The sequence below is a fragment of the Streptomyces sp. 796.1 genome (genome assembly GCF_047525675.1).
In the GTDB taxonomy this organism is placed as follows: Bacteria; Actinomycetota; Actinomycetes; order Streptomycetales; family Streptomycetaceae; genus Streptomyces.
This window is the reverse complement of record NZ_JBLIWA010000003.1, coordinates 115,343-211,021: the sequence shown is the minus strand read 5'-3', so window position 1 is coordinate 211,021 and position 95,679 is coordinate 115,343. Positions and strand designations below refer to the sequence as shown.

Here is a 95,679-nt window from a genome sequence, read left to right as displayed (position 1 = left end):
CGGCCGCGGGGGCGGTACGCGCTACTCGCGGCCGGCCGCGCTGAACGACATGTCCGGGTAGCGGTCGCCCGCGACCTGGTCGGCGATGGGCTCCAGGGTGGCGAGCTCGTCGGCGGTCAGGACCAGCCGGCTGGCGTCCAGGTTCTCGTCCAGGCGGGTGCGCTTGCGGGTGCCGGGGATCGGGACCACGGTCAGCCCGTGCACCTCGGCCCGCTGGTGCACCCAGGCCAGGGCGACCTGCGCCAGCGTCACCCCGCGCGCCTCGGAGATGGCCCGCAGCGGGGCCAGCAGCGCGGCGTTGGCCGCCGCGTTGTCACCGGTGAACCGGGGCTGGGTGCGGCGCCAGTCGTCGGCCGCCAGCTCCTGGTCGGCGTGGACGAACGAGCCGGTGAGGAAGCCGCGGCCGAGCGGCGAGTACGGCACGAAGGTGATGCCGAGCTCGGCGGCGACCAGCGCCGGGCCGCGCTCGCAGTCCCGGCTGAACAGCGACCACTCCGACTGCAACGCGGCGATCGGGTGCACGGCGTGCGCGGCGCGCAGCTCACTTGAGGTGACCTCGCTCAGCCCCAGGTGCCTGACCTTGCCCTCGGTGACCAGCTCGGCCATGGCACCCACCGACTCCTCGATGGGCACCTCCACGTTGCGCCGGTGCATGTAGTAGAGGTCGATGTGGTCCACGCCGAGCCGGCGCAGGCTGCCCTCGACGGACTGGCGCAGGTACGGGCGGTCGTTGCGGATCTGCTGGAACTCGGGCTCGTCCTCGCGGCGCTCGATCGCGAACTTGGTGGCCAGCGTGATCTCGTCGCGGTGCGCGGCGACGAACGGGGCGATGAACTCCTCGTTGCGGCCGTGCCCGTAGACGTCGGCCGTGTCGAACAGGGTGACGCCCCGCTCCAGCGCGTGCTCCAAGGTGGCTCGCGCCTCGGTCTCGTCGGTCGGCCCGTAGGCGTACGACATGCCCATGCAGCCCAGGCCCTGCACGCCGACCAGCGGGCCGTCCGTACCGAGCGCGACGGCTGCGATCTTCTCGTTGCTCATGGAGGTCAGACCCTCTCCGACGCCCGGCGGGCGTCAGCATAGTTGTCGATCTTGTGGTCGAGGACCGCGAGGGTGCCCTGGAGCTCGGCGATGCGGCGGCGTACGTCCTCCCGGTGCGCGGTGAGCAGGTCCTCGCGCTCGGGGAAGGTGTGCTCGCCGGCGCGGACCAGTTCCGCGTAGCGGACCATGTCCGCCACCGGCATCCCGGTCAGCCGCAACTTGCCGACCAGATCGAGCCAGTTCAGATCCCGGTTGGAGTAGCGGCGCTGGCCGGTGTGCGACCGGTCCACGTGCGGCATCAGGCCGATCCGCTCGTACCAGCGCAGGGTGTGCGCGCTCAGCCCGGTCAGGGCGACGACCTCGCTGATGGTGTAGCGGTCCTGGCCGGTGGGCTTGGGTTGCGCCACGGGCGCCGCGCACGCCGCCCCCACCGTCGCCTCGGTTCGCGTGGCCACGGTGGCGTACGCGCTATCCGTCACGGTCATGCCGTCCACCCTTCGCAGGTTCGGTTTCCCTCGCGACGACTGCAACGCTAGAGAGTTTGAGTGCACTCCAAGCAAGCGAGAAAAACCCGGCCGCATTCCCGGACCCGCTGGTACGGGGCGCCGCGGCGATGACCGCGCACGCCCGGAGCACGGCCCGCAGCACCGCCCGCACGGGGCCCGCGGGTGCCGGTCCGTACCGGATCGTACGGGTGCCCTTGTCGCACGGGCGCCACGCCGTACGGTGCCATGCCGTGCGGCATCGGGTCGGCTGCCGCATCCCGCCGGCGGTCGGGAGGCGGTCCGGGGCGGGTGCGGGCGGCGGACCTGGGCGCGGTGCGGCGGCGGCCAGGCCGTAGGCTCGCCGGCATGGAAAGCCTGCGGATGATCGAGAACTGGCCGGTCCCCTCGGCGGCTGCGGCCGTCGTACGCTCCGACGGCACGCTGGCCGGGTCGCACGGCCCGACCCGCGACCGGTTCCCGCTCGCGTCGGTCACCAAGCCGCTGGTGGCGCTGGCCGCGCTGGTCGCCGTCGAAGAAGGCGCGATCGACCTCGACGAACCGGCCGGGCCCGCCGGCGCGACCGTGCGGCACCTGCTCGCGCACGCCTCGGGCCTCGCCTTCGACGAGCACCGCACGATGGCCGGGCCCGGCGAGCGGCGCATCTACTCCAACGCCGGCTTCGAGGTGCTCGGCGAGCACATCGCGGCGGCCACCGACATCCCCTTCCCCGAGTACGTGCGGCAGGCCGTGTTCGAGCCGCTGGGCATGGCCGACAGCGAGCTGGCCGGTTCGCCGGCCAAGGACGCCATCTCCACCGTCGCCGACCTGGCCGCCTTCGCCGCCGAGTTGCAGCGCCCGCGCCTGGTGGCCGCGCAGACCCTGGCCGAAGCCAGCTCCGTCGTCTTCCCCGGCCTCGCCGGCGTGCTGCCCGGCTACGGCAACCAGCGGCCCAACGACTGGGGCCTCGGCTTCGAGATCCGCGACGGCAAGTCCCCGCACTGGACCGGCGCCACCTCCTCGCCCGGCACCTTCGGCCACTTCGGCCAGTCCGGCACGTTCCTGTGGGTGGACCCGGCGGCCGGCGCGGCCTGCGTGGCGCTGACCGACCGCGCGTTCGGACCGTGGGCGATCGAGGTGTGGCCGGCCCTGACGGACGCGGTCCTCGCAGAGCTGGCGAGCGCGTAACGGCCGCCCCGGCCGGGCCCGTACGCGTACCGGACCGGGCCCGGCGCCTGGTCCGCCGCGCCCCGTACGCGCGACCGGGCCAGGGGCCGAGCCTCCGCCGCCCGGCCCCTGGCTCAGTACCCGAAGTCGGGCTCGCCGTGCATCTCCCACACCAGGAACTCCGCGTCGCCCACCGCGGTGGCGTGCAGCCCGGGCCGCTCCTGGAGCCTGGCGGCGTCCCCGGGGCCGAGCCGCTCGCCGGCCAACTCGACCTGGCCGCGCACCACGTGGAGGTAGACCGAGGGCGCGTCGGGCAGCGCCGTGCGTGCCCCGTCGGCCAGCCGGCGCGGGTGCAGCACGGCCCCGGCCCGCTCCAGTGCGTACGGGGTCGCGTCGGCGAGGCCGCGGACCACCTCGTACTCGGGCTCGCCGCCCCAGGCCGCCGGGGTCAGCCACATCTGGACGAAGCGCAGCGGATCGGCGCCCGCGTTGCGCTCGCTGTGCCGTACGCCGCTGCCGGCGCTCAGCCGCTGGACGTCGCCGGGGCGGACAACCGTCCGGTGCCCGGTGGAGTCCTCGTGGGTGAGCTCGCCCTCGATCACCCAGGTGACGATCTCCAGATCGCGGTGCGGATGCTCGTCGAACCCGGCGCCGGGCGCGAGGTTCTCCTCGTTGCACGCCGCCAACAGCCCGAACCGCACGTTGTCCGGGTCGTAGAAACCCGAGAAGGAAAACGCATGCCAGGTTTCGATCCCCGGCTCCGCCCCGCCCCGGTACCGCTCACCAGCCCGTTGAACCCACGTCATCGGCCCACGGTAGCCCCTGCCGGGACCCCGTGCCCGCGCGCACCCCATCCGATAAGGCAGGCTTGTCTTCGTGCCTGAACCCGCATCCGCCCTTCCGCACCCGCATCCCGCAACGCTCCGCAGGCTGGAGAAGTCGTCCGGCAAGCTCGCGGCGGTCGCCATCGCCCGCATGGACGAGCAGCTCCCGTGGTACCGGGCGATGCCGCCCGAGAACCGCTCCTGGATCGGCCTGGTCGCCCAGGCCGGCATCGCGGCGTTCACCGAGTGGTTCCGGCATCCCGACGCGCCGCAGGCGATCAGCACCGACGTGTTCGGCACCGCGCCCAGGGAGCTGACCCGGGCGATCACGCTGCGCCAGACCGTGGAGATGGTGCGCACCACCATCGAGGTCATGGAGTCGGCGATCGACGAGGTCGCGGCGCCCGGTGACGAATCGGTGCTGCGCGAGGCGGTGCTGGTCTACGCGCGCGAGATCGCGTTCGCGACCGCCCAGGTGTACGCGCAGGCCGCCGAGGCCCGCGGCGCCTGGGACGCCCGGCTGGAGTCGCTGGTGGTCAACGCGGTGCTCTCGGGCGAGGCCGACGAGGGCGCGCTGTCCCGGGCCGCTGCGCTCGGCTGGACCTCGCCCGAGTCGGTGTGCGTGGTGCTGGGCACCGCGCCGAGCGGCAACAGCGAGCTGACGGTGGAGGCCATCCGGCGCGCCGCCCGGCACGCCAAGGTGCAGGTGCTGACCGGGGTGCTCGGCGAGCGCCTGGTGGTCATCGCGGGCGGTTCGGACAATCCGCTCCAGACGGCGAAGGCGCTCATCGGGCCGTTCGCCGCCGGCCCCGTGGTGGCCGGCCCCATCGTCGGCGACCTGGTGTCGGCGACGCGCTCGGCGCGGGCCGCGGCGGCCGGCCTGCGGGCCAGCGCGGCCTGGCCCGACGCGCCGCGGCCGGTGCTCGCCGACGACCTGCTGCCCGAACGAGCGATGGCCGGCGACCCTGCCGCTCGTGAACAGCTAGTGGAGGAGATCTACAGACCACTAAGCGAGGCGGGATCGGCCCTCTTGGAGACGCTGAGCGTCTATCTGGAACAGGCAAGCAGTCTGGAGGGCGCCGCCCGCATGTTGTTCGTGCACCCCAACACCGTGCGCTACCGGCTGCGACGTGTGACCGATGTCACCGGGTGGTCACCCTCTGACGTACGGTCCGCGTTCACGCTCCGCATCGCCCTGATCCTGGGGCGGCTCGCCGACGCAGGAGCGTGACTCCAGGGTTTTGTCCGACGTCCACAATTCCCCAGACGGTTCTTCGTCCCTGTCCCCACGGGCGGCCGACACCCGTCGCGAGAGAGAGTGTGAGAGTGCTCGTACTCGTCGCTCCCGGCCAAGGCGCCCAGTCGCCCGGCTTCCTCGCCCCCTGGCTCGAACTTCCCGGTGTCGAGGACCAGCTCCGTGCCTGGTCCACCATTCTCGATCTGGACCTCGTCTACTACGGCACCAAGGCCGATGAGGACGAGATCCGGGACACTGCCGTAGCGCAGCCGCTCCTGGTGGCCTCCGCGCTGGTCTCGGCGCAGCAGCTCTTCCCGACGACGGACGACCTCGCCGCCCGGGTGGGCGTCGCGGCCGGCCACAGCGTCGGCGAGCTGGCCGCCGCCGCACTGACCGGCGTGCTGTCCAACGTGGACGCGCTGCGCCTGGTGCGCAAGCGGGGCCTGGCCATGGCCGAGGCCGCCGCGGTGACCGAGACGGGCATGGCCGCCCTGCTGGGCGGCGAGCCGGACGTGGTCCTGCCGCACCTGGAGAAGCTCGGCCTCACGCCGGCGAACGTCAACGGTGCGGGCCAGATCGTGGCCGCCGGCACCGCGGAGCAGCTCGCGGCGCTCGTGGCCGACAAGCCCGAAGGCACCCGCAAGGTGGTGCCGCTGAAGGTCGCCGGCGCCTTCCACACCCAGCACATGGCCCCCGCGGTCGAGGCGCTGGCCACCGCGTCGAAGCAGCTCGTGCCGGCCGACCCGCGCACCCGCTACGTGTCCAACAAGGACGGTCAGCTCGTCGCCTCCGGCGCCGAGGTGATCGACCGCCTGGTCGGCCAGGTCGCCAGCCCCGTGCGCTGGGACCTGTGCATGGAGACCTTCAGCAGTCTGGGCGCCACCGCCCTCATCGAGGTGGCACCCGGCGGAGCCCTGACCGGGCTGGCCAAGCGCGCGCTGCCCGGCGTGCAGCACCTGGCGCTGAAGAAGCCGGACCACCTGGAAGCGGCCCGGACGCTGATCGCCGAGCACGCTGCCCCGGCCGAATAGGAGTCCCAGAGCATGACGTCGAAGATCAAGCCCGCCCAGGGCTCTCCGTACGCGCGCATCCTCGGCGTCGGCGGCTACCGCCCGACCCGCGTGGTGCCCAACGAGGAGATCCTCAAGCACATCGACTCGTCGGACGAGTGGATCCGCTCGCGCTCCGGCATCGCCACCCGGCACTGGGCCGGCCCGGATGAGACCGTGGCCGCCATGTCGGTCGAGGCCGGCGGCAAGGCCATCGCCGACGCCGGGATCACCCCGGACCAGATCGGCGCCGTGATCGTCTCGACCGTCTCGCACTTCAAGCAGACCCCGGCCATCGCCACCGAGATCGCCCACCTGCTCGGCACCGCCAAGCCCGCCGCCTTCGACATCTCCGCCGGCTGCGCCGGGTTCGGCTACGGCCTGACCCTGGCCAAGGGCATGGTGGTGGAGGGCAGCGCGGAACATGTGCTGGTCATCGGCGTGGAGCGGCTGTCCGACCTGACCGACCGGACGGACCGCGCGACGGCCTTCCTGTTCGGCGACGGCGCCGGCGCGGTGGTGGTGGGCCCGGCCAAGGAGCCCGGCATCGGCCCCACTGTGTGGGGCTCGGAGGGCGACAAGGCGAACACCATCATGCAGACCGAGTCCTGGGAGATCTACCGGGACGCCAAGGACCTCAGCGAGGTGCGCTACCCGGCCATCACGCAGGAGGGCCAGGCGGTCTTCCGCTGGGCGGTGTACGAGATGGCCAAGGTCGCCCAGCAGGCGCTGGACGTGGCCGGCGTCGCGGCCGAGGACCTGGACGTCTTCATCCCGCACCAGGCCAACATGCGGATCATCGACTCGATGATCAAGACACTCAAGCTGCCGGAGCACGTCACGGTCGCCCGTGACGTGGAATCCACCGGCAACACCTCGGCGGCCTCCATCCCGCTCGCCATGGAGCGACTGCTGGCCACCGGGAAGGCGAAGAGCGGCGACACCGCTCTCGTCATCGGCTTCGGGGCGGGTCTCGTCTACGCAGCGACGGTCGTTACCCTCCCCTAGTCCGTACGATCAACCCGCGGACTCACCCCCGCCACAGCGCAGCCCGGAACCGTCGGCGCTGCACATTTCACGCACACATCGAAGGAGAGCGCCAACATGGCCGCCACTCAGGAAGAGATCGTCGCCGGTCTCGCAGAGATCGTGAACGAGATCGCCGGTATCCCGACCGAGGACGTCCAGGTGGACAAGTCCTTCACCGATGACCTGGACGTCGACTCGCTGTCCATGGTCGAGGTCGTCGTCGCCGCCGAAGAGCGCTTCGACGTCAAGATCCCGGACGACGACGTCAAGAACCTCAAGACGGTCGGCGACGCGACCGACTACATCCTCAAGCACCAGGCCTAAGGGCCTCGCCTGTCGCCACCCCGGCGGTGGCGGATTCCGCACCTCTACCCGTGGAGAAAGAATTCCTGTGAACGCGACCAATCGCACGGTGGTCGTCACCGGTATCGGCGCAACCACACCGCTGGGTGGCGACAGCGCGTCATTCTGGGAGGGCCTGCTCGCAGGGCGCTCCGGCGTCGGCCCCCTCACGCACGACTGGGCGGAGCAGTTGCCCGTCAAGATCGCGGCGGAGATCGCCGTGGATCCCGGTGAGTCCATCCCCCGGCCGCAGGCCAGGAAGCTCGACCGGTCGGCGCAGTTCGCGCTGATCGCCGCCCGCGAGGCGTGGGCCGACGCCGGTTACACCGGCAAGGCCGGGGCCGAGGCGGGCATCAACCCGGACCGGCTCGGCGCCGTCATCGCGTCCGGCATCGGCGGGGTGACCACGCTGCTCGGGCAGTACGACATCCTGCGCGAGCAGGGCGTGCGGAAGGTCTCCCCGCACACGGTCCCGATGCTCATGCCGAACAGCCCGGCGGCCAACGTGGGCCTTGAAGTCAACGCGAAGGCCGGCGTGCACACCCCGGTCAGCGCCTGCGCCTCCGGCGCCGAGGCCATCGGGTACGCCATCGAGATGATCCGTTCCGGCCGGGCCGACGTCGTCGTCGCCGGCGGTACGGAGGCGGCGATCCACCCGCTGCCCATCGCCGCGTTCGGCAACATGATGGCGATGACCAAGAACAACGAGGACCCCGAAGGTGCCTCGCGCCCCTACGACACGGGCCGGGACGGCTTCGTGCTCGGTGAGGGCGCCGGCGTCGTGATCCTCGAATCGGCCGAGCACGCCGCCCAGCGCGGCGCCACGGTCTACTGCGAGGCCATCGGCCAGGGCCTGTCGGCCGACAGCCACCACATCGCGCAGCCCGAGCCCACCGGCAGCGGCATCGCCCACGCGCTCCAGAACCTGCTCGACTCGACCGACCTGAAGCCCGCCGAGGTCGTGCACGTCAACGCGCACGCCACCTCGACGCCGCTGGGTGACGTGGCCGAGCTGAAGGCGCTGCGCAAGGTGTTCGGCGACGACGTGGACCACATGGCCGTCTCGGCGACCAAGTCGATGACCGGCCACCTGCTGGGCGGCGCCGGCGGCATCGAGACGGTGGCGACCGTGCTGGCGCTCAAGCACCGGCTGGCCCCGCCGACCATCAACATCTCCGAGCTCGACCCGGAGGTCGACGGCGACATCGTGCGCGACGAGCCGCGGGCGCTGCCCGACGGTCCGATCGCGGCGCTGAACAACTCCTTCGGCTTCGGCGGCCACAACGTGGCGCTCGCCTTCCGTACGGTCTAGCGCCCCGGTCGGCCTCGGCGCCCACCGCGCGCCGCAGCCGGCCTACGACGAACGTCGGAGCGCCCGCCCGGTCCTTGGGACCGAGCGGGCGCTCGTTCGTTCCGCACCGCCGGCCGCTGCGCCCCCGCGCTCCCCCGGCCACCCGGGCTCCGGGACCGGCGCAGGGCGGACTTCCGGGCCACCTGCGGCCCAACACCGGCCCCGGGCAGGCGAGTTGGGGCAGGGAGGACGGCCCGGGCGGCGGGGCCGGGTGGTCAGGGCTCGGGCCGGGTGGCCGGGGCACGCCAAGCAGTCGGGGCCGGACGACAGGGCCGGGTCGGTCGGGCCGGGCCGCGGGGCGCCGGCCGACGGCCTAGACGACCTGGTGGAGCCAGCGCACCGGCGCGCCCTCGCCCGCGTACCTGAACGGTTCGAGTTCGTCGTCCCAGGGCTTGCCGAGCAGCTTGGTCAGTTCCGTGGCGAGCTCGCTCTCGCCGCGGGAGGCGCGCCCGAGGGCGGCCCGCAGTCGGTCCTCGGGGATCAGGATGTCGCCATGTATCCCGGTGACCGCGTGGAAGATGCCCAGGTCGGGGGTTGAGCTGTAGCGCTCGCCCTCGGCGGTGGCGCACGGTTCGGCGGTCACCTCGAAGCGGAGCAGGTGCCAGCCGCGCAGGGCGGAGGCGAGTTTGGACGCGGTGCCCGCCTGCCCCTGCCAGGAGAACTCGGCACGCCAGGTGCCGGGCGCTGCGGGCTGTCTGATCCAGTCCAGGGTGACGCGCACTCCGAGCACACCCGCGATGGCCCATTCGACGTGCGGGCACAGCGCACGCGGGGCGGAGTGAACGTACAGGACTCCACGTGTCGTCACCGGGACCTCCAGTGCGGTTCGAGGTACGCCTTCCCCAGCGGCCTCGCGTTCCTTACCGGCTTGAGCCCAGGACAGCAACCATTCTGCCCCAATGATCACACCCGTACCAGCCCCCGAGACTACCTGTAGTAAACACTACTGGGGGTAATTCTCTCTAAATGGGACAGGAAATGACGCGACGTAACGTGCCGGCATGCGCGACGCGCACCTCCGCGGTCGGGGGTCCACCTCACACGGGCAAAGCTACCGCGCGGCAGCGCCGGGCGGATGACGTACCGTCGGTCTCGGATACATATCATTGCCCGGCCCGAGGGGGGAACAGCGATGCGGGACCACGCCCGGTCAACTCGACTCCGGCGCTCCACCGCAGCCACTGCGCTGCTGGCATGCCTGGCCCTGCTCGCGGGGTGCAACGACGACGCCGACGGCAGCGGGGCCAAGAACGCCACGGATGCGGCCAAACGGCCGGCGGCGAAACCCACCCCCACGTGGGACACCCGTCCGGGCTCCGTCGCCTCGGTCGGTGACTCGATCACCCGGGGGTTCGACGCCTGCTCGCTGCTGTCCGACTGCCCCGAGGTCTCCTGGTCGACCGGTTCGGACGTGGACAGCGTCGCCGCGCGACTGCTGCCCGACGCCACGCAGCGCACCTGGAACTTCGCCAAGACCGGCGCGGTGATGGCCGAGTTGCCCGCCCAGGTGCGGGCGGCGACGGCCAAGCGGCCCGAGTTGGTCACCGTGATGATCGGCGCCAACGACGCCTGCCAGGACACGGTCGCCGAGATGACGCCGGTCGCCGACTTCCGGGCCGACTTCAGCGCCGCCCTGACCGGTCTGCGCCGGGCGCTGCCCAAGACGCAGGTGTACGTGGCGAGCGTGCCCGACCTCAAGCGGCTGTGGTCGGAGGGGCGCAAGGACCCGATCCGCCGCCAGGTGTGGAAGCTGGGCATCTGCCCGTCGATGCTGCGCGACGCCCAGGCCGACCACGACCGCGCCAACGACCGGCGCGACCAGGTGCAGCGCCGGGTGCAGGAGTACAACAGCGCCCTGCGCGACGTCTGCACCCGGGACGTGCTGTGCCGGTACGACGGCGCGGTGTACGACTACCGCTTCACGGGTGACGAGTTGAGCGAGTGGGACTGGTTCCACCCGAACAAGGAGGGTCAGCGGAAGCTGGCCGACCTGGCGTACCAGGTGATCAACCGGCGGGACGCCGCGTAACGGGTCGCCTTGGCCGGCACCGGGCCGGACATCCCGTAACCGACCCTCCCGTCAGCCGGCGGTGGCGGGGTCGGCGGACGGGCCGGGGCCGGTGGCGGCGCCGGTGGTCGGGCCGGTGGCTGCCGCGGACTCGCCCGGCGGGTCCTGCGACGTCGGCTCGCCCAGCAGGTCGCGGGCGAGCAGGGTGGCGCCGGCGACCGCGCCCGGCATCACCACGACGGCGACCAGCGGCACCAGGAAGAGCAGGGTCAGCGGCACCCCGAAGCCCAGCACGAGGAGCTTGCGGGAGCGCAGCAGCCGCAGCCGTTCGGCGAGCGGGACCCGACGGCGGGCCAGCGCGACCGCGGCCAACTCCTCGGTGAGGAAGAAGCCGGAGACGCAGAAGCCGATGGCCGGGATCGCGGTCTGGCCGACGACCGGCAGGAAGCCGGCCGCGAACAGCAGCGTGCCCCACAGCGCCACCCGCAGCAGCACCGCGGTGCTCTCCCGTACGGCGATGAGCAGTTCGCGCCAGAGCGGCAGCCCGGACTCGGGCGCGTGGCCGTCCACGGAGCGGTCCACGTCCTCCGAGATCGACTCGTAGAACGGCTGGCCGACCAGGAGCGTGACGGCGGTGAAGGTGATCAGGGCGAGCAGCAGCGCGCCGCCGAAGAACAGCACGGCCAGCGTGGTGCGGAAGAGGTCGAGCCAGGGGCTGCCCCAGTCGTCGGCGAACGGGGTCAGCCACCTGACGATGTCGCCGGTCCACCAGGCCAGGGCGAACAGTGCGACGACGTACCCCACCAAGGTGATCAGGGCCGGCAACATGCCGAGCCCCCAGGCGCGCGGATGGCGCACCATCCACCGCTGACCCTTGATCAGGTACCCCATGCCGACTGCCAGATCTCGCATGGCCCGCAGCTTAGGCGGTGCGCCCGCGGCGGATCACCCGGGGGCGGCGGGGGCTGTGACGGCGGGCCGTCGGGGCGGCGGAGGAGGCCGTGGGGCGCGGGCCTTGGGGGGCCGGACCCGCTCCGTACGCGCCCGGGGCGGCGGGAGCCGTGCAGCGGTGCGGGGCCGTGGCGGCCGAAGGCGGTCCGTACGGGCCCGCCCGCGCCCGCAGCCGCACGCCGGGTGGGTCGGTGGGCTGCCGGGCGCGGGCGGGGCCGCTCAGTCGTCCAGGCGGACGACCATCTTGCCGACGTTCTCGCCGCGCAACATGCCCAGGAAGGCGTCTACGGCGTTCTCCAGGCCGGGCACCACGGTCTCGCTGTGGCGCAGGCTGCCGTCCCGCAGCCAGCCGCCGACCTCGCTCAGGAACTGGGGTCGCAGGTCCACGTGGTCGGTGACGAGCAGGCCCTCCATCCGCAGCCGCTTGCCGATGATGAGCGGCAGGTTGTGCGGGGCCGGGGTGGGCTCGGTGGCGTTGTAGACGGAGATCATCCCGCAGACGGCGATCCGGCCGTGGACGTGCAGGGCGTCGATGGCCGCGGCGAGGTGGTCGCCGCCGACGTTGTCGAAGTAGACGTCGATGCCGTCGGGCGCGGCCTCGGCCAGTTGCTCGGCGACCGGGCCCCGCTTGTAGTTGAAGGCCGCGTGGAAGCCGTACTCGTCGAGCAGCAGCCGAACCTTCTCGTCCGAACCCGCGCTGCCGATGACCCGCTTCGCGCCCTTGAGTCGGGCGAGCTGGCCGACCTGGCTGCCGACCGCGCCGGCGGCGCCGGAGACGAAGACCGTCTCGCCCGGCTGGAACGCGGCGACCTTCATCAGCCCGGCGTACGCGGTCAGTCCGGGCATGCCGAGGGCGCCCAGGTAGGCGGGGAGCGGGGCGGCCCCGGGGTCGACGGGGCTCGCGTCGGCGGCGTCCACCAGCGCGTAGTCGCGCCAGCCGAGGCGGTGCGCCACGTGGTCGCCGACGGTCACGCCGGAGGTCTGCGGCCCCACCGCGACGACCTCGCCGACCGCGGCGCCGTCCATGGGCGCGTCGAGCGCGAAGGGCGGCATGTAGGACTTGACGTCGTTCATCCGGCCGCGCATGTAGGGGTCGACCGAGACATACTTGTTCCGCACCAGGAGCTGCCCCGGGCCCGGCTCCGCGAGGGCGATCTCGCGGAGTGCGAAGTCCGCGGGGGTGGGCCAGCCGTCGGGGCGGGCGAGCAGGTGCCAGGCGTGGCCGACGGTGGGCAGATCGGTCGTACGGGAAGCGGGCATGCGGCGGACCCTCCAGATGTTTCAGCAGGTGAAACAACCATGCACGTAGATATTTCATGGTGTCAAGCAACGAGGTACCCTGGCGACCATGGCTCCAACCCCTGACCCCCTCACCTTCGAGGTCGTCCAGCTCATCGGCACCGTGGTGGCGCGCTACCACGAGCAGTACGAGCAGGCGGCGGCGCAGCACGCCCTGACGGGTGCGCAGGCCAGGGTGCTGGGGCTGCTCGCCCACGAGCCGATGCCGATGCGCCGCATCGCGCAGCAACTCAAGTGCGAGCCGTCGAACATCACCGGCATCGTGGACCGCCTCGAATGCCGCGGCCTGGTCGAACGCCGGCCCGATCCGGCCGACCGCCGGGTCAAGCTCGCCGCCCCCACCGACGTCGGCCAGGAGACGGCCGAGCGGCTGCGCGGTTCGCTCGACTTCGCACAGGAGCCCCTGGGCGGGCTCTCGCACCAGGAGCGCCTGGTGCTACGTGATCTTCTCCAACGGATGCTGGGGATCGCTCCGGAAGCGCCCCCCGAGTAGTTAGGTTCAGACCATGAGCGATGACACCACCCGCCACTCTGTTGACTTCTACTTCGACCCCGCCTGCCCCTTCGCGTGGATCACCTCGCGCTGGATCCTGGAGGTCGAGCAGCACCGCGACATCGACCTGCGGTTCCGGGTGATGAGCCTGTCCGTGCTCAACGACGGGCGCGAGGACATCCCGCAGCGCTACAAGGACTTCCTTGAGCGCGGCTGGGGCCCGGTCCGGGTCTGCATAGCCGCCGCCCAGCAGCACGGCGAGGAGGTGCTGCGCCCGCTGTACACGGCGCTCGGCACCCGCATCCACAACGAGAAGCGGGATGTTGACCGGACGCTGATCGAGGAGGCACTGGCCGAGGCGGGCCTGCCGACGGAGTTGGCCGACGCGGCGGACAGCACGGCGTACGACGAGGCGCTGCGCAAGAGCCACCACGAGGGCATGGACCCGGTCGGCGAGGACGTCGGCACGCCCACCATCCACATCGACGGCGTGGCCTTCTTCGGCCCGGTGCTGACGGCCATTCCGCGCGGCGAGGAGGCGGTCCGGCTCTTCGACGGCGCCCGACTGCTGGCCGGCTACCCGAAGTTCTTCGAGCTGAAGCGCACCCGGACCGGGGAGCTCGACTTCTCGTAGCGCGAGCGGGCCCGGCCGGGCGCCTGAGGAAGAGGGGGCACGGCCGGGCACGACGGGAGCACGACCGAGGGGCCGGTGGTACGGGCGCTTGCGCCGCGTACCACCGGCCCCTCGCGCACCGGGGGCGCTCATCTGCCCGACGTGGGCGGCGCGTGCGGGGGTCCCGGCGGACCAGCGGGCGGCCGGTCCAACGGGGCTTTGGACGGCCGCGCCGCACCGGTCAGCGCGCCGACCCGGGACCGGCGGGTGGCGGGCCGGCCAGGGCGTGGAAGCCGCCGCGGGCGAAGACCAGCGGGGCCGCCTCGGGTCGGTGCACGCTGGCGTCGATGACCGTGCCGATCACCAGGGTGTGGTCGGTGACGTCGATGCGCTCGGCCACCCGGCAGTGCAGCACGCCCACGCTGCGGGTCAGCGTCGGGTCGCCGGTCAGCGCGGACGGCTGCCAGGCCGCCCGGTCGAACGGGTCCTGATCCGGGCTTGAGCGCGCGAACTCCGCGGCGAGGTCCTCCTGGTCGGCGGCGAGCACGTTGACGGTGAAGGTCGGCGCGGTGCGCAGGATCGTGTACGTGCACGTCCGGTGGTGGACCGCGGCCAGCACGGTGGGCGGGTCGAGGGAGAGCGAGATGACCGCGTTCGCCGTCATGCCGTGCGGCCCCGCGGGGCCCGAGGTGGCGAGCACGGTGACGCCGGTCGGGAAGTGCCGCATGGCGGCCCGGAACGCGTCCGCGTCCATGGCGCACGCCGCGCCCGGGCCGAGCCGGGTGGCGGACCCGGTCACCACTCCAGCCCCTTCGGCTCCGGCCCGGCCAGCGCGGGGAAGTGCGGGGCGACTTCCTCGATGAGCTGGGCGACGGCCTCGGCGGGCGGCCGGCGGCCGTGCTGGACGCCGAGCGCGGCGTGGTTGATGCCGGCGTCCTGCCAGCGCCCGAGCAGTTCGAGCAGGCCCTCGGTGCCGGTGCGCATCACGAAGCCGCCGCGCAGCGGGGTCGGCTTCTGGTGCCGGTCCTCGACCAGCTCGATCCACTCGTTGGTGGCCACCGGCTTGAACGCGCCGCCGGGGATGAGCTCGCGCCAGGCCGCGGCCTTGGCGCCGAGCGCCTTCGGCCCCTCGCCGTACACCGAACCCGGGTAGACCAGCCAGCCGTCGGCGTTGCCCGCGATCCACTCCGCCTTCTGCTGCGAGGAGCCGGTGACCACCAGCGGTACGCGGCCGAACGCCGGCTTGGGCAGCAGGTCGACGCCGCCGCCGAGGCGGCCGAGGCCGGAGCTGATGGCGGGCCTGGTGACCTCGGTGAGCTCGCGGAACCACTCGACGGCGTCGCGGTAGCGCTCGCCGCGGGTGAGGTGGTCGATGCCGTAGGCCGGGAACTCCGACGCACGGTCGCCGGACGCGGCGCCGAGCACCAGCCGGCCGCCGCTGAGCTGGTCGATCGTGGTGGCCTGCTTGGCCAGGTCGATCGGGTGGCGCAGGGTGAAGATGGCGCTGCCGGCGGCCAGCGCCAGGTGTTGGGTGTGCGCGGCAAGCCAGGCCAGGTAGGTCCACAGGTCGAAGACCTGGCCCGCGTCGCCGAACCCCGGGTCGAACAGCGGCACGTCACGCGCCCAGACGGCCGCGAACGGCGACGCGTCCGCCTGCTTGACGACCTCCAACGCGCCCTTCAACACCTCCATGTCGCCCGCGTACTGCCGCAGCGGTAGGAACAGCCCGACCGTGAGCCGCCCCTCGCCGAACATCCGCCCGAACCCCGGATGCCCCTCGCCCGCGGACGCCCCGTTGGACACATCGCTCATGACGCCAACCCCTCCTGAATGGATCGATCGCTCTAGTGGCACGATAGCAAGACTGGATCGATCGATCCATTCGGTAATCTGAGGGCATGGACGCCACGGAAGAGACGACGGCCCCGCGGGAAGCGCGCAGCGACACCCGCACCCGGCTCGTGGTGGCGACGGCGACGTTGCTCCAGCGCCAGGGGTACGAGGGCACGAGCATCAAGCAGATCCTGCGCGAGGCGAAGGCCACCTACGGCTCGCTCTACCACTTCTTCCCGCAGGGCAAGGAGGCGCTGGCGGCGGAGGCGCTGCGGTTCGGCGCCGCCGACTTCACCGACGTCCTGCGGCGCGGTCTGACCAGCTCCGACGAGCCGGGCGAGGCCGTCGCCAACTGCGCCCTGCTGCTGGCCGACACGCTGCGCGAGTCCGACTGGACCGACGGCTGCCCGGTGGCCGCGACGGCGCTGGAGATCATCGGCCGCTCACCGCTCATCCAGCGCACCTCCGACGAGGCGCTGCGGCAGTGGCGCGAACTGATCGCGACCAAGCTCCAGGAGCACGACATCCCGCAGGCCAAGGCCGAGGCGCTGGCCTGCACCATCCTCTCCACGCTCGAAGGGGCCGAGCTCATCTGCCGGGTCTCCAGCGACGACGAGCCGCTGCGCTTCGCCGCCGAGCACCTGGCGGCGCTGGTGCGGGCGAGCCGGTGAGCGGCGCCTGATGGCCGGGGGGCGAGGGGCGGGGGCCGGCAGCGGCCTTGGAACGGGGGCCGGTGACGCGGGGTCCGGAGCCGGGGCGGGCGCGGCGTTCGGGCCCTTGCAGTTCCAGCTCGTGCTGCTGCGCCGGATGGCCGACCACCAGGGGGACCTGGTGGCGGCGGCGCTGCGGGAGTTGGGCGTGGGCCGGAGCGAGCTGCGGGAGGCGAACCGGCGCTGGCAGGCGATGGTCCGCTCACCCCGTCAGCAGGGCGCGCTGCGGCGCTACCGCTCGGTGCTCGGCCCGCCGGCGGACACGGCACCGCGCCGGATCGGTGACCTGCGCTGCGAGGCGCTGAGCTGGCCGGTGCCGCTCTGGCCCACGCTGCGGTTCGAGGTGCTGGCCGGGCCCGGCGGCGCCGTGTGGAACGAGTGGCTGGTACGGGCCCCCGGCGCGGCGGGGCCCGAGCTGCGCAGCGCGGCGGACCTGGCGCCCTGGTCGTGCACGGTCGACGAGGTGGCCCGCGCCTTCGCGCCGGCCCGCCCGCGCGAGGGGTCGGCGCCCACCCGTTGGCAACTGGCCTTCACGGCGCCGGGGCCGGGCCTGGGGCTGGGCCCGGGGTCGGCGCCAGGCACGGCAGGCGCCACGGACACCCCAAGTACGCCAGGCGCCACAGGTGCCGTAAGCACAGCGAGCAGCGCCGGTACCGCAGGCACCGCGGGCGGTGCCGCAGGCGAGCCCGCCGCGTACGTCGCGGAGTTCACCTGGGGTCTGCTCCAGCGGGTGTGGCCGGTGGAGCAGACGGGTCAGGGCTGCTGAGGCGCTGGGCCCGCGGCGGGGACGTTCCAGGCGAGGACGGTGGGGCGGTCGTGGGCCAGGCCGATGCGGCTCAGGGTGGCCGTGTCCAGCCGGAACAGTGCACCGGCCGCCACCGGGAGGCCGAGCCGGCGGGCCGCGACCGCGCGCAGGATGTGCGCGTGGGCCACGAGCAGCACGGCGCCGGCGGGCTCCCCACCGCCCGCGGCGACAGCCGAACCCGCGGCCGGATCGGGGGCCCCGCCGCCCGCGGCCGGGCCCGCGTCCAGCAGCGGAGCGAGCCGGGCCAACAGCCGGTCGGCCCGGGCGGCGACCGCCTCCGGGGACTCCCCCGGATGGTCCGGGTCATCGCCCGCGGGGACGCCGTCGGTCCACAGCGACCAGGTGGGCCGGGTCCGCTGGATCTCGGGCGTGGTGCGGCCCTCGTACCCGCCGTAGTCCCATTCCCGCAGGTCGGGCTCGGTCTCGGCGCGGTCGGCCAGGCCGGCGATGCGGGCCGTCTGGCGGGCCCGCTCCCGCGGGCTGACCAGCACCCGGGCGAGCGGCTGCGCGGCGAGCAGCGGGCGCAGGGCGCGCGCCTGGGCGGCGCCCCGCTCGGTGAGCGGCAGGTCGGTCCGGCTGGTGTGCCGGCCCGACCTGCTCCACTCCGTCTCGCCGTGCCGGACCAGCAGGAGGTCAGCCACCGTTGCCCTGTTGGCCGGACGCCTCGGCCACCGACGAGCGCACCTGGTCCATGTCCAGGGCCCTGGCCTGGCCGATGACGTCCTCCAGGGCCGTCGCCGGCAGCGCGCCGGGCTGGGCGAAGACCGCGATGTTCTCCCGCACGATCATCAGCGTCGGAATGGACTGGATCTCGAAGGCCGCCGCCAGCTCCGGCTGGGCCTCGGTGTCCACCTTCGCGAAGACCAGGTCCTCGTGCCGGTCCGACGCGCCTTCGAACACCGGGGCGAACGTACGGCACGGGCCGCACCAGGAAGCCCAGAAGTCGATCAGGACGAAATCATTGCCGGAAACGACCTCGTCGAAGTTGTCCTTGGTGAGTTCCACCGTGCTCATGTGCGGCACCCTGCTTTCCGTATCGGCGGTGGTTCCGGCAACCGTAACGGCCCTCGTGCGCGCGCTATTCCTGGAGCCCGCGCGTACGGTGGAAACCGCCGGCAACCGGAGCCGGTGATCGGCTCGGGGCTCTGCTGCCCAGCTCGGCGCCGCCATAACACCTGGCCGTTATGGGCCTTTGACATTGGTCGTGTGGTGGTGCGGCGCGGGATAGTGGGGGCACGGCCGGGCCGGCCGTGCGCCGGTGCACCCGGGGCGCGGTGGTTCGTCCCGTGTCGGCGTTCGGGGCTCCGTCGCCGGCACAGCCACCCCCCACGCAAGACTCCAGCGGCCGTCAGCCGTGGCTTCACGGGTGACGGCCGCTGGCCACACCACGCACCGGCGGCCGGAGATCAGCGCGGGGCGGACGGTCCGCGCGGGGGTGCGCGGCGCGCATCGGCCCCGGGCGGTGGTCCGGGCGGGCGCCGGGTCGGCACGGTCGCGCGCGCCCGCGGCGTCGGGCGCCGTGCGCCACGGGGCCTCACTCCAGGTCGGTCGCGCGCCGGCGCCCGGCGAAGCCTTCCTCGGCCGCCGTGACCAGCGCCTCCTGCCAGCCGACGAGCCGCCCGGGGGCGCGCCAGGCCAGCACGTGCCGCACCTGGATCGGGTCGCCGGCCAGCCGCTTGGCGGCCATGCCGTCCCGCAGCCGTACGCCGCCTTGCGCGAGGGCGATCGCCGCACCCTGGATGACCAGGTCGAACGCGGTGCCGGCGTCGACGATGTCGTGGTCGATGCGGGGCGTGAAGCCGGCCGCGAGGCAGATCGCGGTGAAGGCGGCCCGGTCGCCGCCCTCGCGCTCCAGCGGCGACATGGTCCAACTCTCGTCGGCCAGCGCGGTCAGCTCCACCCGGTCGCGGCCGGCCAGCGGGTGGCCGACCGGCAGCAGCACGAGCGCCGGCTCGGTGCCGATCACCGCGTGGGCGATGCCAGCCCGCGGCCTGGTCTCGTAACCGGTCACGTCCGTGATGGCCGCGACGTCGAGCTGATCGTTGGCGAGACGGTCCAACGCCCATGCTGCGGAGGGGAATTGCTGGGATACGACGGGCACGTCGAGCAGCCCGGCGAGCTGGGTGGCCAGATGCGAGAAGACCGGTCCCGGCGAGCCGCCGAGGCGTACCACGGAGGTCTCGGTGGCCGCGCTGCGCTGGCTCTCCCGGATGCGGTCGGCGCTGGCCACGGCGCTCCGGGCGTGGGCTATCACCTCGTCGCCGAAGCGCGTCGGCCGCACCCCGCTCGCCTCGCGCACGAACACGGGGCGGCCCAGCGCCGTCTCGATCCGTTTGAGTTGGGTGGAGACGGCGGGTTGGGAGAGCAGGAGCGTGGCCGCGGCCCTGGTCAGACTGCCCGCGTCGGCGATGGCCACCAGGATGCGCAGGTGCCGCAACTCCAATTCCATAGGTCCCGCAACCTATCGTTGTTCGGCGCCACCGAGAAGGAGTCGGCGACGGCTCCCCGCGACGGACCGCACCACATCTGGACAGGCCCAGACCAAGTCCCCGCGCCCGCACCCCCACCACCGGGCCCGCCGGTCACGCCCGCCGCCCCCTTCCCGACCGCTGCCCGGCACGTCCACCTGCTGGCGCGCGCCGCGGTCCGCTGGCGTACGGGGCGGCTGACGACCCCGTGCGAGCGGCGTGGCGCACGGTATCTGGGCGATGTGCGGAAGGTGGTGGATTCATCTCCGGGAAAGCGGCGGGGAGCCTTCCTGGATTCCTCGACCAACACCCCCTTCCAGCGCCCGGGAAAGGCATGCGCATTGCTGCTCTGCGCGTTCCGCTACGAGCTTCCAGCCGTCACTCCGGCTGCCTTACGCGCGCTTCCCTGACGGCCTCTCGGCCCTGGTGAATTCACCAGACCAGGCGTCAACCATTCGTCGTGCGCGGAGAATTCCGCGGGTCCGAAGAATTCAAGGTGGAAGCGAATCCCGTGCATCGGTCGAGCCCGCTGCGGAGTTACCGGGCCCGGGCCGTTCCCGGTGTGTTCGCGGCGGGCCAATGGGCTCCGCGCGCGCGTGGTTGGGAGTGCGGGCTAGCCGGCCCGGCGGGCCTGCGGGCGGCCGAGGAGTTCGGCCAGGCCGCGGCGGGTGGCGACGAGCACGACGCGGTCGGCGGGGCGCAGCACGTAATCCGGGTCCAGGTCCCACACCAGGCGCTGCCGGGGTTCGCCGGGGCCGGTGCGCAGGGCGGCGCCGAGGTCGGCCGGCCGCTGGTCGGGGGCCGAGGCGTCCAGCGCGAGGACCCGCCAGGAGCCGGGGCGGGAGGCGTCGGCGACGGTGCGGCCGACGAGTTGCGGATGGCCCGCCACCTCGACGGCGGCGAGCAGCAGCACCTTGCGCTCGACCGAGAACGCGCCGAGCACCTGGCGGCCCATCATGGCGCCGGCGAAGGCGGGCGCGGCCAGCGAGGAGACGCTGCGGCTGCGGGTGAGGGCCTGTGGGTGGGCTGCGCGCAGGGTGCGGTAGACGGCGGTGGCGAAGGCGTCGTCGTACAGGCGCAGCGCCACCCGCAGTTCGGGGTGGATCGAGCGCGCGTACAGGGCCGCCTCCAGGTTGGTGATGTCCACGCTGGTCAGCGCGAGCAGGGCATGGGCGCGGTGGATCTTGGCCGCCTCCAGCACGCCCTCCTGGGTGACGTCGCCGAGCACGGTGGGCACCCGCATCCGGCGGGCCACGGCGATGCCGCGGGCCTGCGGGTCGTTCTCCACGCAGACCACCGGAATGTCCATCTCCCGCAGCCTGACCAGGACCCGGGTGCCGACCTTGCCGAGGCCGAGGAGTACGACGTGGCCGGAGAGGCCGCGCGGCGGGCGGCGCAGCGCGGACGCGGTACGGAAGGTGCCGAACGCCTCCAGGGCCGCGGCCACCATCACGGGCAGCAGCATCAGCCCGATCAGCCCGGACAGCAACTGCATCGCCTGCCGGCTGGTGCTCTCGCCGACGGCCGGGTCGCCCATGGCGAACAGGTCCAGCAGGGTGAGGTAGCCGGCGTGCAGCGGATGGTCCCCGGTGGCCAGCCAGGAAGCCACGGCGAGGGCGAGCACCGCCGCGCACACGCCGGCGATCGACCAGCGCAGTCGGGCCGGCAGCAGCGAGGTCAGCGGTGCCCAGCGGCGGCCGAGCCGGCGGGTGGCCGGGGTCTGCGTGTCGTGCGAGACGGTTTCCAGGACCAGGGCGCGGCGGCCGGTGGCCGCCCGTACCGACGCCTGGTCGGGCAGGAGTTGCGGGCCCTCGGCGCCGCTGCTGTCGGAGCCGTCGGCGCCGGCCGGGTCGCCCTCGGTCGAGGAGAGCAGCGCGAGGACACCCAGGCCCTGGTCGCCGACCTCGCCGCCGGCCGCCGGGGCCCGCTCCACCAGGCGCAGCATCAGCCCGTCGGCCTGCACCACCTTGCTGGTGCCCGCGATGGCGGTGGCGGCCAGCGCCGGGGCGGCGGTGTCGGCGTCCGAGAGCACCGTGGTGACCGCCTCGGGGGCGGTTCCCGCGCCGGTCTGCCCCGCGTCGGTGACGACCGCCGCCTGGTCCAGGAGCTCTTCCAGGCGCTGGCCGAGCTTGCGGTTGTAGAGCCGGATGACCAGGCGGAGCTGCGGGCTGAGCCGGCGGGCGGCGAGCGCGGCCCGGATGTTGGCCTCGTCGTCGTCATGGACCAGGGCGAGCGCGGCGGCGCGCTCCACCCCGGCCTCCACCAGCACCGCATCGTCCAGGACGGCGGCCTCCACGACGGTGGTCCCGGTGTCGGCGGGCCCGCCGGCCGGGTCGCCGCCGGCGGACGCGGCGCGGGCCATGGCGGCGCTGACCCGCCCGAACAGTGCGGTGGCCCGGCCCACGGCGCGCCCCCGTACGGGCGCCCCGGCGGCCTCCCGCGCGGGCGGCACGACGAGCGTGATGCGCTCGCCGTAGACGCTGCGCAGTTCGGCGGCGAGCCGGTGGGCCAGGGCGTCGTCGCCGCACACGATCATGTGGCCGGTCGGGGTTGCGGGTGGGCCGGGCTGAACACTGAGCAAGGACACGTAGTTAAGGAGTCCCGCGCCCCGGGGGACAGTTCCCGCCCGGGTACTGCGCCGGCCCGTTGCCGCTGGATCGTTACCCCGGCTCGCGCACGGCTCGCGGGAGGGCGGCTGTGCCACCGGGCGCTACCGGGCGCGGGATTGGCCGCGGCCGGCCCGCCGGGGGCACGTGGTTGCGGGGGGGCCGGTACGAGGCCGGTACGAGGCCGGGCCGGGGGTCGGTGGGGGTGCGGGTCCCGGCCCGTGGGGGCCCGGTGGGGTCCGCGGCAAACGCAGTGGATTCGTACGGCAATTGTCGGGCCACCCTCCGGAATCGGCGGTCGGGAATTCCGTTCCGTGGCGGGTTCTGGTGGTCTTCGTCGCGCATCGGATGGCGGCTCTCGGCGCCCCGGCGGCGGGTTTTCGTGGCAGAATGCCGAGGGCCGTCGTCGACGCCGCCTATCGGCCCGGGAATTGGCCCGCGGGGGGCGGTGATTGGCCGGCGGCCCAGCGGAACGGAGGGTTCGTTCCGCTCGTCACGCGACGCGCCCGTGGGTACTGTCGATCGCGCCCCAGTGGGCCGACACCACGCCGTCGACCATTCCGTGACCGGCCGTCCACCACAGCTTCAGTTGGGCCGCACTCATATCTCCACGTCCATGCGCTAGGAGCACCGTATGCCTCTCGACACCTCTTACATCGGTCGGGTTTATCCGCCCACTGAGCCTTATGAGGTGGGCCGCGAGAAGATCCGCGAATTCGCGGCGGCCGTGGGCGACACCCACCCCGTCTTCGTCGACCCGCAGGCGGCACGGGCGCTCGGGCACCTGGACGTGATCGCCCCGCCCACCTTCATCTTCACCCTCGCGCAGCGCGCCACCGACCAGGTGGTGCACGATCCCGAACTCGGCCTGGACTACAGCCGCGTGGTCCACGGCGACCAGCGGTTCGTCTACAGCCGCCCGATCTACGCCGGTGACCGGCTGACGGTGGTGGTGCACGTGGACAACATCAAGACGCTGGCCGGCAACGACGTCGTCGACCTGCGCGGCGAGGTGGACACCGACACCGGCGAACACGTGGTCACGGTCTATCTGACGCTGGTCTCCCGGGCCGCCGGCTGACCCGACCACCCCCGTGCAGCCGCAGCCGTACTCGCTGCCGCAGCATCCAGCGGGACGGGGCGGCCCACCACCGTGGTGCGCCCCCCCCGTCCGCGTCGGATCAGGTCTTGCTGGGGACCTTCGCGGCCCGCGCGCCGTCCTCGCCGTGCCGGCCGTCCGCGTCATCGGCCGCTTCGCCCGCGCCGGCGGTCGCCGTGCCGGCGCCCCGGTCCGCCGCACGGGCCGCGCCGCCCGCAGCCTGCCGCGGCCGGGCGCCGCTCAGCAGCCGCATACCGGGCTTCTCCACCAGTTCGTACAGCACGGCCGAGATCGCCAGGCTGACCAGCAGGAAGCCGAGGATCACGAAGACCGCCTGGGTGGTGTCCCAGTTCTTGCCGCGGCCGAGCCAGTCGTGCCCGTACAGCAGGACCAGCAGGTGCACCAGGTAGAAGGCGAACGAGCGCTCGCCGAGCCAGACCATCGGCTTGCTCGCGAACCAGCTCCCGCCGCCGCGCAGGTCGGCGTCGGCGGCGGCCGGGATCAGCAGCGCGATGGGGATGATGGTGGCGGCCACCAGGCTGTACAGGTACGGGACTTCCTGCGCGGCCAGGTAGTAGCCGACGGCGAACAGCGCGATCGGCACGATCAGCGGCAGCCGGAACCACTTGCCCTCGGCCACCACCCGGGCGAGCAACATGCCGAGGACGAACTCCAGGGCGCGCACCGGCGGGAAGATGTAGACGAACCAGTACTGCTTCAGGCTCGCGACGCCGTCCGGCAGCATCATCACCGGGTCCTCGGTGACCAGCTTCGCCAGCAGCGGCACGCAGATGATGGCGGCCGTGACGACGGCGGTCGCGGTCCACAGGTGGGCGGTGGGGATGCGCTTGATGCCGCGCCACAGCAGCGGGAACGCCAGGTAGAAGAAGAGCTCACAGGCGAGCGACCAGCTCACGGCGTTGCCGCTGAGGAAGATGTCGTACTCGGGCCACCAGGAGTGGATGAGCAGCAGGTTGGTGATCGCCTCGTCGGTGTCGACGGTGCCGGCGGCGGCCAGCATCCCGTCGGTGCGGGAGATCAGCCAGAACGCCACCAGCGCGGTGACCAGGTGTCCCGGATAGACCTTGGCGATCCGGCGGCGCCAGAAGCTGGGCGCGGAGTCGCCCTCCCGACGCGACCAGGCCAGTACGAAGCCGCTCAGCACGAAGAAGAACGAGACGCCGATCCAGCCGGCCTTGTTGACGACGTCCGCGTAGTCGCCCTGCACCTGCGGGTCGCGGAAGAACCGCTCCCAGGCCACGTGGAAGGCGAACACCATCAGCGCGGCGATGAAGCGCATGCCGGTCAGCGATGGCAGACGGGACGAGCGGTGATCTGTGGGGGTCATGCTGTGGTGCTCCCTTGCGGTCCGGCGCTGGGCCGGCTCGGTGTGTCAGTTGGTGCCCCGGCCAGGCCCGCGCAGGGCCCGGTCGGTGAGCGCTCGCGCCGCCCCGGTGTAGCGGGCGGGGTCGAGCAGCCCGTGGATCTCCTCCTCGGTCAGGTGGTCGGTGACGTCGGGCAGCCCGGCCAGCACCTCGCCGAGGCCGCAGCCGCGGGCGGCGGCGGTCTGGGCGGCGGCGCCGAGCAGCGCCTTGGCGCGGGCCTTGCCGAGGGCGGGGGTGAGGCGGGCCGCCACCCGTTCGGAGACGATCTGCCCGCCGGTCAGCGCCAGGTTGGCGCGCATCCGCTCCGGGTGCGGGGTCAGCCCTTCCAGGAGTTCGGCCGCGGTGTGCGCAGCGCCGCCGGCCAGCCGCAGGCATTCGCGCAGCGGCTGCCACTCGGCGTGCCAGGCGCCGCCGGAGCGTTCGTCCTCGGCGAGCATGCAGCCGTACAACCCGGCGGCGAGCCCGGGGAGTTGGAGTGCGGCCGAGCGGATCAGGGTGGCCAGGACCGGGTTGCGCTTGTGCGGCATGGCCGATGAGGCGCCGCGGCCGGCCGGCCCCGGCTCGCTGACCTCGCCGACCTCGGTGCGGGCCAGCGACTGCACGTCCACGGCGATCTTGCCGAGCGCGCCGGCCAGGAACGAGGTGGCCGCCGCGATGTCGGCGAGCGGGGTGCGCAGCACGTGCCAGGGCAACAGCGGTACGGCCAGGCCCAGTTCGTCGGCGTACGCGGCGATCAGCGCCTCGGCGTAGCGGTCGGCCTCCGCTGTGGGCCCTGCCGTCGTGGGTCCTGCCGTGCCCTCGCCGTGGCCCGCGTACTCCAGGTAGCCGGCGAGGGTGCCGGCCGCGCCGCCGAGTTCGACGGGAAGCGTGTCGGACACCGTCTGGAGGCGCTCGGTCGCCTGCCGGACCAGGTCGAGCCAGCCCGCCGCCTTGAGGCCGAAGGTGGTGGGCACGGCGTGCAGGGTGAGGGTGCGGCCGGCCATCGGGGTGTCGCGGTGTTCGCCGGCCAGCCGGGCGAGGGCGGACGCGGCGCGCGCCAGGTCGGTCAGGATGACGGCGATGGCCCGCCGGGTGACCAGCATGGCCGCGGTGTCCAGCACGTCCTGGCTGGTGGAGCCGCGGTGCACGTAGTCGGCCGCGACCGCGTCCCGGTCGGCGACGGCCGCGGTCAGCGCCTGCACGAAGCCGACGACCGGGTTGGCCGTCTCGCGTGCCGCGTGGGCGAGGGCCACCGGGTCGAACTCGGTGTCGGCGCCGACCGCGGCGATCACCGATGCCGCCTCCGCCGGGACCGTGCCGAGCCTGGCCTGCGCGCGGGCCAGCGCGACTTCGGCCTCGACCATGGCCCGCAGCCACGCCCGGTCGTCGACCTCGGCTTCGACGGGCGTGGCGGCCCGGACCGGGGAGAGCAACCCGGCGTCCAGCGGCCCGGCGGGTTCGGGTTCCCTGCGGTGGGCTGTCATCGGTGGTCTGCGTCCTCTCCGGTCGCGGGTGGGGAGCTCGGCGCCGCGGCGGGCGCTGTCCGGTGGTGCGGGAAGTGGTGGGGGCAGTGGCCCGAGCAGTGGTACGGGCATCAATGCGGGCAGGCGTACGGAGGGCGCGCGGCGCCGCTGGGGCGCCGCGCGGTGGGGGGCCTCCGGGGGGGTGCTCAGGCCGGGCTGGGGTTGAGGTCGGCCTGGGCGGTGGGTTCGGGGCCCGGGCCGGTGCCGGGCAGGCGGCCCGCGGCATGGCCTGGGCCGCGCTCGGGTGCCGGCTCCGGGTCGGTGGCCGGCTCGACGCCGCAGGCCAGCGCGGCCAGCGCGATGGCGTCGGAGTCGGTGAGGGTCACCGAGTTGACGCCGGGTCTGATGCCGGCGGCGGTCACCCAGTGCACGGCCTCGGTGGGCACCCCGAAGGCGAACCGGCGCGGGTGCGCCCGGTCGGCGGCGTCCAGCAGGTGGAACGGGCGGGCGGTGACGGCCAGCCCGTCCGTGACGTACCAGCCGCCGTCCCTGGTGCCGATCCGGTGCGCCCGGCACTGGCCGCTCTCCTGGAGCCCGCGCAGCAGCGCGTCACCGGTACGGGCCAGGGTGATGTCGGGCAGCCTGGCCTCGATCAGCCAGCGGGCGGTCACCTCGGACCCCGGCACCTGGGGCGATGCGGCCAGGTAGCCGTCCGCGCCGGCCGTGATCCGCATCCCGGGGCCGAGCACGGTGAGCACCCCGGCCTCGATCAGCGCCACCATCTCCTCGGTGCGCCGGGCGGGCGGGCCGATGGAGAGGAAGGCGTTGAGCGGCGTGTACCAGCGGTCCAGGTCGTCGCGGTGGCTGTCGCCGTGCAGCCGGGCGTGGTCCACCACCAGCCGGATCTCGTTGCGCAGGTCGCGCAGTACGTCCAGGGCCGCCTTCAGCGGGCCGCTCACATTGCCGCGGCGGGCCTCGGCCACGTCCTGCCGCAACTGGTCGAGCAGCCACTTCGTGAACTGCTCGGGCCCGCTGAACTCCTGGTCGCGGTAGGGGTGGGCGATGGCGTCCCAGTCCAGCCGGTCGGCGCCGGCGATCCCGTACCCGTCCAGGACCTGCGACTCCTGCGCGCTGTTCCACGGCTGCGCCAGGTACTCCACGCGGAAGGCCGCGGCGTCGTCGGCCCGGCCGCGGGCGGTGAGCAGCGCGCCGTAGTAGACGGCCTCGGCCTCCTTGGCGACCAGCGGCCACACCTCGGTGCGGAAGTCGAGCCCCGCCCCGTCCGCGGCGCGGCGCTGGAGGTCCGCGATCCGCTCGGGGGTGAGCAGCAGCGGCTCGTGCCGGCCGTGCGGGCCCTTCTCGTTCTCGCCGCGGGCCTGGTACGGGATGCCCCGGCGGGAGCCGGCGACCAGGCGCGGTTCGCGGCCCGACGGCCGGTAGACCAGCTTCCCCTCGACCCGCTCGAAGGTGCCGCCGCGGCCCGCGGTCAGCAGCGTCTGGTAGTCGAAGAAGTTCAGCCCGAGGCCGCGCAGCAGCACCGTTTCTCCGGCCGCCAGCGCGCTCAGGTCGACGTCGGCGGGGTTGGCCGGCGGGAGGTAGCCGAGGCCGTGGGTGGCGGCGGCGTCGGCCAGTGCGCGTTCGGCCGGGGTCGGCTCGGCGGGCAGGTGGCCGAGGGCGAGCACCACCGCGTCCAGGTCGGCGAGTTCGGTGCCGTCGGCGAGGGTGAGGCGCTGCCGCGGGGTGCCGGTGCTGGCGCCGGTGCCGGCGTCCTGGCCTGCGCCAGTGCTAGTGCCGGTGGTGCCCGGGTCCGCGCTCGCGCCCTCGTCGGCGAGGGCGACCGCCCGGCTGGCGTGCGCGGTGATGGTCACCGCGTCCGGGGCGCCGGCCACGATCCGCTGGTAGACCCAGGTCAGGTACTGCCCGTAGAAGGCACGGGTGGGGTACGAGTCGGGACCCAGCCCGCGCGCCTCGGCGAGGGTGACCTCTCGGTACGCGTCGGCGCCGCACTCCGCCTCGCCGCCGGGGGCCAGTAGCCGCTGCGCCCACTCGTACAGGCTCGGGCCCGGCTCCAGCGGCCCGCGCAGTTCGACGGTGTCGTCGGTGAACAGCGATATCTGGCTGGCGACGGTGTTCATCAACAGGTGGCGCGACTGGTCGACGCGCCAGACGCTGCCGGGACCCGGTGGGTGCGGGTCGACGAGGTGGATGTGGAGCCGGGTGCCGCGGAGCGTGGTGCGCGCGGCGGCGCAGAGGCGCTCTAGCACGGAGAGGCCACGAGGCCCCGCGCCTACTACGCACACGACTTGGTGACTGGCGGTCATGCGTGTCCGTCCTGCCGGTTGGAGTGGAGGTGCCCAGGTGCGGTGGTGCCGGGGGGTGGCTGGTGGCGGCCTGGCGGGGCGAGCGCGGCGCGGTGTGGGGGCCGTACGGGGCGTCGTACGGGGATTCGTGGGCGGCGCATCGCGTGCGGGCCGTGGGGGTGGGTCATCGGCCGGCCCGTTGCGGGGTGCGGCGCATCAGGTGGGTGACCGCGTTGGCGATGACGGCGCGGCCGGTGTGGCCGGCGACGGACAGGATCGACTCCGGGTGGAACTGCACGGCGGCGAAGCCCCGTTCGGGCGCCTCCACCGCCATCGCCACCCGGCCCTCCTCGGTGGTCGCGGTGACCTTCAACTGCTCGGGCAGCCACTCGGGCACGGCGTACAGCGAGTGGTAGCGGCCGGCTTCGAAGGCCGGCGGCAGGCCGTCCAGGAGGAGCGAGTCGGTGGTGGTGCGCAGGATGCGCGAGCGCTTGCCGTGCACCGGTGTGGGCAGCGTGGCCAGTTGGCCGCCGAAGTACTCGACCAGGCCCTGGAGCCCCAGGCAGACGCCGAAGGCGGGGATGCCGAGCCGCTCGGCCTCGGCGAGCGTGGCGGCGGTGGCGAAGTCGGCCGGGGCGCCGGGGCCCGGCGAGAGCACCACCAGGTCGGGCCGCCGCTCGGCGAGCAGCGGCAGGTGCCCCCCGCTGCGGTAGGTCTCCACCTGGGCACCGGTCTCCCGGAAGTAGCCGGCCAGGCAGTGCACGAACGAGTCGCGGTGGTCGACGATGAGGACGCGGTGCCCCTCCCCCGGCGCCTGGCGCACGTGCGGCCTGGCCGCCGGCCGGTCGACGCTGTCGGCGAGCACGTCGAGCAGCACCTTCGCCTTGAGCTCGGTCTCCTGCTCCTCGTCCTCGGGCCGCGAGTCGTGCAGCAGCGTGGCGCCCACCCGTACGGTGGCCACCCCGTCCCGCACCTCGATGGTGCGCAGCGTCAGCACCGTGTCCAGGCCGCCGTCGAAGCCGACCCGGCCGACGGCGCCGCCGTACCAGCGGCGCGGCGAGCGCTCGTGCCGCTCGATGAACTCGACCGCGGCCAGCTTGGGCGCCCCGGTGACGGTGACCGCCCACAGGTGGGTGGCCAGCGCGTCCAACGCGTCCAGACCAGGCCGCAGTTCGCCCTCCACGTGGTCGACGGTGTGGATGAGGCTGGAGTACATCTCGATGCGGCGCCTGGCGGTGACCCGTACGGTGCCGGGGACGCACACCCGGTACTTGTCGCCCCGGTCCACGTCGGTGCACATGGTGAGCTCGTTCTCGTCCTTGGCCGAGTTGAGCAGCGTCCTGATGTGCTCGGCGTCCTCCAGGGCGTTGCCGCCGCGCCGGATGGTGCCGCTGATCGGCGCCGACTCCACGAGCGTGCGGGTGCCTTCGGTGCCGATGGTGTGGCGGACCCGCACGAAGGTCTCCGGCGACGCGCCGACCAGGAACTCCCCGTCGGCCAGGTTCATCAGCAGGCTGCGGGGCGCCGGGTGGCGGTGCCGCAGCCGGCGGAAGAGCTGGGCCGGGGTGGCGCTGACCGAGCGGTGGAAGACCTGCCCGGGCACGGCCTCGAAGAGCGCGCCGGAGCGGAACAGCGGCATGGCCGCGTCCACCACCCTGGCGTACTCGCCCACCTCCAGGTCCCGCTCCCTGGCCGGCGGCCGGCCGGGCGCGAACGGGCAGGCGGGGGTGGTGCGCTCCAGCCCTTCGGTGCTGCCGGCCGGGGTGCGGAACTCGTAGTGGTGGCGGACCGCCTCGTCGCTGTGCAGGTCGAGTTCGTACAGCGCGTCCGGCAGGTGCAGCACCAGGTCACGGTCGCCCGGGGTACGCCGCTGGTGCTGTTCCATCGGGTCGACCTGGAAGATCAGGTCGTAGCCGAACGCGCCGTACAGGCCGAGCAGCGGATCGGGGCCGGCCAGCGCGTCGACCAGGGCCCGCACCGCGGCGAACACGCCGACCTGCCGGGTGCGGTCCTCCTCGGCGAACAGGCCGCCGGGCGGCGCGCCCACCACCCGCACCCGGTCCCGGTCCTGGCTGAGGTCGGTGAGTGAGGGCACGCAGCCGAGCCGGGCGCCGAGCACCGGCAGCAGCAGCCGGCCGCGCGGTCCCAGCGCCCGGAAGGTGACCTCGGCGCCGGACGCGGTGACCTCGACGGGCGGGTCGAGGTAGCCGACCGCCCGGTCGCCGTCCCGGAACTGGAGCAGCCCGCGGCGGTGGCACAGCGCGTCTTCGAGCACCGTGCGGGTGGCCGCCGCACTGCCGACGTACTCGGTGGTGCGGACGACCTCCACGCCGGCGGGCGTGGTCCACCGGACGGTCTCCGCGCCCTGGGCGGCGGATGACCCGGCGGTCTCCAGCAGGGTCATCTCCCCGCTCCTTTCAAGGCCGGGATGCCGCTGCGGCATCCCGATTCGGTCACCGGTTCACGCGGTCGCGGTCCACACGAAGTCCGCGCGGGCCGCCTGCACGTGGGTCCAGCCCTGGCTGAGTTCGGCCGGCGGGCACACGTACGCGGTGGGGGTGCCGGTGACGGCGCGGACCCGCTCGCTCAGTGCCATCTGGGCGGCGCGGTTGTCGGCCGCGTCGCCGCCGCCGGGGGCGACCGCGACCACGTCGACGTCCACGTCACGCACCAGGGCGGCCACCGCGGCGACGGCCGCTGCCACCGGCTCCTCGGCGGGCGCGGTGGCCCGCACCAGCATCCCGACCCGTACGCCGGGCACCGCGGCGCGCCAGGCCGCGACCTGCTGCGCCAGCGCGTCGGGGGCCGGCAGGGCGTGGTCGGCGCCGTCCGGTTCGAGCACCACGGTGGTGACCTGGTGCGGCGCAGCCGCCGGCGCGTCGGTCGCGGCGACCAGCAGGACGTCTTCGGGCCCTGCCGGGTCGCCCGCGGCGACCAGTGCCGGCACCGGCCCGGCCGGCTTGGCGGTCCAGTCGTGGCCGCAGCGCTCGGCGAGCCCCTTGTCGAGCCGGAGCAGCAGGTCGGCCGGCGACTGGCCGCTGCGGCTGAGCAGCCGCAGCATCAGCGTGCCCACGTCGAGGCCCGCGTGGTCCTCCTGCCGCTCCCACATCCGCCGGCTGGCCCAGGCGGCCCGCTGGATGCCCTCGACGATGGGCCTGCGGGCCTTCTCGTACGCGGCGAGCGCCGGCTCGACGGGGCTGCCGGCCTCGGCCGCCGCGTGCAGGCAGCGGGCGAGTTCGGCGGCGTCCTCCAGGGCCATGGTGGTGCCGGAGCCGACGGAGAAGTGGGCGGTGTGCACGGCGTCGCCGATGCCCACGAGCCGCCCGTGTGACCAGCGGTCGGCGTCGATGTGCGAGAACGTCAGCCAGCGCGAGCCGTTGCCGATCAGCCTGGCGCCCGCCAGGTCGTCGGCGAAGACCTTGGCGCAGTACTCCATGGCCTGCTCGTCGTTCCAGCCCGGTGGCTGGGTGTGCCCGTCGGTGAAGCCGCCGGCGGCGAAGGTCTCGGCGCTGATCTCCACCAGGAAGGTCGACTTGTCGGCGGTGTAGGGGTAGACGTGCGCGCCGACCGGGCCGTGCCCGCCGTCGGCGAACAGGAAGGTCATGGCGTCGAAGGCGCGTTCCACGCCGAACCAGGCGTACCGGCTGGCGCCGGTGACCTGCCGGGCGCCCCACTGGTCGCGGTGGGCGGCGCGGGTGCGGCTGCCGGCGCCGTCGGCCGCCACCACCACGTCGTAGCGGTCCAGCAGGTCGGTGGCGTCGACCTCGGTGTTGTGGTGCAGCCGGGCGCCGGAGGAGCGGGCCAACTCCTGGAGGCTGAGCAGCAGGGCGCGCCGCTCGACGGCGGCGAAGCCGTGCCCCGAGGAGCGGACGCCGCGGCCGTCGCGCCGCACCTCCACGTCGTCCCAGCGGGCGCCCTGGTCGAGCAGGGCGGCGACCACGTCGGGCGCGGCCTGCCGCAGCCGGGCCAGGCTGAGCCGGGAGAAGACCACGCCGAAGCCGAACGTGGCGTCGGCGGGGCTGCGTTCGTAGACGTCGACCTCGTGGTTGCCGTAGCGGCGCAGCAGGAGGGCGAGCATCAGCCCGCCGGGTCCGGCGCCCACGCATGCAACGCGCATCGTCCTCATACCCCCTTGGCCGGGGCGGCGGGCGGCACGTCCGCGCCGCCGGCCCCGTTCGTGTGTGGTGCGGCGCCGCCCGTCGGGGCGCCGTCGGTGCTGGGCGCGGCCGGTTGGCCGGCCGCCGGCTGGTCCGTGGCCGGCCGGCCCGGCTGCGGCTGGTCCGCCGGTGGCTCGTCCGCCCGCGGGTGGTCCGACTGCGGGTGATCCGACTGCGGATGGTCCGGGCCCGACCGGTCTGTGTTCGGCTGATCTGTGGTCGGTCGGGAAGGGGCCGCGGGCGGCTGGTCGGCCGGTGCCTGGTCCGTACGCGCCGCTTGATCCGTACGCGACTGGCTCGTACGCGGCTGGCCCGGGCCCGGCTGGTCCGTACCCGGCGGATCGGTGGCCGGTCGGTCAGCGGGCGGGACGGAACCGGCCGGCGGCGCGGGGTCGGCCAGCGGCGCGGGGTCGGCCGGGAAGTCAGTCGGTGGGGCGGTCGGCCGGTCGGCCGGCAGGCCGGTCCGGGGGGCGGTCTGCCCGCCCGCCAGTTGTGCGCGCAGGACCCGCCGCAGCACCTTGCCGGCCGTGCTGCGCGGGATCTCGGGCACGAAGACGATGCGCACCGGCCGCTTGTAGCTGGCGAGTTCGGCCACGCACGCGGTGAGCAGCGGGGCGGCCTGCGGATCGGGTTCCGTGGCCGCGACGAAGGCCACCGGCACCTCGCCCCACTCCGCGGACGGCGCGCCGACCACGGCCACGTCGCGCACCCCGGGCTGGGCCGCGAGCACCCGCTCGACCTCGGCCGGGTAGACGTTCTGGCCGCCCCTGATGAGCACGTCGCCGAGCCGGTCGACGAGGTAGAGGAAGCCGTCCGGGTCCGCGTACGCGACGTCGCCGGTGTGCAGCCAGCCGTCCCGGACGACCTCGGCGGTCGCGGCCTCGTTGCGCCAGTAGCCGACCATCCGCCCGTCGCCGCGCACGCACAGCTCGCCGATCTCGCCGGGCGGCACCCGGTGGCCGGCGCGATCGTGGATCTCGATGTGGCAGCCGGGCAGCATCCGGCCGGCCGAGCGCAGCCGCAGCTCGTCCGCCCCGTCCGCGCCGCCGTTCAGATGGGCGGGTTCGAAGAGCATGGTGGCGATCGGGCCGCCGCCCTCGGTGATGCCGTAGATGCTGCGCAGCGGGCACGGGAAGCGCTCAAGCGCCTCGTGCAGCACCTCGTCCGGCATCGGCGCCCCGCCGAACATCACATCGGTCAGGCTGGACAGGTCGGTGGTCTCGAACGCCCTGGTGCGCAGCGCGAAGCGGACCATCGCCGGCACCAGGAAGGCGCGGGTGGCGCGGTGCGCGGCCACGTCGGCCAGGAACCGCTGCGGCGCGAACTCCCGCTCCAGTACGAGGGTGCCGCCGGCGGCGAGCACGGCGAGGCCGATGACCATGCTGCCGTGGAACAGCGGGCACGGGTTGACCATCACGTCGTGCGGCCCGAGGCCGAGTTCGGCGGCCATGCCGGTGTAGCAGGCGGAGATCGAACGGTGGGTGACGGTGACGCCCTTGGCCAGCCCCGTGGTGGCCGAGGTGTGCAGGATCGCGTACACGTCGTCCTGCCGGGGCAGCGCCAGCAGTCGGGCCGGGCCGCTGGCCATCGCCTCGTACGCGGGCGAGCCGAGCGCGACCCGCCAGCCGGTGCCGAACGCGTCCCCGAGCCGGTCGAGCACGGCCTGTTCGGCGAAGACGCCGATCGGCTCGACGTTGCCGATCACGTGCGCGACCTCGGGCGCGGGGAAGGTGTGGTTGACCGGGCAGACGATGACGCCCGCCTTGCCCGCGGCGAGGTAGAGCTCAAGCACCTCGGCGCGGTTGGGCGAGCTGACCACGATCCGCTCGCCGCGCCGCACGCCTCGGTCGAGCAGCGCGCTGGCCAACGCGTCGGTCCGCGCGTCCAGTTCGCGCCAGCTCAGCGCGCGCTCGCCGGCGACCACGGCCAGTGCGTCGGGGCGTTGCTGCCGGTGCCGCCGGACGAGGTGGGCCGTCCACATCAGCCGGTCTCCCCGCCGGGGGCCAGCGGGGCACCGGCGACGGCCCGGGCGGTGAGCACCCGGTCGATGCCGTCCAGCGTGTGCAGCTCGGCCAACTCCTCGTCCGCCAGCGGTTCGCCGGTGCGGTCCTCGATGGCCAGGGCCAGCCGGATCAGGTCGCCGGAGTTCAGGCCGGCCGCCGTCAGGTCCGCGTCGCGGCCGACGGAGTCGAGCAGTTCCGGCAGGTCGATGAATTCGAGCAGCAGTCGATGACCCGGCGTGAGCTGGTCGGTCACGGCTTTCCCCTCGTGGTGTGCGGTGGTGCGGGCGGTGCGGGTGATGGGTGGTGGGTGGGTGCGCGGCGGCGGTGGGGCGGTGGGCGCCGGCGTACGCCGATGCGGGCAGCGGGGCCCGTGGGTCATGGCTGGACCTCGCCGCCGCTCGGGCACGCGCTGGCGCTGCGGTTTAGCTGCCGACGTCCGACGTGGGGGACGCCGCGGCCCGGGCCGGGGCGGCCTCGCCGCCCTCCTTGAGCCCGAAGCGCTGGTGCAGGCTGGCCAGCGGGCCTGGGGCCCACCAGTTCCACTTGCCGGCCAGGCGCATGAAGGCCGGCACGAGCACACCCCGCACCAGGGTCGCGTCCATGATCACGGCCAGCGCCATGCCGAGACCGAGGATCTTCATGTACGTGATGCCGGAGATGACGAAGGACAGGAAGACCGTCGCCACGAGCACGGCGGCAGCGGTGACGATGCCGCCGGTGCGCTCCAGGCCGAGCGCCACGGAGCGGGTGTTGTCGCCGGTGGCGTCGTACTCCTCCTTGATCCGCGAGAGCAGGAAGACCTCGTAGTCCATGGAGAGGCCGAACGCCACGCAGAACATCATGATCGGCGTGGTGGCCACGATGCCGCCGGTGACCGTGAAGTCACCCACCAGCCACTGCAAATGCCCTTCCTGGAAGATCCAGACCATGGCGCCGAAGGTGGCGGTCAGGCTGAGCAGGTTGAGCACCAGCGCCTTGATGGGCACCAGGACGCTGCCGGTCAGCAGGAACAGCAGGACGAAGGTGGAGACGGCGATCAGCGCGATGCTGTAGGGCAGCCGGTCCCCGAGCGAGTCCATGGTGTCGCGGAACGCGGGGCCGGCGCCGCCCACCTTGACGTCGAAGGGGGCACTGGCCGCGCGCACGTCGCGCACCACGTCCTGTCCCTCGTCGCTGTAGGAGCCGACGCTGGGCACCACCGACAGCCAAGTGCCGTCCTCGCCCGCGTACCGGGCCGATTCCTTGGTGGCCTGACTGACCTGGCGGCCCTCGACGTACGAGCCGGTCAGTGCGTCTACCCGGGCGACGTTGTCGAGTTGGGAGAGCACCGTGGCGTAGTCGCCGATCTCGGTCGTCTTGGCGCTCGGGTCGCCCAAGCCCTCGGCGACGACCATCACCGGCTCCATCTCGCGGGCCGTGTAGTCCTGCGAGAGCGCGGTGTTGACCCGGTGCGCCTCGGCGTCCTTCGGCAGGGCGCGCTCGTCGGCGAGGTTGAAGGCGATGCCGAGGAACGGGCCGCCGAGCACGAGAAGGACGACCACGACGCCGGAGGCGAACGGAATCGGGCGGCGCATCACCTTGGTGGCGACCTTGTGCCAGAAGCCGTCCTCGACGGACTTGGTCCGCTGCTTGGTCCACGACCACTTGTTGATGCGCGACCCGATCACCGCGAGCAACGCCGGCAGCATCACCAGGGTGGAGAGCGCGGCGAAGGCGACGACGGCGATTCCGGCATAGGCGAAGGACCGCAGGAAGTACATGGGGAACAGCAGCAGGGCGGAGAGCGACAGAATGACGGTGATGGCCGAGTACAACACCGTACGACCGGCCGTCTTGATGCTCGTGGCGACGGCCTCCTCGACCGTTGCGCCCTTTCCGAGTTCTTCTCGGTACCGGCTGACCACAAAGAGGCTGTAGTCGATGCCGAGGCCGAGACCGAGCCCCGTCGTCATATTCATCGCGAACACCGAAACGTCGGTGAACGAGACGAGGACCTGCAACACCAACATCGCACCGATGATGGACACAATTCCCAGGGCGAGCGGCAACAGCGCTGCGATGACGCCGCGGAATATGAGAATCAGCAGGATCAGGGTAATGGGCAGTGCGATGGTTTCGGCGAGGATCAGGTCGTCCTGCGTTTGGACGTTCAACTCCCGGTACGCCTCAGCCCGGCCGCCGAAGAGGACGTCAAGCCCTGCGGCGCCGTCCTCGTAGTGCGGGAGCAGCTTCTCCAGGTGGTCCTCCACCTCGTCCTCGTCGCCCTCCAGGTGGGCCAGGACGAGTGCGGAGTCGGATTTCTCGCTGCGCAGCGAGGGGTCCTTGCCCAGCGTCCAGTAGGAGCCGGCCGATTGGACACCGGGCTCGTCGCTGAGCTTCTTGGTGAGCTCGGCGCCCTTGCGCGCGGTCTCCGCTTGGTCGGCGCCCTTGGGGGTCTTCACCAGCAGCACCAGGTTGGGCTCGCCGGTGCCGAAGCGGTCGGTCAGCGCCTTGCTCGCCTTGGTCGATTCCGCGTCCGGCACCTCGTAGCCGCCCGAGGAGAGCTTGCTGGAAACGCTGCCGCCTAACCCTCCGGCGACCACGCAGAAAAGCAGGCACAGAATCAGCACCAGCTTTCTGCGTCCGGTCGCCAGCGCCGCCAGCTTGTTGAACATCGGATCCTCCAGTGTGGAGCTTTCGGAACCGGCCGATTCGGTTCCGGCGAGGGTGTGTCGGCAATGATCAGATCAGTCGGCCAGTGGCAGCGGGCGGCAATCGACCAGAATTCGCTCACCATTGGCAGAGACGTGATCGGCCAGTGACTCCTCGGCCGTCCGGTCCCAGGCGAGCACCCGGTTGTGGATGGAGCCGCGGCAGAAGTCGGCGAACTCCGGAGCGGTGTTGCGCTGGCGCCCGCCGAGGTAGGCCAGGACCGGGTCGAGCACCAGCCAGCGGCCCTCCTCATACACCTCGATCCAGGCGTGCTCGACGCCGATCAGGCCGAGCAGGAAGCCCTTGCGGGTACGGGCGCGGAGCCCGGCTTCCTGGGCGCGCTGGTGCATCAGCCAGGCCGAGACGACGCAGTCGGCCATCCGGTGCCCGAGCGCCGCGCGCGGCTGGGCCCGCAGCGAGGCGGGAATCCAGCCGTACTGGTAGACGCCGGTGGCCAGCTCGTCCAGGAGCTGGTCGTGGATCTCGCGCACGGCGTCGGTGCGCGGGCTGTCCACGGTGCCGCGGGTGGTCAGACGGGCCTCGGCGGTGCCGGGCCCGTCGATGTCGGGCTGCCAGTCGAGGAGTTCGCCGCCGAGCACCTTGGGGGCCGGCGGCAGGGGGGCGACCACCGTGCCGGGGGCGCCTTCGACGGAGGCGGTCAGCCGCACCCGCCAGTTGCGCGCCGCCGTCCAACTCTCCGGCTTGCCGGCGGCCAGCCGCATGCAGGAGCGCTCGCCGAGTTCGGCCACCGACCGCCCGGTGCCGGACTGGAGGCCCAGGTTCATCACGTCGTGGTAGTCGAACCGCAGGCCCTGCGCCGTCTCCTCGGCCGGCAGCCCGGCCGCAACCAGCAGCTCCACCAGGTGCTCGTCACAGCCGAGTTGGTGGGCCGCCTCGGACACGCCGAGCGCGGAGACCCGGTGCTCGGCGGGGACCGGGATCATCTTCTCCACGCCGCGCTTCATGGCGGTCAGCCGCGAGGCCAGCGGGTCGCCCGCCGCGTTCCGGTGGTCGGTGGTCATCTTTCCTGGCTCCTTTGGTGCACGTGTGGTGCGCTTTACCGTTCCGCGAGCCCGGCCAGCTCACCGGCGGCGAGCCGGCGCGCGACCTCAAGCCGCTTGACCTTCCAGGTGGCGGTGTGCGGGATGGCGTCCCAGGTGCAGTGCACCGGGTCCGCCAGCGGCGGCAGTTCCTTGGTGGCGTTCGCCCAGGCGACGGGGTCCAGCGGCAGGTCGCCCCGGGTGCACACCAGCGGCACCGGCAGCCCGTCATCGACCGGGATCAGCACGGCCTCGGTGAGCTGCGGGACGTTCTCCAGGATGTGGTCCTCGGCGGCCAGCAGGCTGTCCACGCCCGAGCCTCGGTCCACCAGCCGGTCGTACAGGTGCAGACAGCCCTTCTTGCTGATCAGGCCGTAGTCGCCCATCGCCCACCAGCCGTTCTGCCGCTGGTCGGGGTAGCCGATGTAGCTGGGCGTGATGCCGCCGGAGCGGGCGTAGATCGCGCCGGGGGTCTCCTTGCCGAGCCGGGTGGTGCCGTCCTCGTCGAAGATGCGGATCTTGGTGTGTCCGATGACCGGCTTGCCCACGCAGCGGCCGTCCTCGCAGCCGCCGCCGAGCTTGTGCAGCTTGACGGTGACCGGTCCGGTCTCCGACTGGCCGTACGCCTGGAGGTAGCGGGCCTTGGGCTTGGCGACGCGCAGCAGGGTGTTGATGGTCCGCGGGTGCGCGGCGTCGAAGGAGCTGAGGAACATCCGTACGCCGGCGAAGAGTTCCGGCTTCTCCTCGGCCACCTCCTCCCAGCGGATGAAGACGTTGGGCACGGTTTCCAGGAGGCCGGGGCGGACCCGGGCCATCATGGCAGCGGCGTTGGCCGGCGCGGGGTCGACCATGAAGCCGAGCGGGACGCCGAGGGCGAGGATGGCGAGCATCCCGGACATGCTGCGGGCGTGCACCGGCGACAGGCACATCAGCAGCGGGTCCTTCACCCGCAGCACCCGACCGATCATGACCTGCGGCTTGGCGTGCCCGGCGAAGCTGGCCACCGAGTGCACCACCAGCTTGGGCACGCCGGTGGTGCCGGAGCTGTGCGTGACGAGTTCGGGCGAGTCCTGCGGCGGGACGGTCGGCGCGGGCAGCGCGGTCGGCGACAGCTCGCCGAGCGAGCGGCCGTGCGCGCCCGCGGCCCCCACGTACCAGCGCGGCGCGAGGTCGGCCGGCACCTCGTCCAGGGTGCCCGCGGCCTCGGTCGTGGCGTCGGTGAGGATCGCGACGGGCTCGGCGGTACGGGCCAGGGAACCCAGCGACGCGGTGCCGACCGCGTCGTGCACCAGGACCGGTACGGCGCCGATCCGGGCGCACGCGAAGGCGAGCAGCGGCACGTCGAAGTTGGGCTGCTTGACGATGACGACCCGGCCGCCGGCGGCGACGCCGGCCGCGGCGAGCAGTCCGGCGGCCTCGTCCACCCGGTCCCGGAAGTCCACGAAGCTGAGCTCGGTGCCGGCCGCCGGGAACAGGTCGAGCGGGCGGTCCAGGTAGAGGGCGGCGCCGGGGTGGCGGCGGGCGGCCTCGGCGGGCGCGGTGGCCAGCGCCATGGTGCGGCGGCTCATTGGTCGGCCCCTTCGCGGACGGCCGCCCGGGTGTCGGGCTCGGCCGCGATGTGTGCGACGAGGTTGTCGAACGAGGAGACGGCGTCGACCGAGTCGAGCAGGTCCCACTCGACGCCGAAGTGCTCGTCGATCGCGTCGAGCAGGCGCATGAAACCGGTGGACGTCAGGCCGAGGTTCCACAGCGGCACCGTGCGGGCGCCCGGCTCGTCCAGCGGTACGGCGCCACCGACGATGTCCTCCAGCAGGGTGCGCAGCTTCTCCGCCACGGCTTCCGGGCTGTGCATTGGGTCCTCCAATTCGCTGCCCGCATGTGCTGGCAGGCTCGGGTGATACGGGGTGTGGGGGGGGGGGGTGCGGGGTCGCGACCGCCGCGGCTCAGGCCACGCGCAGGCGCTCGGCCAACGGCGGGACGACGCGGCCGAGCGCAGCGCTCTCGTCGAAGCCGCGCTGCTGGCGCAGGAAGTAGAGGACGTACTCGGCCAGGTCCTCGATGCCCATCGGGGCACGGGAGGCGTCCGCGCCGCACACCGCGTCGGTGTGGGTCAGGTCGAACGCCTTGCTGTTCTTCATGTGCGGCCGGTAGAAGTCCATGCCCTTGTCGAAGATCTCGTCGACGGGCGAGAAGCCGGTGGTGTCCGAGGCCCAGACGGGGCTGGGCAGGCCGACCAGGTCCATGACCGTGGTGATGATGTCGCTGGTCGTCGGCTGCTCGGAGTTGGCCAGGTGGAAGAAGGTCTCCGGGGAGTCGGAGAGCGCGATGGAGACCGCGTTGCGGGCGACCATGTCCACGGGGACGAAGTTCAGCCGGGACTGCGGGTCGGCCAGCAGCCGCACCTGCGTGTCGGGCAGCATCTCGACGCCGAGCCGGCGGCCCGCGATCCGCTTGAAGAGCAGCACCTGCCGGGCGAAGCCGTACATGCCGGACCAGTTGATGCCGTGCCGGGTGACGCTGTGTCCGATGACGATGCTGGGGCGCAGCACCCGGATGCGCATCCGGTCGGCGGCTTCCAGGACCAGCGCCTCGGCCTGGATCTTGGAGCGCTCGTAGCTGTTGTTGGCCACCTCGGTGTCGGTGGCGCGCTCCTCGTAGATCAGGCCGCGCCGGGCGCCGGCCACGTACGAGGTGCTGACGTAGTTGAAGGTGCTGGCGCCGAGGTCCTGGGCGAGTTGCAGGATGTTGCGGGTGCCGCCGATGTTCTGCGCCTCGATCTCCTCGCGGTACTCCTCCTCGTACCGCAGCGAGGCCGCGCAGTGCCACAGCTCGTCGACCTTGGGCGCGGTGGTGAGGTCCACGCCGCCGCCGGGCACGGTCATGTCGCCGCAGATGGCCCGGGTGCGCTCCTCGATGGCGGGCACCAGGTCGGGGCGGCCGTAGCCTTCGGCCAGGCCGGTCAGCGCCTCGTGCAGACGCTTGAGTGCTACCTCGTCGTCACTGCCGCGGACCATGGCGTAGATGACGCCCTCGGTGCGCTCCAGCAGTTCCAGGACCACGGTACCGCCGACGAAGCCGGTGGCACCGGTCAGCAGACGGATCGTCATGAGTACTACTCCCAGGGGGTTTTGACAGCTCAGGCAGCCCGCTCGTGACGGCGGTGACTGTCGGTTCGGTCGCGGTGGTGCGGCGGGGGGAGCGGGCCGCGCCCGGGGCACGCGGGTCAGGGGTGGTGCCCCGGTGCGCGCCGGGCGGCCGGGCGGGCGGTGGGTGCCGGCCCGCTCCCCGCCGGTTGCGAATCAGCCCTGCTGGTCGGCCGCCACCAGTTCGCGCAGGAAGGCGCCGGTGGCCTTCTGGAAGCCGTCCGGGTCGTCGAAGAAGGGCACGTGACCGGCGCGGGCCAGGGTCACGGCGCGCGAGTTGGGGATGCGGGCCAGTGCGTCCTCGACGACCGACTCGCTCCAGGAGAAGTCGCCGTCGCCGAGGATCAGCAGGGTCGGCGCGGTGAGCTGGCCCAGCAGCTCCGGGTTGTCGTCCAGTTCGAGGGAGGCGAGGAAGTTCTCCTTGATGCCCTCGACGGTGAACAGCGAGGCGAAGCTGTCGCGCAGCGCCAGGAAGGCGGGCAGCCCGCCGCCGTTGATGGTCTGGTCGCAGAAGGACATGGCGTACAGGTGGTTGAAGAACTGCGGGATGCCGCCGGAGTCCAGGCTCGCCACCCAGGAGCGGGTGACGAGTTGGCGGCGCAGCCCGCCGTTGGGCGAGAACGCGGGGCCGACGAGCACCAGGCCGGCGACGCGCTCGGGGTACTTCAGCGCGAAGTCGCGCACGATCAGGGTGGAGATGGAGGTGCCGATCAGGTACGTCTTGTCGACGCCGAGGTGGTCGAGGAGGGCCTTGAGGTCCTCGACGTGGTCGACGAAGCGGACCTTGTCCGGCCCCGGCTTGGAGTTGCCCTGGTTGCGCAGGTCGTAGCTGATCAGCTTGAAGTCGTCTTCGAGCTGGGTGGTGAACCCGTGCCAGAACGGGCTGACCATGGCGAAGTTGTTGAGCATGGTGACCGCGGGGCCTTCACCGCGCACCTCGTACGTCAGTTCCACGCCGCCGTCGAGCGCCAGGGTCTCGTGGTCGGCGTACCGGACGTCGAGTTGCCCGAACTCCAGATCTGCCATGTTGGTCCGTCCTCTGTTGTCAGTGCACGAGTGCGCGGGTGCGTGGGGTGCGCCCGGTGGGGCCGGGCCGGGCCGCCGCAGGGCGGGGCCCGCCACGTCGGCTGCCGTACCGGCCGCCGGGTGTGGTGGGTCAGGTCGCGCCGTGCGTCCCGGGCCGTGCCGCGGCTGTGCCGGGCGGGGCCCAGGTCGCCTCGGGTCGCTCGGCCCTGGCGGGACCGCTAGCGGTGGGACTCCCGCCCACCGTGGGACGCGTCGAAACGGCCCCCGGCGGGCGCGGGGTCCACGGCGTCGTCGGTCACGCAGTGCACCTCGAAGCGACATCCACTGATGTCCCCGTGGCCCGCTGCGACGACCTCCACGTCAAGCCCTGCGGGCACGAGCGGCCATCCGCTGTGTCCCATGGGGCACCCCCTTTTCTGCCCCGCCCACTCCGGTGCGCGTGCCGCGTCGTTGCGGTTCTGCGCACGGCCGGCGGGCCGGGCACGTCGGAGCTGGTGTTCGAACGCTCCGGGAAAGATCCTGGTGGCCGGCGGCCAAGGCGCGTTCAAGGCGTGGAAAAGGGCCGTCGAACGGTTAGGGGTTGACTTACGCGGAGGTACCTGCGGCGGCCACCACGGCCCGGTCCCGCGCCCCGGGAAGCACGTGCAGCGCGGCCGTCGCCGGCTCGTGCACGGGCACCGATAGGCGGGTCAGAACGGGGATGCGGAACAGCGGGACGGCCTGTGCGCCGTCCGGGCACAGCTCCGCGACGCAGTGGTCGAGAAGCTGTCCGACCAGCATTTCCGCGGTCCAGGTGTCCACCCCGAGCACGGTGGCGGCCCGGGCGATGGTGAAGGGTTCGCCGCCGGCGGCCGAGAGCAGTGCGAGCGCCTGGTACGCGGTCTGGTCAAGGCGCGCGCAAGCCCCGGCAAGGCGGGCCACGACGTCGAACGATCCGCTGCGCAACTGGGCGATGCGGTGGTCTTCTTCGGCCAATCTGGTGGCGAGGTCGGTGACCGACCACATGGGCCGTGCGGCCAGCTTCTCGCCGGCTGCGCGCACCGCGAGCGGCAGGTTGCCGGTCAGCCGCACCACCTGGCGGGCGACGGCGGAGTCAGCGCCGACCCGGTCCCGGCCGGCCAGCGCGGCGAAGAGTTCGGCCGCCTCGTCGGTCTCCATCGGGCCGACTTCGACGGTGGCGGCGCCCGGCAGCCCCGGCAGCCGCACCCGGGAGGTGATCAGCACGGTGCATTCGGGCCCGCCGGGCAGCAGCGGGGTGATCTGGTCCGCGGAGGTGGCGTCGTCGAGGAGCACCAGCAGGCGCCGGCCCGCGCTCCAGTTGCGGAAGATGCGCGCGAGTTCGGCGGTTTCCCCTGGCAGGTCGGAGACCGGGTGCCCGAGGTCGCGCAGCAGGGCGCGCAGCACGCCGGCGGGCCGTACCGGCGCGTCGGCGTCGTCGTGCAGGCGCGCGTAGAGCTGCCCGTCGGGGAAGTGCTCGCGCAGGGCGTGCGCGGCGCGTACGGCGACCGCGGTCTTGCCGGTGCCGGCGCCGCCGAGCAGGGTCACCAGCCGGGGCGCGGTGCGGGCCGTACCGTCGGGTCTGGCCAGTGCGTCGAGGCGGGCGATGGCCGCCCGCCGGCCGGTGAAGTCGGCGGTGTCGGGCGGCAGTTGCGCGGGCGCCCGGTGGCTGGCGGCCGGGGTCTGCGGGAGCGGGGCGGCGTGGGGCGGGACGGTGTGGGGCGCCAGGGCCTGCTGCGGTACGAGGGGCGCGCCCGGCGTCGCGGGCGCGCCGGGTACGGCGGGCAGGCCGGGCATGGTGGGCGGGGCGGGTACGGCGGGCAGGCCCGGCGCGGCGGGGGTGCCCGTCCCGGCCAGCGGCGCCAGGGCGGGCTGCGCCGCCACGGGTGGCTGCTGCGCGGCGAGCGCGGCGGACTCGGGCCGCAGCGGCGGCTGGTCGCTCTCCAACGTCTCGTTGAGCACGTCCCACTGGAGTTTCTGGAGCCGCTCGGAGGGGTCGATGCCGAGGTCTTCGACGAGGTTGCGGCGCAGTCGGGTGAAGGCGTCGAGCGCCATGCTGCGCTGGTCGGCGCGGTAGGCGGCGCGCATCAACTGGGCGGTGAACTCCTCGTGCACCGGGTGCGCGGCGGTGAGCTGCCGCAGTTCGCCCAGCAGGCTGCGGTGCCGGCCGAGCTGCAACTCGGCCTCGATGCGCAGTTCGAGCGCGCTGATCCGGGCCTCGGAGATCTGGGTGATGCGGGCGGCGAGCACCGGCCCCGCCTCCAGGCCGGCGAACGGATCGCCGCGCCACAGCGCGAGCGCCGACCGCAAGGTGGCCACCACGCTCAGCGCGTCGCCCTTGCCGAGGGCCCGCCTGGCCTGGGTGACGCGCCGCTCGAACTCCCACAGGTCGAGCTCGTCCACCAGCAGGTTGATCCGGTAGCCGTTGGGGCAGGTCTCCAGCCGGTCGGTGGGCCCCGACGCGCTCTGGAGCGCGCGGCGCAGTTGGTAGACGTAGGTCTGTACGGTCTTGCGGGCCAGCCGGGGCGGTTCGTCCTCCCACAACTCTTCGATCAGCGCCGAGGTGGTCACCAGCCGGTTGGCGTGGATGAGCAGCACGGCCAGCGCGCGCCGGGCCATGGGCGCCGACGGCGTGCGGTTCTCGCCCCGCTCTCTGACCTCCATCGGGCCGAGCACCCCGATGCGCAGTGCCGATGCCTCGGTATCGAGCGGACTCGTACTGGGCAGCGCGCCGTCCTTCATGTTCTCCCCCGTGGTTGCGTTGTCATCGCGCATGGCTTTCCGACTGCGGCGAGCGGGGCGACCTGTCCCCGCGGCTCAGCGCGGCGGCGCCCGCCCGGCCCCGGTGGCGCGACGGGCGGCAAGGGAGGGTGCGGCGCTGAGCCCCGTGGCGCCGGACGTCTTCGCGCGCTCCGCCGCCGCCTCGCCACCCGGAGCACGCGGGGGGCGGATCATGCCCGCGCGCCCCGTCGGGGTGCGTTCCGCTAACCGCGGGCGGGCTGGCCGGGAGCTCATGGGGCCGACCGTACGGGGCGGGGGTGACGGCCGCAGGAGGGCAATCGAAATCGGGCCACTAGCAGGAATTTGCCGTTGCCCCGGACGGCCTTGCCATAAGAGTCGCAAGGCGCCTGGCAGAAATGCCGCCGGCGCTTCGCGGAGACGACCGCCGGGCCCTTGCACGGCGCGCGTCGGCCACCGTTCGGCGCGTGGGCCTTTTGGGGCATACGGGCCTGCTGCACGGCGGCACTTGGCGGCGCCGGGCGAGGGAGAAAGGGAGAATGGAGAACGGCGCACGCTCGGTGCGGCGACACGCATCTGCGGACCCTCCATGTCTCCTGCTGACGAGTCGATCTCCAGCGATCCCGGCACTTTCCTGACCAGTTGGATCGCGCCCGGTGCGTCGCGCCGGTGAATCATGGCATACGAGGCTGCCGGATTCCATGGCGTTTTCCGCCGCATGATCTTCCTTCGCGCCGGTCAACGCCGTGTTCATTGGCGGGACATACGGTTGCCACCCGAGTTCACCGACGGGTGTGAGGATCGGCACAGCGAACTGCGGCATATCCGACGCGCGAGCACGTCGAGCGGCGCGCAATTCACCACCTCCGACCGCCCGTACGCGGGCCCGGCCCCCACGTCTGACCAGGGCCCAGCCCGCCCGACGCGCGGCTACCGGCCGCCCCCGCGGCCGGCCGGTCAGCCCGCCCGACGAACCGTCCCCACCTGGCCGCACGTTGCCCCGGACCGCCCGGGGACAGTACGTCACCGGTCCCCGGCCGGTACCGCAGCGCACCACCAAAGGCCCGCGCCCGCCCCCCCGTACCGGCGTTGTCGACCCACACAACACGGAAAGCGAAAAACCGCCCCGAATGGGCCAGTACACCCCAGCCTGCTTATCACGGGTCGTCAATTATCGAAGATGCGGCCAGATCGGATCAGGGCAGGAGGGCGGGGGAAGCGCAACAGCGGCACATCGACCCGCCGAGCCGGCGTTTGGGTCCAGAGTTCTGCCATCGATTGCGTCAACCCCCTAAGCCCCCCTAAAGCAGCGGTGAAAGGTTCTCGATATTGCGCCCCACGGGCCGCAACACCCCGCACGGAAACAGTATTCCCCCATCTCGGCATTCATGGCACCGGTAGCGCGGTGCATCCCCCGCCATCGGTCACCCGCCCGGCGCCGGGCGGCGAACTCCAGGACACATCAACAGAGTTCACAGCGCATCCGAATACTGACTGGGTGTCACGTCAGGCCGTCCCGCATACCTCCGCGACTTTCCCGCTATACGCCAACGAGCATCCACGCGCCCGGCGCCGTCCGACGGTGTGCCACCACGCTACCGGCCCGCACTGACATCGGCCGTCGGGAATGACGGCCGCTGCCGGAAGAATGCCGTGGGAAATCCTGACGGAATGGCGACGGTCGCCGCACGGCAGCGGGGGGACTGGCACCGGCCCGCGCCACCCATCCCGCTCCGGTCACCCACGCCCCGCCCCCGACGCCGGCCATCGAACGCGCCGGCGCACGCCCCACCGAACGGCCGGCGGCCGACCCCCGCCCCACTCCGTTCCCGCCCCGCGCGCCGCCGCTCCGCCCTACGCGCCGCCGTGCGGCCCGTCCGAGCCGCACGCCGCGACGCGGGGCGGCTGCTTCAATGATCGGCAGGGGGTGAGGACATGGTGTCCACCGATCGTTTGCTCGCCTTTGCGGTGATGTCGTTGCTGGTGACCGCGGTGCCCGGGCCGAGCGTGCTGTTCGTGATCGGCCGCGCGCTGGCCCACGGGCGGCGCACCGCCCTCGCCACCGTGTGCGGCAACGTCATCGGCTCGTACCTCCTGGTGGTGGCCGTCGCGCTCGGCGTCGGCTCGCTGGTGGAGCAGTCGGCCGCGGTCTTCGTCACGGTGAAGCTGGCGGGCGCCGGCTACCTCGTCTTCCTCGGCGTGCAGGCGTTCCGGCACCGCGGCGAACTCGGCGTGCACACCGAGACGGCACCGACGCCGGCGGCCCACGGCGATCTGCGCACGGTCATCGACGGCATCGTGGTGGGCGTCACCAACCCGAAGGGCATCGTCTTCTTCGCCGCCGTACTCCCCCAGTTCACCGACCGCGCCGCCGGTGGCCTCCCCGCCCAGATGCTGCTCCTCGGCCTGGTCCCGATCGGCATCGGCCTGGTCACGGACACCCTGTGGGGGCTACTCGCGGCGGCGGCCCGCGACTGGTTCGCCCGCTCGGAACGGCGGCTCTCGCTGATCGGCGGCGCGGGCGGCGCCGCGATGATCGGCCTCGGCATCACCGCGGCGGCCACCGGCCGTTCCGACTGAGCCCGGACGCCCCCCCCGCGTACGGGCGCGCGCACCCCACCGCGTACGGGCGCGGACCGACGCCTCCCCGCACGCGCGCACCCGACGCCTCCCGTACGCGCGTACGCGCGCGTGCCGCGTTCCCCGCGCCCCGCCGCCCGCACCCCGAACCGCAGGCCACAGCCCACAAGACCCCGCCCTACCCCAGCACCCGCCGCACGAAGGCCGTCAGCCGGGACGTGATCTGCTCGGGCGTCAGCCCCTCCACCGTGACGAGGTGTTCCACCAGGTCAGCCCGGACCGCGGCCAGCAGGGCGTGCGCCGCGTAGTCGGGTTCGGGCAGATCGGGGACGGCACGCAGGACGTCCCGGAGCGTGGTGTGCCACCAGGCGTAGTGCTCGACCTGGTACGGGCTCGTACTGCCCGGCTCCTCCAGGGCCAGCATCAGGTGGCGGTGCGCCAACTTGCCCTCCACCACGGCGACGAGCAGCGCCACGGCCCGCTCGCGCGGCTCGCCGGCCGGGCCGAGCGGCGGCGGCCCCTCAAGCACGGCCTGCCGCAGCGGCTCGATCCTGGCCGCCACCAGGGCGTGGATCAGCCCCGTCCGGTCGCCGAACCGCCGGAAGAGCGTGCCCTTGCCGACGCCGGCGGCAGCCGCCACGTCGCCCATCGAGACGCCGCGCGGGCTGGCGCTGCGGGCGAAGAGCTCCCCGGCCGCCGCCAACACCGCCTCCCGGTTGCGCACGGCGTCCGCGCGCTCCTTGCGTACGACCACTGCCCCTCCCGTTGCGAAACGGACCGCCGGTCCATATATTCGAGCCCGCCACAGTAACCGGACCACCGGTCCGCATCGTATCGGACGGAGCCCCTCCGATGACCGATCCCCAGCGCTCGACCGACCCCGACCGCCCCGACCCCGACCGCCCCAGCGCAGGCCACCCCGGCGCAGGCCGCCCCGGGCCGCGCCCGCCGGGCACCGCGGCGCACAGCCGCACCACCGACCCCGCCACTCGCCCCACCCACGCGGGCGCCGTCCTGGTGACCGGCGCCACCGGCACCACCGGCAGCCGCGTCGCCCGGCGGCTGCTGGCGCTCGGTTACCCCGTCACGGCCGCGAGCCGCGGCGCCACCGGACCGGCGGACGGCGCGACGCCTGCCCGGCCCACCGCACCCACGGACGACGCCAGCCCCGACCGGCCCACCGCCCCGCCGGACGGCACCACCCCCGCCCACGGCAACGTGCCGCCGCCCGGCGCCAGGCCCGTCCGATTCGACTGGTACGACCCCACCACCTTCACCGCCGCCCTGGCCGGGGCCGAACGCGTCTACCTGGTGCCACCGGCGGGCGAACCCGACCCCTTCCCGGTGATGCTGCCCTTCCTCCGGCAGGCGCGGGCCGCGGGAGTGAGCCGGGCGGTGCTGCTCAGCTCGTCCGCGGTGCCGGCCGGCGGACCGGCGATCGGCCAGGTGCACGCCGCGCTCGGCGAGCTCTTCGCCACCTGGGCGGCGGTGCGGCCCTCGTGGTTCATGCAGAACTTCACCGGCCGCCACCCGCACGCCGCGAGCGTGCGCGGCGACGGCCTGCTCAGCACCGCGACCGGCACCGGCCGGGTCGCCTTCGTCGACGCCGACGACATCGCGGCGGTCGCCGTGCACGCCCTCACCGCCGACCCGCCGCCGGCCGCCGACCTGGTCGTCACCGGCCCCGAAGCGCTCAGTTACGCCGAGGCCGCCGCCGTCCTGAGCGAGTTCGCCGGACGCCCGATCAGCCACGCGCCGATCAGCGTGCCCGAACTGCGCGACCGGTACGCCGCCCAGCTCCCGCCGGCCTACGCCGCGTTCCTCGCAGACCTCGACGACGCCATCGCCGCCGGCGCCGAAGACCGCGTCACCGACACCGTCGCCCGCCTCACCGGCCGCCCACCCCGCACCTTCCGCGACCACGTCGCCGCTCACCGGGACGCACTGACCCCGCTGTCGCCGGGGGCGTGAGTCCGTACGGGCGCCCGGGCGACACCTAGATGCCGCCCGGGTACGGGGCGGGGCCGGGCGCCCGGCTGATGGGGGCGGCTGCGCCGCGGCCGGACGGAGTCGGGCGGAGGCGGGGCCACCGGCGGCGCGGTGGAGGCCGGGGCCAGCGGGCAGGAGGTGGGCGGCCGGTCGTGGCGGCCGACCGCAACGGCCGGTGACGGGGTGACAGATGAGACCGCAGGTACGCGCAGGGCCGTGATCCAGAGCCCGTTGTCAGTGGTCGGCCGTAGCGTGAGGAGCGTCCCTATTTCCGCTGCTGGCTGCTGCGCGATACGGACACGGGGTCGGGCCCGCCCGGGCCCCCCCCCCCCCCCCCCCCCCACCCGAGCAACCACCCCCATGACATCCCGCCCCCAACCCACGCCCGCACTCCCGCCCGCACCCCCAACTCCCACCACGACCCGAGCCCCCACCCACACCCACACCCAGCGCCAACTCCCACCCGCACCCACGCCCGCCATGAACTCCCCCCACCCCAACGCACCCCACCCACCCCCGACCGCGCCCGTCCGGCAACGGAACGGTCAGCCAACTCCTGGCGACCACACGACAAGTGGGCGAACTTTTGCCACCTGGCCCGCGCGAGGTTGACGCGCGTAGCTCCCTGCCACAGGCTAGGGCGCGGCCACCGTGGCGGACGCGGCGGCGGCCCCTCCATCTGCGGCGCCGCGCGGGCCATCGCACCCCACGCGGGCCGGCAAAAGTTCCCTGCGGGTCTCAGGGATTGACGGTCGGGAGGCCGGAATGCTCAAGCGCACCACGCGCCTGCTTGTCTCATTTGTCATGGTCATGGCCGGCGCGGTGATCGGGGTCGGCGCCGCGTCGGGCACCGCCCAAGCCGCCTCGTGCTACACGTGGAACCGCACCCTCTCGCAGGGTTCCTCCGGCGCCGACGTCACCCAGCTCCAGATCCGCGTCGCCGGCTGGGTGACATCGGGCGAGCGGCTTTCGTACGACGGCCAGTACGGCGCGCGCACCGCCGCCGCGGTGAAGAAGTTCCAGGCCGCGTACGGCCTGAGCGCGGACGGCGTGGCCGGCCCGAAGACCTTCAGCAAGATCTACGCGCTCCAGGACGCGGACTGCACGCCGATCCACTTCACCTACGGCGAGTTGAACCGCTGCAACTCCACCTGGTCCGGCGGCGCGGTCTCGGCGGCGACGGCCAAGGCGAACGCGCTGAAGACGATGTGGAAGCTGGAGGCGATGCGGCACCAGCTCGGCGACGTGCCGATCCAGATCTCCAGCGGGTTCCGCTCGTACGCCTGCAACAAGGCGGTCGGCGGCTCGGCCACCAGCCGGCACCTGTACGGCGACGCCGCCGACCTGGTCGGCTCGCCCAGCTTCTGCCGCTTGGCGCAGCAGGCCAGGACGCACGGCTTCTCGCAGATCCTCGGCCCGGGCTACCCTGACCACAGCGACCACACGCACGTCGCGTTCAGCCCGTCGCAGCTCTGGTCCGCGTCCCGCTGCGGCATCTGACGCCCGCTCGACGCGCCACCGCACAACGGTGGGCCGGCCCCGGCGCTGCAACCCGCCGGGGCCGGCCCCGAAGCGCTCCCCGGCCCCGAAGCACTCTCCTCAGCCGCGGCGCACGGGCCCCGGCCGGCCGCCCGCTCAACCGAGGAGTTCGGCCGCCGCCGTCTCGGCGACCAACTGGGCCACTACGTCGCTCAGTTCACCGCTGGCGGCAAAGGTCCTGCGTTGCCGCTCGGCCGAGTTGCGCCAGCGCAACACCGCCCGCGCCAGGCCGCTGACCTCCGCCCAGTCCCCCGCCTCAAGCAGGGGCTCGCGGACGTGGGCGAGCAGCCGGTTGACGCACACTGGCGCCGGCACCAGCTCCCCCGCCACCGGGTCGATCAGCTTGCCGTCCAGCCCGTACCGCGCCGCCCGCCACTTCGCCGCGTGCAGCAGTTCGGCGGGTGCCACGGGCGCGGGGGCCCCGCGGGCGATCTCGCGCAGGCTCTGGCGCACCAGCGCGCGGGAGAGTCCCGCCTGAAGGACGGCCTCGTCAATGGTGGTGCAGGCGTCGGCGATCCGGAACTCCACCGTGTGGTAGTGCGTGCCGGGCCGTACGTCCCAGAACACCTGCCCGGCATCCGCGCTGGTCCGGGTGGAGACCAGCCGGCGCACCCGGTTCTGGTGATCGGCGTAGGAAGCGAGCGTGGGTGGCGTACCGGCCATCGGCCACCGCGCCCAGATGGTGCTCCGGTAACTCGCGTACCCGGTGGCCTCCCCCGCCCAGAACGGCGAACTCGCCGACAGTGCCGACAAGATCGGCAACCAGGGCCGTACGCGGTTCATCACCTCCACGGCCGTGTCCCGGTCCTCCACCCCCACGTGCACGTGGCAGCCGCAGATCAGCAGCTCGTCCGCGAGCCGGGCGTAGGCGTTGACGAGGTGGTCGAACCGGGGCCGCGGGGTGAATCCCACCTGTCGCCAGTCGGCGGACGGGTAGGTGCCCGAAGCGACGACAACGGCCCCCGCCTCGGCCGCGACGCCGATCAACGCCTCGCGGTGGTCCCGCAGTTCGGCCCGTAGGGCGGCCAGACTCCAGCAGATCCCGGTACGGCTCTCGATCATGCACGGGCGTATCTCGGCGCTGAAGTGCTCGCCGCCGTCCCCGCCCAGCGCATCGAGCAACGGCCCGCTGTCCGCGACCCGATGGCTGTGGGCATCGGCCACGAAGAACTCTTCTTCGACCCCCATGGACAGCAACCCGTCCACGGGCGACCGCCCAGCGTCCTCCCCGGGCGTCGGGGCAGCCGTGACGGCATCGGTACTCATCGCGCGGCCTCACAATCCGAAAGGGGGTACGAGTACGAGGGGCGCCGATCGTCCGTGTCGGCGCCCGGGTCCAACGAGCGGGCCACCCGCGACAGCCGTCCCCCGTCACGCGCTCCCCGCGCCGCACGAGCGAGGGCCGCGGCAACGGCTCGGAACGGCCCCGGCGCGGCCACGGGCGCGGGCGAACGCGACAACGGGGCGGGCCAACCGGCCGAGACTCCGCCTGCGCCGCGCCCACCGGCCGCCCGCAACCCGGCAGCACGGCGCTCCCACGACCCCGCGGCCCGTCGGTAACAGCGGCAACAGCCAGCGAACCCGTACGCGCGCGGCGGCCGATCCGGGCGTCCGACCCGACGGCGGGCGCCACCCGCCCGGCCGGTCCCGCCGTGCGGCGGCGCGCCTTCGAGGCCATCGGACGCCGGGGCTCCGTACCGTGGCGCGCGTCCGCCGGCGCCGGCCGCACCAGGTGATGTGTCGCACCGTTCACTAGCAGAGCGCCCACCCCGTCCCACTGCGGAGAAGCGGCCCGGACCAAACGCTCCATGCTAGCGCGCACCCCTCGAACGCCCGCTGGACCGATCCCGCCCCGGGCCAACATTGGCCGGATCGAAAGACCCCACCACGACGAGCGCACCCGAACGCGCCCCGCGCACCGCGGCCCCACACCGACCACCGCCCCAGGTGACCGCCCCGAGCCAGCCACCGGTGCGCGCCACCACCCCGCCCGACCGCCCCCAACCCCACTCCCCGACCCACCCCAGCCGGACCGGTTCTCGCCCGCAGAGCCCCACTCTCCCCCACCACGCCACACACCCACCGCACACACCCACGTGCAGGAACACCCTCCACGCAACGGGCCGGGCCCACCCGAGCCAGGCCCACCTGAGCCAGGCCGACTAGCGCCCCCGCCCAACCCCAGCCACCCTCACACCAGAGCCACCCACCCCAGTCCGGGCTCCGACCCCGGCCCGGGGCTGGCCCCACCGACACAGCACCCGCACCGAACACCCCGGACTGCCGCACCGCCGCACGTACCACCGCACGGAGAACATTTATTTATGCCACCATAATGATTACAGGGACTCAACTATCTCGGGGACCGCCATGACCGATCTCGCCCCACACCGCCGCTGGCTCGTACTGGCCATCTGCTGCCTCAGCCTGCTGATGGTCAGCCTCGACACCACCGCGCTGAACGTCGCCCTCCCCTCCATCCAGCACGACCTGGGCAGCTCGGTCTCCGGACTCCAGTGGACGATCGACGCCTACACGCTCGTCCTGGCCAGCCTGCTGATGTTCGCGGGCTCGCTCGCCGACCGGATAGGCCGGCGACGCGTCTTCCGTACCGGTCTGACCGTCTTCATCACCGGCTCCGTGCTGTGCAGCATCGCCCCCGGACTGGGCTGGCTGATCGCGGCGCGCGTGGTCCAGGCGATCGGCGGCTCGATGCTCAACCCCGTCGCCATGTCCATCGTCAGCAACGTCTTCCCCGACTCCCGCGAGCGCGCCCGCGCCATCGGCATCTGGAGCGGCGTCGTCGGCATCAGCATGGCCGCGGGCCCGCTCCTCGGCGGCGCGCTGGTGGAAACGGCCGGCTGGCGGGCCATCTTCTGGCTGAACGCCCCGATCGGCCTGACCGCACTGCTCCTCACCCGCTGGTACGTACCGGAGTCCCGCGCCGAACGCCCGCGCCGCGTCGATCCGATCGGTCAGGTCCTGGTCATCGTGCTGCTCGCCACCACCACGTACGCGATCATCGAATCGCCGGTGCGCGGCTGGTCGTCACCGCTGGTCATCGCCTGCGCGGCCACGGCAGCCGGCACCCTGCTGACGTTCCTGCGGTACGCGCGACGCCGCACCGACCCCCTCATCGACCTGCGGTTCTTCCGGTCCGTACCGTTCTGCGGGGCGACCCTGATCGCCGTCGCCGCGTTCTTCTCGCTCGGCGGCTTCCTCTTCGTCAGTTCGCTCTACCTCCAGAACGTGCGCCATCTCGACGCGCTGCACGCCGGCCTGTTCATGCTGCCGATGGCGGCCATGGCGATGGTCAGCGCGCCGCTGTCGGGGCGGATCGTCGCGGCCCGCGGCCCCCGCGTCCCGCTGGCCACGGCCGGCGTCGCCCTCGCGGCGAGCGCCACCCTCCAGGCCCTCACCTACTCCGTCCACCTCTCCACCGCGGTGCTCGTCCCCGCGTACGCGCTCTTCGGCATCGGATTCGGCCTGGTCAACGCGCCGATCACGAACACCGCCGTATCCGCGATGCCGCGCTCGCAGGCCGGTGTGGCCGCTGCGGTGGCCTCCACCTCCCGCCAACTCGGCCAGGCGCTCGGCGTCGCGGTCATCGGCGCGCTGATGGCAACCACCAGCCACACCAACCCCACGGACTTCGTCCACACCGGCCGCACCGCCTGGTGGCTGATCGCCGGCTGCGGCGCGCTGATCCTGCTGATCGGTACCCTCACCACTGGCCGCTGGGCTCAGTCAACGGCCCAGCACACCGCGAAGCGGTTGGCTGCCGAGGAGACCAGAACGACGGTGAGGGCCTGATGGCGCGCCCAGAGGACACGAACCAACAGGCAGACGACGCCCTCGCCGCTGACGCCACCCCCGCCGCTGGGAGCACTTCCGCTGCCGACGCCGCTTCCACCGCGCACAGCACTCCCCCCGCTGACGCCGCTCCCGCTCCGGACGCCACTCCCGTCGCGCGCGACACCCCCGCCGCAGACGACGCCCCGCACCCCGGCGACGCCACGACCGAGGCCGCCACGCGCGCCTGGCAAGGGCTGCACACCCTGCTCCTGGACCGGCACAACCGCCGCAAGGAGGTCGCCGACGCACTCGGCATGAGCTTCAGCCGCATCCGCGCCCTGCGCCGCATCGCCCCCGGCCCACTCACCCTGCGGGAGCTGGCCGCGCGGCTGGCCAGCGATCCGCCGTACACCACCGTCATCGTCGACGACCTGGTACGCCGCGGCCTCGCCGAACGCCTCACGCACCCCGTCGACCGCCGCGCCAAACTGGTCCGCCTCACCGAAGCCGGCCACACGGCGGCCACCCGCGCCACCGCCATCCTCGCCACCCCACCCGACGCCCTCCTCGCCCTCCCCACCGAGGACATCGAGGCGTTGGACCGCGTGGTGACGAAACTCCTGAAGTAGCGGGTACGGCGCGCTGCGGGGCGTGCGGGCTCACGGGGTGGGTGGGTTCACGGGGATGGATGGGGCGGGGGCCGGCCCGTCAAGGCCGATCGAGCCATTCATCCGGGGAGTGGGACGCCGCACGCGCGAGGGGACGGTACGGAATTCCGCGCGCCCCTGTGCCTCCTTTTCTCCATGCCTCCCCGCCTATGACGCCATAGCAATTTTGGCCTTGGACGCGGCGATTCGGGCGCCATAGCGTCAAGTGCGTTCACCCGCCAAGGCCGCTGGGAGGAGAACCCGACATGGTCGAAAAGGCCGTCAACGAGATGGAATCCGCCGACGCACGGGCACGGAATGGACGGAACGGGAAGCAGCCGCACGGCGGGAAATCCAGCCGGAGCACGCTACTGCGGCTCACCGCCGTGGCCGTGGTCACCGCCGCAGTCGGCGTGTTCGCGCTGGGCAGTGCGGGCGCCGACACCCCGCAGCGCGACTCGGTCGAAATACTCGACCTCGCCATCCAGAACGACCAGTACGCAGAGACCGACCTCGGCCCGGCCGGCCCGAGCCTCGGTGACACGAGCGTGTATTCCGGCGGCGTACTCCAAGGAGGCCGCAAGGTCGGGCTCGGTGGCGGCTCCTGCCACATCGTCCACATCGCCGGCGAAAAGCGCACCACCCAATGCCTGATCACGCTCAACCTCGAACAGGGTTCGCTGACCATGCAATCGCTCGCGGAAAAGGGCGCGAGCTCCCTCGACATGGCCATCACCGGCGGCACCGGCGCGTATAGCACCGCCCGCGGCACGGTCCGCTACTGGGACATCGCCACCCCGAACGAACGACTGCGCGCCCGCATTCTCCGCTGACCGGCCGCCCCACCAGAACCCACATCGCGAGGACGCCGACGCCCGCCCCTCGTACCCCGTCCGCCCGCGACACCCCGGTCCTCGCCGGCGACACCCGCCGGATTGTCGCGGCACCTCGCATCAAGGCGCTTGCGGACCGGACGCGCCGCCACCGTCCCCGACCGGGCCGGTGTCGGTCCGCGGGCGGTGGTCGGTGCCGAGGCCGGGGGTGACGGTCAGGATGGACGACGGCCCCGCCAGGTCGACCGCGTGCCAGGCGCCGGCCGGGTTGACGGTGGCTTCGCCCGGCCCGAGGACGACGCGTTCGGACGCCCCGTCCGCCTCGCGGATGACCGTCGCGGAACCGCTGAGACAGACCACGAGTTCGTCGCCCGCGGGGTGGCGTTCCCAGTGGTCGCCGGGGCCTTCGCCGTCGATGATCGTCACCAGCCGGCCCTCGCCGCCGTCCGCCGCGACCGCGGCGCTGTAGGACTGGAGCACCGCCGGGTCCCAGGCGAAACCCTCGATGGGGCGCGCCCGCGAACCCAGTCCGAGGTGGATGGGGGTCGTCCGCAGGTCGATGGCGTTGCGTGTGTGGTTCACGAGTCTCATGCCGACGATCTTCACGGGACGACCCCCATGCGGTCTTGAAGAAATGGGAACGGAAGCCGCTCCACAGTGACCGCCCCGCCCGGCGGCTACCCCTCTCCGAGCAGGACCTCGCCGCGACGCCAGGCCGTCGGCGGCCGACCGGTGAACTCCCGCCATTCCCGTACGAGATGGGCCTGGTCGGCGTAGCCGGAGCGCGCCGCCACCTCGGACCACGGCAGCGGGTCGCGCGCCGTCGCCAGGTCGTGCGCGTGCTCGAAGCACAGGACGCGGGCGAAGGTCTTCGGCGTCAGCCCCACCTCACCGCGGAACTGCTCGGCGAGGTGCCGCCGGCTCCAGCCCAACTCCGCGGCGACGGCCCCCACCCGTACGCGGCCCCGGGCGGCAACGAGACGACGCCACGCCTCGGCCACCTCGGGACGCACCCGGGGCGGCCCGTCCCCGCCGGTGGCGCGGCGGACGGCCCGTAGGAACACCTCGTCCAGCACGGCGAACCGCGCGGCCCACGTCGGCGCCGCGCGAAGCCGCTCGACGAGTTCGCCGCCGAGCGCTCCGAGCAGTTCGTCGAGCGGCACGAGCCGGTGGGCGAGCGCGGCGGCGGGCACACCGTAGACGGCGCGCGCCCAGGGGCGTCAGCGACACCCGAACGCCCTGCTGGCGACCATCGTGGTGAATCCCGACGGAGCGACACATCAACCCGCCCGCCACACCGCCGTACCGGCCGACCGGCGCCCCGTCGCCCACGCCCGCGGCCACCGGCAAGGGATCGGCCAGGCTGATCACCGCGGTGAGCGTGCGCCCCGGCGGCCCGCAGTGCACCCCCGCCGGAAACCGCCGCAGATCAAATCCGAGGTACGAACCGACATACCGCCGCAGGGCGGGCGCCGGCCGCACCTCGATCTCGCCAGCAGTACGGTCCCCCATGCTGGCCAGTGTACGAACGGGCGGCGCCATCAAGATCGCCACCGCCCGAACGCCTCAAAGCGCCCCGAGCGCACTGTGAATCGGCGCCCCACCCGGAACCGCCACCCGGCCGCGATCACCGCCGATAAGCCTGCCGCGCCTTCACTCGGCCCCGGCGGCGCCGCGCTGGTCCTCAACGTGGACGACGTTCAGTTCGGTGCCGTCCTGGTGCCGCTTGGAACGCCCGCACATTCCGACCGCGAGATTGTCCTGCCCGCCGGGCTCGTCGGGCGCAACATAGGTGAGGACGTCATGGTGATGACCGGTGACCACCCACCCGTCGACGTCCCTGGCGTCGATCACCCCAAAATCCCCCGCGGGAGTTCCCGCATACACGGGCCCGAATTCCGCGAGAAGGGCAATGGCCTGCTCGGCAAGATCTCCGTCAGGAGCAGTGAGCACCACACAGGTGCCGTTCTCAAACAGCACCCACGACTTGCGCGGGTCAACAAGAAGGCGCCGCCAGACGCCGATGAGTATCTCGGTATCCACACGGTTCATCATGCCGCAGAGGGACCGTTTGTGGACCGAATTTAGGAGGCGCCGAACTTGGGCGAACCGGGTTTGACAGGGGCCACGTTTGCGGCGAACCGGCCCTGGGAGGGGCCGGCTTGCAGGGGGGCGCCTGCCGTTTCGTCTTCCTCCGCGGCGGCACGGCCCCCCTGACCACCACAAGCAACGGCTCCGACTCCGGCTCCCTCCTCCTCCCCCACAACTGCCCCACCTCGACCACCGCGCCGCTGCTGGCTCTCCCATCGCCACGCACATCGCACACACCAGCAACGAACCAGAAACACCCGACTCAAGAACGCGCGCGGGCAAGCCGCTTCCCCAACTCCTCCACGGGCGGCGTCATTTCACCGATGGAGTAGCCGATAAGGATTCCGCAACCTCCCGACCTCACCTTGCGGCCGAAACTCGGCGAAACCCCTCCAGTTCAGAGTCTCCGAAAATTCCTTCGCAGTCTGAAATAGCTGCGAGAAATCGCCCCTGGTGAGCTGGATGGCCAGTTTGGACTCGTGGGTGGCGGAACCCTCCAAAAGCTCACCCCTCTGTACGCCGCCGCCCCCACCCCCGGGCGCTGGAGGTCCGACAGATGCTCGGGCCGGGGCCGTAACCCCTCGACCTCCAGCATCCGCCCTTCCGCGATGCCCCTTCCAGATCCTCCAGCGGCTCATCCGACAGCTCCTGGCGAGGCCGGCCCCGGTGACGGCGGTTCCGGCCGTCGCCGCACCTCGGCCCTGCCCAGCCACGATCATTGGCCCTTCGGGCGAGCAGCGGGCGGGCCAACGGTCTCGAACGCACGAAGGGGAGCCCCCTGAAGTTCTGGGAGCTCCCTGAATTGCCTGGTCAGAACGATCCTTCAGGCGAAGACTGAGGTGGGGCGGGTGGGACTCGAACCCACGACCGACGGATTATGAGTCCGCTGCTCTAACCGGCTGAGCTACCGCCCCGTAACGGCGCGTCGCGCACATCTGTGCGCGCCGTCTGCCGCAGCATAGCCGCTCATACGATCTGCTGCCCCCGAGGGTCCGCATCGCGCATCAATGGGGACTACGGGAGGTCCCCGAACGGTTCCCGAGCGGGTGGAACTGCTGGTCGTGGCCGGCTCGGGGGTGGTGGAACGGGCATGAAAAAAGCCCCTTACGGGGCTCTTCCTTCAGCTCCCCCGACTGGACTCGAACCAGTAACCCTCCGGTTAACAGCCGAATGCTCTGCCAATTGAGCTACAGGGGACCGAGCTCCCCCGACTGGACTCGAACCAGTAACCTGCCGGTTAACAGCCGGCTGCTCTGCCAATTGAGCTACAGGGGATTGCTCCGTGTGCCTCGATTGCGCTCCCCTCCGGTCTCCCGGGCGGCGCGCGCTCGCTGCGACACATACATTAGCGCAAGCAGGGGGGTGCTTCGCCAATCGGTTCCCCAGGGATGATCAGCTAGTGATCAGAGGGTGATCACCAGCCGCTGCGGGTAGGCGGGCACCACGACCCAGCGGGGCTGTCGTGTTCCGTACGGTCCGGCAGCAGCGGAGAGGCCAGGAAAGGTGGAGTGATGCGCTACCGGCTGACGTTCATCACCGGAGTCGCCGTCGGCTACGTGCTCGGCGCGCGGGCCGGGCGTGAGCGGTACGAACAGCTACGCAAGAGTGCGCAGCGAGTCTCCCAGAACCCTGCGGTCCGCAACACGGCCGAGGCCGCCGCGCACGGCGGGCGTGAGGCGGCCGGCAAGGCGTTCGACGCGGTGAGTGCGCGGTTCGGCGACCGGCTCCCCGAGTCGGTGTCGGCGCGGGTTCAATCGCTGCGTGAGCAACGCAACGCCACAGAGGACGACTGGGGCACCAGCAACACCTAGCCGGTGCGCCGGCTCGGATGGACGGCGGGTTCGGGGCAGTGCCCCGGGCCCGTCGTGCGTTTGGCGCGTGTGACGCGGGTAACGCGCGGGGCAGCGGCGAAGCTGCGTACAGAAGAACAGAAGATGCGGATAGCGGACAGACACGGAAGGCAGCGCCGCGTGTGGCGGCCGAGGTCGGTACGGACCGGCCGATGCCACGAAGGTGGGAGTGCGGCGCGTGCGCCGCGCGGGGGGCTGCCGCAGCCGCGTCCGGCGCCCGCCGACGCAACCCCTGAGCGGCCCGCGCGTGCCCGTGTCATAGCCCGATTCGGCGGCATCTGGGGCGATCCGGGCAGGTCAGGTGTGGGGGGCTGATGCCACCCCGGTGGGCGGGGCGTCCCTTGGCGCGGTGTGGGGGCGGCGATGAGGCATTATCGGGGGCCATGGGGATAGTCGCCGGGTTGGACAGTTCGTCGGAGTACACGCGCGTCGTCGTCTGCGACACGGACACGGGTGCGGTGCTGGGGCAGGGGTACGCCCCGCATCCCGCCACCGGAGCCGATGTGGACCCGCAGGCGTGGCTGCTCTCGCTGGGTGAGGCCGCCGACGGCGGGCTGCTCGAAGGAGTGCAGGCCATCGGCGTCTCCGCGCAGCAGAACGCGGTGCTGGTGTTGGACGCCGGCGGGGTGCTGGTGCGGCCGGCCATGGTGGGCAACGACAAGCGGGCCCAGGCTTCGGCGGCCGATCTGGTGGACGCTCTCGGCGGGCGCCCGGCGTGGGCCGAGGCCGTCGGCTCCGTACCGCACGCGGGCCAGGCCGTGGCGAAGCTGCGCTGGTTGGCGCGGGCCGAGCCGGATGCGGCGCGGCGGGTGGCCGAGGTGCTGCAACCGCACGACTGGCTGGTGTGGCAGTTGCTGGGAAGGCCCGGGCGGCGCACCACCGACCGCGGGGCCGCGTCCGGCACCGGGTACTGGTCGGCCGCGTCCGGCCACTACCGTCCTGACCTCGCCGAACTCGCCCTCGGCCATCCCGTGCGGCTGCCGGATGTGATCGCTCCGGCCGAGCCGGCCGGGCACACCCCCGAGGGGCTGCTGATCTCGGCCGGCACCGGCGAGACCATGGCCGCCGCGTTCGGCCTCGGCGTCTCCCTCGGCGACGCGGTCATCTCGCTCGGCGCCTCGGGTTCGGTGTTCGCCGTCCACCACGAAGCGCTCGCCGACCCGACCGGGACCATCACCTCGTACGCCGACGCGACCGGCATGCACCTGCCGGTGGTGCACACGCTCAATGCCGTACGGGTGTTGCGGGGCGCCGCCGAGATGCTGGGCACCGAGTTGGAGGGGCTGTCGGAGCTGGCGCTGAAGTCGACGCCGGGGGCGCACGGGCTGGTGCTCCTGCCGTACCTGGAGGGCGAGCGCACGCCGCACCTGCCGCACGCCGCGGGAACGCTGTCCGGGCTGCGGCGGGAGAGCATGAAGCCCGAGCACCTGGCGCGGGCCGCGTTCGAGGGGATGCTGTGCGGGCTCGCGGACGCGTTGGACGTGCTGCGCGGGCGGGGCGTCTCGGTGCGGCGGGTGTTCCTGCTCGGGCCAGCGGCCGAGTTGGCTGCGGTGCAGGCGATCGCTCCGGCGCTGCTCGGGGCGCAGGTCGTGGTGGTCGAGCCGGCGGACTACGCGGCCATCGGGGCGGCCCGTCAGGCGGCGTGGGCACTCGGCGTACGCGAGGGCACGCTCGCCCCGCACACGCCGCCCGCCTGGCCCGCGGCGGCCAGCCAGGTCTTCGAACCCGGTGAGGAGCTGGCGGTGGGGCAGTCGGTGCGGCAGCAGTTCGGCGCGGTGCGGGACCAGATCCACCCGGAGGCGTTCGGCTGGAATCCGCCGGCCTGACACCGGAGCGGACAGCGGCTGCGGCTGCGGCTCACGCTGGGTCGTGGCTCGTGTTGCGATCGCGGCCACGGCTCGCGCTGCGGTCGCGGCTCACGCCGTGGTCATGGCTCGTCCTGCGGTCGTCGCCACAGCTACAGCTACAGCAGATGCTCGGCCGGGACGTCAGTCCAGGTAGCCGCGGAGTTGGTCGGCGAAGGCGTGGTCGCGGAGTTTGCTCAGGGTCTTGGACTCGATCTGGCGGATGCGTTCGCGGGTGACGCCGAAGATGCGGCCGATCTCCTCCAGGGTGCGCGGGCGGCCGTCGGTGAGCCCGTAGCGGAGTTGGACGACCTTGCGTTCGCGCTCGCCGAGGGTGGACAGCACCACCTCCAGGTGCTCGCGGAGCAGTAGGAACGCGGCGGACTCGACCGGCGAGGTGGCGTCGCCGTCCTCGATGAGGTCGCCGAGCGCCACGTCGTCCTCCTCGCCGACGGGCGCGTGCAGCGAGACGGGCTCCTGGGCGAGTTGGAGTACGTCGCTGACGCGTTCCTCGGGCAGTCCGAGGTGGTCGGCGACGTCGGCCGCGGTCGGTTCGTGGCCGCGTTCCTGGAGCATCCGCCGCTGGACCCGCACCACGCGGTTGATGAGCTCCACCACGTGCACCGGGACCCGGATGGTGCGGGCCTGGTCGGCGAGGGCGCGGGACATGGCCTGGCGGATCCACCAGGTCGCGTACGTGGAGAACTTGTAGCCGCGCGCGTAGTCGAACTTCTCCACCGCGCGGATCAGCCCCAGGTTCCCCTCCTGGACCAGGTCGAGCATGGTCAGCCCGCGGCCCACGTACCGCTTGGCCACCGAGACCACGAGCCGTAGGTTCGCCTCGATCAGCCGGCGCTTGGCCATCCGGCCGCGGACCACCAGGGTGTCCAGGTCTGCGGCGAGTTGGGTGTCCAGGTCGACGGCCCCGGCGAGTTTCGCCTCGGCGAACAGGCCGGCCTCGACCCGGCGGGCGAGCTCCACCTCGTCGGCGGCCGTGAGCAGCGGGATGCGGCCGATCTCGCGCAGGTACTGCCGGAACAGGTCGGATGAGGTGCCGCCCGCGTCCAGCCGGGGTGCGGACGCCTCGACGCCCCCGCGCTCCCCCGCGCCGGCTGCGGGATCGGCTGGCGCCTCAGCCGCCTTGTCGGCTGGCTCCCCGACGGACGACTCGGTGGACGGTCCGATGAGTGGGCCGGCGGATGGGTCGGCGGATCGGCCAGCCTCACCCGGGGTCGGCCCCGCCCCCGTCGCCGCACCATGCAGTGGCGCCTCGCGGGGCACAGGCGGCTTCGCCGCCGGGTCGGGTGGTGTTGGGGTGGCTGATGTGACGGGCGGGCTCTGCGGGGCGCTGACGGCCTCGGGCGGGATGGTGCGTACGGGGCGGGGGTGCGTGCCGGGGTCGGTGAGGTCGGGGGGCGTACGGGGCGGGGCGACGTCGGGTGCCGGCCCCGGGGAACACGGGGCGGGGGCCTCGGGCGGCACCGGGCGGGCCGCTTCGGTCCGGGTATGGGTCTGCACGGGGGCGACCTCCAGGGTGATCACCGCCGGCTGGTGGGCGGCGTGCGGCGGTGGGGTGGCCGCGCGGCCCGGCCGCCGCCCGTCCCGCCCGCCGTGAGGGGATGTGCGGGGCTGCGTGGGCCGTCCCGGCCGGCACTGCCGCGCTCCGAAAGCTCAGGCGCCGACTCCAGTGTGGGGCACGACACACTTCTGCCACGAGGGGCGTGCGCGCACTTTCTGCGACCGCTGCGTCACCGGGCGGCTACGCTGCGGCGATCCGCCCCGCGCCCCGAAAGCCGCCCGCAGCCGCCCCGGTGGCTACAGCGCGGCGGCCCCGCGCTCGCGCAGGGACTGCCCGTACTGCTGGAGGACCCACAGTTCGTTCTGCACGGCGGCCAGGTGGGTCGGGTCGGCCTGGGGGCCGAGGCGTTGGAGGTTGCCGCGGATCTCGGTGATCCGCTGGTTGACCGCGGCCAGCCGCACCGCCACCAACTGCACGCCGGCGTAGACCTCGTCCGGGTCGCGGCGGGTGTGCAGCGGCTCGACGGTCAGTTCCGTGACGAGCGCGCGCACCGTGTCGTCGGGCGCCGCCTCGCGCACCCGCGCCACGTACTCCTTGTCGGCCGACGCGACCCCGCCGGCCTCCGCGATGACCTCGCGGACCACCGCGTACGGCGGGGCGGTGAACTCGTCGGCGCCGTACGCGTCGAAGGCCGGGGCGACCAGGTCCGGGCGCTGGAGGGCGAGCTTGAGCAGCTCGCGCTCGACGCGGTGGGCGGGGCTGCGCAGGTTGAGCGCGGGGCCGCGCAGGCCGGGTGGGGCGGGCGGCGGGGTGGCGCCGGGCTGGCCGGCGCGGCCGGGCTGCGGGCCGCCGTCGCCGCGTCCGTACGCGCCGTTGCTGCGACCTGCGGGGCCACCGCCGCGCTGGCCGCGCTCGCGGTTCCAGCGGGCGAGCTGGCCGACCCGGCGCACCACGAACTGGGTGTCCAGGATGCCGAGCATGCCGGCCAGCGCCACCGCGTACTCGTGCTGGATGGAGCTGTTCTTGATGTTCGCGACGATGGGGGCCGCGGCCTCCAGGGCGGCGGCGCGACCCTCGGCGGTGTCCAGGTTGTGCCGGCTGACGACGTGCCTGATGGCGAAGGCGAACAGCGGCGTGCGGCTGTCCACGAGCTGCGCCACGGCCGTGTCACCCTCGGCGAGCCGCAGCTCACAGGGGTCCATGCCGCCGGGCGTGATGGCGATGGAGGTCTCGGCGGCGAACTTCTGGTCGTCCTCGAAGGCGCGCAGGGCCGCCTTCTGGCCTGCGGCGTCGCCGTCGAAGGTGAAGACGACCTCGGAGCCGGAGTTGTCCATCAGCAGCCGGCGCAGGATCTTGATGTGCTCGCCGGCGAACGCCGTGCCGCACGTGGCGATGGCGGTGGTGACGCCGGCCAGGTGGCAGGCCATGACGTCGGTGTAGCCCTCGACGACGACCGCCCGGTTGCTCTTGGCGATCTCCTTCTTGGCGAGGTCGATGCCGTACAGCACCTGGGACTTGCGGTAGAGCGGCGTTTCGGGGGTGTTCAGGTACTTCGGGCCGTTGTCGTCGTCGCGCAGCTTGCGGGCGCCGAAGCCGATCACCTCGCCGGTGATGTCGCGGATGGGCCACATCAGTCGGCCCCGGAAGCGGTCGATGGGGCCGCGCCTGCCCTCCTGGGCCAGGCCGGACAGCAGCAGCTCCTTGTCGCTGAAGCCCCGGCCGCGCAGGAAACGGATCAGGTGGTCCCAGCCGGCGGGGCTGTAGCCGATGCCGAAGTGCTCGGCGGCGGCCTGGTCGAAGCCGCGCTCGGCGAGGAAGACCCGGCCGATCTCGGCCTCGGGGCTGCCGAGCTGCTCGGCGTAGAACTGCGCGGCGACCTTGTGCGCCTCGACCAGGCGGGTGCGCTCGCCCTGCTGGCGGCCGGGGGTGTACCCGCCCTCCTCGTACCGCAGGGTGATGCCGGCGATGGAGGCCAGTCGCTCGATGGTCTCGGCGAACGAGAGGTGGTCGATCTTCATGACGAAGTCGACCGTGTCGCCGCCCTCTTGGCAGCCGAAGCAGTAGAAGAGGCCCTTGCTCGGGCTGACCTGGAAGGAGGGCGACTTCTCGTCGTGGAAGGGGCACAGGCCCTTCAGATTGCCCCCGCCGCCGTTGCGCAACTGGAGGTACTCGGACACGACGGCGTCGATCGGGACCGCGTCCCTGACCGCCTTCACGTCGTCGTCATTGATCCGTCCTGCCACGCGTGAATTCTACGGGCGCCCTGTGACACTCCCGTCCCGCGCCCGGTTAGAGCTCGATCACGAAGACCAGGTGACGGCCGCTGGGCGCGAGGTCGAACTCCTCGCCGACGGCGGTGAAGCCCTGCCGCTCGTAGAAGCCGCGGGCGCCGGTGCGGCCGTTGCACCAGGCCCAGCGGGCCCCCCGGGCCGCGGCCTCGGCGAGCCCGGCCCGCAGTACGGCCACGCCGTACCCCCGCCCGCGGGCCGCGGGGGCGCTGGCCAGCCCCCGGAACCGGTAGCTGGCGCCGGCCGCCGGACGGGGAGCGCGGGCGTCCGCGGCGGGTGGCAGTGGGTCGGGGAAGGCGGGTGGCAGTGGGTCGGGGAAGAACGTCACGCAGGCCAGGGGCGGGGTGCGGGCCGGTGGGGCGGCCGGGGTGGCGGAGGGGACGGCGTCGCCCACCGGGTGCGGGGCCGCGGCCGGTGGGGCGCCGGCGCCGGTCTGGCCCTCCGGCGCGGCGGAGGGGTACGCGGCGAGGTGGAAGACCCCGGCCGCGCCGTCCTCGGGGAAGGCGGCCGTGGCCCGGGGCAGCCCGGGGCGGAGCACGGACCAGCGCAGTTCGAAGATCTCCGACACCGGGACCACGGACGTGATGATCGGCATGCGGGCCACGCTACGGGAGCCCGCGGCGCGGCGCCGGTGAGCTGCGTCGCCCCGCCGCTCCGCCGCACCAGGCGCACGGGCCCGGCGCTGCCGGACGGTCCGCCCGGTGGGACGGTCCGTCCGGCGGCGGGGCCCGCTCGCCCCGCGCTACGGGACCAGGGTCTCCAGCGGGACGGACGGGTCGGCCAGGGCCTGCGGGTCGAGCGGGGTGCCCGAGCGGATCAGGTCCTGGATCGGTCCGGTGACGTCCCACACGTTGACGTTCATGCCGGCCAGCAGTCGCCGGTCGGCGTCCAGCCAGAAGGCGATGAACTCCCGCTTGCCCACGTCGCCGCGGCACACGACCTGCGCATAGCTGCCGGGCGGCGCGTACCCGGAGTACTCAAGACCCAGGTCGTACTGGTCGGAGAAGAAGTACGGCACCCGGTCGTACGCCACCTCCTGCCCGAGCATGGCGCGGGCCGCGGCCGGGCCGCCGTTGAGCGCGTTGGCCCAGTGCTCGACGCGCAGCCGCGCCCCGTCGGGCAGCGCGGCCGGGAAGTGCGGGAGCGGGAAGGCGGCGGCGTCGCCCGCGGCGTAGATGTCGGGGTCGGAGGTGCGCAGCCCGGCGTCGACGGCGATGCCGCCGCGCGAGGGCCCGTTGCGCGGGGCGATCTCAAGACCTGCGGCCTCGGCGAGCGCGGTGCGCGGGGCGGCGCCGATGGCGGCGAGCACGGCGTGCGCCGGGTGCTCCTCGCCGTCGTCGGTGTGGACCGCGAGCACCATGCCGTCCTGCCCGGTGATCTCGGTGAGCCGGGCGCCGAAGTGGAAGCGGACGCCGTGCGCGCCGTGCAGGTCGGTGAAGAGGGCGCCGAGTTCGGGGCCGAGCACCGTGTGCAGCGGACCCTGCTCGGGCTCGACAACGGTCACCTCGGCGCCGTAGCCGCGGGCGGCTGCGGCCACTTCCAGGCCGATCCAGCCGGCACCGGCGATCACCAGGTGCCCGTTGTCGCGGCCGAGCTGGGCCAGTACGCCGCGCAGCCGCTCGGCGTGGGCCAGCCGGCGCAGGTGGTGCACGCCCGCCAGGTCGGTGCCGGGGATGTCGAGCCGGCGCGGTTCGGCGCCGGTTGCCAGCAGCAGCCGGTCGTAGTGGATGCGGGTGCCGTCGCCCAGTTGCACGGCCTTGGCCTCGCGGTCCAGGTGGACGGCGGGCTGCCCGAGGTGGAGTTCGATGTCGGCCTGGGCGTACCAGGCGGGTTCGTGGACGAAGACCGTGTCGCGCTCCTGACTGCCGCTGAGGTACCCCTTGGACAGGGGTGGGCGTTCGTAGGGGTGGTCGCGCTCGTCGCCGACCAGGATCACGCGGCCGGTGAACCCCTCGGCCCGGAGTGTCTCGGCAGCCTTGGCGCCGGCAAGACCCCCTCCGACGATGACGAACGTTTGATGTGCGTCGACCACTTGTCGCCTCCTCGCTCGCGCGCGGTACGCCTGCGCCCGGGTGTTCCGGGCACGCCTGTGCGGGTGTATGCCCATCGGTACACCCACCATGAACCCCTGGTGTACACCTGGTCCTCCCGGCCAACAGGGAGGGTCCCGCACCGAGCGGGCTGCGGGAAGGGGCACTACGCCGGACGGGCCAGCGCCGCTACCGCCCGGCCGGTTGCCGCGCACGGGCCGGGCAGGCCGGCCGACACCCTGGTTGACCTGCGCTTTCGTACGGGTTCTCGTCAGCGCCCGGCGGTCAGCCGGGCGTGCAGCGAGCGGGCTGAAGCATCGGTGAGCGAAGCGATCTGGTCGACGATGACGCGTAGGCGCGCCGCGTCGTCGGCGGCGCCCGCGAACAGCGCCCGGAACTGCGGGTCGAGCCCGTGGGGGGCGCGGGCGACGAGCGCGGCCCCGAGTTCGGCGATGACCACGCGCTGGTCCGCGCGCAGTCGCGCCTGGTCGGGGCGTTGCATGACGTACCGGTCGGCGACCGCCTTGAGCACGGCGCACTCCAGGCGGGCGGTGCACGGTACGACGAGGTGGGCGCGGTAGCGGGTGAGCGGGCCCGGGCCGTGGGCGGCGCGGGTGGCCTCCTCGGCTGCCAGGCAGAATCGACCGATGAGCTGGCTGGTGGCGTCCTTGAGGCGGGCCTGGGCGAGGGCGGTGCCGTCGTAGCCGTGCGGCCACCACTCCTGGTCGAGCAGCCGGTCGAGCGCGGCGGCGAGTTCGGCGGGCTCGGCGCCGGGGGCGTAGCGGTCGGCGGCGACGGCGAAGACCTCGCGCCGCTCGGGCTCGGCGAGCAGGACGGCCGGGTCGAGGTGGCCGGCGTGCAAGCCGTCCTCGACGTCGTGGACGGAGTAGGCGACGTCGTCCGACCAGTCCATGACCTCCGCTTCGAAGCACCTGCGGCCGGGGGCCGCGCCCTGCCGGAACCAGTGGAAGACCGGCAGGTCGTCCGGGTAGACGCCGCACTTGGGCGAGGCCGGGTCGGTGGGGTGGCCGCCCGGTGGCCAGGGGTACTTGGTGGCGGCGTCCAGGGCCGCGCGCGTGAGGTTGAGGCCGACGCTGGCCGGCTCGCCCGTCGCGGGGTCGGTACGGAACCGCTTGGGCTCGATCCGGGTGAGCAGCCGCAGCGACTGGGCGTTGCCCTCGAAGCCGCCGCAGTCGCGGGCGACCTCGTGGAGTGCGCGCTCGCCGTTGTGCCCGAACGGCGGGTGGCCGAGATCGTGCGCCAGGCAGGCCACTTCGACCAGGTCGGGGTCGCAGCCGAGCGCGGCTCCGAGCTCCCGGCCGACCTGGGCGCATTCCAGCGAGTGGGTCAGTCGGGTGCGCGGGCTGGCGTCCCACGGCTGGCCGCTGTCGCCGGGCGTCACCACCTGGGTCTTGCCGGCGAGCCGGCGCAGCGCGGCGGAGTGCAGCACCCGGGCCCGGTCCCGCTGGAAGGCGCTGCGGCCGGGCCGCTTGTCCGGCTCGGGCGCCCAGCGTTCCAGGTCAGCGGCCGAGTAGCCGGGTACGGCCGGGGCGGCCTCGGGGCCGGGCGCGGCCGGGCCGGCCGCGGTGGTCACAGCAGCCCGGCCGCCGGTCGCTGCCGACGGGGGCGCCCCGGGTCCGGCGCCGGGAGCGGCGCCGGGGGTGGTTGGTACGGGCCGGTTCGGCGGGCGGTCGGCCCCGGCGGCCCGCCCGACCGGTTCCGGCCGATCGGGGGCGGGCGGCGGGGTGCCGTCGGACGCGGGCGGTGGGGTGCCGTTCATACCCCGACCGTAACCGCCTCGATCAGGCCATTGTGAGGTGGTTGGGGGCGGAAGTGCGGGCAGGCAGGGGAGGGGGAGCCGGGATGGGGTTGCGGGGCGCGGGGTGAGGTTGCGGGGGCGCGGGCCCGTCCCCGGGGTGAGTCGGCCGCGAACCGACCCGCCCCGGACAGGCCCGCCCCGCCCGCCGCCTGCTCCCCCGCGTACCAGCCGGGCCGCCGCCGGGCCGGTCCCGGAATCCGTACGGGCCGGTGCGCGGGAGGCGTACGGGCCGGCCCCGGGACGCGTACGGGCCGGTAGCCGGGCGGGCGGGAGCGCCGGAGCTCGGGCCCGTACGGCCGCCGGTCGCACGGCGGGAGCGGTCAGCGGTCAGCGGTCAGCCGTGCAGCAAACGGCGCGCCGGTGGCGCATCAGTGGTGCCACGCCTTGCCGCCGGTGTTGTGGATCATGCGCTGGAGCACCTTGATCGTGGTCAGGAACTCCGCGTCGGTGACGCCGTCGTGGATCGTCGCGCGGTTGGCGTCCTGGATCTCGGCGGCCTGGGTCAGGAGGGCGGTGCCGGTCTCGGTGAGCTGGAGCCGGCCGGCGGTGTCCGGCGCGAGCAGCCGACGCTCCAGCAGGTCGTCGATGTCCGGTTGCAGCTTGTCGCCGATGCCCAGGTAGCCCTGGAGCACGGCGGTGATCTCGTCCCTGGTCCGCCCCGTCGGGCTCTGACCCACCTGGTTCAGCGTCCACCACTGCGGTTGGCTGAGCCCGACGTCCGCCAGGCTGGCCCGGATGAAGGTGACGACCGCGTCGCTGGCGGCCCAACTCCAGTAGCCGATCGGTTGCTTGACCAGTTCTTCGTCGCTGTGTGAGAAGTCCATGGCCCCGACCGTAGAAGTTGAACCATTGTTGAGGTCAACCGGTGCGACGCAGGTCACACGGGGCGCGGCCGGGGTCCGGGCGGCTCAGGGTCGGTGGGCGTCCACCTCGGCCAGGTAGCCGGCCCTGGTCTCCTCGTCGATGAAGGCCGCGAGGAAGGAGTTGCGGGCCAGGGTGCGCAGCGCCGCCTCGTCGAGGCCGAGCGCATCGCGTACGGCGGTGTAGTTGTCGCCGACGTAGCCGCCGAAGTACGCGGGGTCGTCGGAGTTGACCGTCACCCGCAGCCCGGCGTCGAGCATGGCCGGCAGGGGGTGGTCGGCGAGGTCCTCGTACACGCGCAGTCGCACGTTGGACAGCGGGCAGACGGTCAGCGGGGTCTGGTCCGCGACCAGCCGCGCCACCAGCGCCTCGTCCTCCAGGCAGCGCACCCCGTGGTCGATCCGGTCCACGCCGAGGATGTCGAGCGCCTCCCACACGTATCCGGGCGGGCCTTCCTCGCCCGCGTGCGCGACGCACTTGAGGCCGGCGGCCCGGGCCCGGGCGAAGACCTCGCGGAACTTGGACGGCGGGTTGCCCACCTCCGCCGAGTCCAGGCCGACCGCGGTGATCCGGTGCAGCCAGGGGCGGGCCGCCTCGAAGGTGGTCAGCGCCGACTCGGCGCTCTCGTCGCGCAGGAAGCACATGATCAGCCGGGTGGTGATGCCGTACTGCTGCGGCGCCTCGTCCAGGGCCCGGGACAGCCCGTCGATGACGGTGCCGATGGGCACCCCGCGCGCGGTGTGCGCCTGCGGGTCGAAGAAGATCTCGGCGTGCCGCACGCCCTGCGCCCGCGCCCGCGCGAGGTAGGCGTGCGCCAGCTCGGCGAAGTCGTCCTCCGTGCGCAACACGGCCATCAGCGCGTAGTACAGGTTGAGGAAGGACTGGAGGTCGGTGAAGGAGTACGCGGCGCACAGTTCGTCCTCGGACGCGTAGGGCAGCGCGACGCCGTTGCGCCGGGCGAGCGCGAAGGCCAGTTCCGGTTCCAGCGTGCCCTCGATGTGGAGGTGGAGCTCGGCGGTCGGGAGGGCGGACGCGTGCTGGTCGGGCTGGTCGGGCATGGCACCTGTTCCTACTGCTGACTGTTGCTGTGCTGGCTTGTGTTGGCTGTTGCTTGTGTTGGCTGTGCCGGCTGTCTCGCTCTACGAGCGGTGGGCGGCCCGTGACGGGGCGGGCGCCGGCCGCGGTCGCCGCTCGGTTCACGGTCGCCACTACGGCCCTGAACTGCGGAAACGCCCTGCCAGCGTAACGCGGCCGGCGGGCCGGTCGCCCTCGGTCAGCGCGGTGCCACCGGCCCTGAGCACGGCCGTGCCGTCTGCCCTGAGCCGGGCGGTGAGCCGGGCGGTGAGCCGGGCTGCGAGCAGCGGCCCTGCGCGGTGGACCGCTCGCTCACTGCGGCTGCGTCTCGTCGTGCACCCACGCCAGGTACGCCGGGTCGCCGTGGCTGACCGGGGTCGCGATGATCTCCGGCGTGTCGTAGTCGTGCGCGGCGCGCAGATGGGCGGCGAGCGCGTCGAACCGTACGGCCGTCGTCTTCAGCAGCACCTGCCACTCGCGCTCGCTGACCACCTCGCCCTGCCAGCGGTAGACGGAGGTGACGGGCCCGCTGATCTGCGCACAGGCGGCGAGCCTGGCGGCGATCGCGCCGCGGGCCAGCGCATCCGCCTTCTCCCGGGCGTCGATGGTGGTCAGCACGGTGAGGACGGCGGTGGGGGCGGCTTCGCCCGCGGGCGTACGGGCGGGGTCGGCGGTGTTCTCGGCCACGGTGTACGGCTCCTTCGGCTCGACTCGGCTCGACTCAGGTCTGCTCGGCCCGGCTGGCGGGCGGACGAACGGGCGGCCCGGCGGGTGGCGACGCTCGCGCGCCGGGGGGCCCGCCCCGTGCGCCTGTCCGACGGTCCCGTGCGCGGCGGGGTGGCGGCGTCCGCGCGGCATGCGGGCCCGGGCACGGGGTACCACGGTAGCCGCGCGGGCCACCCCGGCCCGGGGTACCGTCAAAACGGACACGTGGAGTTGGAAAGGCAGGACGGTCCATGGACGACCTCACCGCACTCGCCCGGGAACACCTCGACGCGGCGCGGACGGAGACGCACGGGCGCAGCGCCCATCTGGTGCTCAAGGACGGCCCCCTGCGACAGAGCCTGATCGCGCTGGTCACCGGCGTCGAACTGGACGAGCACAACGCCCCGCCCGCAGCCAGTCTCCAGGTGCTGCACGGCCATGTGCGGCTGACCGGCCGCGAGAGCGGCGACCAGGACCTGATCGCCGGCCAGCTCCAGGCCATTCCGCACGAGCGGCACTCGCTGCGCGCCGTGGAGGACTCGGTGGTGCTGCTGACGGCGGTGACCGCCACCCCCGAGTGCACACACGAACTCTGAGCCCTGAGCCCTGAGCCCTGAGCCCTGAGCCCGTCCGGCTGGCCGCGGCTGCGTCCGTCCCGTACGGCCGCGGCCCGGCCGGCGCCGTTCCCTCGCCCCGCCCCTCCCCCCGGCCCGCCGTCTCCGGGCGGCGACCCCCACCCCTGTCCCTGCCGTCGCCTGCGTACGTCCCGTACGCCCGTGGCACTGCTACGGCACGGCGCCGGTGCGGCCCCGCAGTGGCACGGACACCTGATTGTCAGACCCCCGTGCTGAAGTAGATGACGTACGCGATGCGGGCACAACGAGCGGTCAGTGGGGGCGTCATGGGCACCTGGGGCAGTGGGAACTTCGACAACGACACGGCGGCCGACCACCTGTCGCTGGTGATCGGCCGGCTGGTCGGCGAGGTCGCGGAGGCGATGTCGGGCGACCTGGTGGAGATCGAGCCGGACGAGTACTGGGGCAATGCCGTCCCGTGCCACCTGGAGCTGTTGTACGCGCTGGCCAGCGCCGGTTATGCGGCCGAGCACCTGCCGAAGCCCGAGGTCATCGAGGGCTGGAAGCGGGACTTCCTGGCGGTGTGGGAGCGCACGATCGACTGGCTCGAACCATCGCCGGACTTCAAGGAGGAGCGGCGCACCGTGCTGATACGCACCTTCGACCAGTTGGCCGGGGCCGCGCAGGACGCCGGCCGCTGACGGCGGGCTGCGTCCATCGGGTAGGGCGCCCGTCGGTGTAGCGCCCGTCGGGGGGACGTGCGAGGTCGCCCGGGGGTTTGGGCGGCTGCCCGTGGGGCGCCCGCAGGTCGGGCCAACCGTGGGCGGGGCGGGGCGCGCAGCGGGGGCCGTTCCGCGGGGCGGGCCCGGGCTAGCGGGGCAGGTGGACGGTGCTCGTCTTGCCGCGGCCGTCGGCGTCGGCCACCACGCGCAGGCCGCCGCCCGACTCCTCGGCCAGGGCGGAGACGATGGCCAGGCCACGGCCGCCGCAGCCGTCGGCGTGGGCCTCGGTGCGGGGGGCGGGGATGGCCGGGTGCCGGTCGTGCACGGCGACGATCAGCGCACCGCGCGTCAGCGTGAGCGCGATGTCGGACATCGGTGAGGTGATCGCGGCGTGCCGGACGCTGTTGGTGACCAGTTCGCTGAGGATGAGCAGGGCGGCCTCGGCGAGTGCGTCCTCGTCTGGGGTGAGCCATTCGGCCAGCAGGGTGCGCGCCTCGCGTCGCGCCCTGGGCACGGAGGCGGCGACGGTCGGCAGACTGAAGCGTCTCTGGGCCAGGCCAGGCGTTTTCGTGACGGTCATAACGCCGGGTTCACATCCCTCACGTTCCTCACGCGTCCCTTCCTGCGGCCGGCCGGCGCCCCTGGGCGACCCGCGGTCGTCGGTGCGCACGTCGTTCAGGCGATGCGAGCGGCTCTGCTCAACGGTCTGGACCAATCGCCAAGTGGTTGGCCCAGATCTCCACGGCCAGGATGAATCGGGCAGATGGAATCCCGTGCACCGTAGCGTGGATGCCCATCCTCCGGAATGCCGAAAGCTAGACGATGGCCACAACTAGCCGCCCGCGCCTGGCCTTCCTATGCTGGGCCGATGCCGGACGCGCTGCTGGAACCCGTGGGTCTCGGCGCCATCGAGAGCGCCCTCTACCTCCGCGTGCTTTCCACGCCCCGATGTACGACGGCACAGCTCGCCGAGGCCGTCGGGGCGACCCCCGCCCAGGTGCGGCCCGGGCTGCGGCGACTGGTGGAGGCCGGGCTGATCTCCCGGATCGCCGGCCGCCCCGCCCGGTACACCGCGGCCCCGCCCGGCGTTGCCTTCGACGCGCTCGCCGACCGCCGGCACCGTGAGCTGGAGGAGCTGCGCGGCCACATCCGCGAGCTGGCCGTGCGCTTCCAGGGCGCGACGGCCAGCGGCCCCGGGGACCTGATCGAGCTGGTCGAAGGCCCGCTGGCGATGCGGGACCGGGTGGAGCAGCTCCAGCTCGGCGCCAAGCGGGAGATGCTGGTGATCGACTGTCCGCCGTACTTCAGCGCGACCGCCAACGAGAACCCCATCGAGGACCAGTTGTTGCGGCGCGGCGTGGAGTGCCGGGTGATCTACGACGCCGCCGCGCTGGAGATGCCGGGCCGGATGGAGTTCGTCTGGGCCTGCGTCGCCAAGGGCGAGCAGGCCCGCAGCCTGCCGTCGGCCCGGCTGAAGATGCTGGTCGCCGACCGCTCCAGCGCCATGATCCCGCTGGTCTTCGAGGCCGCCGAGTCCTCGGCCGCGATCGCGGTGCGCCCCTCTCCGCTGCTCACGGCCATCGTCACCTGCTTCGACCTGCTGTGGGAGCGGGCGGCGCCGATCGGGGTCAGCGCCCCGTCCGACAGCCCGCTGGACGAGCGGGACCGGGAGTTGCTGAGCATGTTGGCCAGCGGCATGAAGGACGCGGCGATCATCCGTGCGCTCGGCATCACCCAGCGCACGATGACCCGCCGGGTGGCGCAGCTCATGGCCCTGCTGGGCGCGCAGACCCGCTTCCAGGCCGGCCTCCAGGCGACCCGCCGCGGCTGGCTGTGACCCGGGCCCGCGCCTCCGCCTGAAACCCGGGCCCATCGCCGGGCTCCGGGGTCGCCCCCGCCTCCGCCGTCGGTGAGCTCCGGGTCCGGCCCGGTACGACCATGCTCGTACCGCTCGTACACCGCCGGCTCGTAACTCCGGGCCCATGCGCCCGGGCCGGTCCCGTGCCTCCGGGCCCGTGCGCCTTCGAGCCCACGCCTCCCGGCACAGGACCGCGGGCGCAACGTCCGCACACCCGCCGGCCTCCGGCGGCCCGGGTCAGGGCTGGGGCGCCGTCGCGCGGGGCCTGGACGGGCGGCGGGCGGCCTCGGGCGGCGGTACGACGACGGCCTCCGGACGGCCCCCGGCCCCACGACCTGCGGCGGGCCGCAGGCCCACCCGAGCCCGAGCCCCGGCCCCGGCCGACCCCGTCGGGGGCGGGGTGAGCGGCCCCGGCTGAGTGCGTTGTTCGCCGGCGCGGTAGGCGCTCGGGCTCACGCCGCGGACCCGTTTGAAGGCCACGCTCAGCGCGAAGGCGTTGGCGTACCCGACCCGGCGGGCGGCGCCCTCCACCGTCATGTCCGGCTCGCGCAGCAGGTCGGCGGCGAGTGCCATCCGCCAGCCGGTGAGGTACGTCATCGGCGGCTCGCCCACGAGCCGGGTGAAGCGGCGGGCCAGGGCCGCCCGGGACACCCCGGTCTTCGCGGCGAGTTCGGCCACCGTCCACGGGTGCGCCGGGTCGTCGTGCAGCAGTTGGAGCGCACGCCCGACCACGGGATCGCTCTGCGCCCGGTACCAGCCGGGCACCTCGGCCTCCGGGCGGGCGAACCAGGCCCGCAGCACCGAGATCAGCAGCAGGTCGAGCAGCCGGTCGAGGACGACCTGTTGGCCGGGGGCGTCGCGCGCCACCTCCTCGGCGACGAACGGCATCAGCGGGCACTCCCAGCACTCCTCGGTGAGCACCACCAGCGGCGGCAGCGCGGCCAGCAGCCGCTCCCCCACGTCGCCGGGGAACTGGTACTCGCCGCTGAGCAGCAGCGCCGACCCGGTCCGGTTCTCCCCGTACGTCCGCACCCCCAGCGTCAGCGCCTTGCTGACGTCCTCGCCGGTCGGCGTGGTGCAGAAGTCCTCGCTGTGCACCAGCACCTGGGGCGGGGCGCCCGGGCGGTCGGAGAGGGTGTACGGCTGCGGGCCGCGCACGATGGCGATGTCGCCGGCGCGCAGCGCCACCGGCGCGCTGCCGTCCCCGGGCGCGATCCAGGCGTCGCCGCGCACCATGGTGACCAGCGCCAGCGGCGTGCCGTGCAGGAAGCGCAGCGACCAGGGCGGGGTCAGGATGGACTGGTGGAACAGGGCGCCACGGGCCCGTGCCCCGTCCAGTAGATCGGCGAGCGCATCCATGGCGTCAGGGTAAACGTACAACTGTCCACGGCGTGGACGGACGGACATGCCGTCGAGCCTTTCAGCCATGGTCCCGTGCCTGGTGCACCGGTTGACTGACGGCATGACAGAGAACGACGTGCTGCGTGACGCAGACTTCTTGGTGGTGGGCGGTACCGGCAAGACCGGTCGCCGTGTGGTGGAGCGGCTGCGGGCGCGCGGGGCGGCGGTGCGGGTGGGTTCCCGGTCCGCCGAGGACGGCCGCACCCGTTTCGTCTGGGAGGAAGAGGACACCTGGGGCCCGGCGCTGGAGGGCGTCGGCGCGGTGTACCTGGTGCCGCCGGGCGAGTTGAGGAGCCCGAGTTCGGCGGAGTCGGTCAAGGCGTTCGCGGCGCGGGCGGTGGCCGCCGGGGTGCGCCGCATCGTGCTGCTGTCGGCCCGCGAGGACGGCGAACTGCTCGACGGCGAGCGCGCTGTGCAGGAGTCCGGGGTCGCTGAGTGGACGATCCTGCGGCCGAGTTGGTTCGCGCAGAACTTCAGTGAGGACTTCTTCTACCGTCCGATTCTCGCCGGTCAGGTGCGGATTTCGACCGGGGACGGGCTGGAACCGTTCATCGACGTCGAGGACATCGCGGACGTGGCGGTGGCGGCGCTCACCGACGAGGGGCACGCGGGCGAGATCTACGAGCTGTCCGGGCCGCGGCTGCTGACGTTCGGCGACGCGATCGCGGAGATCGGGCGGGCCGCCGGGCGGGAGCTCAGCTACGTGCCGCTGAGCGAGGAGGAGTTCACCGCCGAGTGGACGCAGCTCGGTACTCCGCCGCCGCTCATCGCGGTGTTGAACCGGTTGTTCGGGATCATCAGGGACGGCCACAACGCCCATCTGTCGGACGGCGTGCAGCGGGCGCTCGGCCGCGAGCCGCGCGACATCGCCGAGTACATCGAGGCCACCGCGGCCACCGGGGTCTGGGCGGAGCCGAAGGCGTAGCCGACCGGCGCCGCGGGCGCCGGGACTCGGACACGGGGCGGGCCCCCGCCACGTCGGCGGGGGCCCGTTGCCACGGTCTAGGCGCGGGTGCGTGCGGCCCGCTCCAGGTCGAACTCCGCCCATACGTCCTTGCCGACGGTGCGCTCCCGCACGCCCCACCGGGTGGCCACCGCGTCCACGATCAGCAGTCCGCGGCCGAACTTGTCCTCGGCCGTCGGCTCCCTGGTGCGCGGCAGTTGTTCGCCCTTGGGGTCACTGACCGCGATCCGCAGCACCACGGGCGTCAGGGTGAGCTGCACCCGGAACAGCCGGCCGCGCAGCGCCCCGTGCAGGACGGCGTTGCTGGCCAGTTCCGAGACGATCAGGCCCACGTCGTCCACGAGCGCGGGCCACCCCCATTCGGCGACGACCCGCACGGCACGCTCCCGGGCTCTCGGCACGCTTTTCGGATACGGCGTGTAGTCGAAGCGGTCGTACGCCACGGGGGGTTGACCGGTATCGCCTACGAGACCGGACGGGCCTTGGGGCGCCAAGGTCACCACACACCTCCAGGAAGAACGGTCCTGCGCACGTCAACCGGCCCGTACGAGGTTCCGCCGGGCCCGATCGCCGCGCGAGCGATCAACTACGGAAAGTAGTGCCACGCGGTTGATCCTTTTACTCACGCACGGGCCGATTACCTCCGTTTCGGCCGTCTTGAATGCGCTAGGGCGACGCGGGGCGGGCGCCGCGCGCCGTGGCGGGGCGCCGAACGGGGCCGGGCTACGGGCCGCCCTCCCTCACGCCAGCCACTGGTCGTACGCCAACTTGCAGACCAGCGTGACCACGACCACGACCAGCACGACGCGGACGAAGCCGGTGCCGCGCCTGAGGGCCATGCGGGCGCCCACCATGCCGCCGGCGAGGTTGAAGACGGCGAGTGGGAGTGCCACCGACCACAGGACCGCGCCCTGGGCGGTGAACATGACCAGGGCGCCGGCGTTGGTGCAGGTGTTGACCACCTTGGTGGTGGCCGATGCGGTGACCAGGTCCAGGTGGAGGATCGCCGACAGGGCGATGACCAGGAACGTTCCGGTGCCCGGGCCGATCAGCCCGTCGTAGAAGCCGATGCCGAGGCCGGCGACGAGGATGGCCAGCAGGATGCGGTTGCGGGAGACCGGACCGGTGGCTGCGGTCGCGCCGAACGCGGGGCGCAGCAGGACGAACGTCAGCACGGCGAGCAGGATCACCATGATGAGGGGGCGCAGCACTGCGCTGTTGATGCCGGAGGCGAAGAACGCGCCGCCGAAGGAGCCGGCGACGGCCGCGGCGCCGATGCGGATCGCGGTCCGCACGTCCACCGGGGCCTTGCGGGTGTAGGTGATCGCGGCGGCCGTGGTGCCCACGATGGCGACCGCCTTGTTGGTGCCGAGTACGTGGGCGGCGGCCACCTGCGGCAGGCCCACCAGCAGGGCGGGGAGTTGGAGCAGGCCGCCGCCGCCCACCACCGCGTCGATCCAGCCCGCCGCTGCCGCCGCCGCACACAGCAGCACCAGCGTCAGTAGGGATATGTCGTGCATCGCAGCCCCTCAACCCCTCAGCCCCTCACGTCGGGCGGCCCCGCCCGCCGGGACCGCCCCTTGTCCAGCGCGCCGGCCGGGCCGCCGCACCGGCCGCTGCACCGACCGCCGGGGTCGGGCGCGACGGTGGGGTCGCGCGGCGGTCCCGGCCCCGGCGGGTCAGGTCAGGCCGTGCTCCGGCGTGCGTAGCAGCGGCGCAGCCAGCGCGCCCGGTCCGCGGCGGCCGGCTCGAACGGCAGCCGGCGGTGCATCACCCTACGGTTGTCGAAGAGGTGGAAGCCGCCCGCCTCCACCAGCACCGGAACGCCCTCGCAGCCGGCGACCCGGGCCACGAAGCGGTCAAGCGCGGCACGCGCGGCGGGGGTGCGCCCGCTGACCCGGCCGGGCCCGTACCGCAGTCCGGTGCCGCCGTCCGGCAGCGTCCACAGCAGCGGCACCCCGGTGCGCAGCGGCGGCCGGCCCGGGGGGAAGGCGCCCGCGCCCGTACCCGCATCGGCCCCGGTGCCCGCGCGCGCATCAGCAGCCGCGCCAGCACCCGCCTCCGGGCCCGTGCCGTACGACGCGTACGACTCCGGGGCGCTCACGTCGAAGTCCGGCTGGTGGAGCGCGGAGATCGTGGCGAGGGGGAGGCCGGCGAGCACCTCGTCGACGGGGAGCAGCCAGGTCGGGACGCGTTCGGTGTTGCGCATGCCGTAGAAGGTCAGGAAGTGCGGAATGGATTCTCCCGGGGTGCCGCCCGGGGCGTGGTCGAGCACCGAGTCGTCGGTGTGCCAGTCGAGTTCGGTGGCGTACCCCCACGAGGTCTGGCTGCGGGCGGCGCCGGCGCTGGGGGCGACGTTGCGCAGCAGCCGGCCGTGGTTCTCCCAGCGGAAGGCGACCGGTTCGAGGCCGAGCAGGCGCAGCAGCCCGAAGTGGACGAGGTTGGGCACGGTCAGCAGGGACTCGTCGCAGAAGCCGTCCCGGGGCGTCGGCACCTCGGTCACGGTCTGGGGCAGGCCGTCGAGTTCCAGCCAGGGCGTGGGGGCGCTGCGCCAGCGTTCGAGTTCGGCGAGGGCGGTGGCCGACAGCCGGCCGCGGAGCAGGCGCGCACCCTGCTCCAGGTAGTACTGCGGGTCCTCGTCGGGCAGTGGCGGGCGGGGTACGGGGCCGGCGCCGGCGGGTGCGGGGGCCGCCGCGGGGACCGCGTCACCGGCCGCGGGGACCGGAACGGGCGGCTCCGGAGCGGACGGGCGGGAAGCACGCTGGTCCGGGGCGGCCGGGCGGGAAGCGGGCTGGGCCGGGGCGGACCGGTCGGGGGCGGCGTGGGGGGCCGCCGGCTGGGGAAAGGGGGGCCGTGCTGTGCTGGGCTGCTCCGCGGCCTGGTGGGTGACCTGGGACGGGGCGGGTTCCGCGGCCGGGGCGGACCCGGCCGGCACGGCGCTCGGGGGCGTGGGGGCCGACATCGAGCAAGGGGCTGCGACGGGCCGGCGTCTGTGCAGTGGCCCGGGCGCGGGTGTTGCGGTCATGATCACGAGCCTAGGAAGCGCACGGCGCCACGTCCTCGAACCCGTCAAAGGTTGAGCTAGTTCTGAGCTTTCGAGCATGCGTACGGGATCAACGACGTACCTCCCGTGGCAGTCTTGGCCGGAACGGACCGGCACACCACGGGGAGATGGCCGATGACCGACCAACAGCGCTGTCCGATATCGCTTCCGCACCGCCTCGATCCCGGCGGCGCCCACCAGCACGCCGTCAACGCGGGCCTGCGCGAACACGGCGCCGCCGTACCGGTGATCCTGCCGGGCGAGGTGCCCGCCTATGCCGTCGTGCGGCACGAGGAGCTCAAGCAGTTCCTCCAGGACCCGGCCGTCGCCAAGGACTCCTGCCACTTCGCCGCCCTGCACGCCGGCGAGTTGCCCGCGAACTGGCCGCTGACGGCCTTCGCCACCGTCCAGGGGATGACCACGGCCGACGGCGACGAGCACCGGCGGCTGCGCGGACTGGTCAGCAAGGCGTTCACGCCGCGCCGGGTGGAGGCGCTGCGCCCGCGGGTGCGGGAGCGCACCGGCGTGCTGCTCGACCAGCTCGAAGCCACCGCGTCCGCGGCCCCCGACGGCGTGATCGACCTGCGCGAACACTTCGCGCTGCCGCTGCCGCTCGGGGTGATCTGCGAACTGCTCGGCGTCAACACCGAACACGAGAAGCATCTGCACGACTTGTCTCACTCCATCGTGAGTACCGCCGCCTCGCCGCAGCGGGCGCGGGCCGCGACCGAGGAGATGTACGCCGTGCTGTCCCAGGTGGCGGCCGAGCGGCGGGCCGCCCCGGGGGACGACCTGACCAGCGCGCTGATCGCGGCCCGGGAGGAGGGCGACCGGCTCACCGAGGAGGAGCTCGCCGCCACCCTGCTGCTGATGATCATCGCGGGGCACGAGACCAACCTGCACCTGATCACCAACGCGGTACGCGCCCTGAGCGCCCACCCCGAACAGCTCGCGCTGGCCCTGTCCGGCGAGGTGAGTTGGGACGCGGTGGTGGAGGAGACGCTGCGGTACGACAGCCCGGTCAGCTACTTCCCGTTCCGCTACCCGACCGCCGACCTGCCGGTGGGCGACACCGTCATCCCGCGGGGCGCCCCGGTGCTGGCCTCGTACACGGCCGCCGGGCGCGATCCGCTCGCGTACGGGCCGGACGCCGACCAGTTCGACGTCACGCGCACGACCGACGTGCGCAGCCTCGCCTTCAGCCACGGGGCGCACTACTGCCTGGGGGCGCCGCTGGCGCGCATGGAGTCGACGATCGCGCTGGAGATGCTGTACGCGCGGTTCCCCGGGATCACGCTCGCCGTGCCGGAGTCCGAACTGCCGCCGCACCCCAGCTTCATCGGCAACAGCACTCACACCCTGCCCGTCCGGCTCACGGGTGGCGGCGCGGCCTGATCCGGCGAGCGGCAAGTAGGCCGCGGCCTTGAGGTGACTCGACCGGGGGGCGTGCCCCCTCGGAACGGACCGGGGTGGCCCCGGCGCGCGCACGGTGATCACCTGCGCGCCCGGAGCCGCCCCGGTCTGTCGCGTTCCCGCGGGGACCGGCGGGGTGTTGGGGGGCGGAGTGGATCGGCGGGGCAGATCGGGGTGGGAGGGGATCGGGGTGGGAGGGGATCGGGCTCTGAGCGCGCCGGCCCCGCCCGGCCAACGCGCCACCTCCGTACGCCCAACGCGCCGGCCCCGTACACCCACCGCACCACCTCCGTACGCCCAACGCGCCAGCCCCGCCCCATCCCACGCCCACCGTCGTGAACCAGCCAGGCAGCGGCGACCGCGGCGCGGCGAGAACCGGCCACCTCGCCGCGGTGCGACATGGCGGGTTCGAAGACCATGCTCACGTCAGCTTTGGGTAAAGCTCGTATACGCCGTAATCCCTGAACCGTTAATCTCCGGGCTCAGCCGACGCAGCAGCATGCAGCAGCATCCGGTGGGTGAGACCTGCGAAAGCCGCCGTCGCCAGCGGGCGGCGGCGCGCAGTCACGGACAGGAGTTCGCCATGCCCGTCAAGGACGCCCCGGTGTCGGGGGTGTGGGCCGAGTTCGGACGACAGCTCCGGCACTGCCGGCGGCGGGCCGGGCTCACCCAACACCAACTCGGACTGCGCCTGGGCTACCACCACAGCCTGGTCAGCAAGTGGGAGAGCGGCAAACGGGAGCTGCCGGCGGGCCTGGTGCGCCGGTTGGAGGTCGAACTCGGCGCCGGGGGCGAGCTGTCGGCGATCGCCGCCGGGGCACACGGCTCCCCGACGGGCTGGCCCGGCGGCTCGCCGTGGGACACCGCGTCGCTGTTCCTCCCGGTGCCAGGCGGCCGGCAACCGGATCTGATCGGCCCGCTGACCGTGGACGACTGGCCGGCCCGGCTCTCCGCGCAGGGGCCGCGATGTCCGTTGCACGAGCGGGTGGACTGCGTCGTTCCGGGGCTCGGCGACACCCGGGCGCTCTTGGCCGAAATGCAGCGGGCTGCCGAGGACCGGTTGCCGATCTCCACCGACCCGGAGACCGTGCACGGACTGGCCGGACTGCTCGGCGCCCAGGCCCGGCTGAGCGTCGGCGCGCCGCCCACCGCGGCGCTGGCCAGCTCCGTCGAACGGGTGCTGCGCTCGGTGGTGGCCTGGGCCGAGGCCGTCCACCTCACCGGTTCCTTCCCCACCGTCCAACTCCGGCTGGCGGCGGACTACGCGCAGGTCGCGGGGCGGCTGCGGATGGAGCGCGGGCAGAGCGCGATCGCCATGGCCTGGTTCTGTCACGGGCTGCGCTGGGCGCAGAGCGCCGACGACGACGTGGCCCGCGGCATCCTGCCCACCGACCTGAGCACGCTGGCCAGGCTCGACGGCGATCCGACCGCGGCACTCGGCTACGCCCAGGGCATCGCGGCCGTCGACTCCGGCCGTGGCTGGATCATGACGCTGACCCACGCCTATCAGGCCCGGGCGTACGCGGCGCTCGGCGACGGCGCGGAGACCCGCCGTCAGGTGGCGCTCGCCCGGCGCCGGCACGCCGCGCTGACGGCGCGGGACGCGGCCGAGGCGCCGTGGCTGTGTGGCGTGGACGGGATGACGCGGGTCGAGTCGACGGCGGGCGGGGCGCTGCGCGACCTGGCCGCGGCCACCGGCGACCGGGCGACGGCCAGGGAAGCGGCGCGGGCGACCGCCGGCGCGCTGGCGCTGCTGCCGCCGCGGCTGCCGCTGGCCGAGTTGCTGCTGACGGTGCGCCTCGCCGACTGCCACGCCTGCAACGGCGACCCCGACACGGCGCTGGCGGTCATCGACCCCGCCATCGAAGGGGCCGTCCGCGCCCGACAGGTGACGATCTCCCGCGAACTGCGCGGCCTGGAGTTGCGGCTGGCCGGGCGCTGGGGCGAACTGCGCGCCGTACGGGACTTCCGCGACCGGCTGCGGACCCTGGACACCTGAGGACCGGCGACGGGCACCGCCCCGCTGACGGGCCCGCCCGACGGCACGGCCCGTCCAGAACGGCCCGTCCAGAACCCTCCGTACGGAACGGCCCGGCCTGACCACGGCCGGAACCACCGGCTACCACCGTCCGGATATCGGCCGCTGTTTTCCGGTTGTTGACAGAACCGCCATGTGCCCGGCGATCCGTTGACGCCGCCCGCCCCCGGATGTGACGGTGCGGCGGCTTAGTCATGGACATGTTGTGTGTGCCGCGGTGCGGCCGTGCCCCTGTCGGTCCGAAGCGATCCGCACCCGTCCCTGGCCAGGCGGCTCAACCGAACCTCCGCATCGTGCAGTTCGCGATCCCCCAAGGAGCCAACGTGCTACGAAGAATCACGGTGGTCGGCGTGTCTTTGGCCGTCACCCTCGGCATAGCCGCGCTGCCCGCCGTATCCACGGCGTCGGCAACCCCGGCGGACACCCCGCCGGCCGCCCCCGCCAAGTCCGCCGACCGGGCCGTTGCCGCCGCCGACAAGGCGACCGACAGCGGCCTGGACGCGCTGGCCAAGGGCCCGGACGAGGAGTTCCAGCGGCGCAGCGTGACGCCTTGGCTGCGCGGCCTGTACTCGGTGGCGTACGAGCGCACCTACCACGGGCTCCCGGTCGTCGGTGGCGACGCCGTCGTCCTCGCGGACAGCGAGGGCAAGGTGCGCGGCACCCAGTCCGCGTCCAAGGCCCGGATCAACGTCTCCACCACGGCGAAGATCACCGCGGCTGCCGCCGAGAAGACCAGCCGGGCCAAGCTGAAGAAGGTGGACCGGCGCGAGTCCCGGCGGCTCGTGGTGCGGGTCAAGGACGGGAAGTCGCACCTGGCCTGGGAGACCGTGCTCAGCGGCTCGACCGCCACCGCCCCCAGCCGGCTGCACGTCTTCGTCGACGCGCAGAGCGGCAAGGTCATCGACTCGTACGACGACGTGCGCGCCGGGACCGGCAACAGCAAGTGGAACGGCCCCAACCCGCTCACCATCGACACCACGGCCACCGGCGGTCAGTACCAGCTCAAGGACCCCAAGCGGCCCGGTCTGAGCTGTGCCGACTACAGCGGCGGCAGCGTGATGACGAAGTCGACCGACAGTTGGGGCACGGGCAATCCCACCAGCAAGGAGACCGGCTGCGTCGATGCGATGTGGGCGGCCCAAAAAGAGTGGGACATGCTCAAGGACTGGCTCGGCCGCAACGGCCACAACGGCAACGGCGGAAGCTGGCCGGTGCGGGTCGGCCTGAACGAGCTCAACGCCTACTGGGACGGCTCGCGGATCACCATCGGCCACAACCGGGCCAATGAGTGGATCTCGGCGATGGACGTCGTGGGCCACGAGTTCGGGCACGGGCTCGACCAGTTCACGCCGGGCGGTGCCAACAACGAGAACGGTCTCGGCGAGGCCACCGGCGACATCTTCGGCGCGCTCACCGAGGCGTACGCGAACGAGCCCTCCCCGTACGACACGCCCGGCGACTACCTCGTCGGCGAGATGATCAACCTGAGCGGCAGCGGCCCGATCCGCAACATGTACGACCCGCAGAAGGTCAGCAACCACCCGCGGTGCTACTCCTCCTCGATCCCGAACACCGAGGTGCACGCGGCGGCCGGCCCGCTCAACCACTGGTTCTACCTGCTCGCCGAGGGCTCGAACCCCGGCGGTGGCAAGCCGACCAGCCCGACCTGCAACAACTCCACCGTCGAGGGCGTCGGCATCCAGACCGCCGGCAAGATCTTCTACGGCGGCATGCTGCTGAAGACCAGCGGCATGACCCACAAGCGCTACCGCACCGCGACGCTGACCGCGGCCAAGGGCCTGGACGCGTCCTGCAACCTGTTCAAGAAGACCCAGGCCGCCTGGGACGCGATCAGCATCCCGGCCCAGGCCGGCGACCCGACCTGCACCAGCCAGGGCGGCGACTTCGCGGTGTCGGTGAACCCGGCATCGGGCAGCGTGGACGCGGGCGCCTCGGCGACGGCGACCATCGGCACCTCCACCACCAGCGGTGAAGCGCAGTCGGTCGAGCTGTCCGCCTCCGGCGCCCCGGCCGGCGCGAACGTGACGTTCACGCCGTCCTCGGTGACCTCCGGCGCCAGCTCCACGATGAAGGTGACGACCTCCGCGAGCACCGCGCCCGGCACGTACACCCTCACCATCACCGCCAAGGGCAGCGTCACGCACACCGCGCAGTACACGCTGACCGTCGGTGGCGGCAGCAACCCGGGCACCGGGGCGCCGGACATCGACGTGAACAAGGTCCGGGCGCACCTGACCGAGTTCCAGTCCATCGCCAGCCGCAACGGCGGCAACCGCCGCTCCAACGGCCAGGGCTACCGCGACTCCGTCGCGTACGTGAAGGGCAAGCTCCAGGCGGCCGGTTACACCGTCACCGAGCAGGCGTGCACCTCCGGTTGCAGCGCCGGCGCCGGCCCCAACCTGATCGCCGAGTGGCCCAAGGGCGACGACTCCAAGGTGTACATGTTCGGTGCTCACCTGGACGGCGTCTCCGCCGGCCCCGGCATCAACGACAACGGCTCGGGCTCGGCCGCGCTCCTGGAGACGGCCCTGACGCTGGCCGAGAAGAACCCGAACATGAGCAGCCGGGTCCGGTTCGGCTGGTGGACGGATGAGGAGCAGGGCCTGAAGGGCTCCAACTTCTACACCCGTTCGCTCTCCGCCGCGCAGCGGTCGCAGATCAAGGCGTACTACAACTTCGACATGATCGGCTCGGTCAACGGCGGTTACTTCATCAACCACATCACCTCCGCCGCCGCGCAGCCGATGAAGGCGTACTGGGACTCGCTCCAGCTCCAGCCGGAGGAGAACACCGAGGGCGCGGGCCGCTCCGACGACTACTCGTTCGAGCAGATCGGCATCCCGACCTCCGGTTACGCGACGGGCGCCAGCTACCGCAAGAGCGCGGCACAGGCCGCGAAGTGGGGCGGCACCTCGGGTGGCGCGTACGACCCGTGCTACCACTCCTCCTGCGACACCACGAACAACATCAACACCACCGCGCTCAACCGCGGCGTGGACGGCATCGCGTACACGCTGTGGGAGCAGGCCGTCTCCAAGGACACCCCGAGCGATGACTTCTCGCTCTCGGTCGAGCCGGGTTCGGGCAGCGTGGAGCCGGGTTCGTCGATCGGCGCCAGCATCTCGACGGCCACCACGCAGGGTTCGGCGCAGCAGGTGCGGCTGTCGGCCTCCGGCCTGCCGGCCGGCGCGCAGGCCGTGTTCGACCCGCAGACCGTCACCTCCGGCGGCAAGTCCGCGGTGAAGATCTCCACGACGGCGCAGACCCGGCCGGGTACGTACCCGATCACCATCACCGGCACCGGCGCCGTCACGCACACCGCCACCTTCAGCCTGACCGTCGGCGGCGGCGCCCCCGGCTGTGACGAGCAGTTGATCGTCAACGGCGGCTTCGAGAACGGCAGCGCGCCGTGGACCGGCAGCACCGGCGCGATCGGCGCGCAGGCCGGCCAGAGCCCGCACGAGGGCAGCCGGTACGCCTGGCTCGGCGGCTACGGCAACGCCACCAGCGACACCATCAGCCAGACGGTGACCGTGCCGACCGGCTGCGCCAAGGCGACGCTGAGCTACTGGCTGCACGTGGACACCGACGAGACCGAGAACACCCCGTACGACCAGTTCACCGTCAAGGTCAACGGCGCCACCGTGCAGTCGCTGAACAACACGGACGCTGCCGGCGGCTACCAGGAGCACTCGGTCGACCTGAGCCAGTACCTGGGCCAGCAGGTCACGGTCACGTTCACCTCGGTCGAAGACGCCTACCTCCAGACGAGCTTCGTCGTCGACGACGTCACCCTGAAGGTGAGCTGACCCGCACCCCACCGAACCACCGGCCGACCGCGCCCCGCTGCCCAGCGGTGCACACCACTGGGCAGCGGGCCCGCACCGGCCCGGTGAACCCGCCCCGCACGCCGGACCAGACCCGCCCGGGCCTCGCGCCCGACGAGCCGAACCCGGCACGCGGGACGAGCAACTGAGCCGTACGAGCAGCACAACCAGCACGACCGGCACGACCAGCACGGTATGAGCAGCGCCAAGCGTGGCTGCTCACGGCGCCGCCCGGGGAGTCCCGGGCGGCGCCGTCCGTGTGTGTGGGCGGTGCGGTGCGCACGGGGTGGCGTCGTCCGTGTGTGGGTGGCGTACGCGTCGCGTACGGGGTGGCGGTCCGCGTGTGGGCTGCCCATCTGTGGCGTGCGGGTCGCGCGGTTCGCGGGCTGCGTTCCCGTCGCGCAGGGAGCGGAGCGGTCCGTACGGGCCGCGCACCCGGTTCGTACGGGCCGTGCCCCGCCGGCGGAGCCCGCCCGTGGCGCGCCGTTATCCCAGGTCCGCCGCCCGTAGCAGCCGGCGGGCGCGGTCGTCGTCGACGTCGCGCCCCACCTCGGTGAGCAGCCAGCCGCCGTCGGTCAGCACCCGGCGGCGCCGGGCGGTACGGGCGCCGCGCTCCAGCGCGTGCCAGAGGAGCGGGTTGGCGTGCAGCACCCGCAGTCCGACCCAGGCCGTCGCCCCGTACGCGTCCCGCAGCAGCAGCCGCGGCACCACGCCGCCGACCAGGCGCACCGAGACCAGCAGGTCGGTGCGGACCGTGCGGCGCCGCAGCAGGGTGCGCGAGGTCAGCCAGCCGTCGCCGGCCGTGATCCGCGTCGGCAGGAGGACGGCGAGGAAGAGTGCGGCGACCGCGGTCCAGCACACCCCACGCGCGGGGTCCAGCGTTCCGTTGCCGAGGTCGACCAGCAGCAGCGCCGCGTACATCAGGGCGGCGAGCCCGGCCGCCGACCGCAGTTCGCGGCCGAAGTCGACGTCGCCGGCGCGGTACGGCGGACGGACGGAAGCGCCGGGCGCGCGGCCGGTGGTGGCGGCGCGGCGGGCCGTGGTGGCCCGCGGCGGCACCGGGGGTGCGGCACGGGTGGCCGCTTCGGGGCCGGCCACCGGCGCGCACGGACGCGGGTCCGCCGGGCGCCGGGTGAGTTGCCACGGCACCGCCGCGCCCCACCGCTGTCGGCGGACGGTGAAGGCCGCGCCGAGCGGCCGTTCGTCCTCTCGTCGCCTACGCATGTTTCGACCGTAGGACGCCCGCCGGGGGCTGCCGCGGTCGTTGACGGGGTGCTGATGCACCGATGGGCAAACCTTGATGCGCCGCTGATGACGGGCCGTGCCACCGCCCGCAACGGGGCCCGCGCCCCGCCCCACCAGCAGCAGCCGCCCGCCCCGCACCCCCACCACGCCGCGTATCCTCCGCCCCACGGCTGCGCTCTCTCTTTCCCCCCGCCGCCGTATTGCCGGGCGCCCTCGTCTCGCGCCCCCGTCCTGCTGGGCGCCGGCGGCGTGCGCCGGCCAGTTCCGGTCAAGACGGCCCGCCCGGGCCGCGCCCCTGGCGTCACCGCCGCCCCACCGCTGCCTCAGGGGCGGGCGCGGAGCCTGCGCGCGGGCCGGCCGGAGATCGGCCCGCTCCCTGCTCGCCCTCAGTCGGCACAGCGCGTCAAGCGGCGTGCGGGGCCCGGGTGAGCGCCCCAGAAATCGGCCACCGCGCCCCTGACGTTCGGCTTGATCACGACCCCTACGGTGCAGGTGGGACAGGCAATCGCCGGGTCGCGCACCCGCCGGAGGCGCCCGGTCCCGCGCCCGGCGCACGGCGCTCAGCAGCACTGATCACGTGCGGACAGCCGTGCCCGGACGCGCCGTCCGCACCGGAAGGGTTGGGACGGGGAAGGCCGGGCGAACTTCAGCCACCGCCGCACCCACCCCACGCCACCTTTTGTTGCTGCCCTGTCAAAACCGGGCCTATAGTCTCCGCGCCTTGCAGGCACTGACCTGCAATCCGCCCGGTGAGCTGGGCGGAGTCTGCCCGTCCGGCCACCCGGCCGTCGGCCGTCTTCGATCCCGTGGAGTGGACCGTGGAACGACGCACCTTCCTGCGTGGCGCAGTCATTGGCACCTCAGTAGCGACCTTCGGTGGCTCGCTGATGCGCGGCGCGGCCTATGCCGCCCCCGCCCAGCCCGGCCCCGGCCCGTACGGGGCGCTCGGCTCTGCCGACGCCAACGGCATCCGGTTGCCCAGCGGCTTCACCAGCCGCGTCATCGCCCGGTCCCGGCAGAAGGTCGCCGGGACCGCCTACACCTGGCACGACGCCCCCGACGGCGGCGCCTGCTTCGCGGACGGCACCGGCTGGATCTACGTCTCCAACTCGGAGATCAGCCCGAACGGCGGCGTCGGCGCGGTCAAGTTCAACTCCTCGGGCACCATCACCGGCGCGCACCGGGTGCTCTCCGACACCCGGCAGAACTGTGCCGGCGGCAAGACCCCGTGGAACACCTGGCTCTCCTGCGAGGAGGTCAGCCTCGGGTACGTCTACGAGACCGACCCGTGGGGCGTGAACGCGGCGACCCGGCGGGACGCGATGGGCCGTTTCAAGCACGAGGCGGCGGCGGCCGACCCGGTCCGCAAGGCGATCTACCTGACCGAGGACGAGTCCAACGGCTGCTTCTACCGCTTCGTCCCCACCACCTGGGGCAACCTCTCCTCCGGCACCCTCCAGGTGCTGAAGGCCGGCACCTCCAGCTCGGGCTCCTTCACCTGGGTCAACGTCCCCGACCCGGACGGTTCGCCGACCGCGACGCGCGACCAGGTCTCGGGCGCCAAGCGGTTCAACGGCGGCGAGGGCTGCCACTACGCGAACGACACCGTCTGGTTCACCACCAAGGGCGACAACCGGGTGTGGCAGCTCAACCTGACCAACAACACCTACGAGTTGGCGTACGACGACTCGCTGGTCAGCGGCACCGCCCCGCTGTCCGGCGTGGACAACATCACCGGCTCGTCCTCGGGCGACCTGTTCATCGCCGAGGACGGCGGCAACATGGAGATCTGCCTGATCACGCCGGATGACGTGGTGGCGCCGTTCCTGCGGATCGGCGGCCAGTCGGGCTCCGAGATCACCGGCCCGGCCTTCTCCCCCGACGGTCGGCGGCTGTACTTCTCCAGCCAGCGCGGCACCACGGGCAGTTCGTCGGGCGGCATCACGTACGAGGTGACGGGCCCGTTCCGCTCGTAACGACGGGTCTGTGCGGAGGCCGGTCCGCCGAGGGCGGGGCGGGCCGGTCTCCCGGGGCGCCGGGGCGCTCCCCCGGGCTGCCGCCGCGCAGCAGGGCGGCGCCCAGCGGGGTCAGCGTGTGCAGGACGGCGCTCCCCTGCCGGAGGGTGACCAGCAGCCCGGCGTCCCGCAGCACGGTGGCGTGCTGGCTGGCGGAGGCGAGCGAGACGCCGACCCGGCGGGCGAGTTCGCTGGTGGTGCAGCCGGCGCCGATGCCCTGGAGCACGGCCGACCTGGTGGAGCCGACCAGTTTGACCAGCGAGCGGGCCGGGGTGACCAGCGCGGGGCCCGCGGCGTGCTCCAGCGGGTAGACGAGCACCGGGGTGAGCGCCGGGTTGTGGAACGTCACCGGCGTGCGCCGGCAAAAGAACGAGGGCAGCAGGAGCAGTCCGCGCCCGTCGAGGTGCAGGTCCCGATCGACCGGGTAGTCCACTTCGAGCACCGGGGCCCGCCAGCGCATGGTGGCCGGCAGCGACTCCAGCAGCCCGTCCACGCCGCCGTCGAGCAGCGCCCGGCCGCGGGCCGCGCGGTCCGCCTCGATGCGGGCGTGCAGGTGCGGCCAGTACGGGGCGATGGCGGCCCGGTGGTAGTCGCGGAGGGTGTCGACGAGGCGGGCCAGTGCGCGGTCCGCGCCCTCGTCGCCGTTGGCCATCGGCCGCATCCAGGCGGGCAGCGGACGGCCGGCGGGTAACTGCGATATCTCGCTGCGCAACCGCTCCGGTGGGGTGGCCCGCACCGCTTCCATGGCCTCCTCGACGCCGATGACGCCCTCCGACGGCGTCAGGAAGTCGGGGAAATAGCCCCTTTGGGGCACCAGCGGCGCCAGCAAGCGCGGCTCCGAATTGAGCCGGGCGCGCGTTTGCGAACGCCATTCACCAAAGATGTTCTCCGCCTGTTTCTCGCGAAGTCGATGGAAACTTAAAATAGTTTCCCAAAGAGCGTCCGGTCGAGCGGCCATCCGCAGCCGCGCCAGATCCACGCTTGTGAAATGGACGCGCAGCACTAAACCCCCACATGTGGCATCCGTAGTTCCCCCAACCCCTGAGTATGCACCCCAACACAAGCAGTCACCACGCCCTTTTGGCCACAGTTGAAACGGGTCGCGCTCCAACATGTCCAACCGGAATGCTGGTCCGTGGGAAAAGGCAGGGGCATTTTCCCGGTGGGTGCTCAGGCCGGATTGCTCGTTCCCGTGGGGGGTAACGGGCTGCCGCTAGGCCGTTGAGCATCAGTTGCCGCCGCACATCTCGCCGGCGGCAACGGCTCCCGTGGGGGGAGTAGTAGGGGGCGGCGCCCCGCACAGGCGCCGCCCCCTTTCGTATGCCGGAGCCGTGTGCCCGCCGTAGTCCGCCTACGGCGAGGGGACCGGGTGCCGGGACTGAGGGTGGGTGTCTGCCGGCACGATCCCCGCTACGACGGGGAGCGGCCTCCGGAGGTATGTGGCCCGTGTCGGGCTTTGTGGTGGTGCGTGCGCCCGGTTCGGCGGTGCGTCCGCCCGCCCCCGGGTGGGGCTTCGCCTCGTTGGGGGCGCGCCCGCCCGGATCGAGTGGCGCCCTCGCCCGGCTGCCGGCGCGGCCGGCTGCGTGGCGCGCGTCCGCCCGGATCAGATGGCGCGTGCGCGTCCGCCCGGATCAGATGGCGTGTGCGCGCCGGTTGCCGGTCGGCGGCCGGTGTTCGTGCACCGGCCGCCGACGGCCTGGACCCGCAGGTGCGGGCCCGCCTGGGGGGTCAGCGGCTGTCGCTGCCGACCGACTCGGCCGCCGCCCGGCCCGCTTCGAGGCGGGCGACCGGGATGCGGAACGGGGAGCAGGAGACGTAGTCGAGGCCGACCTGGTGGAAGAAGTGGACCGAGTCGGGGTCACCGCCGTGTTCGCCACAGACGCCGAGCTTGAGGTCGGGGCGGGTGGCCCGGCCCGCCTCGGCGGCCGAGCGCACCAGCGAGCCCACGCCGTCCCGGTCGATCGTCTCGAACGGGCTGACGCCGAAGATGCCCTTCTCCAGGTAGGCGGTGAAGAAGCTGGCCTCCACGTCGTCCCGGGAGAAGCCCCACACGGTCTGCGTGAGGTCGTTGGTGCCGAAGGAGAAGAAGTCGGCCGACTCGGCGATCTGGCCGGCGGTCAGCGCGGCCCGGGGCAGCTCGATCATGGTGCCGAGAGTGAGCTTGAGGTCCACCCCGTGCGCCTGCTCGACCTCGGCGATGACCTGTGCGGCCTCCTCACGCACGATCTCCAGCTCCTGCACGGTGCCGACCAGCGGAATCATGATCTCCGCGCGCGGGTCGCCCTTGGCGTCCTTGCGCGCGGCAGCCGCCTCGGCGATGGCCCGTACCTGCATGGCGAACAGCCCCGGGATGACGAGGCCGAGGCGCACCCCGCGCAGGCCCAGCATCGGGTTCTGCTCGTGCAGCTTGTGCACGGCCTGGAGCAGGCGCAGGTCGTTCTCGTTGGCGTCCTGACGGGCCTCGGCGAGCGCCACCCGCACCGAGAGCTCGGTGATGTCGGGCAGGAACTCGTGCAGCGGCGGGTCGAGCAGCCGCACCGTCACCGGCAGCCCGTCCATCGCCTCGAACAGCTCGATGAAGTCGGCCTGCTGGAGCGGCAGCAGGTCCCCGAGCGCGGCCTCGCGGTCGGCCTCGGTGTCGGCCAGGATCAGCCGCTCGACCATCTCGCGGCGCTCGCCGAGGAACATGTGCTCGGTGCGGCACAGGCCGATGCCCTGGGCGCCGAACCGGCGGGCGCGCGCGGCGTCCTCGGCGTTGTCGGCGTTGGCCCGTACCCGCAGCCGGCGGACCCGGTCGGCGTAGGCCATGATCCGGTGCACGGCCCCGACCAGCTCGTCGGCGTCGTCGGCGCCGGCGTGCATGCGGCCCTCGAAGTACTCGACCACGGGCGAGGGCACGACCGGCACCTCACCGAGGTAGACCTTGCCGGAGGAACCGTCGATGGAGACGACGTCGCCCTCCTGCACGACGGTGCCGTCCGGCGTGGTCAGACAGCGCCGCTTGGTGTCCACCTCAAGCTCTTCGGCGCCGCACACGCAGGTCTTGCCCATGCCGCGGGCGACGACGGCGGCGTGCGAGGTCTTGCCGCCGCGGGAGGTGAGGATGCCCTCGGCGGCGATCATGCCGTTGAGGTCGTCGGGGTTGGTCTCGCGGCGGATCAGGATGACCTTCTCGCCCGAGCGCGACCACTTGACCGCGGTGTACGAGTCGAAGACGGCCTTGCCGACGGCCGCACCGGGCGAGGCGGCGATGCCCCGGCCGATCTTCTCCGCGGCGGCGCTCTCGTCGAAGCGGGGGAACATGAGCTGCGCGAGCTGGGCGCCGTTGACCCGCTGGAGCGCCTCGGCCTCGTCGATCAGGCCCTGGTCGACGAGTTGGGTGGCGATGCGGAAGGCGGCGCCCGCGGTGCGCTTGCCGACGCGGGTCTGGAGCATCCACAGCTTGCCGCGCTCGATGGTGAACTCGATGTCGCACAGGTCCTTGTAGTGCGTCTCCAGCGTCTCCATGATCTGCATCAGCTCGTCGTAGGACGACTTGTCGATGTTTTCCAGATCGGCGAGCGGCACGGTGTTGCGGATGCCGGCCACCACGTCCTCGCCCTGGGCGTTCTGGAGGTAGTCGCCGTAGACGCCCTGCTGGCCGCTGGCGGGGTCGCGGGTGAAGGCGACGCCGGTGCCCGAGTCGGGGCCGAGGTTGCCGAAGACCATGGAGCAGACGTTGACGGCGGTGCCGAGGTCGCCGGGGATGCGCTCCTGGCGGCGGTAG

74 protein-coding genes, 3 tRNA genes and 2 pseudogenes (1 of these 79 running past the window's edge) are annotated in these 95,679 nt (G+C 73.3%); 28 read left to right on the top strand and 51 right to left on the bottom strand.

The annotated features are described in order from the left end of the window. Nucleotides 1-21: 21 nt before the first annotated feature. Both ACMA1D_RS03630 and ACMA1D_RS03625 read right to left on the bottom strand, forming a co-directional pair. Complete coding sequence (locus tag ACMA1D_RS03630) at nt 22-1,038, bottom strand: aldo/keto reductase (RefSeq protein ID WP_414722383.1); 1,017 nt, start codon at nt 1,036-1,038, stop codon at nt 22-24. 5 nt (nt 1,039-1,043) lie between these two features. Beyond that, nucleotides 1,044-1,523 (bottom strand): MerR family transcriptional regulator, encoded by a 480-nt coding sequence (locus ACMA1D_RS03625; protein ID WP_414722382.1) that lies wholly within the window; start codon nt 1,521-1,523, stop codon nt 1,044-1,046. Between the two features lie 366 nt (nt 1,524-1,889). On the opposite strand from ACMA1D_RS03625, the gene ACMA1D_RS03620 reads away from it, so the two are divergent. Continuing rightward, a complete protein-coding gene (locus tag ACMA1D_RS03620; protein ID WP_414722381.1) occupies nt 1,890-2,708 on the top strand; it encodes a serine hydrolase domain-containing protein in 819 nt (272 codons plus the stop codon). Between the two features lie 113 nt (nt 2,709-2,821). Here ACMA1D_RS03620 and ACMA1D_RS03615 read toward each other — a convergent pair whose 3' ends face one another. After that, nucleotides 2,822-3,493, bottom strand: coding sequence for a pirin family protein (locus tag ACMA1D_RS03615; RefSeq protein WP_414722380.1), 672 nt, complete (start codon nt 3,491-3,493; stop codon nt 2,822-2,824). Between the two features lie 70 nt (nt 3,494-3,563). Between ACMA1D_RS03615 and ACMA1D_RS03610 the strand changes: the two genes are divergently transcribed. From ACMA1D_RS03610 to fabF, 5 genes are all read left to right on the top strand, one after another. Beyond that, nucleotides 3,564-4,742, top strand: coding sequence for a PucR family transcriptional regulator (locus ACMA1D_RS03610; protein ID WP_414722379.1), 1,179 nt, complete (start codon nt 3,564-3,566; stop codon nt 4,740-4,742). Between the two features lie 95 nt (nt 4,743-4,837). After that, nucleotides 4,838-5,779: an ACP S-malonyltransferase gene (locus tag ACMA1D_RS03605; protein WP_414722378.1), complete on the top strand. Its 942-nt coding sequence runs from the start codon at nt 4,838-4,840 to the stop codon at nt 5,777-5,779. A gap of 12 nt (nt 5,780-5,791) precedes the next feature. Then, the gene (locus ACMA1D_RS03600; RefSeq protein WP_414722377.1) at nt 5,792-6,805 is read left to right on the top strand and encodes a ketoacyl-ACP synthase III; all 1,014 of its coding nucleotides are present in this window, start codon (nt 5,792-5,794) and stop codon (nt 6,803-6,805) included. 96 nt (nt 6,806-6,901) lie between these two features. Beyond that, the gene (locus ACMA1D_RS03595; protein ID WP_349991095.1) at nt 6,902-7,150 is read left to right on the top strand and encodes an acyl carrier protein; all 249 of its coding nucleotides are present in this window, start codon (nt 6,902-6,904) and stop codon (nt 7,148-7,150) included. A gap of 67 nt (nt 7,151-7,217) precedes the next feature. Then, nucleotides 7,218-8,480, top strand: a complete 1,263-nt coding sequence (fabF, locus tag ACMA1D_RS03590) for a beta-ketoacyl-ACP synthase II (RefSeq protein ID WP_414722376.1) — start codon at nt 7,218-7,220, stop codon at nt 8,478-8,480. Between the two features lie 352 nt (nt 8,481-8,832). Here the strand turns inward: fabF and ACMA1D_RS03585 are convergent, their stop codons facing one another. Continuing rightward, nucleotides 8,833-9,327, bottom strand: a complete 495-nt coding sequence (locus ACMA1D_RS03585; protein WP_414722375.1) for a DUF3145 domain-containing protein — start codon at nt 9,325-9,327, stop codon at nt 8,833-8,835. Nucleotides 9,328-9,651: 324 nt separating this feature from the next. Between ACMA1D_RS03585 and ACMA1D_RS03580 the strand changes: the two genes are divergently transcribed. Next, nucleotides 9,652-10,548, top strand: a complete 897-nt coding sequence (locus ACMA1D_RS03580) for an SGNH/GDSL hydrolase family protein (RefSeq protein WP_414722374.1) — start codon at nt 9,652-9,654, stop codon at nt 10,546-10,548. Nucleotides 10,549-10,599: 51 nt separating this feature from the next. On the opposite strand, the gene ACMA1D_RS03575 is transcribed toward ACMA1D_RS03580, so the two are convergent. Together ACMA1D_RS03575 and ACMA1D_RS03570 are read right to left on the bottom strand one after the other, a co-directional pair. After that, complete coding sequence (locus ACMA1D_RS03575) at nt 10,600-11,439, bottom strand: EI24 domain-containing protein (protein ID WP_414722373.1); 840 nt, start codon at nt 11,437-11,439, stop codon at nt 10,600-10,602. A 258-nt stretch (nt 11,440-11,697) separates the two neighbouring features. After that, nucleotides 11,698-12,738, bottom strand: a complete 1,041-nt coding sequence (locus ACMA1D_RS03570; RefSeq protein WP_414722372.1) for an NADP-dependent oxidoreductase — start codon at nt 12,736-12,738, stop codon at nt 11,698-11,700. 88 nt (nt 12,739-12,826) lie between these two features. Between ACMA1D_RS03570 and ACMA1D_RS03565 the strand changes: the two genes are divergently transcribed. Then, nucleotides 12,827-13,270 carry a MarR family winged helix-turn-helix transcriptional regulator gene (locus ACMA1D_RS03565; RefSeq protein ID WP_414722371.1) on the top strand — a complete coding sequence of 148 codons (444 nt, stop codon included), beginning with the start codon at nt 12,827-12,829 and terminating at the stop codon, nt 13,268-13,270. Nucleotides 13,271-13,283: 13 nt separating this feature from the next. Next, complete coding sequence (locus tag ACMA1D_RS03560; RefSeq protein ID WP_414722370.1) at nt 13,284-13,904, top strand: DsbA family protein; 621 nt, start codon at nt 13,284-13,286, stop codon at nt 13,902-13,904. Nucleotides 13,905-14,124: 220 nt separating this feature from the next. Here the strand turns inward: ACMA1D_RS03560 and ACMA1D_RS03555 are convergent, their stop codons facing one another. Next, a complete protein-coding gene (locus tag ACMA1D_RS03555; protein ID WP_414722369.1) occupies nt 14,125-14,682 on the bottom strand; it encodes a flavin reductase family protein in 558 nt (185 codons plus the stop codon). Then, nucleotides 14,679-15,695: a TIGR03571 family LLM class oxidoreductase gene (locus ACMA1D_RS03550; protein ID WP_414722368.1), complete on the bottom strand. Its 1,017-nt coding sequence runs from the start codon at nt 15,693-15,695 to the stop codon at nt 14,679-14,681. Before ACMA1D_RS03550 ends, ACMA1D_RS03555 begins: the two co-directional genes overlap by 4 nt. 86 nt (nt 15,696-15,781) lie before the next feature. On the opposite strand from ACMA1D_RS03550, the gene ACMA1D_RS03545 reads away from it, so the two are divergent. Both ACMA1D_RS03545 and ACMA1D_RS03540 read left to right on the top strand, forming a co-directional pair. Then, nucleotides 15,782-16,387: a TetR/AcrR family transcriptional regulator gene (locus ACMA1D_RS03545; RefSeq protein WP_414722367.1), complete on the top strand. Its 606-nt coding sequence runs from the start codon at nt 15,782-15,784 to the stop codon at nt 16,385-16,387. A gap of 136 nt (nt 16,388-16,523) precedes the next feature. Continuing rightward, nucleotides 16,524-16,970: pseudogene (locus ACMA1D_RS03540) on the top strand (hypothetical protein); the annotation flags it as partial. A 209-nt stretch (nt 16,971-17,179) separates the two neighbouring features. Here the strand turns inward: ACMA1D_RS03540 and ACMA1D_RS03535 are convergent. The 4 genes from ACMA1D_RS03535 to ACMA1D_RS03520 all read right to left on the bottom strand — a co-directional run bounded on the left by ACMA1D_RS03535 (nt 17,180) and on the right by ACMA1D_RS03520 (nt 22,235). Beyond that, complete coding sequence (locus ACMA1D_RS03535) at nt 17,180-17,872, bottom strand: histidine phosphatase family protein (RefSeq protein WP_414722366.1); 693 nt, start codon at nt 17,870-17,872, stop codon at nt 17,180-17,182. Continuing rightward, a complete protein-coding gene (gene trxA / locus ACMA1D_RS03530; protein ID WP_414722365.1) occupies nt 17,865-18,245 on the bottom strand; it encodes a thioredoxin in 381 nt (126 codons plus the stop codon). The genes ACMA1D_RS03535 and trxA overlap by 8 nt, the downstream gene beginning before the upstream one ends. Before the next feature lie 520 nt (nt 18,246-18,765). Further along, nucleotides 18,766-19,680, bottom strand: coding sequence for a LysR family transcriptional regulator (locus ACMA1D_RS03525; RefSeq protein ID WP_414722364.1), 915 nt, complete (start codon nt 19,678-19,680; stop codon nt 18,766-18,768). A 632-nt stretch (nt 19,681-20,312) separates the two neighbouring features. Then, on the bottom strand, nt 20,313-22,235 hold the full coding sequence (locus ACMA1D_RS03520; protein ID WP_414722512.1) for an NAD-binding protein: 1,923 nt from the start codon (nt 22,233-22,235) through the stop codon (nt 20,313-20,315). A 704-nt stretch (nt 22,236-22,939) separates the two neighbouring features. Here ACMA1D_RS03520 and ACMA1D_RS03515 point away from each other — a divergent pair. Next, on the top strand, nt 22,940-23,386 hold the full coding sequence (locus ACMA1D_RS03515) for a MaoC family dehydratase N-terminal domain-containing protein (RefSeq protein WP_414722363.1): 447 nt from the start codon (nt 22,940-22,942) through the stop codon (nt 23,384-23,386). A 100-nt stretch (nt 23,387-23,486) separates the two neighbouring features. Here ACMA1D_RS03515 and ACMA1D_RS03510 read toward each other — a convergent pair whose 3' ends face one another. The 15 genes from ACMA1D_RS03510 to ACMA1D_RS03440 form a co-directional block, all read right to left on the bottom strand. Beyond that, a complete protein-coding gene (locus ACMA1D_RS03510) occupies nt 23,487-24,752 on the bottom strand; it encodes an acyltransferase family protein (protein WP_414722362.1) in 1,266 nt (421 codons plus the stop codon). 45 nt (nt 24,753-24,797) lie between these two features. Next, on the bottom strand, nt 24,798-26,252 hold the full coding sequence (locus tag ACMA1D_RS03505) for an adenylosuccinate lyase family protein (RefSeq protein WP_414722361.1): 1,455 nt from the start codon (nt 26,250-26,252) through the stop codon (nt 24,798-24,800). A gap of 185 nt (nt 26,253-26,437) precedes the next feature. After that, complete coding sequence (locus ACMA1D_RS03500) at nt 26,438-28,552, bottom strand: FAD/NAD(P)-binding protein (RefSeq protein WP_414722360.1); 2,115 nt, start codon at nt 28,550-28,552, stop codon at nt 26,438-26,440. Between the two features lie 163 nt (nt 28,553-28,715). Continuing rightward, nucleotides 28,716-30,935: an anthranilate synthase component I gene (locus tag ACMA1D_RS03495; protein ID WP_414722359.1), complete on the bottom strand. Its 2,220-nt coding sequence runs from the start codon at nt 30,933-30,935 to the stop codon at nt 28,716-28,718. 57 nt (nt 30,936-30,992) lie between these two features. Continuing rightward, nucleotides 30,993-32,648, bottom strand: coding sequence for an FAD-dependent monooxygenase (locus tag ACMA1D_RS03490; RefSeq protein ID WP_414722358.1), 1,656 nt, complete (start codon nt 32,646-32,648; stop codon nt 30,993-30,995). A 5-nt stretch (nt 32,649-32,653) separates the two neighbouring features. After that, a complete protein-coding gene (locus ACMA1D_RS03485) occupies nt 32,654-34,669 on the bottom strand; it encodes an AMP-binding protein (protein ID WP_414722357.1) in 2,016 nt (671 codons plus the stop codon). Continuing rightward, on the bottom strand, nt 34,669-34,944 hold the full coding sequence (locus ACMA1D_RS03480; RefSeq protein WP_414722356.1) for a phosphopantetheine-binding protein: 276 nt from the start codon (nt 34,942-34,944) through the stop codon (nt 34,669-34,671). The genes ACMA1D_RS03485 and ACMA1D_RS03480 overlap by 1 nt, the downstream gene beginning before the upstream one ends. Before the next feature lie 169 nt (nt 34,945-35,113). Next, on the bottom strand, nt 35,114-37,345 hold the full coding sequence (locus tag ACMA1D_RS03475; RefSeq protein ID WP_414722355.1) for an MMPL family transporter: 2,232 nt from the start codon (nt 37,343-37,345) through the stop codon (nt 35,114-35,116). Nucleotides 37,346-37,417: 72 nt separating this feature from the next. Then, on the bottom strand, nt 37,418-38,404 hold the full coding sequence (locus ACMA1D_RS03470) for a transglutaminase domain-containing protein (protein ID WP_414722354.1): 987 nt from the start codon (nt 38,402-38,404) through the stop codon (nt 37,418-37,420). A gap of 35 nt (nt 38,405-38,439) precedes the next feature. Further along, complete coding sequence (locus ACMA1D_RS03465) at nt 38,440-39,990, bottom strand: AMP-binding protein (protein WP_414722353.1); 1,551 nt, start codon at nt 39,988-39,990, stop codon at nt 38,440-38,442. Then, a complete protein-coding gene (locus ACMA1D_RS03460; RefSeq protein WP_349991413.1) occupies nt 39,987-40,274 on the bottom strand; it encodes a phosphopantetheine-binding protein in 288 nt (95 codons plus the stop codon). Before ACMA1D_RS03460 ends, ACMA1D_RS03465 begins: the two co-directional genes overlap by 4 nt. A gap of 91 nt (nt 40,275-40,365) precedes the next feature. After that, nucleotides 40,366-41,529: an SDR family oxidoreductase gene (locus tag ACMA1D_RS03455; RefSeq protein ID WP_414722352.1), complete on the bottom strand. Its 1,164-nt coding sequence runs from the start codon at nt 41,527-41,529 to the stop codon at nt 40,366-40,368. Between the two features lie 192 nt (nt 41,530-41,721). Beyond that, the gene (locus tag ACMA1D_RS03450) at nt 41,722-42,591 is read right to left on the bottom strand and encodes an alpha/beta fold hydrolase (protein ID WP_414722351.1); all 870 of its coding nucleotides are present in this window, start codon (nt 42,589-42,591) and stop codon (nt 41,722-41,724) included. Nucleotides 42,592-42,809: 218 nt separating this feature from the next. Continuing rightward, on the bottom strand, nt 42,810-42,992 hold the full coding sequence (locus ACMA1D_RS03445) for a hypothetical protein (RefSeq protein ID WP_414722350.1): 183 nt from the start codon (nt 42,990-42,992) through the stop codon (nt 42,810-42,812). Between the two features lie 184 nt (nt 42,993-43,176). Beyond that, nucleotides 43,177-45,363 carry a BTAD domain-containing putative transcriptional regulator gene (locus ACMA1D_RS03440; RefSeq protein ID WP_414722349.1) on the bottom strand — a complete coding sequence of 729 codons (2,187 nt, stop codon included), beginning with the start codon at nt 45,361-45,363 and terminating at the stop codon, nt 43,177-43,179. Between the two features lie 1,899 nt (nt 45,364-47,262). Here ACMA1D_RS03440 and ACMA1D_RS03435 point away from each other — a divergent pair. Continuing rightward, nucleotides 47,263-47,907 (top strand): LysE family translocator, encoded by a 645-nt coding sequence (locus ACMA1D_RS03435; protein ID WP_414722348.1) that lies wholly within the window; start codon nt 47,263-47,265, stop codon nt 47,905-47,907. Nucleotides 47,908-48,085: 178 nt separating this feature from the next. Here the strand turns inward: ACMA1D_RS03435 and ACMA1D_RS03430 are convergent, their stop codons facing one another. Continuing rightward, the gene (locus ACMA1D_RS03430; RefSeq protein WP_414722347.1) at nt 48,086-48,661 is read right to left on the bottom strand and encodes a TetR/AcrR family transcriptional regulator; all 576 of its coding nucleotides are present in this window, start codon (nt 48,659-48,661) and stop codon (nt 48,086-48,088) included. 260 nt (nt 48,662-48,921) lie between these two features. Between ACMA1D_RS03430 and ACMA1D_RS03425 the strand changes: the two genes are divergently transcribed. Together ACMA1D_RS03425 and ACMA1D_RS03420 are read left to right on the top strand one after the other, a co-directional pair. Beyond that, the gene (locus tag ACMA1D_RS03425; RefSeq protein ID WP_414722511.1) at nt 48,922-49,878 is read left to right on the top strand and encodes an NAD-dependent epimerase/dehydratase family protein; all 957 of its coding nucleotides are present in this window, start codon (nt 48,922-48,924) and stop codon (nt 49,876-49,878) included. Nucleotides 49,879-50,661: 783 nt separating this feature from the next. Next, complete coding sequence (locus ACMA1D_RS03420; protein WP_414722346.1) at nt 50,662-51,396, top strand: D-Ala-D-Ala carboxypeptidase family metallohydrolase; 735 nt, start codon at nt 50,662-50,664, stop codon at nt 51,394-51,396. 135 nt (nt 51,397-51,531) lie between these two features. Here the strand turns inward: ACMA1D_RS03420 and ACMA1D_RS03415 are convergent, their stop codons facing one another. Further along, entirely contained in the window at nt 51,532-52,701 is a 1,170-nt protein-coding gene (locus tag ACMA1D_RS03415; RefSeq protein ID WP_414722345.1) for a glutamate--cysteine ligase, read from the bottom strand. A 1,104-nt stretch (nt 52,702-53,805) separates the two neighbouring features. On the opposite strand from ACMA1D_RS03415, the gene ACMA1D_RS03410 reads away from it, so the two are divergent. From ACMA1D_RS03410 to ACMA1D_RS03400, 3 genes are all read left to right on the top strand, one after another. Beyond that, the gene (locus tag ACMA1D_RS03410; protein ID WP_414722344.1) at nt 53,806-55,248 is read left to right on the top strand and encodes an MFS transporter; all 1,443 of its coding nucleotides are present in this window, start codon (nt 53,806-53,808) and stop codon (nt 55,246-55,248) included. Continuing rightward, nucleotides 55,248-55,859, top strand: a complete 612-nt coding sequence (locus tag ACMA1D_RS03405; RefSeq protein WP_414722343.1) for a MarR family winged helix-turn-helix transcriptional regulator — start codon at nt 55,248-55,250, stop codon at nt 55,857-55,859. Before ACMA1D_RS03410 ends, ACMA1D_RS03405 begins: the two co-directional genes overlap by 1 nt. A 284-nt stretch (nt 55,860-56,143) precedes the next feature. Continuing rightward, nucleotides 56,144-56,710, top strand: coding sequence for an allene oxide cyclase barrel-like domain-containing protein (locus ACMA1D_RS03400; protein ID WP_414722342.1), 567 nt, complete (start codon nt 56,144-56,146; stop codon nt 56,708-56,710). Nucleotides 56,711-56,830: 120 nt separating this feature from the next. Here ACMA1D_RS03400 and ACMA1D_RS03395 read toward each other — a convergent pair whose 3' ends face one another. The 6 genes and pseudogenes from ACMA1D_RS03395 to ACMA1D_RS03370 all read right to left on the bottom strand — a co-directional run bounded on the left by ACMA1D_RS03395 (nt 56,831) and on the right by ACMA1D_RS03370 (nt 60,076). Beyond that, the gene (locus ACMA1D_RS03395; protein ID WP_414722341.1) at nt 56,831-57,301 is read right to left on the bottom strand and encodes a cupin domain-containing protein; all 471 of its coding nucleotides are present in this window, start codon (nt 57,299-57,301) and stop codon (nt 56,831-56,833) included. Between the two features lie 86 nt (nt 57,302-57,387). After that, nucleotides 57,388-58,222 (bottom strand): annotated as a pseudogene (locus ACMA1D_RS03390) (helix-turn-helix domain-containing protein). Nucleotides 58,223-58,363: 141 nt separating this feature from the next. Beyond that, nucleotides 58,364-58,765, bottom strand: coding sequence for a hypothetical protein (locus tag ACMA1D_RS03385; protein ID WP_414722340.1), 402 nt, complete (start codon nt 58,763-58,765; stop codon nt 58,364-58,366). 876 nt (nt 58,766-59,641) lie between these two features. After that, nucleotides 59,642-59,715, bottom strand: a tRNA-Ile gene (locus ACMA1D_RS03380). A gap of 210 nt (nt 59,716-59,925) precedes the next feature. Beyond that, a tRNA-Asn gene (locus ACMA1D_RS03375) sits at nt 59,926-59,998 on the bottom strand. A gap of 5 nt (nt 59,999-60,003) precedes the next feature. After that, nucleotides 60,004-60,076 (bottom strand) — tRNA-Asn (locus ACMA1D_RS03370). A 236-nt stretch (nt 60,077-60,312) separates the two neighbouring features. Here ACMA1D_RS03370 and ACMA1D_RS03365 point away from each other — a divergent pair. After that, the gene (locus ACMA1D_RS03365) at nt 60,313-60,612 is read left to right on the top strand and encodes a YtxH domain-containing protein (protein ID WP_349994078.1); all 300 of its coding nucleotides are present in this window, start codon (nt 60,313-60,315) and stop codon (nt 60,610-60,612) included. 422 nt (nt 60,613-61,034) lie between these two features. After that, nucleotides 61,035-62,477 carry an FGGY family carbohydrate kinase gene (locus ACMA1D_RS03360; protein WP_414722339.1) on the top strand — a complete coding sequence of 481 codons (1,443 nt, stop codon included), beginning with the start codon at nt 61,035-61,037 and terminating at the stop codon, nt 62,475-62,477. A gap of 162 nt (nt 62,478-62,639) precedes the next feature. On the opposite strand, the gene ACMA1D_RS03355 is transcribed toward ACMA1D_RS03360, so the two are convergent. The 8 genes from ACMA1D_RS03355 to cutA all read right to left on the bottom strand — a co-directional run bounded on the left by ACMA1D_RS03355 (nt 62,640) and on the right by cutA (nt 72,773). Continuing rightward, the gene (locus tag ACMA1D_RS03355; RefSeq protein ID WP_414722338.1) at nt 62,640-64,013 is read right to left on the bottom strand and encodes an RNA polymerase sigma factor; all 1,374 of its coding nucleotides are present in this window, start codon (nt 64,011-64,013) and stop codon (nt 62,640-62,642) included. Between the two features lie 297 nt (nt 64,014-64,310). Next, complete coding sequence (gene dnaG, locus ACMA1D_RS03350) at nt 64,311-66,257, bottom strand: DNA primase (protein ID WP_414722337.1); 1,947 nt, start codon at nt 66,255-66,257, stop codon at nt 64,311-64,313. A 46-nt stretch (nt 66,258-66,303) separates the two neighbouring features. After that, nucleotides 66,304-66,897 (bottom strand): GNAT family N-acetyltransferase, encoded by a 594-nt coding sequence (locus ACMA1D_RS03345; protein ID WP_414722336.1) that lies wholly within the window; start codon nt 66,895-66,897, stop codon nt 66,304-66,306. A gap of 147 nt (nt 66,898-67,044) precedes the next feature. Further along, entirely contained in the window at nt 67,045-68,334 is a 1,290-nt protein-coding gene (locus ACMA1D_RS03340) for an NAD(P)/FAD-dependent oxidoreductase (RefSeq protein WP_414722335.1), read from the bottom strand. Nucleotides 68,335-68,603: 269 nt separating this feature from the next. Further along, complete coding sequence (locus tag ACMA1D_RS03335) at nt 68,604-70,112, bottom strand: deoxyguanosinetriphosphate triphosphohydrolase (RefSeq protein WP_414722334.1); 1,509 nt, start codon at nt 70,110-70,112, stop codon at nt 68,604-68,606. Between the two features lie 407 nt (nt 70,113-70,519). Continuing rightward, nucleotides 70,520-70,975: a MarR family winged helix-turn-helix transcriptional regulator gene (locus ACMA1D_RS03330; RefSeq protein WP_414722333.1), complete on the bottom strand. Its 456-nt coding sequence runs from the start codon at nt 70,973-70,975 to the stop codon at nt 70,520-70,522. An 84-nt stretch (nt 70,976-71,059) separates the two neighbouring features. Then, nucleotides 71,060-72,070, bottom strand: a complete 1,011-nt coding sequence (locus ACMA1D_RS03325) for an adenosine deaminase (protein WP_414722332.1) — start codon at nt 72,068-72,070, stop codon at nt 71,060-71,062. Between the two features lie 328 nt (nt 72,071-72,398). Beyond that, entirely contained in the window at nt 72,399-72,773 is a 375-nt protein-coding gene (gene cutA / locus ACMA1D_RS03320) for a divalent-cation tolerance protein CutA (RefSeq protein ID WP_414722331.1), read from the bottom strand. Between the two features lie 269 nt (nt 72,774-73,042). On the opposite strand from cutA, the gene ACMA1D_RS03315 reads away from it, so the two are divergent. Continuing rightward, on the top strand, nt 73,043-73,387 hold the full coding sequence (locus ACMA1D_RS03315) for a cupin (RefSeq protein WP_414722330.1): 345 nt from the start codon (nt 73,043-73,045) through the stop codon (nt 73,385-73,387). Between the two features lie 305 nt (nt 73,388-73,692). Further along, entirely contained in the window at nt 73,693-74,067 is a 375-nt protein-coding gene (locus ACMA1D_RS03310; protein WP_414722510.1) for a DUF4259 domain-containing protein, read from the top strand. A gap of 169 nt (nt 74,068-74,236) precedes the next feature. On the opposite strand, the gene ACMA1D_RS03305 is transcribed toward ACMA1D_RS03310, so the two are convergent. Next, the gene (locus ACMA1D_RS03305; RefSeq protein WP_414722329.1) at nt 74,237-74,668 is read right to left on the bottom strand and encodes an ATP-binding protein; all 432 of its coding nucleotides are present in this window, start codon (nt 74,666-74,668) and stop codon (nt 74,237-74,239) included. 288 nt (nt 74,669-74,956) lie between these two features. On the opposite strand from ACMA1D_RS03305, the gene ACMA1D_RS03300 reads away from it, so the two are divergent. Beyond that, complete coding sequence (locus ACMA1D_RS03300) at nt 74,957-75,925, top strand: helix-turn-helix domain-containing protein (RefSeq protein ID WP_414722328.1); 969 nt, start codon at nt 74,957-74,959, stop codon at nt 75,923-75,925. Between the two features lie 258 nt (nt 75,926-76,183). Here ACMA1D_RS03300 and ACMA1D_RS03295 read toward each other — a convergent pair whose 3' ends face one another. After that, complete coding sequence (locus ACMA1D_RS03295) at nt 76,184-77,305, bottom strand: AraC family transcriptional regulator (protein ID WP_414722327.1); 1,122 nt, start codon at nt 77,303-77,305, stop codon at nt 76,184-76,186. 103 nt (nt 77,306-77,408) lie between these two features. Between ACMA1D_RS03295 and ACMA1D_RS03290 the strand changes: the two genes are divergently transcribed. Next, nucleotides 77,409-78,272: a hypothetical protein gene (locus ACMA1D_RS03290; protein WP_414722326.1), complete on the top strand. Its 864-nt coding sequence runs from the start codon at nt 77,409-77,411 to the stop codon at nt 78,270-78,272. Nucleotides 78,273-78,349: 77 nt separating this feature from the next. On the opposite strand, the gene ACMA1D_RS03285 is transcribed toward ACMA1D_RS03290, so the two are convergent. From ACMA1D_RS03285 to ACMA1D_RS03275, 3 genes are all read right to left on the bottom strand, one after another. Then, complete coding sequence (locus ACMA1D_RS03285) at nt 78,350-78,712, bottom strand: ATP-binding protein (protein ID WP_414722325.1); 363 nt, start codon at nt 78,710-78,712, stop codon at nt 78,350-78,352. Between the two features lie 339 nt (nt 78,713-79,051). Continuing rightward, nucleotides 79,052-79,831, bottom strand: a complete 780-nt coding sequence (locus ACMA1D_RS03280; RefSeq protein ID WP_414722324.1) for a TSUP family transporter — start codon at nt 79,829-79,831, stop codon at nt 79,052-79,054. Between the two features lie 164 nt (nt 79,832-79,995). Continuing rightward, nucleotides 79,996-81,336 carry a TauD/TfdA family dioxygenase gene (locus tag ACMA1D_RS03275; protein WP_414722323.1) on the bottom strand — a complete coding sequence of 447 codons (1,341 nt, stop codon included), beginning with the start codon at nt 81,334-81,336 and terminating at the stop codon, nt 79,996-79,998. A gap of 153 nt (nt 81,337-81,489) precedes the next feature. Between ACMA1D_RS03275 and ACMA1D_RS03270 the strand changes: the two genes are divergently transcribed. The 3 genes from ACMA1D_RS03270 to ACMA1D_RS03260 all read left to right on the top strand — a co-directional run bounded on the left by ACMA1D_RS03270 (nt 81,490) and on the right by ACMA1D_RS03260 (nt 88,635). After that, a complete protein-coding gene (locus ACMA1D_RS03270; RefSeq protein WP_414722322.1) occupies nt 81,490-82,749 on the top strand; it encodes a cytochrome P450 family protein in 1,260 nt (419 codons plus the stop codon). 601 nt (nt 82,750-83,350) lie between these two features. Next, nucleotides 83,351-84,766 (top strand): helix-turn-helix domain-containing protein, encoded by a 1,416-nt coding sequence (locus tag ACMA1D_RS03265; RefSeq protein WP_414722321.1) that lies wholly within the window; start codon nt 83,351-83,353, stop codon nt 84,764-84,766. Between the two features lie 362 nt (nt 84,767-85,128). Then, nucleotides 85,129-88,635 (top strand): M28 family peptidase, encoded by a 3,507-nt coding sequence (locus ACMA1D_RS03260; protein ID WP_414722320.1) that lies wholly within the window; start codon nt 85,129-85,131, stop codon nt 88,633-88,635. A 504-nt stretch (nt 88,636-89,139) separates the two neighbouring features. Here the strand turns inward: ACMA1D_RS03260 and ACMA1D_RS03255 are convergent. Further along, nucleotides 89,140-89,877, bottom strand: a complete 738-nt coding sequence (locus ACMA1D_RS03255; RefSeq protein WP_414722319.1) for a hypothetical protein — start codon at nt 89,875-89,877, stop codon at nt 89,140-89,142. Nucleotides 89,878-90,716: 839 nt separating this feature from the next. Here ACMA1D_RS03255 and ACMA1D_RS03250 point away from each other — a divergent pair. After that, nucleotides 90,717-91,874 (top strand): PhoX family protein, encoded by a 1,158-nt coding sequence (locus tag ACMA1D_RS03250; RefSeq protein WP_414722318.1) that lies wholly within the window; start codon nt 90,717-90,719, stop codon nt 91,872-91,874. Here ACMA1D_RS03250 and ACMA1D_RS03245 read toward each other — a convergent pair. Beyond that, on the bottom strand, nt 91,840-92,916 hold the full coding sequence (locus ACMA1D_RS03245) for an ArsR/SmtB family transcription factor (protein ID WP_414722317.1): 1,077 nt from the start codon (nt 92,914-92,916) through the stop codon (nt 91,840-91,842). The genes ACMA1D_RS03250 and ACMA1D_RS03245 overlap by 35 nt on opposite strands. Nucleotides 92,917-93,641: 725 nt before the next feature. Further along, on the bottom strand, nt 93,642-95,679 hold the 3' portion of the coding sequence (gene ppdK / locus ACMA1D_RS03240; RefSeq protein WP_414722316.1) for a pyruvate, phosphate dikinase. 695 nt of this gene lie beyond the right edge of the window; the window shows 2,038 of its 2,733 coding nt (coding positions 696-2,733); its start codon lies beyond the right edge, outside the window; its stop codon occupies nt 93,642-93,644.

Bases quoted from the DNA above. Each gene is read 5' to 3' on its own strand.
- trxA (WP_414722365.1), bottom strand. From the start codon at position 18,245: ATGAGCACGGTGGAACTCACCAAGGACAACTTCGACGAGGTCGTTTCC.
- ACMA1D_RS03290 (WP_414722326.1), top strand. From the start codon at position 77,409: ATGACAGAGAACGACGTGCTGCGTGACGCAGACTTCTTGGTGGTGGGC.
- ACMA1D_RS03575 (WP_414722373.1), bottom strand. From the start codon at position 11,439: ATGCGAGATCTGGCAGTCGGCATGGGGTACCTGATCAAGGGTCAGCGG.
- ACMA1D_RS03365 (WP_349994078.1), top strand. From the start codon at position 60,313: ATGCGCTACCGGCTGACGTTCATCACCGGAGTCGCCGTCGGCTACGTG.
- ACMA1D_RS03335 (WP_414722334.1), bottom strand. From the start codon at position 70,112: ATGAACGGCACCCCACCGCCCGCGTCCGACGGCACCCCGCCGCCCGCC.
- ACMA1D_RS03440 (WP_414722349.1), bottom strand. From the start codon at position 45,363: ATGCGCGATGACAACGCAACCACGGGGGAGAACATGAAGGACGGCGCG.
- ACMA1D_RS03560 (WP_414722370.1), top strand. From the start codon at position 13,284: ATGAGCGATGACACCACCCGCCACTCTGTTGACTTCTACTTCGACCCC.
- ACMA1D_RS03465 (WP_414722353.1), bottom strand. From the start codon at position 39,990: ATGAGCCGCCGCACCATGGCGCTGGCCACCGCGCCCGCCGAGGCCGCC.
- ACMA1D_RS03495 (WP_414722359.1), bottom strand. From the start codon at position 30,935: ATGACCCTGCTGGAGACCGCCGGGTCATCCGCCGCCCAGGGCGCGGAG.
- ACMA1D_RS03630 (WP_414722383.1), bottom strand. From the start codon at position 1,038: ATGAGCAACGAGAAGATCGCAGCCGTCGCGCTCGGTACGGACGGCCCG.
- ACMA1D_RS03580 (WP_414722374.1), top strand. From the start codon at position 9,652: ATGCGGGACCACGCCCGGTCAACTCGACTCCGGCGCTCCACCGCAGCC.
- ACMA1D_RS03500 (WP_414722360.1), bottom strand. From the start codon at position 28,552: ATGACCGCCAGTCACCAAGTCGTGTGCGTAGTAGGCGCGGGGCCTCGT.
- ACMA1D_RS03620 (WP_414722381.1), top strand. From the start codon at position 1,890: ATGGAAAGCCTGCGGATGATCGAGAACTGGCCGGTCCCCTCGGCGGCT.
- ACMA1D_RS03525 (WP_414722364.1), bottom strand. From the start codon at position 19,680: ATGGAATTGGAGTTGCGGCACCTGCGCATCCTGGTGGCCATCGCCGAC.
- ACMA1D_RS03265 (WP_414722321.1), top strand. From the start codon at position 83,351: ATGCCCGTCAAGGACGCCCCGGTGTCGGGGGTGTGGGCCGAGTTCGGA.
- ACMA1D_RS03475 (WP_414722355.1), bottom strand. From the start codon at position 37,345: ATGTTCAACAAGCTGGCGGCGCTGGCGACCGGACGCAGAAAGCTGGTG.
- ACMA1D_RS03445 (WP_414722350.1), bottom strand. From the start codon at position 42,992: ATGGGACACAGCGGATGGCCGCTCGTGCCCGCAGGGCTTGACGTGGAG.
- ACMA1D_RS03300 (WP_414722328.1), top strand. From the start codon at position 74,957: ATGCCGGACGCGCTGCTGGAACCCGTGGGTCTCGGCGCCATCGAGAGC.
- ACMA1D_RS03485 (WP_414722357.1), bottom strand. From the start codon at position 34,669: ATGTGGACGGCCCACCTCGTCCGGCGGCACCGGCAGCAACGCCCCGAC.
- ACMA1D_RS03420 (WP_414722346.1), top strand. From the start codon at position 50,662: ATGCTCAAGCGCACCACGCGCCTGCTTGTCTCATTTGTCATGGTCATG.
- ACMA1D_RS03615 (WP_414722380.1), bottom strand. From the start codon at position 3,493: ATGACGTGGGTTCAACGGGCTGGTGAGCGGTACCGGGGCGGGGCGGAG.
- ACMA1D_RS03435 (WP_414722348.1), top strand. From the start codon at position 47,263: ATGGTGTCCACCGATCGTTTGCTCGCCTTTGCGGTGATGTCGTTGCTG.
- ACMA1D_RS03345 (WP_414722336.1), bottom strand. From the start codon at position 66,897: ATGCCGATCATCACGTCCGTGGTCCCGGTGTCGGAGATCTTCGAACTG.
- ACMA1D_RS03270 (WP_414722322.1), top strand. From the start codon at position 81,490: ATGACCGACCAACAGCGCTGTCCGATATCGCTTCCGCACCGCCTCGAT.
- ACMA1D_RS03360 (WP_414722339.1), top strand. From the start codon at position 61,035: ATGGGGATAGTCGCCGGGTTGGACAGTTCGTCGGAGTACACGCGCGTC.
- ACMA1D_RS03550 (WP_414722368.1), bottom strand. From the start codon at position 15,695: ATGAGCGATGTGTCCAACGGGGCGTCCGCGGGCGAGGGGCATCCGGGG.
- ACMA1D_RS03455 (WP_414722352.1), bottom strand. From the start codon at position 41,529: ATGACGATCCGTCTGCTGACCGGTGCCACCGGCTTCGTCGGCGGTACC.
- ACMA1D_RS03405 (WP_414722343.1), top strand. From the start codon at position 55,248: ATGGCGCGCCCAGAGGACACGAACCAACAGGCAGACGACGCCCTCGCC.
- ACMA1D_RS03510 (WP_414722362.1), bottom strand. From the start codon at position 24,752: ATGACCCCCACAGATCACCGCTCGTCCCGTCTGCCATCGCTGACCGGC.
- ACMA1D_RS03520 (WP_414722512.1), bottom strand. From the start codon at position 22,235: ATGATCGTGTGCGGCGACGACGCCCTGGCCCACCGGCTCGCCGCCGAA.
- ACMA1D_RS03330 (WP_414722333.1), bottom strand. From the start codon at position 70,975: ATGGACTTCTCACACAGCGACGAAGAACTGGTCAAGCAACCGATCGGC.
- ACMA1D_RS03515 (WP_414722363.1), top strand. From the start codon at position 22,940: ATGCCTCTCGACACCTCTTACATCGGTCGGGTTTATCCGCCCACTGAG.
- ACMA1D_RS03625 (WP_414722382.1), bottom strand. From the start codon at position 1,523: ATGACCGTGACGGATAGCGCGTACGCCACCGTGGCCACGCGAACCGAG.
- ACMA1D_RS03310 (WP_414722510.1), top strand. From the start codon at position 73,693: ATGGGCACCTGGGGCAGTGGGAACTTCGACAACGACACGGCGGCCGAC.
- ACMA1D_RS03570 (WP_414722372.1), bottom strand. From the start codon at position 12,738: ATGCCCGCTTCCCGTACGACCGATCTGCCCACCGTCGGCCACGCCTGG.
- ACMA1D_RS03305 (WP_414722329.1), bottom strand. From the start codon at position 74,668: ATGACCGTCACGAAAACGCCTGGCCTGGCCCAGAGACGCTTCAGTCTG.
- ACMA1D_RS03490 (WP_414722358.1), bottom strand. From the start codon at position 32,648: ATGCGCGTTGCATGCGTGGGCGCCGGACCCGGCGGGCTGATGCTCGCC.
- ACMA1D_RS03395 (WP_414722341.1), bottom strand. From the start codon at position 57,301: ATGAGACTCGTGAACCACACACGCAACGCCATCGACCTGCGGACGACC.
- ACMA1D_RS03415 (WP_414722345.1), bottom strand. From the start codon at position 52,701: ATGAGTACCGATGCCGTCACGGCTGCCCCGACGCCCGGGGAGGACGCT.
- ACMA1D_RS03275 (WP_414722323.1), bottom strand. From the start codon at position 81,336: ATGACCGCAACACCCGCGCCCGGGCCACTGCACAGACGCCGGCCCGTC.
- ACMA1D_RS03470 (WP_414722354.1), bottom strand. From the start codon at position 38,404: ATGACCACCGACCACCGGAACGCGGCGGGCGACCCGCTGGCCTCGCGG.
- ACMA1D_RS03450 (WP_414722351.1), bottom strand. From the start codon at position 42,591: ATGGCAGATCTGGAGTTCGGGCAACTCGACGTCCGGTACGCCGACCAC.
- ACMA1D_RS03460 (WP_349991413.1), bottom strand. From the start codon at position 40,274: ATGCACAGCCCGGAAGCCGTGGCGGAGAAGCTGCGCACCCTGCTGGAG.
- ACMA1D_RS03565 (WP_414722371.1), top strand. From the start codon at position 12,827: ATGGCTCCAACCCCTGACCCCCTCACCTTCGAGGTCGTCCAGCTCATC.
- ACMA1D_RS03545 (WP_414722367.1), top strand. From the start codon at position 15,782: ATGGACGCCACGGAAGAGACGACGGCCCCGCGGGAAGCGCGCAGCGAC.
- ACMA1D_RS03295 (WP_414722327.1), bottom strand. From the start codon at position 77,305: ATGGATGCGCTCGCCGATCTACTGGACGGGGCACGGGCCCGTGGCGCC.
- ACMA1D_RS03325 (WP_414722332.1), bottom strand. From the start codon at position 72,070: ATGCCCGACCAGCCCGACCAGCACGCGTCCGCCCTCCCGACCGCCGAG.
- ACMA1D_RS03410 (WP_414722344.1), top strand. From the start codon at position 53,806: ATGACCGATCTCGCCCCACACCGCCGCTGGCTCGTACTGGCCATCTGC.
- ACMA1D_RS03400 (WP_414722342.1), top strand. From the start codon at position 56,144: ATGGTCGAAAAGGCCGTCAACGAGATGGAATCCGCCGACGCACGGGCA.
- ACMA1D_RS03505 (WP_414722361.1), bottom strand. From the start codon at position 26,252: ATGACAGCCCACCGCAGGGAACCCGAACCCGCCGGGCCGCTGGACGCC.
- ACMA1D_RS03280 (WP_414722324.1), bottom strand. From the start codon at position 79,831: ATGCACGACATATCCCTACTGACGCTGGTGCTGCTGTGTGCGGCGGCG.
- ACMA1D_RS03385 (WP_414722340.1), bottom strand. From the start codon at position 58,765: ATGATGAACCGTGTGGATACCGAGATACTCATCGGCGTCTGGCGGCGC.
- ACMA1D_RS03315 (WP_414722330.1), top strand. From the start codon at position 73,043: ATGGACGACCTCACCGCACTCGCCCGGGAACACCTCGACGCGGCGCGG.
- ACMA1D_RS03595 (WP_349991095.1), top strand. From the start codon at position 6,902: ATGGCCGCCACTCAGGAAGAGATCGTCGCCGGTCTCGCAGAGATCGTG.
- ACMA1D_RS03600 (WP_414722377.1), top strand. From the start codon at position 5,792: ATGACGTCGAAGATCAAGCCCGCCCAGGGCTCTCCGTACGCGCGCATC.
- ACMA1D_RS03255 (WP_414722319.1), bottom strand. From the start codon at position 89,877: ATGCGTAGGCGACGAGAGGACGAACGGCCGCTCGGCGCGGCCTTCACC.